At 36.2% G+C, this 115,343-nt stretch carries 104 protein-coding genes, 1 tRNA gene and 2 pseudogenes (2 of these 107 only partly in view); 48 read left to right on the forward strand and 59 right to left on the reverse strand.

Annotated elements, in window-relative coordinates:
• The 3 genes in view from ACB104_RS11390 to ACB104_RS11400 are tightly spaced (at most 44 nt apart) and all read left to right on the forward strand, a layout consistent with a single transcriptional unit that may run on beyond the window.
• Positions 1 to 429, forward strand: the final stretch of a protein-coding gene (locus tag ACB104_RS11390; RefSeq protein ID WP_370478817.1) for a chloride channel protein. 1,365 nt of this gene lie to the left of the window's left edge; the window shows 429 of its 1,794 coding nt (coding positions 1,366–1,794); its start codon lies off the left edge, out of view; its stop codon occupies positions 427 to 429.
• 44 nt (positions 430 to 473) lie between these two features.
• Entirely contained in the window at positions 474 to 2,261 is a 1,788-nt protein-coding gene (locus ACB104_RS11395; protein WP_370478818.1) for a chloride channel protein, read from the forward strand.
• A gap of 15 nt (positions 2,262 to 2,276) precedes the next feature.
• Positions 2,277 to 2,513, forward strand: coding sequence for a hypothetical protein (locus ACB104_RS11400; protein ID WP_370478820.1), 237 nt, complete (start codon positions 2,277 to 2,279; stop codon positions 2,511 to 2,513).
• A gap of 85 nt (positions 2,514 to 2,598) precedes the next feature.
• Here ACB104_RS11400 and ACB104_RS11405 read toward each other — a convergent pair whose 3' ends face one another.
• The gene (locus tag ACB104_RS11405) at positions 2,599 to 3,048 is read right to left on the reverse strand and encodes a nucleoside deaminase (RefSeq protein ID WP_370478821.1); all 450 of its coding nucleotides are present in this window, start codon (positions 3,046 to 3,048) and stop codon (positions 2,599 to 2,601) included.
• A 39-nt stretch (positions 3,049 to 3,087) separates the two neighbouring features.
• Here ACB104_RS11405 and dxs point away from each other — a divergent pair, with 39 nt between their 5' ends.
• From dxs to ACB104_RS11425, 4 genes are all read left to right on the forward strand, one after another.
• Positions 3,088 to 4,848: a 1-deoxy-D-xylulose-5-phosphate synthase gene (gene dxs / locus ACB104_RS11410; RefSeq protein WP_370478823.1), complete on the forward strand. Its 1,761-nt coding sequence runs from the start codon at positions 3,088 to 3,090 to the stop codon at positions 4,846 to 4,848.
• A gap of 89 nt (positions 4,849 to 4,937) precedes the next feature.
• Positions 4,938 to 5,468, forward strand: coding sequence for an RNA polymerase sigma factor (locus tag ACB104_RS11415; RefSeq protein WP_370478825.1), 531 nt, complete (start codon positions 4,938 to 4,940; stop codon positions 5,466 to 5,468).
• A gap of 1 nt (position 5,469) precedes the next feature.
• Positions 5,470 to 6,270 carry an anti-sigma factor gene (locus ACB104_RS11420; RefSeq protein WP_370478827.1) on the forward strand — a complete coding sequence of 267 codons (801 nt, stop codon included), beginning with the start codon at positions 5,470 to 5,472 and terminating at the stop codon, positions 6,268 to 6,270.
• A gap of 105 nt (positions 6,271 to 6,375) precedes the next feature.
• On the forward strand, positions 6,376 to 7,602 hold the full coding sequence (locus tag ACB104_RS11425) for an FAD binding domain-containing protein (RefSeq protein WP_370478828.1): 1,227 nt from the start codon (positions 6,376 to 6,378) through the stop codon (positions 7,600 to 7,602).
• A 355-nt stretch (positions 7,603 to 7,957) separates the two neighbouring features.
• Here the strand turns inward: ACB104_RS11425 and ACB104_RS11430 are convergent, their stop codons facing one another.
• From ACB104_RS11430 to ACB104_RS11445, 4 genes and pseudogenes are all read right to left on the reverse strand, one after another.
• Complete coding sequence (locus tag ACB104_RS11430; protein WP_370478830.1) at positions 7,958 to 8,446, reverse strand: hypothetical protein; 489 nt, start codon at positions 8,444 to 8,446, stop codon at positions 7,958 to 7,960.
• A gap of 18 nt (positions 8,447 to 8,464) precedes the next feature.
• On the reverse strand, positions 8,465 to 9,757 hold the full coding sequence (locus ACB104_RS11435) for a tetratricopeptide repeat protein (protein WP_370478831.1): 1,293 nt from the start codon (positions 9,755 to 9,757) through the stop codon (positions 8,465 to 8,467).
• 93 nt (positions 9,758 to 9,850) lie between these two features.
• Positions 9,851 to 10,777 (reverse strand): annotated as a pseudogene (locus ACB104_RS11440) (DUF4331 family protein).
• Between the two features lie 33 nt (positions 10,778 to 10,810).
• Positions 10,811 to 11,083, reverse strand: a pseudogene (locus tag ACB104_RS11445) (DUF4331 family protein); the annotation flags it as partial.
• Positions 11,084 to 11,377: 294 nt separating this feature from the next.
• On the opposite strand from ACB104_RS11445, the gene ACB104_RS11450 reads away from it, so the two are divergent.
• The 4 genes from ACB104_RS11450 to ACB104_RS11465 all read left to right on the forward strand — a co-directional run bounded on the left by ACB104_RS11450 (position 11,378) and on the right by ACB104_RS11465 (position 13,806).
• The gene (locus tag ACB104_RS11450; protein WP_370479101.1) at positions 11,378 to 11,890 is read left to right on the forward strand and encodes an acyl-CoA thioesterase; all 513 of its coding nucleotides are present in this window, start codon (positions 11,378 to 11,380) and stop codon (positions 11,888 to 11,890) included.
• A 220-nt stretch (positions 11,891 to 12,110) separates the two neighbouring features.
• Positions 12,111 to 12,452, forward strand: coding sequence for an ArsR/SmtB family transcription factor (locus tag ACB104_RS11455; protein WP_370478833.1), 342 nt, complete (start codon positions 12,111 to 12,113; stop codon positions 12,450 to 12,452).
• A 47-nt stretch (positions 12,453 to 12,499) separates the two neighbouring features.
• Positions 12,500 to 12,805: a thioredoxin family protein gene (locus ACB104_RS11460; RefSeq protein WP_370478835.1), complete on the forward strand. Its 306-nt coding sequence runs from the start codon at positions 12,500 to 12,502 to the stop codon at positions 12,803 to 12,805.
• 23 nt (positions 12,806 to 12,828) lie between these two features.
• Positions 12,829 to 13,806 carry a permease gene (locus tag ACB104_RS11465; protein WP_370478836.1) on the forward strand — a complete coding sequence of 326 codons (978 nt, stop codon included), beginning with the start codon at positions 12,829 to 12,831 and terminating at the stop codon, positions 13,804 to 13,806.
• A 20-nt stretch (positions 13,807 to 13,826) separates the two neighbouring features.
• Here the strand turns inward: ACB104_RS11465 and ACB104_RS11470 are convergent, their stop codons facing one another.
• Positions 13,827 to 15,167, reverse strand: coding sequence for a deoxyguanosinetriphosphate triphosphohydrolase (locus ACB104_RS11470; protein WP_370478838.1), 1,341 nt, complete (start codon positions 15,165 to 15,167; stop codon positions 13,827 to 13,829).
• Between the two features lie 182 nt (positions 15,168 to 15,349).
• On the opposite strand from ACB104_RS11470, the gene ACB104_RS11475 reads away from it, so the two are divergent.
• From ACB104_RS11475 to ACB104_RS11485, 3 genes are all read left to right on the forward strand, one after another.
• Complete coding sequence (locus tag ACB104_RS11475; protein ID WP_370478840.1) at positions 15,350 to 15,733, forward strand: carboxypeptidase-like regulatory domain-containing protein; 384 nt, start codon at positions 15,350 to 15,352, stop codon at positions 15,731 to 15,733.
• Positions 15,734 to 16,007: 274 nt separating this feature from the next.
• Entirely contained in the window at positions 16,008 to 18,818 is a 2,811-nt protein-coding gene (locus ACB104_RS11480; protein ID WP_370478841.1) for a TonB-dependent receptor, read from the forward strand.
• Positions 18,819 to 18,857: 39 nt separating this feature from the next.
• Entirely contained in the window at positions 18,858 to 20,048 is a 1,191-nt protein-coding gene (locus ACB104_RS11485) for a beta-helix domain-containing protein (protein ID WP_370478843.1), read from the forward strand.
• A 72-nt stretch (positions 20,049 to 20,120) separates the two neighbouring features.
• Here the strand turns inward: ACB104_RS11485 and ACB104_RS11490 are convergent, their stop codons facing one another.
• On the reverse strand, positions 20,121 to 20,471 hold the full coding sequence (locus ACB104_RS11490) for a toxin-antitoxin system YwqK family antitoxin (RefSeq protein WP_370478845.1): 351 nt from the start codon (positions 20,469 to 20,471) through the stop codon (positions 20,121 to 20,123).
• A 387-nt stretch (positions 20,472 to 20,858) separates the two neighbouring features.
• On the opposite strand from ACB104_RS11490, the gene ACB104_RS11495 reads away from it, so the two are divergent.
• The 3 genes from ACB104_RS11495 (at position 20,859) to ACB104_RS11505 (ending at position 25,505) form a co-directional block, all read left to right on the forward strand.
• Positions 20,859 to 22,058, forward strand: coding sequence for a porin (locus ACB104_RS11495; protein ID WP_370478846.1), 1,200 nt, complete (start codon positions 20,859 to 20,861; stop codon positions 22,056 to 22,058).
• A 76-nt stretch (positions 22,059 to 22,134) separates the two neighbouring features.
• The gene (locus ACB104_RS11500) at positions 22,135 to 24,462 is read left to right on the forward strand and encodes an inorganic phosphate transporter (protein ID WP_370479103.1); all 2,328 of its coding nucleotides are present in this window, start codon (positions 22,135 to 22,137) and stop codon (positions 24,460 to 24,462) included.
• A 182-nt stretch (positions 24,463 to 24,644) separates the two neighbouring features.
• Entirely contained in the window at positions 24,645 to 25,505 is an 861-nt protein-coding gene (locus ACB104_RS11505) for an OmpA/MotB family protein (protein WP_370478848.1), read from the forward strand.
• Between the two features lie 58 nt (positions 25,506 to 25,563).
• Here the strand turns inward: ACB104_RS11505 and ACB104_RS11510 are convergent, their stop codons facing one another.
• The 4 genes from ACB104_RS11510 to ACB104_RS11525 form a co-directional block, all read right to left on the reverse strand.
• The gene (locus tag ACB104_RS11510; protein WP_370478850.1) at positions 25,564 to 27,330 is read right to left on the reverse strand and encodes a Na/Pi cotransporter family protein; all 1,767 of its coding nucleotides are present in this window, start codon (positions 27,328 to 27,330) and stop codon (positions 25,564 to 25,566) included.
• Between the two features lie 174 nt (positions 27,331 to 27,504).
• A complete protein-coding gene (locus ACB104_RS11515; protein ID WP_370478851.1) occupies positions 27,505 to 30,000 on the reverse strand; it encodes a ribonucleoside-diphosphate reductase subunit alpha in 2,496 nt (831 codons plus the stop codon).
• 191 nt (positions 30,001 to 30,191) lie between these two features.
• Positions 30,192 to 31,172 (reverse strand): ribonucleotide-diphosphate reductase subunit beta, encoded by a 981-nt coding sequence (locus tag ACB104_RS11520; protein ID WP_370478853.1) that lies wholly within the window; start codon positions 31,170 to 31,172, stop codon positions 30,192 to 30,194.
• Between the two features lie 280 nt (positions 31,173 to 31,452).
• Positions 31,453 to 32,025 carry a DUF3109 family protein gene (locus tag ACB104_RS11525; RefSeq protein ID WP_370478855.1) on the reverse strand — a complete coding sequence of 191 codons (573 nt, stop codon included), beginning with the start codon at positions 32,023 to 32,025 and terminating at the stop codon, positions 31,453 to 31,455.
• A gap of 106 nt (positions 32,026 to 32,131) precedes the next feature.
• On the opposite strand from ACB104_RS11525, the gene ACB104_RS11530 reads away from it, so the two are divergent.
• The 3 genes from ACB104_RS11530 to ACB104_RS11540 all read left to right on the forward strand — a co-directional run bounded on the left by ACB104_RS11530 (position 32,132) and on the right by ACB104_RS11540 (position 33,624).
• Positions 32,132 to 32,719 (forward strand): MarC family protein, encoded by a 588-nt coding sequence (locus ACB104_RS11530; protein ID WP_370478856.1) that lies wholly within the window; start codon positions 32,132 to 32,134, stop codon positions 32,717 to 32,719.
• A 91-nt stretch (positions 32,720 to 32,810) separates the two neighbouring features.
• Positions 32,811 to 33,014, forward strand: a complete 204-nt coding sequence (locus ACB104_RS11535; protein WP_370478857.1) for a hypothetical protein — start codon at positions 32,811 to 32,813, stop codon at positions 33,012 to 33,014.
• A 1-nt stretch (position 33,015) separates the two neighbouring features.
• Positions 33,016 to 33,624: an FAD-dependent oxidoreductase gene (locus tag ACB104_RS11540; protein WP_370478858.1), complete on the forward strand. Its 609-nt coding sequence runs from the start codon at positions 33,016 to 33,018 to the stop codon at positions 33,622 to 33,624.
• 36 nt (positions 33,625 to 33,660) lie between these two features.
• Here the strand turns inward: ACB104_RS11540 and ACB104_RS11545 are convergent, their stop codons facing one another.
• The 4 genes from ACB104_RS11545 to ACB104_RS11560 form a co-directional block, all read right to left on the reverse strand.
• Entirely contained in the window at positions 33,661 to 35,250 is a 1,590-nt protein-coding gene (locus ACB104_RS11545) for a S41 family peptidase (protein ID WP_370478859.1), read from the reverse strand.
• On the reverse strand, positions 35,250 to 35,681 hold the full coding sequence (locus tag ACB104_RS11550; RefSeq protein WP_370478860.1) for a deoxycytidylate deaminase: 432 nt from the start codon (positions 35,679 to 35,681) through the stop codon (positions 35,250 to 35,252). The genes ACB104_RS11545 and ACB104_RS11550 overlap by 1 nt, the downstream gene beginning before the upstream one ends.
• A 176-nt stretch (positions 35,682 to 35,857) precedes the next feature.
• A complete protein-coding gene (locus ACB104_RS11555) occupies positions 35,858 to 36,448 on the reverse strand; it encodes a HupE/UreJ family protein (RefSeq protein WP_370478861.1) in 591 nt (196 codons plus the stop codon).
• A 33-nt stretch (positions 36,449 to 36,481) separates the two neighbouring features.
• Positions 36,482 to 37,453, reverse strand: a complete 972-nt coding sequence (locus tag ACB104_RS11560) for an NAD-dependent epimerase/dehydratase family protein (protein WP_370478862.1) — start codon at positions 37,451 to 37,453, stop codon at positions 36,482 to 36,484.
• A gap of 281 nt (positions 37,454 to 37,734) precedes the next feature.
• Between ACB104_RS11560 and ACB104_RS11565 the strand changes: the two genes are divergently transcribed.
• Positions 37,735 to 38,253 (forward strand): hypothetical protein, encoded by a 519-nt coding sequence (locus ACB104_RS11565; protein ID WP_370478863.1) that lies wholly within the window; start codon positions 37,735 to 37,737, stop codon positions 38,251 to 38,253.
• Positions 38,254 to 38,315: 62 nt separating this feature from the next.
• Here ACB104_RS11565 and ACB104_RS11570 read toward each other — a convergent pair whose 3' ends face one another.
• On the reverse strand, positions 38,316 to 39,029 hold the full coding sequence (locus ACB104_RS11570; RefSeq protein ID WP_370478864.1) for a hypothetical protein: 714 nt from the start codon (positions 39,027 to 39,029) through the stop codon (positions 38,316 to 38,318).
• 195 nt (positions 39,030 to 39,224) lie between these two features.
• On the opposite strand from ACB104_RS11570, the gene ACB104_RS11575 reads away from it, so the two are divergent.
• Positions 39,225 to 39,692: a CBS domain-containing protein gene (locus ACB104_RS11575; RefSeq protein WP_370478865.1), complete on the forward strand. Its 468-nt coding sequence runs from the start codon at positions 39,225 to 39,227 to the stop codon at positions 39,690 to 39,692.
• A gap of 43 nt (positions 39,693 to 39,735) precedes the next feature.
• Here ACB104_RS11575 and ACB104_RS11580 read toward each other — a convergent pair whose 3' ends face one another.
• The 3 genes from ACB104_RS11580 to ACB104_RS11590 form a co-directional block, all read right to left on the reverse strand.
• Positions 39,736 to 40,410 (reverse strand): hypothetical protein, encoded by a 675-nt coding sequence (locus ACB104_RS11580; protein ID WP_370478866.1) that lies wholly within the window; start codon positions 40,408 to 40,410, stop codon positions 39,736 to 39,738.
• Between the two features lie 87 nt (positions 40,411 to 40,497).
• Positions 40,498 to 40,845 carry a hypothetical protein gene (locus ACB104_RS11585; RefSeq protein WP_370478867.1) on the reverse strand — a complete coding sequence of 116 codons (348 nt, stop codon included), beginning with the start codon at positions 40,843 to 40,845 and terminating at the stop codon, positions 40,498 to 40,500.
• A 10-nt stretch (positions 40,846 to 40,855) separates the two neighbouring features.
• Positions 40,856 to 41,359 (reverse strand): DinB family protein, encoded by a 504-nt coding sequence (locus ACB104_RS11590; RefSeq protein WP_370478868.1) that lies wholly within the window; start codon positions 41,357 to 41,359, stop codon positions 40,856 to 40,858.
• Positions 41,360 to 41,540: 181 nt separating this feature from the next.
• Between ACB104_RS11590 and ACB104_RS11595 the strand changes: the two genes are divergently transcribed.
• Complete coding sequence (locus tag ACB104_RS11595; protein ID WP_370478870.1) at positions 41,541 to 41,870, forward strand: single-stranded DNA-binding protein; 330 nt, start codon at positions 41,541 to 41,543, stop codon at positions 41,868 to 41,870.
• A 48-nt stretch (positions 41,871 to 41,918) separates the two neighbouring features.
• Here ACB104_RS11595 and nadB read toward each other — a convergent pair whose 3' ends face one another.
• From nadB to ACB104_RS11610, 3 genes are all read right to left on the reverse strand, one after another.
• Positions 41,919 to 43,475 carry an L-aspartate oxidase gene (nadB, locus tag ACB104_RS11600; protein ID WP_370478872.1) on the reverse strand — a complete coding sequence of 519 codons (1,557 nt, stop codon included), beginning with the start codon at positions 43,473 to 43,475 and terminating at the stop codon, positions 41,919 to 41,921.
• A gap of 5 nt (positions 43,476 to 43,480) precedes the next feature.
• Positions 43,481 to 44,407 (reverse strand): quinolinate synthase NadA, encoded by a 927-nt coding sequence (gene nadA / locus ACB104_RS11605; protein ID WP_502267022.1) that lies wholly within the window; start codon positions 44,405 to 44,407, stop codon positions 43,481 to 43,483.
• A 220-nt stretch (positions 44,408 to 44,627) separates the two neighbouring features.
• Positions 44,628 to 46,436 carry a hypothetical protein gene (locus tag ACB104_RS11610; RefSeq protein ID WP_370478873.1) on the reverse strand — a complete coding sequence of 603 codons (1,809 nt, stop codon included), beginning with the start codon at positions 46,434 to 46,436 and terminating at the stop codon, positions 44,628 to 44,630.
• A 271-nt stretch (positions 46,437 to 46,707) separates the two neighbouring features.
• On the opposite strand from ACB104_RS11610, the gene ACB104_RS11615 reads away from it, so the two are divergent.
• Both ACB104_RS11615 and ACB104_RS11620 read left to right on the forward strand, forming a co-directional pair.
• Entirely contained in the window at positions 46,708 to 49,290 is a 2,583-nt protein-coding gene (locus tag ACB104_RS11615; protein ID WP_370478875.1) for a phosphoenolpyruvate carboxylase, read from the forward strand.
• 70 nt (positions 49,291 to 49,360) lie between these two features.
• Positions 49,361 to 50,779 (forward strand): amidohydrolase family protein, encoded by a 1,419-nt coding sequence (locus tag ACB104_RS11620; RefSeq protein WP_370478877.1) that lies wholly within the window; start codon positions 49,361 to 49,363, stop codon positions 50,777 to 50,779.
• Between the two features lie 77 nt (positions 50,780 to 50,856).
• On the opposite strand, the gene ACB104_RS11625 is transcribed toward ACB104_RS11620, so the two are convergent.
• The 4 genes from ACB104_RS11625 to ACB104_RS11640 all read right to left on the reverse strand — a co-directional run bounded on the left by ACB104_RS11625 (position 50,857) and on the right by ACB104_RS11640 (position 54,977).
• Positions 50,857 to 52,098: an ammonium transporter gene (locus ACB104_RS11625; RefSeq protein WP_370478879.1), complete on the reverse strand. Its 1,242-nt coding sequence runs from the start codon at positions 52,096 to 52,098 to the stop codon at positions 50,857 to 50,859.
• Between the two features lie 18 nt (positions 52,099 to 52,116).
• Positions 52,117 to 52,455 carry a P-II family nitrogen regulator gene (locus ACB104_RS11630; protein ID WP_370478881.1) on the reverse strand — a complete coding sequence of 113 codons (339 nt, stop codon included), beginning with the start codon at positions 52,453 to 52,455 and terminating at the stop codon, positions 52,117 to 52,119.
• A 159-nt stretch (positions 52,456 to 52,614) separates the two neighbouring features.
• Complete coding sequence (locus ACB104_RS11635) at positions 52,615 to 53,904, reverse strand: ammonium transporter (RefSeq protein WP_370478883.1); 1,290 nt, start codon at positions 53,902 to 53,904, stop codon at positions 52,615 to 52,617.
• An 83-nt stretch (positions 53,905 to 53,987) separates the two neighbouring features.
• The gene (locus tag ACB104_RS11640; RefSeq protein WP_370478885.1) at positions 53,988 to 54,977 is read right to left on the reverse strand and encodes an outer membrane beta-barrel protein; all 990 of its coding nucleotides are present in this window, start codon (positions 54,975 to 54,977) and stop codon (positions 53,988 to 53,990) included.
• A gap of 467 nt (positions 54,978 to 55,444) precedes the next feature.
• Between ACB104_RS11640 and gltB the strand changes: the two genes are divergently transcribed.
• Positions 55,445 to 59,959, forward strand: a complete 4,515-nt coding sequence (gene gltB / locus ACB104_RS11645) for a glutamate synthase large subunit (RefSeq protein WP_370478886.1) — start codon at positions 55,445 to 55,447, stop codon at positions 59,957 to 59,959.
• A gap of 4 nt (positions 59,960 to 59,963) precedes the next feature.
• Positions 59,964 to 61,427: a glutamate synthase subunit beta gene (locus ACB104_RS11650; RefSeq protein WP_370478888.1), complete on the forward strand. Its 1,464-nt coding sequence runs from the start codon at positions 59,964 to 59,966 to the stop codon at positions 61,425 to 61,427.
• Between the two features lie 72 nt (positions 61,428 to 61,499).
• Here ACB104_RS11650 and fbp read toward each other — a convergent pair whose 3' ends face one another.
• On the reverse strand, positions 61,500 to 62,507 hold the full coding sequence (gene fbp / locus ACB104_RS11655; protein ID WP_370478889.1) for a class 1 fructose-bisphosphatase: 1,008 nt from the start codon (positions 62,505 to 62,507) through the stop codon (positions 61,500 to 61,502).
• A 116-nt stretch (positions 62,508 to 62,623) separates the two neighbouring features.
• Here fbp and ACB104_RS11660 point away from each other — a divergent pair, with 116 nt between their 5' ends.
• Genes ACB104_RS11660 through ACB104_RS11670 form a run of 3 tightly spaced genes read left to right on the forward strand, consistent with a single transcriptional unit; the run spans position 62,624 to position 66,213 of the window.
• Positions 62,624 to 63,103, forward strand: a complete 480-nt coding sequence (locus tag ACB104_RS11660; RefSeq protein ID WP_370478890.1) for a GNAT family N-acetyltransferase — start codon at positions 62,624 to 62,626, stop codon at positions 63,101 to 63,103.
• A 1-nt stretch (position 63,104) separates the two neighbouring features.
• Positions 63,105 to 64,355, forward strand: coding sequence for an aspartate kinase (locus ACB104_RS11665; protein WP_370478892.1), 1,251 nt, complete (start codon positions 63,105 to 63,107; stop codon positions 64,353 to 64,355).
• Positions 64,356 to 64,377: 22 nt separating this feature from the next.
• Positions 64,378 to 66,213, forward strand: coding sequence for a GNAT family N-acyltransferase (locus ACB104_RS11670; protein ID WP_370478894.1), 1,836 nt, complete (start codon positions 64,378 to 64,380; stop codon positions 66,211 to 66,213).
• Here the strand turns inward: ACB104_RS11670 and ACB104_RS11675 are convergent.
• From ACB104_RS11675 to ACB104_RS11760, 18 genes are all read right to left on the reverse strand, one after another.
• Positions 66,210 to 66,647 (reverse strand): arsenate reductase ArsC, encoded by a 438-nt coding sequence (locus tag ACB104_RS11675; protein WP_370478895.1) that lies wholly within the window; start codon positions 66,645 to 66,647, stop codon positions 66,210 to 66,212. The two genes, ACB104_RS11670 and ACB104_RS11675, sit on opposite strands and share 4 nt — an antisense overlap.
• An 18-nt stretch (positions 66,648 to 66,665) precedes the next feature.
• Positions 66,666 to 67,178 (reverse strand): GNAT family N-acetyltransferase, encoded by a 513-nt coding sequence (locus ACB104_RS11680; RefSeq protein WP_370478897.1) that lies wholly within the window; start codon positions 67,176 to 67,178, stop codon positions 66,666 to 66,668.
• The gene (locus ACB104_RS11685) at positions 67,141 to 67,638 is read right to left on the reverse strand and encodes a DUF6428 family protein (RefSeq protein WP_370478899.1); all 498 of its coding nucleotides are present in this window, start codon (positions 67,636 to 67,638) and stop codon (positions 67,141 to 67,143) included. Before ACB104_RS11685 ends, ACB104_RS11680 begins: the two co-directional genes overlap by 38 nt.
• Positions 67,639 to 67,681: 43 nt before the next feature.
• Complete coding sequence (locus tag ACB104_RS11690; RefSeq protein ID WP_370478901.1) at positions 67,682 to 68,005, reverse strand: ArsR/SmtB family transcription factor; 324 nt, start codon at positions 68,003 to 68,005, stop codon at positions 67,682 to 67,684.
• Between the two features lie 81 nt (positions 68,006 to 68,086).
• Positions 68,087 to 68,542 (reverse strand): YtxH domain-containing protein, encoded by a 456-nt coding sequence (locus tag ACB104_RS11695; protein WP_370478903.1) that lies wholly within the window; start codon positions 68,540 to 68,542, stop codon positions 68,087 to 68,089.
• Positions 68,543 to 68,824: 282 nt separating this feature from the next.
• Positions 68,825 to 69,589: a sulfite exporter TauE/SafE family protein gene (locus ACB104_RS11700; protein ID WP_370478904.1), complete on the reverse strand. Its 765-nt coding sequence runs from the start codon at positions 69,587 to 69,589 to the stop codon at positions 68,825 to 68,827.
• Positions 69,590 to 69,611: 22 nt separating this feature from the next.
• Positions 69,612 to 69,998, reverse strand: a complete 387-nt coding sequence (locus tag ACB104_RS11705; protein WP_370478906.1) for a VOC family protein — start codon at positions 69,996 to 69,998, stop codon at positions 69,612 to 69,614.
• Positions 69,999 to 70,010: 12 nt separating this feature from the next.
• Positions 70,011 to 70,382 (reverse strand): VOC family protein, encoded by a 372-nt coding sequence (locus ACB104_RS11710; RefSeq protein WP_370478908.1) that lies wholly within the window; start codon positions 70,380 to 70,382, stop codon positions 70,011 to 70,013.
• 14 nt (positions 70,383 to 70,396) lie between these two features.
• Positions 70,397 to 70,855, reverse strand: a complete 459-nt coding sequence (locus ACB104_RS11715) for a DUF1801 domain-containing protein (RefSeq protein ID WP_370478910.1) — start codon at positions 70,853 to 70,855, stop codon at positions 70,397 to 70,399.
• Between the two features lie 103 nt (positions 70,856 to 70,958).
• The gene (locus ACB104_RS11720) at positions 70,959 to 71,906 is read right to left on the reverse strand and encodes a 2-hydroxyacid dehydrogenase (protein WP_370478911.1); all 948 of its coding nucleotides are present in this window, start codon (positions 71,904 to 71,906) and stop codon (positions 70,959 to 70,961) included.
• Between the two features lie 70 nt (positions 71,907 to 71,976).
• Entirely contained in the window at positions 71,977 to 73,353 is a 1,377-nt protein-coding gene (mgtE, locus tag ACB104_RS11725) for a magnesium transporter (protein ID WP_370478912.1), read from the reverse strand.
• Positions 73,354 to 73,373: 20 nt separating this feature from the next.
• The gene (rsmA, locus tag ACB104_RS11730) at positions 73,374 to 74,168 is read right to left on the reverse strand and encodes a 16S rRNA (adenine(1518)-N(6)/adenine(1519)-N(6))-dimethyltransferase RsmA (protein ID WP_370478914.1); all 795 of its coding nucleotides are present in this window, start codon (positions 74,166 to 74,168) and stop codon (positions 73,374 to 73,376) included.
• Positions 74,169 to 74,256: 88 nt separating this feature from the next.
• Positions 74,257 to 74,580: a DUF4286 family protein gene (locus ACB104_RS11735; RefSeq protein ID WP_370478916.1), complete on the reverse strand. Its 324-nt coding sequence runs from the start codon at positions 74,578 to 74,580 to the stop codon at positions 74,257 to 74,259.
• A 94-nt stretch (positions 74,581 to 74,674) separates the two neighbouring features.
• The gene (locus ACB104_RS11740) at positions 74,675 to 76,453 is read right to left on the reverse strand and encodes a tetratricopeptide repeat protein (protein WP_370478918.1); all 1,779 of its coding nucleotides are present in this window, start codon (positions 76,451 to 76,453) and stop codon (positions 74,675 to 74,677) included.
• Between the two features lie 625 nt (positions 76,454 to 77,078).
• Positions 77,079 to 78,350, reverse strand: coding sequence for a serine--tRNA ligase (gene serS, locus ACB104_RS11745; RefSeq protein WP_370478919.1), 1,272 nt, complete (start codon positions 78,348 to 78,350; stop codon positions 77,079 to 77,081).
• Positions 78,351 to 78,394: 44 nt separating this feature from the next.
• On the reverse strand, positions 78,395 to 79,711 hold the full coding sequence (locus ACB104_RS11750; protein ID WP_370478921.1) for an HTTM domain-containing protein: 1,317 nt from the start codon (positions 79,709 to 79,711) through the stop codon (positions 78,395 to 78,397).
• Complete coding sequence (locus tag ACB104_RS11755; RefSeq protein ID WP_370478923.1) at positions 79,701 to 80,636, reverse strand: bifunctional riboflavin kinase/FAD synthetase; 936 nt, start codon at positions 80,634 to 80,636, stop codon at positions 79,701 to 79,703. The genes ACB104_RS11750 and ACB104_RS11755 overlap by 11 nt, the downstream gene beginning before the upstream one ends.
• A 57-nt stretch (positions 80,637 to 80,693) precedes the next feature.
• Positions 80,694 to 81,212 (reverse strand): hypothetical protein, encoded by a 519-nt coding sequence (locus ACB104_RS11760; RefSeq protein ID WP_370478925.1) that lies wholly within the window; start codon positions 81,210 to 81,212, stop codon positions 80,694 to 80,696.
• A 113-nt stretch (positions 81,213 to 81,325) separates the two neighbouring features.
• On the opposite strand from ACB104_RS11760, the gene ACB104_RS11765 reads away from it, so the two are divergent.
• Complete coding sequence (locus ACB104_RS11765; protein WP_370478926.1) at positions 81,326 to 84,343, forward strand: reprolysin-like metallopeptidase; 3,018 nt, start codon at positions 81,326 to 81,328, stop codon at positions 84,341 to 84,343.
• Between the two features lie 37 nt (positions 84,344 to 84,380).
• On the opposite strand, the gene pth is transcribed toward ACB104_RS11765, so the two are convergent.
• The 3 genes from pth to ACB104_RS11780 form a co-directional block, all read right to left on the reverse strand.
• Positions 84,381 to 85,007, reverse strand: coding sequence for an aminoacyl-tRNA hydrolase (gene pth / locus ACB104_RS11770; protein ID WP_370478927.1), 627 nt, complete (start codon positions 85,005 to 85,007; stop codon positions 84,381 to 84,383).
• A 105-nt stretch (positions 85,008 to 85,112) separates the two neighbouring features.
• Positions 85,113 to 86,324, reverse strand: a complete 1,212-nt coding sequence (gene odhB / locus ACB104_RS11775; RefSeq protein WP_370478929.1) for a 2-oxoglutarate dehydrogenase complex dihydrolipoyllysine-residue succinyltransferase — start codon at positions 86,322 to 86,324, stop codon at positions 85,113 to 85,115.
• A 34-nt stretch (positions 86,325 to 86,358) separates the two neighbouring features.
• Positions 86,359 to 89,100 (reverse strand): 2-oxoglutarate dehydrogenase E1 component, encoded by a 2,742-nt coding sequence (locus tag ACB104_RS11780; RefSeq protein WP_370478930.1) that lies wholly within the window; start codon positions 89,098 to 89,100, stop codon positions 86,359 to 86,361.
• A 228-nt stretch (positions 89,101 to 89,328) separates the two neighbouring features.
• On the opposite strand from ACB104_RS11780, the gene ACB104_RS11785 reads away from it, so the two are divergent.
• The gene (locus ACB104_RS11785; RefSeq protein ID WP_370478932.1) at positions 89,329 to 89,616 is read left to right on the forward strand and encodes a hypothetical protein; all 288 of its coding nucleotides are present in this window, start codon (positions 89,329 to 89,331) and stop codon (positions 89,614 to 89,616) included.
• A gap of 43 nt (positions 89,617 to 89,659) precedes the next feature.
• Here the strand turns inward: ACB104_RS11785 and ACB104_RS11790 are convergent, their stop codons facing one another.
• Complete coding sequence (locus tag ACB104_RS11790) at positions 89,660 to 89,902, reverse strand: hypothetical protein (RefSeq protein ID WP_370478933.1); 243 nt, start codon at positions 89,900 to 89,902, stop codon at positions 89,660 to 89,662.
• A 123-nt stretch (positions 89,903 to 90,025) separates the two neighbouring features.
• Here ACB104_RS11790 and ACB104_RS11795 point away from each other — a divergent pair, with 123 nt between their 5' ends.
• The 8 genes from ACB104_RS11795 (at position 90,026) to ACB104_RS11830 (ending at position 97,282) form a co-directional block, all read left to right on the forward strand.
• The gene (locus ACB104_RS11795) at positions 90,026 to 90,526 is read left to right on the forward strand and encodes a c-type cytochrome (RefSeq protein ID WP_370478934.1); all 501 of its coding nucleotides are present in this window, start codon (positions 90,026 to 90,028) and stop codon (positions 90,524 to 90,526) included.
• A gap of 9 nt (positions 90,527 to 90,535) precedes the next feature.
• Positions 90,536 to 91,114 (forward strand): fasciclin domain-containing protein, encoded by a 579-nt coding sequence (locus tag ACB104_RS11800; RefSeq protein WP_370478936.1) that lies wholly within the window; start codon positions 90,536 to 90,538, stop codon positions 91,112 to 91,114.
• 55 nt (positions 91,115 to 91,169) lie between these two features.
• Complete coding sequence (gene nosZ / locus ACB104_RS11805) at positions 91,170 to 93,107, forward strand: Sec-dependent nitrous-oxide reductase (RefSeq protein WP_370478937.1); 1,938 nt, start codon at positions 91,170 to 91,172, stop codon at positions 93,105 to 93,107.
• Positions 93,108 to 93,221: 114 nt separating this feature from the next.
• Complete coding sequence (locus ACB104_RS11810) at positions 93,222 to 93,812, forward strand: hypothetical protein (RefSeq protein WP_370478939.1); 591 nt, start codon at positions 93,222 to 93,224, stop codon at positions 93,810 to 93,812.
• Positions 93,813 to 93,853: 41 nt separating this feature from the next.
• Positions 93,854 to 94,294, forward strand: coding sequence for a nitrous oxide reductase accessory protein NosL (locus tag ACB104_RS11815; RefSeq protein WP_370478940.1), 441 nt, complete (start codon positions 93,854 to 93,856; stop codon positions 94,292 to 94,294).
• Between the two features lie 267 nt (positions 94,295 to 94,561).
• The gene (locus ACB104_RS11820) at positions 94,562 to 95,806 is read left to right on the forward strand and encodes a nitrous oxide reductase family maturation protein NosD (protein WP_370478942.1); all 1,245 of its coding nucleotides are present in this window, start codon (positions 94,562 to 94,564) and stop codon (positions 95,804 to 95,806) included.
• Positions 95,800 to 96,507 carry an ABC transporter ATP-binding protein gene (locus ACB104_RS11825; protein ID WP_370478943.1) on the forward strand — a complete coding sequence of 236 codons (708 nt, stop codon included), beginning with the start codon at positions 95,800 to 95,802 and terminating at the stop codon, positions 96,505 to 96,507. Before ACB104_RS11820 ends, ACB104_RS11825 begins: the two co-directional genes overlap by 7 nt.
• Positions 96,500 to 97,282 (forward strand): ABC transporter permease, encoded by a 783-nt coding sequence (locus ACB104_RS11830; protein ID WP_370478945.1) that lies wholly within the window; start codon positions 96,500 to 96,502, stop codon positions 97,280 to 97,282. Before ACB104_RS11825 ends, ACB104_RS11830 begins: the two co-directional genes overlap by 8 nt.
• A gap of 155 nt (positions 97,283 to 97,437) precedes the next feature.
• Here ACB104_RS11830 and ric read toward each other — a convergent pair whose 3' ends face one another.
• From ric to ACB104_RS11850, 4 genes are all read right to left on the reverse strand, one after another.
• Positions 97,438 to 98,169 carry an iron-sulfur cluster repair di-iron protein gene (gene ric / locus ACB104_RS11835; RefSeq protein ID WP_370478947.1) on the reverse strand — a complete coding sequence of 244 codons (732 nt, stop codon included), beginning with the start codon at positions 98,167 to 98,169 and terminating at the stop codon, positions 97,438 to 97,440.
• Between the two features lie 47 nt (positions 98,170 to 98,216).
• Positions 98,217 to 98,651, reverse strand: a complete 435-nt coding sequence (locus tag ACB104_RS11840; protein ID WP_370478948.1) for an RrF2 family transcriptional regulator — start codon at positions 98,649 to 98,651, stop codon at positions 98,217 to 98,219.
• A gap of 68 nt (positions 98,652 to 98,719) precedes the next feature.
• Positions 98,720 to 99,067, reverse strand: a complete 348-nt coding sequence (locus ACB104_RS11845) for a hypothetical protein (protein ID WP_370478950.1) — start codon at positions 99,065 to 99,067, stop codon at positions 98,720 to 98,722.
• Complete coding sequence (locus tag ACB104_RS11850; RefSeq protein ID WP_370478952.1) at positions 99,067 to 100,041, reverse strand: polyprenyl synthetase family protein; 975 nt, start codon at positions 100,039 to 100,041, stop codon at positions 99,067 to 99,069. The genes ACB104_RS11845 and ACB104_RS11850 overlap by 1 nt, the downstream gene beginning before the upstream one ends.
• Positions 100,042 to 100,165: 124 nt before the next feature.
• Between ACB104_RS11850 and ACB104_RS11855 the strand changes: the two genes are divergently transcribed.
• The 4 genes from ACB104_RS11855 to ACB104_RS11870 are packed head-to-tail and all read left to right on the forward strand — an operon-like array spanning position 100,166 to position 106,993.
• Positions 100,166 to 100,771 carry a TetR/AcrR family transcriptional regulator gene (locus tag ACB104_RS11855; RefSeq protein ID WP_370478953.1) on the forward strand — a complete coding sequence of 202 codons (606 nt, stop codon included), beginning with the start codon at positions 100,166 to 100,168 and terminating at the stop codon, positions 100,769 to 100,771.
• A 3-nt stretch (positions 100,772 to 100,774) separates the two neighbouring features.
• Positions 100,775 to 102,115, forward strand: a complete 1,341-nt coding sequence (locus tag ACB104_RS11860) for a TolC family protein (RefSeq protein ID WP_370478955.1) — start codon at positions 100,775 to 100,777, stop codon at positions 102,113 to 102,115.
• 24 nt (positions 102,116 to 102,139) lie between these two features.
• Positions 102,140 to 103,309 (forward strand): efflux RND transporter periplasmic adaptor subunit, encoded by a 1,170-nt coding sequence (locus tag ACB104_RS11865; RefSeq protein WP_370478957.1) that lies wholly within the window; start codon positions 102,140 to 102,142, stop codon positions 103,307 to 103,309.
• 18 nt (positions 103,310 to 103,327) lie between these two features.
• Positions 103,328 to 106,993 carry an efflux RND transporter permease subunit gene (locus ACB104_RS11870; protein ID WP_370478958.1) on the forward strand — a complete coding sequence of 1,222 codons (3,666 nt, stop codon included), beginning with the start codon at positions 103,328 to 103,330 and terminating at the stop codon, positions 106,991 to 106,993.
• 95 nt (positions 106,994 to 107,088) lie between these two features.
• Here ACB104_RS11870 and ACB104_RS11875 read toward each other — a convergent pair.
• Positions 107,089 to 107,170 (reverse strand) — tRNA-Leu (locus tag ACB104_RS11875).
• Between the two features lie 99 nt (positions 107,171 to 107,269).
• Between ACB104_RS11875 and ACB104_RS11880 the strand changes: the two genes are divergently transcribed.
• Entirely contained in the window at positions 107,270 to 108,658 is a 1,389-nt protein-coding gene (locus ACB104_RS11880) for a dipeptidase (protein ID WP_370478960.1), read from the forward strand.
• Between the two features lie 102 nt (positions 108,659 to 108,760).
• A complete protein-coding gene (locus ACB104_RS11885) occupies positions 108,761 to 109,621 on the forward strand; it encodes a DMT family transporter (RefSeq protein ID WP_370478961.1) in 861 nt (286 codons plus the stop codon).
• Between the two features lie 36 nt (positions 109,622 to 109,657).
• Here the strand turns inward: ACB104_RS11885 and ACB104_RS11890 are convergent, their stop codons facing one another.
• Complete coding sequence (locus ACB104_RS11890; RefSeq protein ID WP_370478963.1) at positions 109,658 to 110,860, reverse strand: NAD(P)/FAD-dependent oxidoreductase; 1,203 nt, start codon at positions 110,858 to 110,860, stop codon at positions 109,658 to 109,660.
• A gap of 160 nt (positions 110,861 to 111,020) precedes the next feature.
• On the opposite strand from ACB104_RS11890, the gene ACB104_RS11895 reads away from it, so the two are divergent.
• Positions 111,021 to 112,121: a DUF4407 domain-containing protein gene (locus tag ACB104_RS11895; RefSeq protein ID WP_370478965.1), complete on the forward strand. Its 1,101-nt coding sequence runs from the start codon at positions 111,021 to 111,023 to the stop codon at positions 112,119 to 112,121.
• A gap of 3 nt (positions 112,122 to 112,124) precedes the next feature.
• Here the strand turns inward: ACB104_RS11895 and ACB104_RS11900 are convergent, their stop codons facing one another.
• The gene (locus ACB104_RS11900) at positions 112,125 to 112,403 is read right to left on the reverse strand and encodes an STAS domain-containing protein (RefSeq protein ID WP_370478966.1); all 279 of its coding nucleotides are present in this window, start codon (positions 112,401 to 112,403) and stop codon (positions 112,125 to 112,127) included.
• Between the two features lie 249 nt (positions 112,404 to 112,652).
• Here ACB104_RS11900 and ACB104_RS11905 point away from each other — a divergent pair, with 249 nt between their 5' ends.
• Positions 112,653 to 113,084, forward strand: coding sequence for a YybH family protein (locus tag ACB104_RS11905; protein WP_370478968.1), 432 nt, complete (start codon positions 112,653 to 112,655; stop codon positions 113,082 to 113,084).
• Positions 113,085 to 113,254: 170 nt separating this feature from the next.
• On the opposite strand, the gene ACB104_RS11910 is transcribed toward ACB104_RS11905, so the two are convergent.
• The 3 genes from ACB104_RS11910 to ACB104_RS11920 form a co-directional block, all read right to left on the reverse strand.
• Complete coding sequence (locus ACB104_RS11910; protein ID WP_370478970.1) at positions 113,255 to 113,833, reverse strand: PhnA domain-containing protein; 579 nt, start codon at positions 113,831 to 113,833, stop codon at positions 113,255 to 113,257.
• A gap of 125 nt (positions 113,834 to 113,958) precedes the next feature.
• A complete protein-coding gene (locus ACB104_RS11915; RefSeq protein ID WP_370478971.1) occupies positions 113,959 to 114,756 on the reverse strand; it encodes a hypothetical protein in 798 nt (265 codons plus the stop codon).
• Between the two features lie 161 nt (positions 114,757 to 114,917).
• Positions 114,918 to 115,343 carry the 3' portion of a hypothetical protein gene (locus tag ACB104_RS11920; RefSeq protein WP_370478973.1) on the reverse strand. The gene runs 405 nt beyond the window's last position, so 426 of the gene's 831 nt are visible here — the last part of the coding sequence; its start codon lies beyond the right edge, outside the window — the gene reads right to left on this strand; the stop codon is at positions 114,918 to 114,920.

A 115,343-nucleotide genomic window follows, 5' to 3' on the forward strand; every position in this document is an offset into this window, starting at 1 on the left:
GACCACGCCGTTTTAACTTTGATGGATATTGACAAGGTTATCGAAACCAATTTTATTTCCATTACTCCAGAAATGAACTTGGAAGAAATTGTTCAAAAGGCCGTTATACGCTCAAAGCGAAACATTTTTCCTGTAGTAAAAAAGGACACCAAAAAATTAGCAGGTATTATTCTGTTGGACGATTTGCGCCCTATTATGTTTGACCAATCTTTGTACCATAAAATAGACGCCACAGAAGTGATGCAAAAACCACCTGCCATTATAGATTTGGACACGGATAAAATGACTGATATCATGCGCAAGTTTCAAGACAGCGGTGCGTGGAATTTACCAGTTACCAAAAATGGAATTTACCATGGTTTTATCTCAAAATCTAAATTATTGACATCCTACCGTCGTCAATTAATTACACTTCAGGTTAATTCCTGAAATTAAACGCTATTTTAGAAGCAACTATTTAGTATTTTTATCACATGCCTTTCAACTCCAAGAATCTGTTGCGCAAATTTTTAATCTGGAAATATAAACACCTTTCAGAGCGTCAATTCATTTATATCTTGAGTGTCCTCGTCGGCGTTTTGGCCGGCATGGGAACAGTGGTCCTGAAAAACTTAACCCATTTTATTCGCTCATTATTAGAGTTAAATCTGTTTAAAAATTATCAAAATACTTTATATTTTGTTTTTCCAATTATTGGGTTGCTTTTGGTCTATATCATAAAGCAAACCTGGTTAAAAAAACATATTGGCCATGGAATTTCGACGACACTATATGGCCTATCAAAACTTAACGGAATTCTACCCCGATATAATATTTATGCGGCACTAATAACAGCGCCACTCACCGCTGGTTTTGGTGGTTCCGTGGGATTACAAGGTCCCGCTGTAAGTGTTGGTTCTGCATTGGGATCTAACACAGCCCAACTATTTCACATGAACACAAAGGTACGTTTGCTATTAATTGGCTGTGCTTCTGCCGGCGCTATGGCATCTATGTTTAAGGCACCTATTGCCGCCATTGTATTCGCTGTAGAAATTTTTAGTTTGGATATCGCCTTTACGTCATTGGTGCCTTTATTGTTGGCATCAGTATCTGCTGTAATTACATCCTATTTATTTCTTGGTACAGATGTGTTACTTCACGTTAACCTAGACGATAATTTTAACTTTAATGAAATTCCGCTGTACATACTCCTAGGTGTTGTTACTGCTGTGGCTTCTGTATATTTTTCAAAAGTATTTTTTGCTATTACTAATTTTTTCAAACAATTTGAAAGTCGTGCCAAACGTCTGTTAATAGGTGGTTTGGCCATCGGAACAATGCTTTATTTCATCCCGCCACTTTACGGTGAGGGTTACAACCTTATGAACAACCTGTTAAAAGGCGACCATCTTGCCGCAATAGGCAAAACACCCTTCAATCTAGACTTAACAAACATCTGGATTGTTATTGGTTTATTGCTTGGTATAGCTGTTTTTAAGGCTATTGCCATGACCACAACTTTTGGTGCAGGGGGCGTTGGCGGTATTTTTATACCGACGTTAATTATGGGCAGTGTTTTGGGCAATGCCTTTGCCAAAATTGTGAATAATATCGGTTTGAACTTTTCAGTTCCAGAAGCCAATTTTACACTTTTGGGTATGACTGGCCTGATGGCTGGGGTACTTCACGCCCCTCTAACCGCCATATTCTTAATTGCCGAAATTACGAGCGGGCATCAGCTTTTTGTTCCCTTAATGATTGTTGCGGCAATATCCTTCGCCATGACCAAATATTATGTGTCCCATTCCATTTATACGATGAAATTGGCAGAACGTGGTGAACTTATGACCCATGATAAAGACCAAAATGCCCTTATGGTTTTGAACATAGATAAGGTTATAGAAACCAATTTCATCATTCTAAAACCAGACATGAAACTGGGTTATATTTTAAATGAAGCCGTTGCAAAATCTTCAAGAAACCATTTTCCTGTTGTGAATGATGACAATGAGTTTTTAGGTGTTATTAGGCTTGATGACATCAGGCATATGATGTTTAAATCCGATTTATACGATAAAGTAAGTGTGGCCGATTTGATGCATGCCGATGCGGGAATTATTGATTATACTGAAGATTCCATGAACGATATTATGGAAATATTTAAAACTACCGGTGCATGGAATTTACCTGTAATAAAGCATGGTAAATATTATGGCTATATTTCAAAATCCAAGTTGCTTACAGCGTATAGGCGACAGCTCATAAAATTCACGAAATAGCCATTTTAGAAACAGATGAAATACCTTATTTCCATATTAACCATTACGGCAATAACAAGTATAATTTTAGGTTTTAGTTTAGACGTTGATTATTCGGAAAAACTTATTGGTTTTGGCGTAGCTGGATTGTTTTTTGTTGTATTCCCTTTATTTTCCTATCACCGTTGGAAAGGCAAAAGCGCCAAGGATTATATGATCACCAAGGAAAACTTGGATAAGATGCGTGAAAACCAACGCGAAAAAAAGTATTAATCCTAGTGTCACCTTGATGGCAGTCGAAAGGTTATTTTGAGGAAAGAATTTATAAGACCCTAAAACGAGTTCAGGGTGAAAAATGTCAATTCAAATTGCGTTTTTCAATAAAAAAACGCTTTAAAAGTGTAGAAGTTTCTTCTTCCAAAATACCACCTTTAATTTTTGTTTTCGGATGCAGTTTTGTGCCCAGATTAATGCAACCCCGTTCTGAATCCCTAGCACCATAAACAATATTAGAAATCTGGCTCCAATACAATGCACCAGCACACATTTGGCAAGGCTCTAATGTGACAAAAAGGGTGCAGTTTTGAAGATATTTTCCACCCAAAAAATTAGCTGCTGCCGTGATGGCTTGCATTTCTGCATGCGCCGTAACATCATTAAGGGTCTCTGTTAAATTATGGCCACGCGCAATAATTCTATTATCAATCACTACAACAGCACCAACGGGAATTTCACCTTTTTCAAAAGCTAGTTCAGCTTCCTGAAGTGCTTTTTTCATAAAATAGGTATCATCAAAAGGTTCTATCATAATAGCAAAAATACGAATTCATTCCCGTACTTTTGCTCTGTGCAAAATTCAATTTTAAACAAGATAAATTCACCTGAAGAACTTCGTCTTTTAAACCAAAAAGACTTACCGCAATTTGCCCGAGAATTACGTGAATTCATCATCAATATTGTAGCCACAAAAGAAGGGCATTTGGGCGCCAGTTTGGGCGTTGTGGAACTAACCATTGCCCTGCATTATGTGTTTAACACGCCAAACGACCAACTTATCTGGGATGTTGGCCACCAAGCATACGGCCATAAAATTCTAACAGGACGAAAAGACCAATTCCATACCAATCGGCAATTGGGTGGCATTAGCGGTTTTCCAAAACGAAGCGAAAGCGAATTTGATGCTTTTGGTGTTGGGCACGCTTCTACTTCCATTTCAGCCGCTTTGGGTATGGCCATTGCTTCTAAGTTAAAAGGCGATTTTGAAAAACAACATATTGCCGTAATTGGAGATGCAAGTATTGCCGGAGGCATGGCTTTTGAAGGCTTAAACCATGCTGGGGTTACCGATGCCAATCTCCTGGTTGTTTTAAACGATAATGCCATTGGCATAGACCCAAGTGTTGGAGCATTGAAACAATATTTAACCAACGTTAAAAAAGGTACCCAAAAGCGAAACAACATTATTAAAGCACTGAACTTTGATTATTCAGGACCTATCGATGGCCATGATTTAGATGCCATAATTACCGAATTAAAAAGGTTAAAAAACATAAAAGGCCCCAAATTTTTACATGTTATCACCACAAAAGGTAAAGGTTTAAAACAGGCCGAAACCGACCAAGTAAAATATCATGCCCCGGGAAAGTTTGATGCTAAAACAGGTGAAATATTTGCTAAATCTGCCTTGAGGCAGCCTCCAAAATATCAAGATGTTTTTGGATATACCATTGTAGAATTAGCAAAACAGAACAAAAATATTATGGGCATTACACCGGCCATGCCAACCGGAAGCTCATTAAAGTATATGATGGACGAAATGCCCGAACGAGCCTTTGATGTTGGCATTGCCGAACAGCATGCCATAACATTGGCCGCAGGAATGGCTACCCAAGGCCTTATCCCGTTTTGCAACATTTATTCCACATTTTTGCAACGCGCCTACGATCAAATAATACACGACGTAGCATTGCAAAAACTGCCCGTTATTTTTTGTTTGGACAGAGCAGGTTTGGTTGGCCAAGATGGAGCCACACACCATGGTGTGTTCGATTTAAGTTATTTACGGTGCATTCCCAACCTCATTATTTTTGCACCCAGAAACGAGGTGGAACTGCGCAACATCATGTACACCGCCCAATTGGGCTTGGGGGAACCTATTGCCATTCGCTATCCGCGTGGAAGAGGCGTTACATTAGATTGGAAACGACTTTTTTCCAAAATTGAAATCGGGAAAGGCATTCGACTAAAAAAAGGCAAAAATTTGGCTGTTTTAAGTATTGGAAGTATTGCTAAGAACGTAACCGAAGCCATTGAAAACTCAACTATTTCACATTACGATATGCGTTTTGCAAAACCTTTGGACGAAACTTTGCTTCATCAAATATTTAAAAAATATACCACTGTTGTTACTGTTGAAGACAATGCTGTAAAAGGTGGGTTTGGTAGTGCAGTTTTAGAATTTGCCTCACAAAATAATTACCAAAATACCATAAAAACTTTAGGAATTCCTGATGAGTTTATTGAGCATGGCAGTGTTGAGGAACTTCAAAAACAAGTTGGATTGGATATTGAAAGTTTGAGAATTTACTTCAGTCAGCTCAACAACTAACAAGAATTAAATTGGATTTTTACTAATTGCTAAATATTACATTCGTTTTTCATGTAATAATTAGTAAATTGGACAAATTAATGGTTTTAATGGACATAGAAATACTTGTAGAGCAATTTAAAAACAAAGATGAGAAGGCTTTTGAAACGCTTTACAATATGTACAGTAAAAGCATGCATGGTGTCATATTTAATATTGTTAGAAATAGTGATATTGCCGAGGAGATAATGCAAGATGTTTTTATAAAAGCCTGGCACAAATCAGACACTTATTCAAGCTCTAAAGGACGTTTTTTTACATGGATTTTAAATATTGCCAGAAATGCTGCAATTGACAAAACACGCTCTAAGTCATTTAAAAAATCAAGACAAAACCTCGATTCCGATTTTTTCGTAGATATTATTGAATCTGGCGATAGCCTAAATAACAAAACCGACGCTATTGGCATTTCAAAATTTGTGGGTAAACTGGCTGAAAAATGCAAAGAGGTTATTGAACTCTTGTATTTTAAGGGCTACACCCAAACCGAAGCTTCCGAGGCACTTGATATGCCTATTGGCACAATAAAAACACGCAATAGAAACTGTATAAAAGAACTGAGAAGTTTGGTATTAAATTAGCATGGATATTAAGGCATACATAGAATCTGGAATTTTAGAGCTATACGTGGCTGGTGCACTTTCTGAAAATGAAAACAAGGAAGTGTACAATCTGATGCAGCAGTATCCTGAAATACAACAAGAAGTTTCTTTGATTGAATCTGCCATAATGAAGCTATCGGCTTCGGTAGCTCCTAAATCTACCGCTTCTTTCCAAAACATAAAAAATAAATTAGGTTTAAATGAAAATGACCCTAAAGTTGTTCCTTTTATAAAACCAAAATACAATTGGGTAACCTATACAGGATGGGCGGCATCTATAATTTTGGGCGTTGGTTTATTTTGGACCATCAACCAAAACAATCAGTTACAATCTAATATTAAGGTAGCTGAAACGCAACAATCGTTCTTGGAAACCCAAATTGAACTTTCTAAAAACAGTTTAAAGGAAGCCAATACCTTGATAGCGGTTTTACGTGATGATAACATTACCCAAGTACCATTGGCCGGACAAGGTAATTTTGCAAACACATATGCCAAAGTATATTGGGATAAAAACGAGCAACGTATCTTTTTAGATGCCCAAGGCTTACCTGAACCTCCTGAAGGTAAAGTTTACCAAGTATGGTCTTTAAAATTAAGTCCACTTACACCCACCAGTTTAGGAACTATTGATAGTTTTATTACTGACAACAATAAAATTTTCGAAATTAACAACCCCAACGAAAGTGAAGCCTTTGGTATTACTTTAGAACCCGCAGGAGGTAGTGAAACACCAACCATGGAACAATTATACACTTTGGGCGTTGTTGCAACTTCTTAAATCAAATTTGGAATGCAAATCCCTATTACGCCTTAAAATTTTTGGGATAATGACTATTTTTATCTATGTATAACTAGTTGGCGGTCTTTTAAAATAAATTACAGCATGGAAATAGGTATCGTTGGAGGATCGATTGCAGGCTGCTCGGCAGCATTTCTTTTGTTAAGAGATGGACATGAGGTGACTGTTTTTGAGCGCTCCCGAAAAGCTTTAGTTGGTCGGGGCGGTGGTATTGGAACTTTACCCGCCTTGATAAAACAATTGAAAGACGAGGGATTAATCAAGAAGAATTTTGCTTCGCTCCTTATCAACAAAATGCCTTTTGTGGGAAAGCTTGCTTCAGCAGAACCCTATGGCAAAGTGGCTTGGGCTATGCCAATGAGTCTGGAAGTATTTCACTGGAATGAACTTTGGAAACAACTGCGCAGTCATGTTCCTGATAACCGTTACAATTCTGGAGTCAGAATAGTTAATGCCGAAAAAGAACTGAATGGGAAGGTAACCTTGACTACAGCAGAAGGTGCCAAAAGTGAATTTGATTTGGTGCTGTTTGCCGATGGTTATCATTCTCTGGGCAGGAGCATTTTGTTTCCTAACAAGCAATTGAAGTATAGGGGCTATGTACTTTGGAGAGGGCTGCTTCATGAATCGGAATTGGGAGAAAAGAGTCCTTTAAAAGATGAAGTACTCCGGTTATCCTACCCTGGTAAACCGGGCCATAATGTGGTTTATTTCATTCCCAACTTAAATGGTTCAGTAAAAGAAGGTGAACGTATTTACAATTGGGCTGCTTATATTGCCTTAAATGAGGATGAACTTAAAGAAGTGATGACAGATAAAGCAGGTGAGCTAAAAGAGGGAACGATGCCTCCAGGAGCAATCAGTAAACGGGTAGAAACTAAACTTAAAGACTTTCTTTCTCAAAATACACCCTTACATTATGCAAATATCGTCAATAAAACAAAAGATAGCTACATACAAGTAATATACACCCTTGACCTGGATCATTATTATAAGGACAACATGTGCCTTATTGGCGATGCTGGCATTGTAGTCCAGCCCTTTACCGGTTCAGGGGTATTTAAAGGCTATAATAATGTAAAAGATCTTATAGAGTGTTTACATGAGCATAAAACTTTGGAATATGCCTTGAACGATTGGAGCAACAAACAGGTTGAAAACGGTAAAAGGTTGTTGGTTTTAGGTAAGCAAATGGAAAAAGCATTCATCTGGGAGCAACCCAATTTTGCACATGCAAAAGAAGATGAAACAGCTGCCTGGTGGAAAGCTTCAGTAACCTTTCCTGAGAATTTCAGCTATGAAAAAAAATGATGAAATACAACAGCGAATACTGGTTATAGGTAATGAGGGCGAAACGTTAGATATAAAATTATTTACAACTAATAAACTAATTGGTAATCGGAAAGTGAAGTGCCTTGAAATCCCGCACTAGGGACAGCCAAGACCGTTAAAAAAACATAACAAGAAAGCGCCTAATTATAAATCTATAACTAAACGCTTTCACCTAACAAAAAACCTAAAAATCTAACTTTTTCACTTTAGGTTTCCTTAAACAACTTTTTACATTCATAAAAAGTCGTCAACCAACTAACTAACCAAAATAATCCCATTTGTTTTTATGCTTTCATTGAAATTGAATTTAACTTTTCAACCGATTTATATTTATTCAAAAATTGTAGGTTATCGCCGTCTGTATTGAAAAACTCTGGTTGATTACAAAATAAAAATCCTCTATAACCTCGTTATTTCCATACAGCTCTGGGATAATAGAAAACTCTGAATCAAAAAAATTAAGGATATTGCTTATTGATATTGCAAATCTAATTTTACCTATATTATAATTTAGGTTTAAATTTAAATACATAAAATTCCTTAGCAGTTTTACGCCAGTATCATAGGATGGCTCATCCTCAAATTCCAAATTTAATGTACCGCTAAAGTACTTTGAAGCCTTGTTGAAAAACTCCATGTTGTAATAAGTGTCCGTGGTATTAAAAAAGCTAAATGTGTTACTGCTAACTTTAATGCTATTTAATTGATTTTCTACAGCCAAATCAATAGCTTTTTTACTATTACTTTTTATGTCTGGAATTTGACCATATGAGCAATGTCCAACAAACATTATAAACAAAAAAGCCATTATGTTAAAAGACAAGCCTTTCATGATTTTATTTTATAGTTTTTTTACTTTTTGTGCTTTAATAGGGCCAAGTTCAAAAGTACTTTCCAAAAGTTCTTTTTTAAGTTTTTTAGCCTCATCTTCTTTACCGTTTGCTGTATAAATTTGGGCCAAGTGCAACATGGCTTCAGGCTCAAAAGTTTTACCCACAACGTGTTTTTCCATTATCTTTAAAGCTTCTTCGGTATCGCCATGATTGTAATAAGTCCATGCCAATAAATCGTAAGATTGTGGGGTTGGCCTGTACTTAATTTCCATGTTGGCAATTACTAAAGCTTTGGTTGTCTCCAGAGGATTTTCGGCGTAAAGAAGCGCATTGTATTTATTATACATGTTGCCATACAATGGATTGTTAACGGCACGACTATATAATTTTAATTGTTCTTCCTGTAATATTTTATCGCCTTTAAATTCTGTGATTTCAGCTTTTAAAAGGTGGTAGTGAGGGGCATTGTATGTTTGTGTTACTGAGTCTAAAATACGCAGTGCTTCATCTGCATTTTTCTCATGGGAATATACTATCCATGCTATTCCTTTTTTAGCATAGGCATCATTTGGGTCTAATTTTAAAGCTTTTAAATAATGATTATAAGAGGCTTTAATATTACCGGCATGCCCATAATAATCTGCCAAATTGGTGTAAACCCATTGCTTTGTTGACGGCACGTTTGAAGCTTCGGCTATGCCCTTAGCCTGCTCCATATATTTAATGGCGGCGTCTAAATTTCCGCGGTGGTCGGACCATTTTGATAATCTTATTAAATAATCAAAATCATTTTCTTTTCTAATTTTTTCCAAGTACGATTTTGCCAAATCAAAATTCCCAAGTTCCAAATGGACATCGAATAGCATCTTTTCAGTGCCTTTCAGGTTTTCACCGTTAGCTTCAGCTTTTTTTAAGAGCTCAAGAGCTTCCTTAAACTTATGCTGGGATATATAGTTTCTGGCCAGTGATCTTAAATAGCTGGGTTTATTAAAACCCGTTCTTTTGTTAACTTCAATTAAGTTTTCTTCAGCTTCAATTAAGGCTTTAATATTTCCTGTTTTAGTGAAAATGAGAGATTGAGATGCTGCAACTTTAGCTAAATAAGGAAATTGATTTGGTTCTTTTTCAAGCTTTTTTTCCCAGAATATTAAACCTTCTGTCGCTAACTGCAACATCTCGTCCCCATTATCTTTTAAATAACTATTGTAGTCATCAACGTTTGTTATTTTTTTAGGTGATTTATTACAACTTACAATGATCAGTAACAGTACAATTCCAAATAATTTGTTTATGGTTTTCATTGTGTTTATTTTTTAAGGTTTTTTGTTTCTAAGTAGGTTTTGTTTAAAATTCTAAAATGGAAGTTTAAACTCCCATTTTAGAATTGGTGGATTTTACCAAGGTGAGGCTAGGTATGGAAATGAGGACAAAAAAGGTTTATCGTTTGCATCAACATTATCGTTTGACAATCCAGGGTTTTCAGAAAAATCTTCTCCGCCAAAGATTAAAAGCAACTCCACTGTAATCACATCGTCAGACAAATTTCTACCCGTCAAGACATTGGTGCCGTCATAAAATGTTGTTGGTGCATCCAGCGACACATTTAAAACATCAGTAGCCAAAAGCCCTGTAAATGTTGCCGCATCCAAGCCTAAGGCATTGGTGTCTCCTGGGTTTGCATAAGCAGGGCTTAATGCTGTTAAATTAGTTTCAAACATGCTTTGGTAGGCTGCATTTTGCATTGACGGCGTTGTAACGTTAAACATGTCTTTACTAGAAGAAGACACAAATACCGTGTTTACCGCTGGTCTACCCATTTGGTCTTCTTGCATGTAGGTTCCAATAAAATCTGGTGTTTCGGGGTATATTATTTGATTATCATCATTATTTGAGCAATTGTATGCCAAAAATGATAGAGCTATTACGCTTAATATTTTTATAGTTCTCATATTAATTTTATTTAAGGTTATTTACTGTTATTTTCTTTTAGATTCCACCCATGTATTAATGGTTCCTGAGCCACCAATCATAGCTTTTGGTACTTCAACAACAACAGACATGACGTTGGTTCCTGCAAAAGTATCGGCTCCTGGTGTGTTGAAACTTGTTGCGTTTCCGGCAATGATTTCAGAATATTGAGCGAAATCCATAAAAAATGGGTCGTCTCGTGGGCCAGCAAAAAAACTCATACCTCCATTGTTAGCGATTTTTGCACTTGAACCATACATTGTAATATCTACAATTCCACCGACAGTAGACGATGTTTCAATAATGCTATTTAGTCCTGTTTGCGAAGGTGGAATAGGGCCAAAGAAATACATTTTGCCATCTCTTGGAATGGCCTGAATAACCAAGTCTTCGACATAATCGCCTGTGTTGTCGATATTGAATTCAATCATTACGTTTTCATCAAACGTTGCCGAACCAGTTGCCATTGGACTCAACAGTCCTTGAAGGTTAGCCGCAAAAACGAGGTTGTTTGGGTTTTCGCCTTGAAAGGCATAAAAATCGGTAATATCACTATTACCACCTTGTACAGCAGGCGCATCAATGTGATCCGCCGCAACGATAAAGAAACCAGCCGCTGCTAAAATTCCTAATCCTAAAATAGTTTTTAAATTTTTCATGTTTTTGAGATTTTTTATGTGTTAAATTTTTGCTCTCATGCATACCTACGAAGAAAACGAAATAGTGGTTTTGTTAAAATTATGTTAAAGAAATGGACACAAAAATTAGACTCGAATAATTGACTCTGTAAAAATTTCCAACTACCTTCGTTTCGCTGTGCTTAATATGCTTTAATCGCGACAGTTATGAATCGACGAAACGTAAACAAGCTCTGAGTCGCACAGAACTTCATTCCCAGATATTTAAGTAACCTGCAAAACTAAATCCAAAAAATGATTTATTATTGGTTACACATGATTTACATCTTTATTGGATCCAGACTATTTTGGAAGAAAATCAAACCATCCTCTGATTTAACAAGAACGAGAAGAGTGAATATATTGGATTGTGAATCCTTTCGGTTTATGGCCAACTCAAAATATTTTTACTACATGGACCTAATAAGATACGAAGTGGTTTTTCGGTCAAATTTATACAGCAATACGGTAAAAAAGGGCATGTTTGGCGTTTTGGCATCCCAAAAAATCATTTATAAGAAACCTCTAAAAATGTTTAAGCCCTTCAACATTACTTTAAGATTGGAAGGTTCAGATGATAAATGGGTATATCATAGGCAAATTTTTGAGCAAAATGGCCAAATATGTGCGATAGGTTTCACAAAGGCGGGATTTTGGAAAAATAAAAAGGCTCAAAACATGGAAGAAATCCTAAATAATAGTGATCCTGAATATAAAACGAGGACTCCTTCAATGGAAGTTCTAATCATGTTTGAAAATGATTATGAAACTTTAAAAACCAGTAATTAGAAGTTGGACAATTATGCTACATTAATGTGTGATTTAAACTAACATCTAATTTTGAATTTAGATAATAAAACGTAAACCCTCTTAAGTGCTTGACAGAAGTAGTTAAAACGCCAAAATATCTTTAAGACGAAATACATCCAACAAAAACCAATTAAATGAGCCATTTTTTCATCAAAAATATTGCAGGACAAAAAACTAATCGTAAATTTGCGATGAACTTATGGATAGAAAATTAGAACATATAGACTACAGCGAAGAATCTTTACTTTTGGCAAGTATTGCAAAGGCTTTGTCTCATCCTATTCGAATTGAAATATTGAATTATCTAGAGAATCAGTCTTGTTGTTTCACGGGTGATTTGGTTGAAATTTTTCCACTGGCACAATCCACCATTTCTCAACATTTAAAAGAACTGAAAAATGCAGATTTAATAAAAGGCGAGCTCAAACCACCCAAAATAAAATACTGTATCAATCAAGAGAAATGGAATTTGGCAAGAGAAATTTTCTCTGAATTCTTCAAAGAAAACAATAAAAAGCAAAGTTCGAATTGTCAAATTTAAAAATTTACAAATCTTATCGCTTATTTGCGATAAACTAATAAAATATTATGGCACAAACAATTAAAATTCTCGGAACAGGTTGCCCAAAATGCCAATTACTGACCAAAGTGACACAAGAAGTTGTTACTGAAAACAACCTAAACGCCAACATTGAAAAAGTGGAAGACATTATGAAAATAATGGAATACAACGTCATGGCAACACCTGCTTTGGTAGTAAATGAAAAAGTGGTTTCTAAAGGACGAATCCCTTACAAAGAAGAAATCTTGGAATTTATTACCGCTGAATCCAAAGGAGATTCTTCAATTAATAAAACTTCTGATTGTTATTCCGGCACGGATGATTGTTGTTAATCTTATTAGAATTTGTTTTTAATATGTTTACCCGGATTCAAAATCTAGCGGACTGGTTGGTGTATTCCGTTTTTAGAATGCAACACGGCGCACATCTGTCCGATGCTCTAAATTTCTTTATTTACGACAGCATCAAAATTCTAATTTTATTGTTTATCGTTATCTTTTTTATGGGCATTATAAACAGTTACTTTCCCATAGATAGGGTTAGGAATTTCTTGTCGAAAAACAAACTCTATGGCCTGGAACACTTAATGGCTAGTTTGTTTGGGGTAGTAACACCATTCTGTTCTTGTTCTTCTGTACCACTTTTCATTGGTTTTGTTCGCGGTGGAATTCCGTTGGGTGTAACCTTTGCTTTTTTAATAACCTCACCTTTAGTCAATGAAGTTGCTATTGGACTTTTTGTTGGCTTATTTGGACTTAAAATGACCATTATTTATGTAGCCAGTGGCGTTATTTTAGGAATGGTCTCAGGTGTTGCTTTACAACAATTGAAATTGGAACGATTTCTCACGCCTTGGGTTAAAGAAGTTCTGGCAAACGCACAAAGGGATCAAGACACTTTTATTGCCGAAAAACAAACGTTAAAACAACGTTTAAATATTATTTGGCGTGAAGTCATCAAGATTTTAAAAGGCGTTGTTCCGTATGTATTGGTGGGCATTGCCATTGGCGGATTGATGCATGGCTTTATTCCAGAAGGATTTTTTGAAAAATACATGAGCACGGACAACCATTTTGCCGTACCAATAGCTACAATTTTGGCCGTACCAATGTATATGAACGCTTCTGGCGTATTGCCTGTAGTTCAAGTTTTGGTCTCCAAAGGAATTCCTATTGGAACCGCTATTGCATTTATGATGGGCGTGGTTGGTTTATCACTACCAGAAGCTATGTTACTCAAAAAAGTAATGACCTTAAAACTCATTGGAATTTTCTTCAGTGTGGTTACCCTTTGCATCATTATTTCTGGTTATTTATTCAACCTTATTTTATAATAATAGAAAACCGGATAATACTAAAAAGTAACCCCCTCAATCTTCATAAAATTTTGAATGGCCTTACTGTCCGATAACAATGAAACATAATGACACACAGCCAATAGGCGTTGGTACAAATCGTCACTTTTAAAATTGATGGTTTTTGGCAAACGGTTCAATATTAATTTATCGTAATTCGATGTGGTGCCGCTGTACGAATTATTTACGGCAGCCGTGTAAACCCCCAACAATTTGTTGATGATTTGATAGCCTGCAATTTCCTTGTCAACCACCTCTTCAGATTGGTAAATATTTTCAATGCTAATTTTAATGATGTCTTTTATTTGGGCATCGTATTTACTTTTATCCAGCAACGCACAATCAAAATCGCCATTTAAAATGGCCTCTTCATTTTTCATAAAAATATCTACGGCATCATTTATCAATGCACCAATGGCCAAGGCTCTTAAATAACCCACACGGTCTTCCTTATTGGTCAGTGCATAGTAGTTTTCTGGAATGATGTTATCCCGAATAACTTTAGAAAGATATTCCAACGCAAATTCTTCTTGAATAAGCCCAAGGTTGATGCCGTCTTCAAAATCTATGATTGTGTAACAAATATCATCGGCCGCTTCCACCAAATAAGCCAGTGGATGGCGCGAAAAACTTAAATGCTCTTTACTTCGTTTTATCAAACCCAATTCATTGGCTATATCTGCAAAAGCTTCCTTTTCACTCTGAAAAAAACCGTATTTTTTATCAGCAATATGTTTTGTTGGCTTTTTGTGCAATGATTCCTTTGGATATTTGGTAAATGCCCCAAGGGTAGCATAGCTTAACCGCAACCCGCCTTGGCGCCCATCCCTATTTTGGGTCAATATTTTAAATCCATTGGCATTGCCTTCAAAATCGCATAAATCTTGGTACTGTTTTGGCGTCAATTCATTTTTATAGGTTTTGCCCGCCCCATTTTTAAAAAACTCACCAATGGCCTTTTCACCAGAATGCCCAAAAGGCGGATTACCAATATCGTGCGCCAAAGCTGCAGTGGCCACAATGGCGCCAAAATCATTAACTTGATACCCATGAACATTTTGTAAATGCGGATGCTTTTCCAAAAGTTTTTGGCCAACTTTCCTGCCCAGCGAACGCCCAACAACACTAACCTCCAAACTATGGGTCAATCGGGTATGCACAAAATCGGTTTGCGATAATGGAATAACCTGCGTTTTATCTTGGAGGCTTCTAAACTCCGACGAAAAAATAATGCGGTCGTAATCTACTTCAAAGCCCAAACGGGTTTCGTCCTGTTCTTTTCTAATGCGTTTATTGGTGTCGCCAAAGCGTTTTAAGGATAGTAATTGTTCCCAGTTCATGGTTTATTTTTAATGCCAAGCAAGATAAAAAACATCTTTATAAAGCATCCATTAAATTATATTTTTTTAACGGGTAGTTTGTTAACATTAAGGTAACATTTTAATGACGGTTGTTTAATAATTCAATAACATTAAGTTATTCTAATAAGGCTTTATTTGCAGTGGTATTTATAGCCATTTTTATGAAGAAATTATTTTACATCTCTGCAATACTTTTTACAACCATTTCATTTGGTCAGAGTACTGGCTTAATTGTTGGTAAAATCATGGACAATGAAGTAAAGGATGCGCCTTTGGTTTTAGCTGATGTTTCGATAAAAAATTCTGAAATTAAAGCCAGTACAGACAAAACAGGTTTATTTATTCTTGAAAACCTGGAAGCTGGAGATTATACCCTAGTGTGCAGTTTTTTAGGATACGAAACTAAGGAAGTTGATGTTCATGTTGATACTTTTGAGCCAGCCGAACTAAAACTATCATTAGCAGCAAGCACAATTTCTTTAGATGATTTAGCTTTACTGATGGCAACAGCCAATACAGAAGATAAAGCTACTTCTGAGCAATAAGATTTACTTTTTTTGCCCTTTACACTTTACTTTTTTTAGAGTCCCTTACTGGATTTATTTTCAATATTTATTGCAGATTTAAACCAATATTTTGGATTAAGTACTTTTTTGGTTGAGCCCCTCTTCAAACCCATAGAATTTATGTTAACTCAACGTAAATTCTTAGCCTAACTGATAACGTTTACATAACCCTATTACAACCATTGTTTAACTTATAGGTAACATCCTGTTCATTTAGTGTAACGTTATTTGCACCAATAAAATTTAACATTAAATGAGAAAAATATTTTTATTGTTTGCACTAGTTTCAGCAACTGTTTTACACGGCCAAAACACTGGCTCTGTTGTTGGTAAGCTAACAGACAAAGAATACAATAATGAACCTTTGGCCTTTGCCAATGTTTTAATAAAAGGAACAACAAAAGGAACAACTTCCGATTTTGATGGTCTTTATACACTTGAAAATTTAGAAGCTGGTGATTACACCTTAATATTCAGTTTCGTGGGATATGAAACACAAGAAATTACTGTAACAGTTGTTGCCGGAAAAGTAACAGAGGTAAATGTACCCATGGGTGCCAGTGCCGCTTCGTTGGATGAAGTTATAATTACAACAACAACCAAACGTGAAAGCGAAACCGCTTTATTGCTTGAACAAAAGAAAGCGGTAGAGATGAAACAAAGCATTGGCGCCGAGGAATTATCTAGAAAAGGAGTTTCAGACGCTGCCTCTGCGATTTCAAAAATTTCAGGTATTTCCAAACAAGAAGGGTCAAGCAACGTATACGTAAGAGGTTTAGGGGATAGATATTTAAACACCACTTTAAATGGTTTATCCTTACCTTCTAATGATGTTAACAAAAAGAACATCGATTTAACCTTATTTTCAACCGATGTTATTGAAAATGTATCAGTTGCTAAAGCATACTCTTCTAAATTTTATGGTGACTTTTCTGCCGGTAATGTAGATGTTAAATCGAAAGATTACACCGGAAAGAGTTTTCTTGAATTAAATGCTGCAACAGGGTTTAATACCAATGCCATCGGCAAAGACTTTGTAAGAAGCGAGGGAACTGGTTTTTTTGGTTACTATGGCCGTTATGCACACAACCCTTTTGCTGTTATTTTATCGCACGGTATCGACCCAGAAAGCGCAGGAACTCCTATCAATGTTAGCTACGGTGGTTCTACTGGAACATCATTCAATTTTAATAATGGCTCTAAATTAAGCCTTTTTATTACAGGTTCTTTTGAAAACGGATACGAGTACAGAAAAGGTTCTTCCATTGATTATACCTTAACTGAGAAAAAAGCTTTTGATGTGGCCGAAGAGTACGAGTACGGAACAACGTCTACCGCAATGGGAACTGCATTGTATAAAATTGATGACAGCAATAAATTAAAGTACACTTCTTTATTCATCAATAATTCATCTGATGTAGTTGGATATTTTGGTATTGATGGCACCGGTAGAAACCGTGATGCCCAGTTAGATACCGAACAAGGGTTTTACCAAATGAACGTTCAATTCGACCAAACTCAAATGACCGTAAACCAATTGGAAGGTAACCATAAATCGGGTAAACTTGAATTGGATTGGGCCATTGGTTACAACCTAGTGTATTCTAAACAACCTGATAGAAAACGTATCAGTTTAGAAAACTATCAGTATGCTTTAGATAACGACCCAAATACAAATCCAACATTTTATAGTAATGTGGTTTTTGACAACCAACGTTATTTTCAGAATATTAAAGACGACGAAATTAACAGCCGTTTAAATTTAGCTTACGCCATTACCGATAATTTTAAATTGAATTTTGGCTACGATGGTAAAAGCAAAGAAAGAACGTTTGATAATATTCGATATGGTTATGATATCGTAGATTCTGACTACCCAGTAACCGATGTAAACAATTTCAACAACGATTTTTCTTTGGACAACTTACGTGTGAATCCAAATGATAATACTGGTTTGTATCTTATAAAAGTAATTAATACCATTCCAACCTTATCAAACACCAACAGACCGGGATTACCTGAAAATACCTATAATGGTAAGTTGGATATCTACGCAGGATATATTGATGCAGAGATTAAAGTTGGGGAAAAATGGTTATTTGTACCGGGTGCCCGTTTTGAATCTGTACAACAAAACATCAGCTATGATGTAATTAACTTAGGAAACAACGGTAACGCATCCATCAACTCAAAACAAAACTTTTTATTACCAAGTTTAAACATTAAGTACGCTGTTAATGATGACCAAAACATCCGTTTTACCGCTAGTCAAACGGTATCGCTTCCCGAGTTTAAGGAAGTAGCGCCGTTTGTTTATGAAAGTGTATCAACCCGTATTGGTGGTAACCCAGATTTATTGCAAAAAGGGTACTCAAAAATCTATAACCTAGATTTAAAATACGAATGGTTCTATAGCAAAAGCGAATTATTTGCCTTATCCGTTTTTGGTAAGGAAATAAAAGACCCTATCAACTTAGTTGTTGGAGCTGATGCTACCGGAACACAACGTTACTTCAGAACCGGTAACAAAGCAAAGATTTATGGAGTAGAGGTTGAATTACGTAAAAACGTGTTGCAAACTGAAGATGAGGATGCATTGCTTTCCTTTGGTTTAAACGCCACATACATGAAAACAGAACAAGATTTGTTTGCAAACATCAACGGAACATACAATCTGTCTTTCAATAGAAGCAAAGAAGACCTTCAAGGCGCTTCGCCATTCATCTTGAATGCTGATATTAACTATTCGCCAGTTTTCAATAGCTATAAACCTACCGCGAACCTTGTGTTTTCTTATTTCTCAGATAGAATTGATGCTTTAGGTTCTGGTCAATTGGGTAATGTTATTGAAAAAAGCGTTGCCACGCTTGATTTTATATGGAAAAACAAAATTAGCGAAAAGTTTGAGGTGAACTTAAGCGCCAAAAACTTACTAAATCCAAAAGTTAGATATGTAAGACAAACAACCCTTGGTGACGTTGAAGTAACCTCGGCCAACGGAAAAGGCATTTCAAACTACCAAAGAGGTATGGATTTAGGCCTTTCATTAAAGTATAAATTTTAACACGATAATAAATAATAAAAATTAATTAAATAAAAACTGATGAAAAACAATTTAATTTTAGGATTAGCCATTGCAACAATGCTTTTCTCATGTACAACTGATGATACTGCCGATATTGTGATTAACGATAATAGCGTTGTGAACAATACAAACAATACTGGCAATGGAACAACAGGACAAACTATTTACCTGTCTGGAACTTACACACAGAACTTATCTTTAGATCCAAATAACACCTACATATTGAACGGTTCGTTAATTATGGCTTCTGGTACTACATTAACTATTCCTGCCGGTATGACCATTAAAGCAGAAGCAACTGGTGCCAATGTGTATATTGCTATTGCACAAGGTGCTAAAATACAAGCTAACGGAAACGCCAACGAGCCTATCGTTTTAACATCAAACGCCTCTAACCCAGCAGCTGGCGATTGGGGCGGATTGATTATTTTAGGCAAAGCCCCTGTTAACTCTGTCTCTGGTGCGGCAACGTCTACTTCAGAAATTGCTAGTTTACCTTACGGTGGTACTGACGCATCAGACGATTCTGGTTCTATTCAGTACTTACGTGTTGAGTATTCTGGTGGCGCTGCAGATGGCCAGTCAGAAAACAATGGATTATCTTTCTACGGAGTAGGTAACGGCACTTTGGTGCAATATGTAGAATCTTTTGAAGGTAAAGATGATGGTTTCGAGTTTTTTGGTGGAACGGTAAATGTTAGCTATGTATATTCCATAAATAACCAAGATGATTCTATCGACTGGACTGAGGGATACTCAGGAAATATTACTCATGCTTATGTTAAACACGGTCCAGATCATGATAAAGCATTTGAATGTGATGGGTACAATACGGACTTTAGCAATGCTGCCGGTTATTTCTCTAAACCAAATGTAACTAATGTAACTATTATTGGACAAGGAAATACAGCTGGAACAGAAGCAATTCGTTTGAGAGCTGGTACTCAAGGTATATTTTCAAATATAGTTATTCAAGGTTTTGAAGAAGGTTTCGATTTAGACGGTGATTCTGGTGATAACCCAACAGGTAATGGCGTAACTAGTGGCGATTTAAACGTTAAAGATGTTACTTTTACTGATGTAACCACTAAAGTAAAAAACGACACTGGTGTTTCATTTAATATAGATGGCGATTTTATATTATCTGGTGATGGCAATGGCACCGGTACCGACTTTGCAACTTGGGGAGCTGGATGGTCTAGAGAATAATCTATTCAATTCTTTATAAAATAAAAAAGCATCACGCTGGGCGTGATGCTTTTTTATTGGCCTTATTTAAGTTTAAATACCGTCTTTTACCTCGGTTTCTTTTAAACTTGCAATAACGTTTTCATTGTAATCTACTTCTTTTACGGTTTCATTTGTGTAATAAAACCATTTGCCGACTTTTTTACCATTATCATAATTACCAGAAACTGTTTTTTTGCCTTCTGTGTTAAAACTCAACCATTCACCTTGAAGCTTACCATCTGTAGTGTAAAAACCTGTTTGGCTTACAACTCCATTGTCATGAAAGTAAGTCACTTCAATTAAATTGGTGTCTTTGTTAAATTTTAATTCTCTCTTTTGGTCTTTTTGAGCAAAAGAAACCACAGTAATTAGAAAGGCAAATAATATTACTAACTTCTTCATAATTATGGGGTTTTTATACATTATTTATCAAAATTACATATTAGGTAACACTAAAACAACATTTGCGTAACATTAAATTAACATTAAATAATTAATGTATTGTTTGTCAAATGGTTAAATATAAATATTTAACATTGGAGAATTAATATTAAGTTAATATTGAGGTTACACTAACATTACCTTAAACGTTGATATTTGCAACGTTTCGAAACATTTTAATTAGTACGTCATGTAATCTATTAGTTTTTGTCGACTACATTATCATGATTCCTAATGGGACTGCCTTTGGCCAAGGCAGTCTTTTTTTTTGTCCTTAAATTAATCTTTAGTTTACATTAAGTTAACATTGGAGTTGGTTCTTTGCAGCGACAAAAACTAATAATTACAATGAAACTTAAAATTACCCTTGCGTTGTTAATCAGCGCATTCCTCTCTGTACAAGCACAAGAAATCAGCGACACATCCTTTGGTAAAGGATTATTGAACTTTGTTGCTAAAGATAGCTCGTTTAGTGTAAAATTTGCACCCCGATTTCAAGTACGCTCAACGTCATCTTGGGACTACAATGGCAACAGCTACGAAAGTCCAGAACACAACTTTATAGTGAGACGTGCGCGTTTAAAATTTGATGGTTTTGCCTACAGCTCGAAACTAAAATATAAAATAGAATTGGGGCTTTCAAACAGAGATATCTCTGGTGCAAATCAGTTTAACAGAAACACCCCTAGGTATATACTCGATGCTGTACTTATGTGGAATTTTGCCAAAAACTTTGAACTTTGGGCAGGGCAAACTAAATTACCCGGTAACGTAGAGCGTGTGGTTTCTTCTGCAAACCTGCAATTAATAGATCGTTCATTATTGAATAGCCGCTTTAATATTGACCGTGACTTAGGCATTCAATTACGTCATCAATCAAATCTTGGCGGTAACTTTATAATACGTGAAAAATTAGCCATATCACAGGGTGAAGGTCGCAATGTAACCGAAGGAAACGAAGGAGGCCTGCAATATACTGCCCGTTTGGAACTTTTGCCTTTCGGCAATTTTAAATCAAAAGGTGATTATAGCCAATCTGATTTAAAACGTGAAGAAAAACCTAAGCTAATGTTAGGAGCCACCTACGATTTAAACCAAGATGCAGTTAAAGAACGTAGTGTTTTAGGAGACTATATGTTTAAAAGCGACGGATCCCTTTACGAAACAGATATCACCACAATTTTTGCCGATGCCATGTTTAAATATAACGGATTTTCATTTATGGGCGAGTATGCAAAACGAACTGCTGACAACCCAATTGCAATAGACACAGATGGCTCACCAACCGGAGACATCGTTCTAACAGGAAATGCCCTGAACTTACAAGCTGGTTTCTTATTTAAATGCGATTATGAGATAGTAGGGCGCTTTACAAAGGTAGAATATGAAACTGTTACCAGCGCATTGCCCACCAAACAGTACACTTTTGGTCTAAACAAATTTATTGTTGGACATAAACTAAAAGTACAAAGTGATATAAACTATACAACTGTGAACGGGAATAAAGACAACATTACTTTTCGTCTAGGTTTCGATATTCATTTTTAGCCCATAAAATAACAATTACATAACATAATAATCATATATTGTCATGATATTTGCAGACCTTTTACAATTACGACCAATGGATAATATTTATTTGTACATGATCATTGCCCTAGCCATTTTAGCTGTCGCTGATTTAGTGGTGGGTGTAAGTAACGACGCTGTAAACTTTTTAAACTCGGCAATTGGCTCAAGAGCTATTCCATTTAAAACTATAATGATAGTTGCTAGTTTAGGTATCGCCATTGGAGCGGTATTTTCTAGCGGAATGATGGAAGTTGCCAGAAAAGGTATTTTTAACCCAGGAGAATTTATGTTCAATGAAATCATGATTATTTTCATGGCAGTAATGATTACAGATATTCTCTTATTAGATTTTTTTAACTCTGTTGGAATGCCTACTTCTACTACTGTTTCAATTGTATTTGAATTACTAGGCGCTTCAGTTGCCATGGCGTTAATTAAAATTGGACATGATGGTGGCGATTTTAGTGATTTGCTTAATTACATTAACACCTCCAAAGCCTCTCAGATTATTTTTGGAATACTTCTCTCGGTCATTGTCGCTTTTACCATTGGCGCCATTGTCCAATGGTTTTCTAGATTATTGCTATCATATAAGTTTGAACAGAAAGCAAATTGGGTTGGCGCATTATTTGGAGGTATTGCCATAACCTCTATTACCTACTTCATTCTTATGAAAGGTATTGGAGGAACAAATTATGCCAAACAAAGTTTTGATATCACGGGAGGTGAAACAATTAAAGAGTTTTTAGAGCATAACGTTTATTTAATTGTTGGTATCAGTTTTGCATTTTGGTCTATTTTGTCCTTTGCTTTAATAAGTTTCGCCAAAACCAATATTTATAAATTGACTATCATTGTTGGTACTTTTGCACTTGCTTTGGCATTTGCCGGTAACGATTTGGTAAACTTTATTGGTCCATCAACCGGAGCATACCAAGCATATCAAGATTTCATAAATCCAGCGATTAATGTTGATGGATTATCTGCTGCTGAGTTTTCAATGAAAAGTTTAAGCGGTAAAGCGCCAACACCAACAATATTGCTTTTGGTAGCAGGATTAGTTATGGTTTTAACTTTATGGTTCTCTACCAAAGCCAAAAGTGTTGTAAAGACATCGTTGGATTTATCAAGCCAAAGCGAAACCAAAGAGCGTTTTCAACCAAACTTTTTATCTCGTGGCTTTGTAAGATCCGCTATGTTGATGTCTCAAATGTCTTCATACATTTTACCAGAATCATGGCAGAAAAAAATTGACAAGCAATTTGAAGCTTCTGTCATTACTGTTTCAAAGGATAAGAAAATAGAACTTCCAGCTTTCGATTTAGTTCGCGCAGCAGTAAACCTAATGGTTGCAGCAGTTTTAATTTCTATTGCAACATCGTATAAATTACCTTTATCCACTACCTATGTAACCTTTATGGTAGCTATGGGTACATCTTTGGCAGATAGAGCTTGGGGAGCAGAAAGTGCTGTGTATCGGGTTGCCGGAGTATTAAACGTAATTGGCGGATGGTTTTTTACAGCATTCAGTGCGTTTGCTGCTGCGGCATTAGTAGCATATCTCTTAAACTTAAATCTTCCAGTAGTGTTCCCTATATTATTGGTGGTAGCATTTGCTTTATTAATAAGAAGTTCTATAGCACATAACAAAAAAGCCAAAGAAGCAAAAGCTGAAGACAGTCTTGAAAAAGCTGAAAGCAGCTCTATTCAAGGTGTTATTATCGAAAGTGCTAAAAACATAGCCAACGTTGTAAAACGTGGAAACAAAATTTACACAAATGCTATAAACGGTCTGGCAAAACAAGATTTAATCTTACTAAAAAAGAATAAAAGGCAAATTGTAAAATTATCTAGTGAGGTTGATGAACTAAGAGACAATATCTTTTATTTCATTAAAAATCTTGATGATTCCAGTGTTGGAGCAAGTAATTTTTACATTCATATTTTAGGGTATTTACAAGACATGACCCAATCTTTAGAGTATATAACAAAAGTTAGCCATAAACACGTTAACAACAATCACAAAAAACTTAAATTCAATCAAATTAAGGAGCTAAAAGAAGTTGACGAACGTTTTGAAATTCTATTCAATAATACTAAAAATGCCTTTGAAACTCAATCATTTGAAGAAATTGGATTGATTTTGGGCAGAAAAGAAGAAATTATTTCTTTGGTAACCAATAAAATTCAGAAACAAGTAGAGCGTACTCGCAACGAAGAATCTAGTCCTAAAAACACAACTTTATACTTTAGCTTATTGCTAGAGACTAAAGATTTACTCAACGCAACAATGAATCTTCTTGAAGAATATTATACAGCTCACGACTCATCGGTTAAGCCTGCAACAATTTCTGCGGTCTCAGCTGTTGAAGAAAAATAGACAACATTTTTTAACCAAATATTTTAAAAGCATCACACCATGGCGTGATGCTTTTTTGTTTGTAGCAAAGTCTAATAGGCTTCTGACAGTTTGTTCATTATAAATTTCAACAAAAAAACATTTGTTAACGTCTAGATTGCATTTCGGTACGTAAATACCTTAAACTAATATTTATAATGATTATGAAGAAAATTTCCATCCTACTTTTAGCAACCATTATGACCGTTTCATGTGTTTCAAAGAAAAAATACTTGGCACTTCAGCAAGAAAATGGTGAGGTAAAAAGTGAATTGCAAAAAACAAGAATTGAAAAAGAAGACCTAGAAGCTAAATTTGCTAAAATTGAAGCTAGAGTTGAAGCGTACAACAACAAAATCATGTCTCTTAAAGAAGAAAATGATTCTAAATTAGAGGTTGTTGAAAATGTTGCAGTAATGTCTAACGACACCAAAGCAAAAATGCGCGAAACCCTAAATCATGTTGACGCTGAAAAGCTTAGTCAAGCCAAAACTTTAAAGGATTCCATGAATTTGGCTGTTGCTTACAACCTTGAAAAAACAATCAGCGAAAGTAATATGAATGAGGATGAAGATTTTGCCGTTAATATTAACGAAACAGTGGTTATGATTTCTATTGCAGACAATATGTTATTTAACACGGCCAGCTACAGATTAAGCTCTAAAGCCGATCCTATTTTGAAAAAACTTGCCGATGTTATAAACTCTGAACCAAGCTTAGATGTTATGGTTGAAGGCCATACCGATTCCAGAACCATAAGTACCGAAAAAATTGCAGACAACTGGGATTTAAGTGTGCTTAGAGCAACATCTGTTGTACGTAAACTTCAAGAAAAATACAACGTAGCTCCAGAAAAATTAATCGCTTCTGGTAGAAGTTGCTATTTGCCAGTTGCTGATAACGATACTGCTGAAAACAGAGGAAAAAACAGAAGAACAAGAATTATCATTCTTCCAAACATTGATAAGTTTTTCGCTTTAATGGCAGATAACGACCAAGACCTTTCTGAAAATATATTAGACTAAATATATTATTTGATTAATCCATTGAATTAAAAAGCATCACGCCATAGCGTGATGCTTTTTAGTTTATATCGGTATCCTCAAATAACGAATCTGTTTTACCATAAAGCAATTCGGCCACATCAATCAGTTTTTTTATCATATCGTTTACATTGGTGTAATCATTGAATAACGACGAGGCCATTTCGGCTGTAATCAAGTTCTTCCTGATTAATTTATCAATCGATTTATTGCTCTGCCTTGCATGGCTCTTGGCCTCTTCCTTAAGCTCCTTTAACTGATTGGTATATCTTTTTTCATCACCCGTTTTCCTGAACCGATATATGGTCCGCAATACTTTAGTGAGTTTTTTTCGATAGCTGTCGTATTCACTTTGCAAATGCTTGTTGTCCATATCCAAAACACGGGTAATATTTTTATTCAACTCACGGACATCTTTAATGATTTCAACCATTTTTCTATTGGCTATTTTTATTTCCGTTACGGCTTTATTCTGCTTGCTGTTAAGGCTTAACGTGCTTTGTGCGGTTGAGGCATATTTAATGATTTCGCCATATATGGTCTTGACCTTTTTATAGTACAGATCCTCTACATCTGTTTTAAAATCGGTTTTTGATTTCTTTACAATAGTTTTAATGTTTTTAGAAGATTTGATGTCATCTCTATGGATATTCAACGCATGCGCCACAATTTCAAAAACACTGTTCTTAAATAAATATTTTGATTCTTGAACCAATGCAGAAATAACCGAACCCGAAAACTCCAATACTGCCGGATTGAGAAACTTTGGTTCGTCAATATCCTTGTTTGGATCTTCTTTAAAGAACCGCATCAAAAATCGCTCTAAAACCTTAAGGAATGGTAACATTAGCAATACACCCAAAACATTGAATAAGGTATGGAACAAAGCCAGTTTTAGCGTATAATTTGTTGAAGCTATTTGGAGTAAATCTGATAAGTTATTTACCAATCGTGCCAACGGAAATATCAAAGCTATGGCTACCAAACCGGTACCAACGTTAAAGATAAAGTGTGCCAGTGCCAATCTTTTCCCTGCGCTATTTGAACTTACGGCGCCCAACACTGCTGTAATCGTGGTTCCAATGTTTGCCCCAATAGCCAAAGCCAAGGCATTTTCATATTCTGTTTGCCCGAACGATAAGGCTGTTAAAATCAATGCCAAGGTAGCACTGCTTGATTGTAATATGGTAGTAATTATAATACCTAGCCCAGTATAAATAAGAACGCCTAAATAACCCGAAATGGCATATTCCGATAAATCGATGTGCTCTTTAAACACATCAAAACCTTCTTTCATGTAATGAATGCCCAAAAAGAAGAACCCTAGGCCAGCCAAAACATTTCCAACACCTTTTAATGATGCTCTTTTTTGAAAAGAAAAAATGATACCAAAAACAAGCATGGGCATGGCCAATGCTGAAATGTTTATTTTAAGGCCAAAGCCAGCAACCAGCCAGGCTGTAGCTGTGGTACCAATGTTGGCTCCAAATATTAAACCCAAACCTTCGCCCAAAGAAATTAAACCCGCACTTATAAACGAAATGGTAATGACCGAAACCAACGAACTGGATTGTATTAAAGCCGTTACCACTGCCCCAGCAGTAATACCTTTGTACAGCTTACTTGTTGCTCTTTTTAAAATATTTTGAAGTGGCCCTTTGGTAAATACCTTAAAGCCTTCCTCCAGCATAATCATACCAAAAAGCAAAATAGCAACCCCTGCTGAAATGGTCTTAAAGTTTGGGTTGAAGTAAAGCCCAAAACCCAAAACAATTAGGAGCGTTATAAAAATAGATTTTTTAAGCATTTACGATTTTGAAATTAAGGGTTTCAAAAACTCTATTGATTTAGAATATGCAATAAATTTAAATTTTCCTATCGACATACACGAACAAAAAAAGCATCACGCTGTGGCGTGATGCCCTTTTTAAATTTGGGGTCCCCCCTAAAGGGGGAACACCCAATCCCTAAACTTTATTTATTAAGACCCGCACATGAGGCAGTCATCACCTTCACTAGCTTTTGCTTGGTCAATCAACGCTCTCATTTCCTCTGCAGTCATCGGCTTCACTTCTTCTTCATTCTGTTTTGCAAATTTTGCCGCATTTTGTGCCGCCAATTTCTTTTTCTTTGCTTCGGCCTGTTCTGCTGCTGCAGAATTCTCTACCTCAACAACCTCTGCCACTTCTGCTGTTGGCTCCTCTTTTTTAGTGGTTTGAAGAGTAAATTTGATGGCATCAACAGCACTTTTGGTTCTCAAGTAATACATACCTGTTTTTAGACCACTCTTCCAAGCATAAAAATGCATGGAGGTTAATTTTGCCATGGTGGCACCTTCCAAGAACAGGTTGAGCGATTGCGACTGATCAATAAAATAACCACGCTGACGAGACATGTCTATAATGTCTTTCATGCTCAATTCCCAAACCGTTTTGTAAAGCTCTTTAATGTCTTGTGGAATCACATCAATATCTTGAATAGAACCGTTGGCGCGCATAATATCTTGTTTCAAGTTTTCGTTCCATAGGCCCAATTCTACCAAGTCTTCTAACAAATGTTTGTTTACCACAATAAATTCACCAGAAAGCACACGGCGTGTATAAATATTTGAAGTATATGGTTCAAAACACTCATTGTTTCCAAGAATTTGCGATGTTGAAGCTGTTGGCATTGGCGCCACCAATAAGGAATTTCGAACTCCATTTTTAAGCACTTGTTTGCGCAGTTTGGTCCAATCCCAGTTACCACTTAATTCTTCATCTTTTAAGCCCCAAAGGTTGTGTTGAAATTCTCCTTTACTAATCGGAGAACCTTCATAAGTTTCGTATGGCCCTTCTTCTTTAGCCTCTTCCATACTGGCCGTTACGGCAGCATAATAAAGGGTTTCAAAAATATCTTGGTTTAATTGTTTGGCTTCGTCACTTGTGAATGGCATACGCAATTGAATAAAGGTATCTGCCAAACCTTGTACACCCAAACCAATTGGTCTGTGGCGCATATTAGAGTTTCTTGCCTCTGGAACTGGATAGAAATTTCTATCTATTACGCGGTTTAAGTTTTTGGTAACACGTTTTGTAATACGGAACAATTCCTTATGGTCAAACTCTCCATTTTTAATAAACATTGGAAGGGCAATGGATGCCAAATTACAAACGGCCACTTCATCTGGTGAAGTGTATTCTAAAATCTCAGTACATAGATTTGACGAACGAATTGTTCCAAGATTTTTTTGATTGGATTTACGGTTTGCAGCATCTTTATATAACATATAAGGGGTGCCCGTTTCTATTTGCGATTCCAAGATTTTTTCCCAAAGATCACGGGCTTTAATGGTTTTTCTACCCCTTCCTTCAGCCTCATATTTGGTATATAAAGCTTCAAATTCTTCACTATGCGTTTCTGGTAATCCTGGGCATTCGTTAGGGCACATCAGCGTCCAATCCCCATTTTCTTGAACACGCTTCATAAATAAATCTGAAATCCACATGGCATAGAACAAATCGCGTGCGCGCATTTCTTCTTTACCGTGGTTTTTCTTTAATTCCAAGAAATCAAAAATATCGGCATGCCACGTTTCCAAATAAATGGCAAAACTTCCTTTACGTTTTCCACCACCTTGATCTACATAGCGAGCCGTGTCGTTAAAAACGCGCAGCATAGGCACAATACCATTACTGGTGCCATTTGTTCCGGCTATGTAACTTCCTGTGGCACGAACGTTGTGCATAGCCAAACCAATACCGCCAGCAGATTGCGATATTTTAGCAGTTTGTTTTAAAGTGTCGTAAATACCATCAATACTGTCCTCTTTCATAGTTAAAAGAAAACACGATGACATTTGTGGTTTTGGCGTACCAGAATTGAACAATGTTGGTGTAGCGTGAGTAAAGTATTTTTTAGACATGAGCTCATAGGTTTCAATGGCTGCCTCTAAATCATTTAAATGAATACCAACCGAAACACGCATGAGCATATGCTGTGGACGCTCTGCAATTTGTCCGTTTAATTTTAAAAGGTATGAGCGTTCTAAAGTTTTAAACCCAAAATAATCATAGCCAAAATCGCGGTTGTAGATTATGGTAGAATCCAAGCGGTCCTTGTTTTCCATAATCACATTGTAAACCTCATCAGAAAGTAAAGGCGCATCTTTGCCCGTTCTAGGGTTTACGTAGGTGTACAAATCATGCATCACCTCACTAAATGTTTTCTTGGTGTTTTTGTGTAAGTTAGAAACTGAAATACGTGCTGCCAATCTAGCATAATCGGGGTGAGCCGTGGTCATTGTTGCTGCAATTTCAGCTGCAAGGTTATCCAGCTCGCTGGTAGTTACCCCATCATACAAACCTTCAATAACGCGCATGGCGACTTTTAATGGATCAACCAATTCGTTTAATCCATAACATAATTTTCTCACTCTGGCAGTGATTTTGTCGAACATTACCTGTTCTTTTCTTCCGTCTCTTTTTACTACATACATTGTTTTTACACTTTTTTTAATTTCTGATACACCTTCAGAAATGGGTTAGTTAGTTAGCCTAAATTTGGCACAAAGGTTTTTAGCCAAAGTTTAGTTGGTTTAATTAATTAATAAATGATTTTATAGTTTTCCTAAATTGGAAATGCTGTTTTTAGCAGCTTTTTTAAGGGCAATTACTTGAGGGAATACCCTTAAAAATCTGCATCAAAACTGAATTTGTCTTTTTCTTCCTCTTTATTGAGCACACCTGCCTTTTGGTATTCAGACACGCGTTTTTCAAAGAAATTGGTTTTTCCTTGCAACGAAATCATATCCATAAAATCAAAAGGATTTGCAGTATTATATACTTTATCGCAGCCCAATTCGTAAAGTAGCCTATCCGTAACAAACTCCAAATACTGGGTCATTAACTTAGCGTTCATACCTATTAAGCTAACAGGCAATGATTCGGTGATAAACTCACGCTCAATATTCAAGGCATCAACTAAAATTTCAGTAATGCGTGCTTTTGAAACTTTGTTCACCAAATGTTTGTTGTGCAGGTGTACGGCAAAATCGCAATGCACACCTTCATCACGAGAGATTAACTCGTTAGAAAACGTTAATCCAGGCATAACCCCTCTTTTCTTTAACCAGAAAATTGAGCAAAATGCCCCCGAAAAGAAAATACCCTCAACGGCCGCAAAGGCAATTAATCGTTCTGCAAAACTTGGAGACTCTATCCATTTTAATGCCCATTCTGCTTTCTTTTTAATAGCAGGGAAATTTTCTATGGCTTTGAACAATATGTCTTTTTCTTTTTCGTCCTTTACATAAGTATCAATAAGAAGCGAATAAGTTTCACTGTGGATGTTCTCCATCATAATTTGAAAGCCGTAGAAAAACTTCGCCTCACTATATTGTACTTCGTTCACGAAGTTCTCTGCTAAATTTTCATTTACAATACCATCACTAGCAGCAAAAAATGCTAAAATATGTTTTATAAAATAACGCTCATCATCATTTAATTTATTTGCCCAATCTGTTAGGTCTTGGTGCAAATCTATTTCTTCTGCCGTCCAAAAACTTGCCTCAGATTTTTTATACCACTCCCAAATATCATGATGTTGAATAGGAAAAATTACAAAACGATCTTTGTTTTCTTGAAGAATGGGTTCTACTACTTGAGACATTTTTTTAACGGTTTTTTGAAAATTAAACTAAAATTTGACTGGATTTCGGGTTAACAAAGATTGCAAAATGATTGATATATTTTGAAGAAAAACACGAAACCTTTTCAACAAGTTTTTAACAAAGAAATATTGTTGGAAAATTCAGAAGTTTACAAGAAAAATAGCTTAGTGTATTGACTATTAACACATTAACTTTTTTTGAAATCTAAAAAGTTAACAAAAAGTTCATAGGTTTATTGCTGTTAATCCCTTTATTTTAAGGTGTTTTAGGAAGCTTCTTTTAAGATTGTTGAAAAGTTTGGGCAACCTTTTCCAACTCCAAATACCAATCTTCCCCAAATTTTCTTATCAACGCCTCTTTTACGAATTTATAGATAGGAACCTGCAATTCTTTTCCTAGTGAGCAAGCGTCATCACAAATTTGCCATTTATGATAATTCACGGCCGAAAACTCCGTGTAATGTTGCACCCGTACAGGATATAGATGACATGAGACAGGTTTCTTCCAAGTAATTTCACCTTGATTATAGGCTTCTTCAATGGCACAAAGCGCTACTTTTTTCTCATCAAAAATAACGTAGGCACAATCGGCTCCATTTATAAGCGGCGTTTCTAAATCGCCGTCTTCTGTTTTAATTGAAGTTCCTTCAGATTCAACCACTTCAATACCCTCATTTCGCATAAAAGGCTTTACTTTTGGATAAATCTCGTCCAAAATAGCAACTTCCTCATCGTCAAGTGGAGCACCGGCATCGCCGTCAATGCAACAAGCCCCTTTGCATGCCGACAGATTGCACAGAAAATCCTTTTCTATTATATCTTCTGAAACTATGGTTTTCCCTAATTGAAACATAAAAATGGTTATCTTGGAACGTGCAAAAATAACTAAACTTTAGCGTTTAGCCGTATAGATATTTACTTTAATGCCATACTTTTGCACAAAATTTAAAAGCATTGTTATGCAACTCAATTTTAAAGAAATATTTACAGCGTTTATGGTGTTGTTTGCCGTAATAGACATTGTTGGCAACATCCCCATTGTTATTGATTTAAGAAAAAAAGCTGGACATATACAAAGCGAAAAAGCATCCATAGTAGCCGGTGTAATTTTGATTGTTTTTCTGTTTTTGGGAAACAGCATTTTAAAACTGATTGGCATTGACGTTAATTCATTTGCCGTTGCAGGGGCCTTTATCCTATTTTTTATTGCATTGGAAATGATTTTGGGCATCACCCTTTACAAACAAGAAGAACAAAACTCTAAAACCACTGCAGTATTTCCTTTGGCATTTCCACTCATTGCAGGACCTGGGAGTTTAACCACTTTGCTTTCATTAAGAGCCGAATTCAGAACAGAAAACATAATCGTTGCGGTAATAATCAATGTTATTATTATTTTTATTGTTTTGAAAACATCGTCCAAAATCGAACGGATTATTGGCCAAAACGGCATTAACATTATTAGAAAAGTGTTCGGCGTAGTTTTATTGGCCATTGCCGTAAAGCTTTTTACCCACAACATTAAGGCGCTATTTGAGTTCGCCTAAGCCCATAATGGGCATTTGGCAATGAAACAATCGATATCGTCAAAAAAGCGACTCAACTGAAAGAAACAAAATACTATTAAAACCAAAATAGATGAAAATATTATCAATTATACTGAGTGCAATCGCATTGGGCCTCATAATTTTTAATTTTACCAAAGTAGATTTTAATGCACCTTTTAAAGGCGAAAGCATAATTGCTGTCATTACCATTGTGGCCTCATTATGCGTTATTTTAATGATGTCCATTTTAAGAATTTCTAAACGCATCGAACAAAAAGTGAAAGAGCACCAATAATATGTATGATGTTTTAATAATAGGCGGTGGTGCCGCTGGCATGTCGTGTGCTTTGGTTTTGGGTTCTGCAAAAAATAAGGATTACGCCGAAAATAAAAGCATTGGTATTATTGCCCACCAAAAAACATCGCATTTACAAACAGCATTATTTAATAATGTTTTAGGTTTAAAGCCAGAAACTACTGGAGCATCCATTTTGGAAAGCGGCATGAAACAACTCAAAACACTATACCCACATGTAGAGCAAATTGTTAAAGAAAAAGTGCTCGACATTTCCAAAGCCAACAATCTTTTTAGAATAAAAACCAACAAAAATAGTTACGAATCTAAAATCGTAGTTATTGCCGTTGGGTACACCAATTTAATGACCTTAAAAGGTTTGGATAAATACATTGAACCGCACCCTAGAGCGGCTGTTGAAAAAGACCGCATTTGGTTAAAAAACACCGACCATCTAATTGAAGAAAACCTATATGTCGCAGGCACACTGGCCGGATGGCGAAGCCAATTTGCCATTGCCTCGGGCAGCGGCGCACAAGTTGCTACAGATATCTTAACCCTTTGGAATGGTGGAAAACATGCTAAGGTACATGATAAAATAGAAGTTTAGCTTAAAAGATATTGAACCAAATTCATCATGACAAAATCATTCTCCCTCGCTTAACTTAACAACCTCCTCAATCATAATATCACGTTGATTGAAGACCTCTTCGAAGGCACCATTGCCAAAAAGTTGATCGGCCAACGTGGCTTTAATGTATTGCTCCACTTCGTCGTGATAGGCCACAAAAGTGACTTTTGAGTCGCTTCTTATATTTAAATAATCTTGGAAAGCAAACACCAAATCGTCGCCCAATTCAAAGTTATCTATAAACTCTTGTCGTGAAATACCATCATATTTGTGTCGGTCTTGTTCTAATTCCTCGAAAACAAAATTTCCGAAAAAACCACGACGTTGCAAAAAGGAAAGTGTTTCATTTTGCATACTTGTATCAATGGGAACAAATACATCTGGAATGATGCCACCGCCACCATACACAGTTTTTCCACCCGGCGTGGTAAATTTTAGAGAATCATCAACCTGAATTTTTTCCGCATCTAGAAGCTCACCTCTATCCAAACGCTCAAAATACTCGTCATAATAATCTTTGTTGCCGTGGTCGTAAGGTCGCTGGATGGAGCGTCCTGTTGGCGTGTAATATCGTGAAACTGTTAAACGAACTGCACTGCCATCACCCAAATCCATTTCTCGCTGAACCAAACCTTTTCCATAAGAGCGCCTTCCAACGATGGTGCCTTTGTCGTTATCCTGCAAAGCCCCAGCCACAATCTCACTAGCAGAAGCTGAATTCTCATCTATCAGCACATATACTTTACCGTCTTCAAAGTCTCCTTCACTCGTGGCAAAACTCTTTTCGATATCCCCTCGCTTATTTTTTGTGAACAAAATGAGTTTATCATCTTCTAAAAACTCATCGGCTATTTGTTCAGCAATGTGTTTTAATCCCCCTGGGTTATTTCTTAAATCCAAAGCCATTTCGGTAGCACCCAAGGCCTGTAATTTTTCAATACCTGCCTTAAACTCTTTATAGGTGGATTCAGCAAAACGATTTATTTTGATGTAACCCAGTTTATCCGTAAGCATATAAGCTGCGTCAACACTTTTAATGGGTATGTTGCTTCGTTTTACGGTGAAATCCAAAAGTTTTGGCTCTCCCCTTCTGTAGACCTTCAATTTAACTTTAGAGTTTATTTCGCCTTTTAATTTTTCAAGGATTTCTTCATCCTTTAGTTTATCTCCAAAAAGTGAATCGCCATCGGCCATGATTATTCTGTCTCCACCTTTAATGCCAGCTTTTGCACTGGGCCCATTTTCAACAGCCCTGATAACGGCAATAGTATCTTTGTAGGTATAAAAGCTCACGCCAATGCCTACAAAATCACCTTTCATTTCTTCAGCAACGCGTTGCATATCCTCTTTTCGAATATAAACCGAATGCGGATCCAGATGGTCTAAAATGCCGTTTACGGTAACATCAACTATACTATCGGTATTAATGTCGTCAACATAATCGTATTCAATATAATCAATGAGCCTATTGATTTTGTCCTTTTTACTGTTGGTGGAAAATAGTTTATCACGAGAATCAGCAAAGTCGAGCTTTCCCCCAATAAAAATGCCCATTGCTATGGCAACTCCTAAAAATAACGGTATGTATTTTTTTTGAAATGACATCACACGGCTAAATCTTCAATTAATTTTAATTTAATTCCGGCCTTTTCTAAAAACTTCAATCCGGAATCATCTTTATAGGCTTTGTTGTAAACCACCTTTACAATACCCGCTTGATGAATCAGTTTACTGCATTCCTTACAAGGTGATAAAGTTATATACAGGGTGGCTCCTTTACACGATTGGGTTGATGCCGCCACCTTTAAAATGGCGTTTGCTTCGGCGTGAAGAACATACCATTTTGTATATCCTTCTTCATCTTCGCAAAAATTTTCAAACCCCGATGGTGTTCCATTGTAACCATCTGAAATGATCATCCTATCTTTTACAATAATGGCTCCAACCTGTTTGCGGTTGCAATACGACAATTTCCCCCACTCTTGCGCAATTCTCAAATAAGCCTTGTCGTACTTAAGCTGTTTATCTTTTGGCATTAATCTATTTTATAATTACTGAGAATTGAGATTTAAATACGAGAAACTACTTTTCTATCATCTCAATTACAATTCATTTAGGTCACTGCGTCAACCCCTTTAGCCTAAACCTATAACGAATATACTCGCTTCCTATTTTAATTGCAACGCCTGTGCGTTAAAGTTTTACGAAAATTTTATGCTAAAAAGTCACTGTTTAAAATCATGGGAATTACCAAACCGACCACTATGGCCGATATTACCATTATCCAATCACGTTTGGAAAACCTAAAAATGGTTTGCACTATGTAGCCTAAAAATAGCACCATGAACACTATAATAACTTGTGCAATTTCAATACCAAGCGCAAACTCAAGCAACAAAACTATTTTATTATCGCTATCCCCCAAAAGCATTCTGAATTCGCGAGCAAAACCCAAACCATGAATAAGTCCAAAAAACAATGTTGACAAAAACAATACCCCAACTTTTTCGCGTTGGGCTCCTTTTCCTGAAGTAAATACATTGAACAGCGCCACAATCATTATGGTAATAGGAATTAGAAATTCTACCACGGCAGCATTAACACTTATAACACTATATGACGCCAAAACCAAAGACAAGGTATGGCCAATCGTAAACATGGAAACCAGCAATAGCACACGTTTCCAATCCTTAAAAACATAAGGCACTGTTAGAACAATAAGAAATAAAACATGGTCGTAAGCATTAATATCAAGTACGTGATTAATGCCATAATTTACGTTAAACCAAATATTTTCGAGCATATCAATTAAGATTTAGGGTAGCCAAATATACAACTAATTAGATTTGTTTAACACTCCAGCAAATTTCTTTCTAAGTTGGAAGAGCATTTCATCGGTTATATCTTCTAAAGAAAAAGCATGTTTCCATTTCCAATCTTGCCGCGCATAAGAGTCATTGATGTTTTTTGGCCAACTACTGGCTATCTCCTGTCTATAATCGGGTTTGTAGCTTATTTCAAATTCGGGTATATGTTTTTTTATGGATTTTGCAATTTCCTTAGGGGCAAAGCTTATGGCTGCCAAGTTGTAGGACGACCTAATCTTTACATCTTCTGGCTTGACTTGCATGATATCTACTGTGGCTTTAACGGCATCGTCCATGTACATCATGGGGAGTTCGGTGTCTTCTTTTAAAAAGCATTCATAGTGGCCATTGGTAATGGCTTTATGGTAAATCTCAACGGCATAGTCGGTTGTACCTCCACCGGGCATTGTTTTCCAACTTATAATTCCAGGATAGCGCAAACTCCTAACATCTACCCCATATTTATTATTATAGTACTCACACCAGCGTTCGCCCACTTGTTTTGTAATACCATAAACGGTGGAGGGCTCCATAATGGTATATTGCGGCGTATAATCAACCGGAGTAGTCGGACCAAAAACGGCAATACTAGAGGGCCAAAACACTTTTTTGATGAACTTATCACGTGCCAAATTCAACACATTAAACAAGGAAGTCATGTTTAAATCCCAAGCCCTCATTGGAAACTTTTCTCCTTTGGCACTTAACAAAGCTGCCATTAAATAAACAGTATCGATATTGAATTTTTCAATGCATGTTTTAAGGCTTGCGTAATTTACAGCATCAACTATTTCAAAAATTCCTGAGTTAACAATATCTAAATTGCCATAACTTATATCGCTGGCAATAACATTTTCACTACCATAAATATTCCTTAAGGCAAATGTTAATTCAGAACCAATTTGCCCACAAGCACCAATAATCAATATTTTAGAAGCCATTTAAACTCTTTTAATTAAAGATATTTCAAAAATAATAATATTTTATTGGCAATATCGCACTTAAAATATCGGATATTTATAATTTATTGTTAAATCAAACAAATAAAAGAGAAACTATTGCTCTATATTTCTTTTAAAAAAACTAAATTTTGCTTTAATAAAATTGCAAAATTTAGTCTCACATCAGTAATCAATTTGTTAGTCCATGAATTTTTTCCATTCACTTTTTGTGAATTTCTGGATGAAAAAATTCATGTACTTTTGTGTTTAAAATTATCGGCATGCGCACCTACATTTTAAGTTTATCTAGTATTCTCGTTTTTATTACTTACTGCGGAAAAGCTCAAAAGACTGAAATTGTTGAGAAAGATGAGCAAAACACGAGCAAAGAAGTAACCGCACAGGATATTGCCAAAATTAAATACACAGACTACATTTTGGATGAAAACGTTGAAAAACTTTTGGTGAATTCAGGTGAGTATGCGCAAGTGAGGGATGTTGTAGGAAGCATCAAAAAAGGCGATTTAAGCTTTTTTGTAACTAGCAAGGAACACGCCAAAGACCTTTTTAAAAACTTGAGGCAAACCATGCCCACCGAATTAAATACAGAATCTGTTTTGGCAAGGGTTTTGGTTTTGGAAACTAAGTTTAAAAAGCTGGAAAGCCTTTCCAACCTTACTACTACAAGTAAAGAGGAACTCATTAAAACCATTAAAGAATTTTTTGTAGCGTTTTCGAACCTCAACTTACAAATGAACAAAAAAGTTGAGTTTGATAACCGCGAGATTGAAAAACCTTAAAAACAAAAAAGGGTCTGTTCAAAAAATTTGAACAGACCCTTTAAGTATAATTTCAATAAGCTCTAATTCTGTGGCTGTGCCCCTTGGCTTTGCAACACTTGTTTTTGTCTTAAAAGCTCGTTTTTGGTAATTTGTATCAAATTAAAATTTGGTGAAGCCTTTAAAGCTGCATCCAAAATATCTACAGCAGCATCAATATTTCCCTTGGTATCCTTATTATACATTGACAGGGCGTTTAAGTACATGAACGCCGATTTTAAAGACACTTCATAAGGGTTTTGTGACTCATAAAATGCTCTCTTCATTTCAGGTTTTGAATTTGCCAATCCATAAGCAATATGTTTATCTGCTTCTTCAATCTTTTTCAATTGTAAATTTAACTCAGCCAATTCGTAAGCCACCAAAGCATTTGGCTCTCTTTTAAAGACTTCTTCAAAATGACCAATGGCCATTTCCGGTTGTTTTACCGCTTTTAAAGAGACTGCTTTAACTTCCAGGGCAATATCAGAATCTGATGTGTTTTTTTCAATACCAATGGTATTTAAGGCCTGCATGTATTTGCCTTCGCTCATATATATATAGGCCAAAGTATCCATTCTAGCTTGCGATGGTGCCAGAACGTTAAGATGTGTTAGTCCGTTAATAATGCCTTGAACATCACCCTGCGCCTGCATTTGCTTGTAATAAGCCTCATAGTGTTTTGTTAATTCTGAGTTAGTTTGTGCACTCACCATAATACTACCCAGCAATAAAACCAATCCAAATAATTTTTTCATCATTGTTTTTAATGTGTTTAATCTAATTTATTTAAGCGGGCTAAAACTATAAAAAATTAGCATTTAAACTCTTAAAAGAATGCTAATTATTTCAATTTTTATATAAAAAATCAGCATTTAATTTACTTAATCAAAAAATGGTTTAGGTTTTATTAAAATAAATAAGTATATTTAAGATTACTAAATTTGTTAAATATGGGAATAAAGAGTTTTCAAGGGGCACGGAGACAGCAATCAAATACTGATGATTCACCGTCATTGACCGTTAGCGATTACATGACTACAGACTTAATTACGTTTACACCAGACCAAACCATAGAAAGTGTGATGCAGGCAATAATTAAGCATAGAATTTCTGGGGGGCCGGTGGTTAATGACAAAAACGAACTTGTTGGTGTAATTTCTGAAGGCGATTGCATTAAACAAATTAGTGAGAGCCGCTATTACAATATGCCCATGCAGGATCAAACCATTGAAAAACACATGGCTAAAAATGTTGAAACCATTGATGGCAACATGAATATTTTTGATGCAGCCAACAAATTTTTAAATGCTAAACGGCGACGTTTCCCGATTGTTGAAAACGGTAAACTTGTGGGGCAAATAAGCCAGAAAGATGTGCTTAAAGCCGCTATGCAGTTAAAAGGGCATAACTGGAGATAAAATAATTTACCATGTATAATAAGCGAAGCTTTTGATTTAAAGATCAAAAGCTTTTTCTTTTTTGTTTGGCGTCTGGGTGGTCTGTAATTATAAGTTTTTGCTCCGCACTACTTTCCAAAGCTGCTATTTTAGAATAGTTATAACCTTCAATGGGCTCTTTTAAGGTTTTACATTTTGCTATACCTCCAACGGTAATAGTTTCACCTATTTCAATAATCCTCTCGGTGTATTTTAAAGTTTTATTAAATCCAAACCAGTTTTCACTTGCTATTCCAAAATCGTTCAAAACATTTTTAAACTCGGGTGTAGGATCATTAAAAGTTCCAGAGGTTATGCGTTTGTCCTCAACCATATAGCTATGATAATTATTGGATGCCACAGAAGGCTTAACCATGACCAATTTACCGTTATGCTCCAGAAAAAAACTTTGAATATTTTCGTGTTTAACAAGCGTTTTCCAATGCGAATTTTTACCCGAACTCACTTTCTGCTTCACCTGAAAAATATAAGCAACACACTGCCTTTTACTAAAAGGAGCAATAAAAGGCTCTTCAACTTGTAAAACCTTCCCTGTTACTTTAGTCAATTCATTGCTTCTAAATTGGCCTATATGCCTAAATTGAAATTTGGATAGTTTACGTAAAACAATACTCTTTCTACTGAAATAAATCGCCAAAAAAATAACCAGTCCTACTATTAGGATTATTAATAACGGCATGAAAAAATTGGGGTTTTGAGACATCTAAACTTAATGAAATATATTACCTATTTGTAAATGATGATTATAAATTGTTACACTAAAATTTTACTCCCGCTTAACCAAAGCATAATAATCGCCTTCTAAAGGCAAATACCCTTGGTCGTAAACAAAGTAATATACTGCACCCGCTTTGGTTGTATATATGCTTGTGAAATAATTAAAATCGAAACCGGCCTCAATTAATTTTGCCCGAGAAGTCTTTGTTTTTTGGTCCGGGTTAAGGGCTTCTAAAATCCTATAGTTTTTTCTGAGTCGGTTGTTTGTATTTCGTATTAGGTTCTTGCTGTCTTTATTTACCCGATTGTTATAGGCATTTCTGCAACCGTCGCTACAGAATTTTTTATCTATTCTGCCCACAATTTTTTCACCGCACTCTAAACATTGTTTTGCCATAATCTATTTTTTACCAATTGCCAGCGTAACTTAGTTCTGTATCGCTATTCTGTTTAAAATATTCGTACTTGTATCTTACAATCTGCCTGAAATGTAAATAGTCATGCGCCAACCAATTATTTAAAAACAGTTTGGCAGGCATGGTTCCCAAATCTGGATGTTGCAAAGTGCTTTCCCAATTAGACTGTTTTAACGTCTTTAACCAACTAATAGACTTATTTCGTTCTTCAATAAAATTATGCAATGTTTGAACGAAGTTTTTAGATATATAGTTTTTTTCTGTTACCCAACCAACGGGATTGATGGGGACCATAGTTTTATCGGAATCCTCAAGCGCATGCTTTACCCTTGCCCTAAAATCATAAATTTCTTCATCTACAAGATGACAAACAATTTCCAATAAGCACCATTTATCTGGCGCAGGACGCCATAAATATTGCGCTTCCGCAATATCCTTCAACAAATTTTCGAAAACATATTTGTTGTTTTCTAGTTGAGAAATGATGTTGTTCATTATGGTAAATTATATATAGCTCTAAATGTAAGGAAAATTATCCATTTACAAACGACTACAAACATTTACAAACGAAATTAAATAAGTAAGTACCGAATAAGTTTTTAAAGCTGTTCCATATTTGCATCGTCGAAACATAAGAACTCGATAGTATTAACTGTTTAACATTAAAATTTAAATTATGAGCACGCTAAAAAACAAAGTACAGTTGATTGGTAACTTGGGCAACGACCCTGAAATCATCAATCTTGAATCAGGAAAAACATTGGCAAAATTTAACATTGCAACCAATGAAAGCTACACCAACAATAAAGGTGAAAAAGTTATGGACACTCAATGGCACAATATTGTTGCTTGGGGCAAAACGGCACAAATCATTGAAAAATACGTAACAAAAGGTAAAGAAGTGGCAGTTGAAGGCAAATTGACCTCGCGAAGCTACGACGATAAGGAAGGAAACAAGCGCTACATTACAGAGGTTGTTTGTAGTGAATTACTAATGCTCAACTAATAATCATTTTTACACAAATACTTAGTAAAGCCGATACTTAAGTCGGCTTTACTTTTTTAAGTTATCTAAATTAAAATAGCCACCTTTATTTTCAGTCCTGTCTAAAGATTGTCTTATTATTAGATGAGATACATTTATCATGTTTCGCAATTCACAAAGTGAAGTTGTTATTTTAGATTCCCTATACAAATCTTCAACTTCAGTATAAATTAAATCCAAATGTTTAATAGCGCGTTTTAAACGCTTATTGCTCCTAACAATCCCAACATAATCGCGCATTAATGCTTGCAATTGTTTTAAGTTGTGTTGAATTAGAACATGTTCTTCAGGTATGGTTGTTCCCTCATCATTCCAATCAGGAATACTAACGTCAATATTTTCACAATTAAGCTCGGCATGATACCTGAAAATATTGTGCGCATACACCAAAGCCTCTAAAAGCGAGTTTGATGCTAGCCTATTGGCACCATGCAAACCTGTTCTGGAACATTCACCACAGGCAAATAAATTATTAATCGTTGTTTTTCCTTCTTTATCAACTTGAATGCCACCACACAAGTAATGGGATGCTGGGATTACAGGAATCCAATCGGTTTTAATATCTATATGATGTTCTAAACATTTGTTGTAAATATTCGGAAAATGATTTTTGAAGGCGTCCAAATCCAAATGGGTGCAATCTAAATATACATGGGTATCACCAGATTTCTTGAGCTCGCTATCAATACTTTGCGAAACAATATCCCTAGATGCCAGTTCGGCACGCTCATCATAATCAGGCATAAACCTGTTCCCTTTTTTATTCCGAAGATATGCACCAAAACCACGAACCGCCTCAGAAATTAAAAAAGAGGATTCTCCCTTTGCTTGATAAAGCGCAGTTGGATGAAATTGAACAAACTCCATATCCTTTATACGCGCTTTGGCTCTATAGGCCATGGCGATGCCATCGCCCGTTGCAATAACAGGATTTGTAGTGTGCCCATAAACACAACCTATTCCGCCAGAAGCAAGTAAAGTGCTGTTAGCTTTAATTGTAAAAATTTGTCCAGATTTTTGGTCCAATACATAAGCTCCATAACAGGTCAATTTTTCGGAAGATGTATTTTTAATATGGTGATTGGTCACTAAATCGATAGCAAAATGATGTGGTAAAATTGAAATATTTTTCAATTGATGTGCTCTGTGCAATAAAGCTCTTTCTATTTCGTAACCCGTAATATCCTTATGGTGCACAATGCGATACTCTGAATGCCCCCCTTCTTTTCCCAAATCGAACTTACCAGCATCATTCACGTCAAAGTTTGCCCCCCAAAGCAGAAGTTCTTCAAGTCGTTGGGGACCTTCCTTAACCACCATCTCTACGACCTCTTTGTCACAAAGGCCATCTCCGGCGATTAAGGTGTCTTCAATATGTTTTTTAAACGAATCTTCCTCTTTGTTCAAAACAATCGCAACTCCGCCTTGGGCATATTTAGTATTGGATTCGTCTTCGCTAGCTTTGGTAACGATTACAATATTTCGCTCGGGAAATTTTTCCGCTATTTTTACTGAAAACGTTAAACCCGCTATTCCTGAACCAATGACTAAGTAATCTGCAGTCATGTTATTTATTTTGACAACTCCAGCATACGTTCAATAGGCAACAATGCACGGTCAATTATGGAAGGGTCAACATCTATTTGTGGTGACTCGTTAAGCAAACAATTATATAATTTTTGAAGGGTGTTCATTTTCATGAAGTGGCACTCACTACAAGCACAAGTATTATCCTCTTTTGCTGGCGCAGGCACCAATTCTGTATTAGGCATTTCTTGTTGCATTTTATGTAAAATACCCGCTTCTGTAGCCACAATAAATTTTTGGTCTTGATGCTCCTTTACATAATTAATCATTCCAGAAGTAGAACCAATATAGGTGGCCGTATTAAGAATATGCGTTTCAGATTCTGGGTGTGCTATAATTTTATAATCTGGATGTTTTTTGTGTAATGCTATCAATTTATCCATTGAAAAAGCTTCATGAACGATACAGCTTCCGTCCCACAACAACATATCCCTTCCAGTTTCATTGATGATATATTGTCCAAGATTTTTATCTGGCGCGAAAATAATTGGTGTCTCCTTTGGAACAGAATTCACGATTTTCAATGCATTGGAGGATGTACAAACAATATCGCTCAATGCCTTGATTTCAGCAGAACAATTTACATAAGTAATCACCACATGGTCTGGGTGTGCCTTGGTGAATTTTTCAAAAGCATCTGGCGGACAAGAATCTGCCAACGAACAACCAGCTTTTAAATCAGGCAGAACAACCGTTTTGCTTGGGTTCAAAATTTTTGCGGTTTCGGCCATAAAATGCACACCTGCAAATACAATAATATCGGCATCTGTCTCCGCCGCCTTTTGCGAAAGACCCAAACTATCCCCCACATAATCAGCTATATCCTGTATTTCGCCCACCTGATAATAGTGCGCCAAAATAACTGCATTTTTCTCCTTTTTTAACCGCTTTATTTCCTTTACTAAATCCATTTTAATAGCAAAAGCATGATTATAAAACTAGCTTGGTTTAGCCAAACTAAATGCTTTAATGCAAATATCCTAATTAATATTTTTAATGAATTGTGATTCTTATAAAAAATATTTTCCAATAAAATACCTGCAACGATTTTACAAAATTTTTAAATAATTGCTAATCAAAAGGTTTTATATTTCAGAAAACAAAAAGAGGTTGTTTTCACAAAAAAGTAAGTTAAGCCTCTATTGGCTGAAGCTCCATATCTGATAAAATAGTGCTCAAAACCTTATTAACTCTTTCCAATTCTGCCAAAACAAATGCTTTAACCGTGTTAAAAGAACCATTTAAACCCTTAAACACACTTTCATAATAAGCTACGCCCTCCTTAAGATTTTCTGCAAAAGTGCTTAAATATTTTTGTTCTTTTAAGCTGAAAGAACTTTGGGCCAATGCTATTTTTTCATTCAGATAGCCCATATAAATATGTAGTTCTTTTATGAAAAAGTTGGGTCTATCGTTTCTATCAATCATATTGGCACGCCCATAAATATGGTCGGTAATATTAGCCAAACCCATTACTCTTGAGAAATACGCCATATTAGGGCCAGGACAAACAGACACTCCTTTGCCTTCGGTTTTGGTATCTAAATTATACACCAAAAGCGCCGATGTTCCCAAGCCTACACAAGTACAGGATTTCTCTGTTATTTTATTGTATTGCTCTTGATATTGGTTTTCTGATAGACCGAGAGTATCCAACTCTTTTATTTTTAGATATTGATATTCGCGTGAGGCCGTACAAATTCCAGTTTCCTTAAATTCCTTATTTAAAGCCACAAACTTTTTTGGACACGAACTACCTGGCCGCTCTTTATCGATTAAGGCCTGTTTTTCTTCATCTTTTGTATTGCCTTTTAAATTGTTAAAGGGTATCCCCAACGGTGAAATGTCACTTAAATACAAATCATCTTCATTGGCGTTTGCGAGTTTTTTAAGTGTTTCAGAATCTACTGTTGTGGCTTCCGGAACAAGCAAAAAAGGGCTTCCCCAACCTACAGAATCTAAGCTATAATGTTCGATTAAAAATTCGTGCTCCTCATGGGTTCCAACACCACCTTGGGCCGTCACCTTAAACGACAGTTTTTCTTTGGGCACTATTCTATTTTGCCTTTCCAATTCTTGGCATAAAACACCAAATATAGTATCGTGCAACGCTTTTCGATTTTGTTTGAATTCTTGAAGTACTGGCCCCAATAGATGGCCATCAGTGGCAAATGCATGTCCGCCACAATTAAGCCCAGACTCTATTCTGAATTCTGAAACCCACAACCCTTTTTTGGCCAAAAACCTACCTTGTATCAAAGCCGATCTATAATCGCTCACTTTTAAAATAATGCCTTTTTTAAATTGGCCATTTTCATCTGGGTAAAAATCGTCAAACTCTGCCATATATCCATAAAGCCTTGGGTTCATGCCAGCCGAAAGCACCACAGAGCTATTTAATTTACTCTTGGCAAACCCTCGCAATGCTGCATGCGCATCGTTGTATTTATCAGAAAGCTTCTCGTTACCCTTAAAATTTTCTTTATCAACCTTGGTCATAATGTTAACATCAATGGCTCCTTTTACAAGATTTTTTGATGCCCACATTTTTAGTTCTGAATTATTACCCCCTTTTGATATCAAATTGTTGAAGTCATTTTTCAGCTTAGAACCATTAGGCAACATACTTAAATAAGCCAATAAAATCTTGTTAGAACTTGATGCCGTTTCTTTTAATGCTTGGAACTTTTCATCCACCAAATCGTGCATTAGGTTTAGGTACGACGTAATTCTTTTTGCCCTGAAATCGTCTTCTTTTCCACCAATTTCAACATAAGGCAACCCAATTTTTTCGCTATACATTTTCCTTAATTTTTCCAATAAAATGTCATCAACTAAAGAAATTACAGAATCTATGCCATATTGGGCTACTTTTAATGGTGTGTCTACCGTAAAACCAATGCCCATTACGGGAATATGAAATGTGTGTGCCTTTACCATACTTTTTGTTTTAATCGGCAAAGGTATAATGTGAAGCACGGACAAAACATGACAAATGTCATCCTAAAATCTCTTCGATTAATTTAAAAGCCAAAAACCATGATTTTTCAACAAAAATCGATTAGAAACATGGAGCTATACCTGTCTTTTTTTTTAATTATTCTTAAATAGAATTCAACAAAGTGCAAAATTTGATAAAACTTTACCGAGACCGCTTTGTTTAATTTTAGCTTTAGTATTTTTATGCTTCATTTAAATAGAAATAAATTATATGTCTGTAGAGCCAAAATTAACTAGATTCAAACAAAGCGTTTTGTCAAAATACCAAATATACAACAGTATATTTATGACCTTACCCTTTGATGCGGTTACTAAAACAGGAGTTTTACTTCCTTTATTTCATGAAACTTGTGAGAAAGGATTTAAAAAAGGTGATGACCCTACAACTATTGTCGATACATTTTTTAAGAAATACCAAGCGCGTAGAACCAAGGAAAGCCAGATAAACTTGCTTTTTAGATTCATTCAGTATATTGAAAGACAAGTTGTATTATTTGATGCCATTGAGGACGCCGCATTCCCTGTTGTAAACAATATGGAAGGTATAGGGACCTTAAGAAACCTCAAAGGCTCGGCTATTTCTGATGACAAATTGGAAGAATTAAAGGAATACCTTGAAGAATTTAAGGTTCGTATCGTATTAACGGCTCATCCTACACAGTTTTACCCTGGCTCAGTTTTAGGGATTATTACAGATTTAACAGAAGCAATTAAAGAAAACAACCTCTCTGAAATTAATAATTTATTTGGCCAATTGGGGAAAACGCCTTTTTTCAAACATAAAAAACCAACCCCTTACGATGAAGCCATAAGTTTAATTTGGTATCTGGAAAATGTATTTTACCAATCTTTTGGGGAAATCTACAACTACATACAGCAAAATATTTATACCGATGGCAAAAAGCACAATGAAATCATAAACATTGGTTTTTGGCCGGGAGGTGATAGAGATGGAAATCCGTTCGTAAAACCAGACACCACTTTAAAGGTTGCTCAAAAACTAAAGAAAGCGATACTTAAAAAATATTACGAAGACCTTAAAAAACTAAGAAGAAAACTAACGTTTAGAGGTGTAGAAGATCGCATTGTTAAATTAGAAACTTTGTTTTACAACTACAGTATCAATCTGGACACAAAAAACACCATAAGCTCAAAAGAGCTTATTAAAGAATTGCTCAGCATAAGGAAAGTTATCATAGAAGAGCACCAATCGTTGTACGTCAACGAAATCAATAACTTAATAAACAGAATACATTTATTTGGTTACAGTTTTGCAACTTTGGACATAAGACAAGACAGCCGAATACATCATTCCGTTTTTACAACGGTAATAGATCATTTGATTAAAACCGGCGCCTCTTCTTTCCCTGATAACTATCACGATTTATCTGAAAAAGAACAAATTGAAATCTTATCCAAAGCCAATGATAATATTAAAAATTTAGATGTTTTTGAAGATGAAATGGTTTATAACACATTAAAAACCATTTCAGTAATTAAAGATATCCAGGAAACCAATGGTGAGCGTGGTGCCAACAGATACATTATTAGCAACAACCAAACAGCTTTGAACGTCATGCAATTGTTTGCCATGCTAAAAATTGTGGCGTTTAAAGACGAATTGACTGTTGATGTGGTTCCACTATTCGAAACCATTACCGACTTAGAAAACGCCCCAAGTGTTATGGAGCAGTTATACACCAACCCAGAATATATGGAACATTTAAAGTCCAGAGGCATGAAACAAACCATAATGTTAGGTTTCTCTGACGGCACCAAAGATGGAGGGTATTTAATGGCCAACTGGGGCATATACAAGGCCAAGGAACTCCTTACCGAAATGTCTAGAAAGTATGATATAACTGCCATATTCTTTGATGGCCGTGGTGGACCGCCAGCTCGTGGTGGAGGTAAAACCCATCAGTTTTATGCGTCCTTGGGCCCAACAATTGAAGACAAAGAGGTGCAGCTTACCATTCAAGGGCAAACCATTAGTTCTAATTTTGGAACCAGAGACTCTGCGCAATATAACTTGGAACAGTTAATAAGTTCTGGTATCATGAATAGGCTAAGGGAAAAGAATAAAATGTCTGATGAAGACCGATTCGTCATGAACGATTTGGCTGAAACCAGTTATCAAACCTATAAAGATTTTAAGAGCCACCCAATGTTTATTCCTTATTTGGAGCGTATGAGTACGCTAAAGTACTACGCCAAAACCAATATTGGAAGTAGACCTTCAAAACGTGGCACTTCAGACAAACTTATTTTCTCTGATTTAAGGGCCATTCCGTTTGTGGGTTCATGGAGTCAATTAAAACAGAATGTCCCTGGGTTCTTTGGTGTGGGCACGGCCTTAAAACAATACGAAGACAGAGGTGAATTTTACAAAGTGGAGCAGCTTTATAATAACTCAAAATTCTTCAAAACGCTATTGGAAAATAGTATGATGTCCTTAACAAAATCATTTTTCGATTTGACCAAGTATATGGCTAAGGATGAAGAATTTGGCGATTTCTGGAACATAATTTACACGGAGTATTTAACGACCAAAGAGTTATTACTGAAATTAACAGGCTACAAAGAATTAATGGAAAACGAACCTTCAGGAAAAGCCTCCATCGAAGTTAGGGAATCCATTGTTTTGCCTTTGCTTACCATTCAACAATATGCGCTTAAAAAGATTCAAGACTTTGAAAAGGCAGGCATTGATAATGAAGAAAAGCAAATTTTCGAGAAAATAGTTACCCGTTCATTATTTGGTAATATCAACGCGAGTAGAAACTCGGCTTAAATTTTTATATTAGGTTTTTCATATAATTATTCTTTATCTTCATAGAGCATAATTAACCAATAGAAGTTATATGAAAAACCTTTTTTTTATTTCGATATTTATAAGTTTATATCTTTCCTCCTACGGGCAAACTTCTTTGTCAAAGGAAACAGAAGCCTATGTGTCACACCCTAAAGGCATATATGTTTTTCAAAATTTAACTATAGTTGATGGTACTGGTAATGCCTCCAAAACAAATCAAGACATTATAGTTAATGGTGAAATAATTGAACACATTGGTCCTGGTTTACCCATTCCTGAAAACGCCATTGTAGTTAATTTGGAAGGCAAAAGTGCTATACCTGGAATGGTGATGTTGCATGAACACCTTTTTTATCCAAAAGCCACGCCCGGCAATAATTTTGGAGTCAACCAAATGAGCTATTCCTTCCCCAAACTTTATTTGGCTGGCGGTATTACCACTATGAGAACTGCGGGAAGCATCATTCCTCATGCCGACCTTAACATCAAAAATAAAATATTGAATGGTGAGATTCCCGGACCAAAGATGGATGTAACCAGTCCACACTTAGATAGGGAAGGCACCGGACTAATTGAGTTGGGCCCTTTTGGTTCTACAGAACAGGTTGTTGATATGGTAAATTTATATGCGGATTTAGGGGTTACTTCTTTTAAAGTATATAATTATTTAACAAAAGCCGATTTGAAGGCTATAGTTGAAACAGCTCATTCTAAAAACTTAAAAGTTACAGGGCACTTGTGTTCCATTACTTATAGACAAGCAGCTGACATAGGGATTGACAACCTTGAACACGGTTTTTATGCCAGTAGTGACTTTATAGTGAACAAACAACCTGATGAATGCGAACCATTCAACCAAAGAAAATCATTACTTCAATTACCTGTTGATTCTGAAGCGATGACAGACCTTATTGAACATTTAGTAGAAAAAAAAGTGGCATTAACATCAACAATCAATGTTTTTGAGCCCTATACCAGTAGAGAAGTTGTTCCAGGTGGAGGGTTAGATGCATTATACACCGGAGCCAAAGAAAAAGTGTTTAAAAGATGGGCAAGCAAACAAGGAAGAGACTCGTTAGACTATGTACTTTTCAACAAAGCAAAAGTATGGGAAAAAGCATTCCATGATGCTGGAGGCCTATTGGTTGCCGGAACAGACCCAACCTATGACGGCAGAATTATTGCTGGTTACGCAAACATGAGATTAGTTGAATTGTTTGTTGAAATGGGCTTTACCATTCCAGAAACCATTAAAATATGCACGTTAAATGGCGCAAAATATTTGGAGCAAGATGACACAATTGGAACTTTAGAAAAAGGCAAAATTGCCGATTTCATCATTCTAAACAAAGATATAAGTAAAGATATTAAAGCCATAAGGTCTACTGAAACAGTATTTAAAAATGGCATTGGCTATAATTCTGAAAAACTATTTAGGGCGGCTGACGGGCTTGTCGGTATTAGATAATGAAAACTCTAAACAAAAAAGGATGGCCCGCATCAAAGCAAGCCATCCTTTATTAACACTCAAAATGTTTTTATATTTTAATGCTCGTTCAACCTGAAGTCTGGATAAGCATCCATACCATGTTCGTGAGCATCCAATCCTTCCAATTCTTCTTTTTCAGGAACTCTAATTCCAACTGTTTTCTTCAACACAAAGAAAATAATAAAAGCCGAAGGAACACAAATAGCTGCATAAGACAAAACACCTATCAATTGGCTAATAAACTGATCCATTCCTGCTAAGTTTCCAAAAATACCAACGGCCAAAGTTCCCCATATACCACATGCCAAATGTACGGCAATGGCTCCAACAGGGTCATCCAATTTTATGGCATCAATAAAACTAACAGCAAAAACAATGATTACACCTGCAATTGCGCCAATGGCGATAGCGCTCTCCGGACTCATCTGGTCAGCACCTGCAGTAATACCAACTAAACCTCCTAAAATACCATTTAAGAACATAGTTAAATCTAAATTCTTAAATTTTAAAAATGACACCAAAGCAGCTACAACTCCACCGGCAGCAGCGGCCAAACAAGTTGTCACCAAGGTCAATGAGGTTAATTCTGGGTCGGCAGAAAGCACAGAGCCCCCGTTAAACCCGAACCATCCTAACCATAAAATCAATACTCCGGCAGTTGCCATAGGGATGCTATGACCAGGTATAGCCTGAGCTTTACCTTCTTTATTAAACTTACCAATTCTAGCACCAAGTAACCATACAGCTACTATAGCAGCCCATCCACCTACCGAGTGTACTAATGTAGAACCTGCAAAATCGTAAAATGGTGTTTCTCTCATATCTAAAAATCCGCCTCCCCATTTCCATGATCCAGCAATAGGATAAACCAATCCTACATATAATATTGTGAAAATCATGAATGGGCCAATTTTTATACGTTCAGCAACAGCTCCAGAAACAATAGTTGCGGCAGTTGCAGCGAACATCCCTTGAAAAAGGAAATCCGTCCACCAAGTATAGCCTCCATCGGCATATTCTGGTGTCATACCATTTTCTGGAGGTGCTATACCAAAACCTGCAAAGTCAAATATCCCGGCTGAATCTTCGGCAAAACCAGGGTACATTAGGTTGAAGCCTACCAAATAGTACAACAACAGCCCCATTGTAATGATAAATATATTCTTAAATAAAATGTTAATTGTATTTTTTTGTCTTGTCAAACCAATTTCTAAAAACGCAAAACCTGTGTGCATAAAGAAAACCAGTGCCGTACAGATCATCATCCATACGTTATTTGCTGTAAATAATCCTTCCATTATAATTTGTTTAATTGTTTATTTTAAAGTTTCTCCTCCTTTTTCTCCAGTTCTTATTCTGTAAGATTGCTCCACATCCGAAACGAAAATTTTACCATCACCAACTTCACCTGTTCCTGCTGAATTTATAATAGCCTGAATAGTTTTTTCAGCAAAATCGTCATTAACCACTATAGATAGGTATCTACGCTGTATGTCACTTGTACTATAGGAAATACCCCTATAAACATGACCTTCCTTTTCGTTTCCAAGACCGGTAACATCCCAGTACGAAAAGAAGTTCACCCCAACTTCATGTAACGCTTCTTTAACAACACGGTACTTTGATTTTCTGATAATTGCTTCAATTTTTTTCATAATTCATTGTCTTAATTGATTTAGTATGTTAAAATAGGAAATTATTTGCTTCCCCTAAAACCTAACTATTTATTTGCCCTCTGTAAAAGTTTAAAAGATGCCCCAAAGAAAGGGGCATCTTTTAACTTGGTTACTAATAATATTAATTTAAACTCAAGATTACTCTTCAATTTCTCTTTGTCTCTTACCTGGGTAAGCAATTTCTCCGTGCTCAGAAATATCAAGACCTGCGATTTCTTCTTTTTCAGAAACTCTTAATCCACTAAACACTTTCTTAATAATGAACAAGAAAATAAATGACGTTGTGATGGCCCAAACTGCATAGGCTACAACTCCAATAGCTTGTGCACCTAATTGAGCAGCACCACCACCATTAAATAAACCGATACCAGTATCTCCATCAACACCCCAAAGTCCGATTACCAAAGTACCCCAAGCACCAGCTACACCGTGTACAGAAATAGCACCTACAGCATCGTCAATTTTTAATGTTTTTTCAATAAATCCAATTGACACCACAACTAATAGTCCACCTAGAAGACCAGCTAATACAGCACCACCTTCAGACATGTTACCACAACCTGCAGTAATACTAACAAGACCAGCAAGCGCACCATTTAAAGTCATACCAAGGTTTGGTTTTCCATTTTTAATCCAAGTGAACACCAATCCGCCTAAAGCACCTGCAGCAGCAGCCAAGTTTGTTACTAGAACTACTTGAGAAGCAGCAGTGGCATCATCACCACCCCAAGCTAATTGAGAACCACCGTTAAAACCGAACCATCCTAACCAAAGGATGAATACACCCAAAGTAGCGTACATTTGGTTATGACCGTGCATAACGTTTGGTTGACCATTTAAGAACTTACCAATTCTAGGACCTACCATCCAAGCAGCAACAAGAGCAGCCCATCCACCAACAGAGTGAACAATAGAAGACCCAGCAAAATCGATAAATTCAGCAGGCATAATACCATCGGTATTGTTTAACCATCCACCGTTCCATTCCCATCCACCAGCTATTGGGTAAATGAAAGCCGTTAATACAATACTGAAGATTGCATAGGTTGTATATTTTGTTCTTCCTGCAATTGCTCCAGAAACGATTGTTGCAGCAGTTGCGGCAAATACGGTTTGGAAGAATAAATCTGCAGCTCCTTGAGAGAACACTAGCCCTCCCCAGTGGAAGAATCCACCACCTTGATCTGCTCCGTACATTAATGAATATCCAATAAACCAGAAAGCCAATGAACCAACTGCTATATCCAAGAAGTTTTTCATGGCAATGTTTACCGCGTTTTTAGAATCTGTCATACCAGACTCCACCAAGAAGAATCCTGCTTGCATAAAGAATACCAAGATACCTGAAATAAGCATCCAAAGCATTCCCATGTCGCCTTCAATCGCGGCGGTGTCCTGCATAATAAGAGGGATATTTAATATTGACATAATAAATAATTTTTAGGGTTAGTATAAGATGGGAGAGCAAGAGTAAACTTTACTCTCCCTTTTAATTATTTTAATTTTCTCTCTTAGAAAGAGTAAATAGCAGCTAAAGTAAAAGCAGCTAAGTTATCAGTAAAAGCACCGTCTGAATCTAAATAAGGCATTGAATCGCTCCAAGAATCCAATCTTATTTCTGGCTTTATAATCAAGTTTTCCACAGTATAACTACCTGTTAAAGTAAGTGAAAGCACACTTTCCTCAGCTGGATTAGCATCTCCATGCAAACCAAAATATTCACCTCTCAATCCTAAAGAGAAACTATCAGATGTTGCTAATTGTGGATATAGAGCGGCACCATAAAAGCCTGAACCGTCATTATCTTGATAAGCTCCATTAATACCTAAGAAGAAGTCTTCTGACAAATCAAAACCACCTGTGTAATCAATTTCAAAACCTAAAACCTCATTATCGTCATAGTATAAATTCAAGAATTGACCAGCATAACCTAGTTGAGCCCCAAGAGCATAACCCCCTGTCATATTATAATTAACATCTGTCGGGTTCATTAAAGCCAACATCAAGCTAAAATCATCACTAATGGCAAAATCAGCTTTCAAACCAACCATTGAAAAAGGTCCGCTAGAAAACATGTAAGATGTACTGTAGTTGAAGTTACCTACCGGAGATATTACCTCGTATCCTAAATATGTATTCCATCTACCTAGAGTTAATGTAGTACTTTCAGATACATTCCAATAAGCATACAACTGATTAATGAAAATATCCATATCGCCTCCTACAGCTTGAAGACCTCTAGTTCCGAAAGCCAAATCAGCAACGGCTCCAGTTTTTTCTCCTTCGTAAGACGCAATAACATTTGCCATACCTAAAGCAAAACCTGTTTGGTCAGCAAATGAAGTTCCGAATGGAATATAATTATCATCTGAAGACGTTAAATAGGTTTGATAGTAAGTATCAACACTACCACCAATAGTTAATTTTGACTCTGTTGTTTCTTCTTGTGCAAATAAACTACATGCTAAAAAGAACATTGAAAGTGTAATAAGTTTTTTCATAATTGTTTTCATTTAAGTTATTAATTCTTTTAGTTAATTTTTCCTTAAGAACGGCGTAAAACTATGTCAAAAACTTTTAACCCCCATAAAAAAGAGGGGTAATTAGTTTACTTTTATTGATATTCTAATTTTATCCCCATTTTTTTGAGGGTATTCATCAAATTATTTATTTTTTTGTCATTTCTACAACATCAACATTTGAATTATTGTCAGTATTTTCTAATTTTTGATGCTATTTTTTTTGTTAATTCAGCTATTTATTAGGTTTAATTAACATATCTGTATTTAACACTGAAAATAAGCGGTTTGAATATTTATTAAAAAACCCGTTTAATATTGATAGATAATTATTTTTATATTGGTAATGCTCCTAAAATCGAAATAATGAAATTCTCGCTATTGTAATTCGAAAACTAGTGCATATCTTTACACTTCAACTCAAGATTTTAAACCTATAATTGTTGATTATGCTGACGAAACAAGGACTTTATTTACCAGAATTCGAACACGAAAATTGTGGTGCTGGTTTTATCTGTAACCTTAAGGGTGAAAAGACAAATCAAATCATACATGATGCCTTGGAAATTCTGGTAAAATTGGAACACCGTGGTGGTGTAAGTGCTGATGGAAAAACTGGAGACGGTGCCGGTTTATTAATTGATATTCCTCATGACTATTTTAAACGTGTTTGTGACTTTGAAATTCCAGAGCCCAAAGAGTATGCCGTGGGTATGGTTTTCTTGCCGAAAAACACCAATCAATACAAGTTTTGCAAAACTGTTTTTGAGAAAGAAATAAAGGCTCAAGACCTATCTATTTTAGGCTGGAGAAAAGTGCCTGTCGATTCCACCCAGCTGGGAGAAATTGCCAAGGCTTCAGAGCCAACCATAGAGCAAATATTTATTGGCAAAACCGAAGATATTAAAGACGCTATTTTTAATGCTAAATTATATGCTGCACGTAAAATTACTGAGCACGAAATTTTAAATTCAAAAATATCTGAAAGCTCATATTTCTATGTGCCCAGTTTGTCAACAACTACGTTGATTTATAAAGGTATTATCATGCCTGAGGACATTGGCCCATATTATACAGACTTGCAGCAAATAGACTTGGTTACACGTCTGGCTTTGGTACACCAACGTTTCTCTACCAACACCATGCCTACTTGGGAACTCGCTCAACCATTCCGTTATATGTGCCAAAACGGTGAAATAAACACCTTACGCGGAAACGTTAGTAGAATGCGCGTTCGTGAGGAAATCATGAAAAGTGAGGTTTTTGGTCCACAAATTGAAAAATTGTTCCCAATTATTTTACCTGGTAAATCAGATTCCGCTTCTATGGATATGGTTGTAGAACTGTTAACTCATACAGGACGTTCGTTACCTGAAATCATGATGATGATGATTCCAGAGGCATGGGAAAAACACAAAACCATGAGTGAGGACAAAAAGGCATTTTATGAATACAATGCTTGTATCATGGAACCATGGGATGGCCCTGCTTCTGTACCATTTACTGACGGAAATTATATAGGTGCCCTTTTGGACAGAAATGGTTTAAGACCATCAAGATATACCATTACCAAGAGTGGTAAATTAATTATGTCTTCTGAAATTGGAGTGGTTAATATTCCTCCTTCAGACATTGAAAGCCATGGTAGATTGGAACCAGGAAAAATGTTCTTGGTAGACATGAACGAAGGCCGCATTATTGAAGACGAAGAAATTAAAAGCAAAATAGTTTCAGAGAGACCATATAAAAAATGGTTGGACAAAACACGTTTACACTTAAGGAACGTTCCTTATACAAACGAAACTTGTCCGATTGAAACTATTGATATTAAAACAAGACAACGTTTATTCAACTACACATTTGAGGATATCCAGGAAATCATTGCTCCAATGGCCGAAACAGGCAAAGAAGCTCTGGGTTCAATGGGTATTGATACGCCTTTGGCTGTTTTGTCTGACAGACCTCAACTTATTTCAAATTACTTTAAACAGTTATTTGCACAAGTTACCAACCCTCCTTTGGATGGTATTCGGGAAGAAATTGTAACCGATATTGCCTTAAACTTAGGTAAAGACCGAAATATTTTCAGCATTACCGAAAGACAGTGCAGAAAACTTAGAATACAAAACCCTGTTGTTTCCAATGCCGATTTAGAAAAAATAAGAACCATTTCAATTGATGGCTTCAAGGCTGAAACCATTCAAATGCTTTATCCAAAAGCGCAAGGTTTAAATGGCTTGGAAGATGCACTTGAAGATATCATAATTCAGGTTGAAAAAGCTCTAGATAGAGGTACAAACATCATCATTCTTTCAGACAGAGGGGTGAATAAAGAATTCGCACCTATTCCAGCGCTTTTGGCATGTTCGTATGTAAATCACCAAATGAATCGTTTGCGTAAACGTTCTTATTTCGATATAATAATTGAGTCTGCAGAACCTCGTGAACCACACCATTTTGCAGTTCTTTTTGGCTATGGCGCTAGTGCCATTAACCCTTATATGGTTAATGAAATTATTAGGATGCAAGTTAGGGAGGGCTTTATTGCCAATATGGATGAGCAACAGGCCGTGACAAATTTCAATAGAGCCATAGGAAAAGGCATTTTAAAAATCATGAACAAAATCGGAATCTCTACTTTACACTCGTACAGAGGTTCTCAAATTTTCGAGATTGTTGGTTTCAACTCCCAATTCGTTGAAAAATATTTCCCTTACACAGCCTCAAGAATTGAAGGTATTGGGTTATACGAAATTGAAAAAGAAATTAACGAACGCTATAAACTGGCTTATCCTGACAAATTAATTGACAAACGCTTAGGATTAAACATTGGTGGTGATTATAGATGGAGACGTAATGGCGAGCGCCATATGTTCAACCCTACGACTATTGCAAAATTGCAACAGGCCGTTCGATTAAGTGACCAAAAAAGTTATGACGTTTATGCCAAAGCCATAAATGAGCAATCTGAGAACTTAATGACCATTCGTGGGCTGTTTGAGTTTACTAATTTAGACCCTATTCCTATTGAAGAGGTGGAAGATTGGACCGAAATAGTGAAACGTTTTAAAACGGGAGCTATGTCTTACGGATCGATATCAAGGGAAGCTCATGAAAATTTGGCCATTGCCATGAACCGTATTGGTGGTAAATCCAATTCTGGTGAAGGTGGTGAGGACAGAAGGCGTTTCCAAAAAGATGTAAATGGAGACAGCAGAAACTCTGCCATCAAACAGGTTGCATCAGGTCGCTTTGGTGTAACATCCCACTATTTGACCAACGCAAAGGAAATTCAAATAAAAATGGCGCAAGGTGCCAAGCCTGGTGAAGGCGGACAACTTCCAGCACATAAAGTTTTGCCATGGATTGCTGCTGCCCGTAACTCCACACCTTTTGTTGGGTTGATTTCTCCGCCGCCACATCACGATATTTATTCTATTGAAGATTTGGCTCAGCTTATCTTCGATTTGAAAAATGCCAACCGGGATGCAAGAATCAATGTAAAATTAGTTTCTGAAGTTGGTGTTGGTACGATTGCCGCTGGTGTTTCTAAAGCAAAAGCAGATGTGGTGTTAATTTCAGGTTATGACGGCGGTACTGGAGCATCTCCTTTAACATCATTAAAACACGCTGGTTTACCATGGGAGCTTGGTTTATCTGAAGCACAACAAACCTTAGTATTAAATAATTTAAGAAGTAGAATTGTTGTAGAATGCGATGGACAATTAAAAACAGGTCGTGATGTTGCTGTCGCTGCCTTATTAGGTGCCGAAGAATTTGGTTTTGCAACCGCACCTCTTGTGGCTTCTGGCTGTATTATGATGCGTAAATGCCATTTAAATACCTGCCCAGTAGGTATTGCAACCCAAGATAAAGAATTACGTAAAAACTTTAAAGGTACGCCAGAGCACGTTATTAACTTTTTCTATTATGTAGCAGAAGAATTAAGAGGTATTATGGCACAACTTGGGTTCAGAACTTTAGCTGAAATGGTTGGACAAACGCATAAAATTAATGCCAATAAAGCCATTAAGCACTACAAAGCAAAAGGCTTGGATTTATCCAGCATTTTACACAGACCAAGCGCTTACAGTAAGCTTACGGTTAGAAATACGGAACAACAAGAACATAATTTAGACAACGTTTTAGACTTTACTATTTTAAAAGATTCGCATAGAGCTTTATATAGAAAGGAAAAAATGAATTTGTCATATCCTATCAAAAACGTTGACCGTACTGTTGGGGCTATTGTAAGCAACGAAATTTCAAAAATATACGGTCATTTGGGCTTACCTGAAGACACTTTAAATATCAACTTTAAAGGTTCTGCCGGTCAAAGTTTTGGTGCCTTTGGCGCACACGGACTTACCTTCTCTCTTGATGGAAATACTAACGATTATTTAGGTAAAGGATTATCTGGAGCTAAATTGATCGTTAGAAAACCAGCTGAAGCTGACTTTTTAGCTGAAAATAATATTATCGTTGGTAATGTTTGTCTATTTGGTGCCGTTCAAGGACAGGCCTATATAAACGGCATTGCCGGGGAGCGTTTTGCGGTTAGAAACTCTGGATCTACTGCCGTAGTAGAAGGTGTGGGTGACCACTGCTGTGAATACATGACTGGAGGCAAAGTTGTTGTTTTAGGAAAAACAGGAAGAAACTTTGCTGCAGGTATGAGTGGAGGTATCGCTTATGTTTACGATCCAAACAATAAATTCGTAAACGGTTTGTGTAACACTGAAACAATTGAATTTGAAGATATTTCTCAGGAAGACGCTGCTGATTTAAAAGGCCTAATAGAAAAGCATGTACTTTATACAAACAGTAATCTTGGTCAAAAACTTTTAGCTGATTGGGATAATAGTCTAGCCAATTTTGTAAAGGTCATGCCAACAGAATACAAACGTGCCTTAAAACGTTTAGAGACAGAAGAACAAATGGTAGAAGAATTAACAATAGCATAGTGTCATGGGAAAAGTAACCGGATTCAAAGAATTTGAAAGACAAGATGAAAAATACACGCCTGTTGAAGAACGGGTAAAACATTATAAAGAATTTACAGTTCCATTAAGTGAAGAAGAAATAACCAAACAAGGTTCGCGTTGTATGGATTGCGGTATCCCATTTTGCCATAGTGGGTGCCCTCTGGGGAATTTAATCCCAGATTTTAACCATATGGTACACCAAGGTGAATGGCAAAAAGCCTCTTGGATACTGCATTCAACAAACAATTTCCCTGAATTCACAGGCAGATTATGTCCTGCACCTTGTGAAAAATCTTGTGTTTTGGGAATTATAGAAGACCCTGTTTCCATTGAAAATATCGAAAAACAGATTGTTGAACGTGCTTTTAAGGAAGGGTGGATTAAACCACAGCCTCCCAAAACAAGATCTGGAAAAACCATTGCCGTTGTAGGTTCTGGACCTGCTGGTTTGGCCGCTGCACAGCAATTAAATAGAGCTGGACATACCGTAACCGTTTTTGAAAGAGATGACGAAATCGGCGGACTTTTACGTTACGGCATCCCTAATTTCAAAATGGAAAAGGAAATCATTGACCGTCGTTTAGCCATTTTAGAGGCTGAAGGCATCACCTTTAAAACCAATGTTAATGTTGGTGTTAATTACGATGTTGAAGAACTAAAAGCCTTTGACGCTGTTGTACTTTGTGGTGGTGCTACCGAAAGACGCAGTCTACCGACTCCAGGAATTGATGCTGATGGTGTTGTACAAGCTATGGACTTTTTAACGCAACAAACCAAAGTACTTTTTGGTAAAAAAGTTGAAAACCAAGTCATGGCTACCGACAAACATGTTGTTGTAATTGGGGGTGGTGATACAGGATCAGACTGTGTTGGAACCTCTAACCGCCATGGAGCAAAATCGGTTGTGAATTTTGAAATCATGCCCAAACCTCCCGGGCACCGTTCACCAACTACGCCATGGCCATTCTGGCCGTTACAATTAAAAACATCGTCTTCACACGAAGAGGGTGTTGAACGCAATTGGTTAATAAATACTAAAGAATTTGTAACTGATAAAAATAATAAATTAACCGCCCTTAAAACGGTAAATGTTGAGTGGAAAATGGTTCCGGGTGAGCGCCCTCAATTAATTGAAGTACCTGGCACCGAAAAAACTTGGCCATGTGATCTAGCTTTATTGGCTCTTGGCTTTACAGGTCCGGAAAGTACGTTGGCAGATAAATTGGGCATTGAAAGAGACGCTCGATCAAACTATAAAGCCGAGTACGGAAAATACCAAACCAACATACCAAATATCTTTACTGCTGGAGATATGCGCCGTGGACAATCATTAATTGTTTGGGCCATTTCTGAAGGACGCGAATCCGCCCGCCAAGTAGATTTATATTTGATGGGCAAATCAGATTTACCATCAAAAGATGTTGCTGGGGATTTGGTTGCTTTATAGGCAAACACAAAATGAAAGAACAAAAAAATGCGAGCTAAAAGCTCGCATTTTTTATTCCATTACCTTTCTTATTTATTGAGCATTCCGCATAAATTCCTCAGCCTTTTCAACCATATTCTTGCTGCCACAAATAAAGGGCACGCGTTGGTGCAACTCAGTTGGTTCAACATCTAAAGTTCTTGTAAACCCATCACTGGATTTACCATTAGCCTGTTCCGCCAAAAATGCCATAGGGTTACATTCGTATAACAAACGTAGTTTTCCGTTAGGATTCTTCGAACTTTGAGGGTATAAATAAATACCTCCTTTAATCATATTTCTATGAAAATCAGAAACCAATGAGCCAATATACCTAGAGGTATAGGGCCTATCTTCCTCTTCCTTTTGGCAATATTTAATATAGTTTTTAATGCCTTGCGGAAAATGAATATAATTTCCTTCGTTTACCGAATAAATATTGCCATCAACTGGATATTTCATATTTGGATGCGATAAGTAAAATGATCCAATGGCTGGGTTTAAGGTAAAGCCATTAACACCATCACCAGTGGTATAAACTAACATGGTTGATGTACCATAAACCACATAACCAGCTGCAACCTGTTCGCTTCCCTTCTGAAGAAAATCTTCGAGTTGAACGGGTGTACCAACTGGTGTTACCCTTCTATAAATAGAAAAAATTGTCCCTACTGAAACATTTACGTCAATATTCGAAGAGCCATCCAAAGGATCTATCAAAACGACATATTTATTTTGATGGTTTTCGTCTTGACTGTTTATAGTTATAAAATCATCTTCCTCTTCACTGGCAATACCACAAACAATGTTCCGCTTGGTTAACGTTTGTATAAACTTCTCATTGGCATAAACATCAAGTTTTTGCTGGTCTTCACCTTGAATATTGGTATCTCCTGCCGCCCCAATAATATCAACCAAACCAGCCTTATTTACCTCGTGGTTAACAACTTTTGCAGCAAGACGGATGGAATTAAGTAAACTTGATAACTCACCAGAGGAATACTTAAAAGATGCCTGGTTTTCTATAATAAATTCCCCGAGAGTTTGCTTTTTATGAGCCATAGTTGATTAGTTTGTTTCTACAAATTAACTGAATTTTTTGGCAAACTACAACGTTTTCGTTATCGATTACACCATTATTTAACTTTAAACTATATTTGATATAATTTTTAAGAAATATGAATTTTACTATAAGAAAATCTGTTAAAAACGATATGCTCCAAGTTTTAGAATTAATTAAAGAACTAGCCATATTTGAAAAAGAACCTGATGCCGTTGAAGTTACGGCAGAAGATTTGGAACAGGATGGTTTTGGAGAGCATCCAGCATTCCTGTGCTTTGTTGCCGAAGTTAATGCAAAAATTGAAGGCATTGCATTAATTTATAACCGCTATTCCACATGGAAAGGTCGCGCCATTCATTTAGAAGATTTAATTGTTCGGGAAACTATGCGCGGCACTGGAATTGGAACTGCACTTTTGGATGAAGTTATTAAATATGGCCATAGTATTGGTGTAAAACGTATTAATTGGGAGGTTCTGGATTGGAACGAACCTGCAATTGCTTTTTATGAAAATAAAGGCGCCAAGGTAATGCGCGATTGGGACGTGGTTCAATTAAGCGAAGAAGGTATTAAAAACTATATTTCAAAGTTATAGCATGAAGGTATTCAAATTTGGTGGGGCTTCGGTAAAAGATGCCGAAGGCGTAAAAAACTTAGCCTCCGTTTTAAAAGAAATAGGGCACTCAACTACGGTAGTCGTTGTTTCTGCAATGGGCAAAACTACCAATGCCCTAGAAGTTGTGGTTAAAAATTATTTTGAAAACAAAACCGAATTGCAAAGCTCAATCCAAGAAGTAAAAAAATATCACAATGAGATACTCTTAGATTTGTTTGACAATGAAAATCATCAGGTTTTTAAAAAAGTAATTACTCTTTTTGATGAATTAAGTGCCCTGCTAAAAGTCAACAAATCACCAGACTATAGCTTTGTATACGACCAAATTGTTGGTTACGGCGAATTGGTTTCTACGACCATAATTAGCGAGTACTTAAACAGTATCGGTTTAAGAAACATATGGATTGATGTTAGAAATCTAGTTAAAACAGATAATTATTACAGGCGTGCCAATGTAAATTGGACCGAGACTCAAAACTTAACATCTTCAAAATTCAATAAATCAGTTTTAAACATTACCCAAGGCTTTTTGGGAAGCGATGATAACAATTTTACAACAACACTTGGCAGAGAAGGCAGCGATTACACCGCAGCCATTATTGCCTATTGTTTAAATGCCGAAAGTGTTACCATTTGGAAAGATGTCCCTGGGGTTTTAAATGCCGACCCACGATATTTTGAAAATGCCCAAATACTCCATAAAATATCCTATCGAGAAGCTATCGAATTGGCTTTTTACGGTGCCTCGGTAATTCACCCAAAAACATTGCAACCTTTACAGCGCAAGGAAATTCCGTTATTTGTGAAATCATTTTTAAAACCAGAAAAACCTGGAACCCAAATTGGCAAAAACATCACCTTAGAACCCATGGTTCCGTGCTTTATAGTGAAGAAAAACCAAGTATTAATTTCATTGTCATCGTTAGATTTTTCATTTATCGTTGAAGAAAATATCAGCGAAATTTTCAGCTTGCTGCATCAATTTAAAATGAAGGTTGATGTTATTCAAAATTCAGCCATTAGTTTTTCAGTTTGCATTGACAATATTTATAATAATTTAGATAAGCTTTTACAGCATCTAAAAGCAAAATTTAAAGTAACTTGTCATGAAAACGTTTCGCTTTACACGATAAGACACTACAATCAAACTGCAATAAACCAAATAGAAGCGGACAAAACGGTGTTATTAAAACAATTAACACAAGAAACAATTCAAATAGTAACTAAATAAACAATTTAGTACATTTACAGCCATGAGTAAGCCACAAGATATAGGTTTAGTATCTGCCAAAGAAGTGGCCAAAGCCATTCAGTTGGACAAATATGGTTTTACAGGCACCTTTATTGGATGGCTTTTAATGAAGCTTCTTAAAATATCTACGTTAAATAAAATTTACAAGCGGAATAAGCACCTTAATGAACTTGAGTTTTTAAATGCTATTTTGGACGACTTTAAAATTAAGTTTGAAATTCCAGAAGAAGATTTAAAGCGCTTACCAAAAGACGGGGCATACATTACCATATCAAACCACCCGCTTGGTGGTATTGATGGCGTTCTCCTATTAAAATTAATGCTGGAACAACGCAAGGATTTTAAAATAATAGCCAATTTTTTACTTCACCGTATAGAGCCGTTAGTTCCGTTCATCATGCCTGTAAATCCTTTTGAGGACAGAAAGGATGCCAAATCGAGTGTAGCAGGTTTTAAAAATTCCATTCTTCATCTAAGGGAAGGACATCCGTTAGGTATTTTCCCTGCTGGTGAAGTATCAACCTATCGTGATGGCAAACTGGTGGTGGACAGACCTTGGGAAGAAGCCGCCATGAAATTGGTAAAAAAAGCCGAAGTGCCCGTGGTTCCTATTTATTTTCACGCTAAAAACAGCAAGCTATTTTATAAACTTTCAAAAATTAGCGACACCTTTAGAACAGCAAAACTGCCTTCAGAATTATTGACCCAAAAACGACGAACAATAAAAGTTCGGATTGGAAGACCAATTTCCGTGGAAGACCAAAAAGAACATGTTGGTCTGGAAGAATTCAGTGAATTTTTAAGACGAAAAACATACATGCTCTCCAATGCTTTTGAAGATAAACCCAAAATATTGGATAACATTTCTTCAACATTAAAAACCCCAAAAACCCCAAAAAACATAGTTACTCCGGTTGATTCTGCTATAATGCTGAAAGAAGTTGAAACACTAAGAAAGGAGGATTTGCGGCTATTGGAGAGTAAAAATTATGAAGTGTTTTTGGCCCAAGCCCAAAAAATACCAAATATACTTAGGGAGATTGGTCGCTTGCGTGAAATTACTTTTAGAGAGGTTGGAGAAGGCACTAACGAAGCTATAGACCTTGATACTTTTGATAATTATTACCACCATATGTTCCTATGGGATAATGAAAACAACATCATTGCAGGTGCATATAGAATGGGGTTAGGGTCGCAAATTTTTCAGAGATACGGCATTAATGGGTTTTACCTTCAAGACCTATTTCGATTTGAGCCCGAGCTTTATAAAATGATGAGCGAATCCATTGAAATGGGACGTGCCTTCATCATAAAAGAATATCAGCAAAAACCCATGCCCTTATTTTTGCTTTGGAAAGGCATCGTTCACACCACGCTACGCTACCCCGAACATAACTTTTTAATTGGAGGCGTCAGCATTAGCAACCAGTTTTCAAATTTCTCAAAATCATTGATGATTGAGTTTATGAAATCGCATTATTACGACCCTTATATAGCACAATATGTGAGACCTAAAAAAGAATTTAAGGTGAAGTTAAAAGACGCCGACAAAGATTTTGTTTTTGATGAAACCGAAGCCGATTTGAACAAATTCGATAAAATTATTGACGAAATAGAACCAGGAGCATTGCGCTTACCCGTATTACTCAAAAAATACATAAAACAAAATGCAAAGCTGGTAGCCTTTAATGTTGACCCTTTATTTAACAACTCAGTAGACGGGTTAATGTACATTAAAATTGCTGATCTACCTGAAAGTACCGTACGCCCCGTTATGGAGGAATTTCAAGCCGAATTGGAACGCAAGTTTAACAACAACGGCCATAACGAAAATTAAGCCACTTTATCTCCGCTTAAATATTCTTCAACAAATTTCTTAAAATATGCTTTTATTTCCTCTCTGGCTTTTAAAAATGCTGCATGCTTTTCAACTTCCGTCCCCACTAACTTTGATGGGTCATAAAAATTATGATGCAATCTTATTGCATTTTTGCTTGGAATAAAAGGGCAGTTTTCGTTGGCATGGTTGCAAACAGTAATGATGAAATCAAAATCCACATCAGAATATTCATCAACATGGTTTGAGGTATGGTGGTCAATGCTAATGCCGTCTTCCTTCATTATGGCAGCAGCTCCGGGGTTAATTCCATGAGTTTCAATTCCTGCACTGTAAACCATTACCTTTCTTTTATCTAAAAAATGGTTTAAATATCCGTGTGCCATTTGGCTTCTACAGGAATTTCCTGTGCACAATACTAAAATGTTTATCATTTTTCTCTATAATTCCTTTTAATCTATCTTTTTGCTTCTCCTTTCCAAAAGTTGATTGTCGTACCATTTACCGTTAAGTTTCCCTATTTTTTCTCGAACACCAACCATTCTGAATCCGCATTTTTTATGCAAATTGATACTGGCTTTATTTTCAGAAAAAATATTGGCTTGCAATGTCCAAAATCCCTGGGCTTCACTTTCTTTAATAAGGGATTTCAGTGATGATTCACCAATGCGTTTTCCTTTAAATCCATTTGAAACGTACACGCTAACTTCTGCTACCCCTCTGTAAACTTGCCGTTTAGACACTTGCGATAAAACGGCAAACCCAACCACCCCATTTTTAACAACTGCAACAGTTCTGCAACTAGAAAGGTATTTGGTATCCCATTCGTCCCAATTTGGACATTCTGTTTCAAAAGTGGCTACACCTGTGTCTATGCCATCAGAATATATTTTTGAAACAGCACCCCAATCAGTTTTCTGTAATGGCTTAACAGCAATTTCCATTTGGTGAACAGCAAGGCTCATCATTTTCATAAACTGGCTGCAAAACCTCTGGTGCACCACAAATCTCTCTTGCTTTGCAATCTGTTTTTTCAACGGCTAATTTAACTATTAGTTTGTTACCATTTATTTCGAAATCGTTAACAAATAACTGTGCAATATGAAATGTAGTGTTACTGTACTCAAATTTCACTTCAGCGTTTATATCATAAGGCTTCATCTTTCCTACTTTCTTCAGAATCCCCAAAGCCTTGAGTACGGACATATATTCCGTTTTACCCAACTCACTGGGGCTTTCCCATAGTTGGATAATTGTTTCATTCCAATTATCAGTTTGAGAACCACAATCAACAGAATCTATTTTAATATGCTTCACCTCTGTTATATGATAATTAGCCCCAACTAATAAGCCTGGTTTGTATTCGAACAACAATGATTTGTCTTTATGGTCTTCCAATACTTTGAATAATTCTTGTGTTTTCATATAATTTTTTATATTTAAATGAATTGCTAATGCCTAATATAGGCTAGCAACAATTAGATTTTGTATTATTAAAAAAGGTGTTTAATTGATTTTGTATTTCTGTCCAGCGTTCTACATCAATACAGTAGCACATGCTTTTGCCTTCAACTTCGCCTTTTAAAAGCCCGATGCTTTTCAGTTCTTTCAAGTGTTGTGAAACAGTGGCTTGGGCTAGACCAATTTCTTCAACCAAATCATTGCAAATGCATGCATTTTGATTGCTTATATATTGCAAAATGGCCACACGTGCAGGATGACCAAGTACTTTAAAAAACTGGGCCAAGTCATTTTGCTTTTCTGTAAATATTTGTGTTTTGGTGACTCCCATAATTAATTTATATATTGCAATATTACGATGTTAATTTGAAATAAAAAAGCCAAAACTGATTTTTTGGCCTTTTTTTAATTTTTATAATGCTTTAAACCAATCTTGAAAATGTGCTCCCAACATAGGTGTAAGTTTCTTTTCTCCGCTTAATGCTCCCACTAAACTCATTATCCAAAGTATTAAAACTAAGATCCAACCTATAACATTAATTAACGGTATAAAACTTAGAATTAAACCGATCAATCCAATTCCCAATACTTGGCGAATATAAAATGAACCTAGTTCTGTTTTATTACTGCTATTCATTACCAAAGCAATTACCCAACCGATTAACGTAATGTGAGCAATTATAGCCACATTTTTACCATCACTCAACACTTCCTTGACCTCTTCAGCAAACTCAGATGCAGCCTCTTTGGCATCCTCGGCAAACTCTTTGGCTTTTTCACTAGTTTTATTGGCAGCTTTTTTTGCGCCATCTTTAGCATCGCCTAACATATCGTTTAGGTCGTCGCTTAAATTTTTTTCATCAGACATAATTTTAAATTTTTGGTTAGAATATTCCTTATAAAGGTACTAAAAAATTAAATCGGTTTCAATTAGTTATTAATCAATTGAATGTCATTTTTCATTGAACAAACTCTTAATAAACCCTTTTGTTTTGTCATAAACTTCCGTTATTTACCCTTTAGCTTCATCGGCAAAATAATCCAATTTTTCATTGGCTTCTTCAGCTAAAATTTTTGTTTTTTGTTGACATGGTTTACAATTTTATACCTATTAGTATGTCAACTTCTCATTCTGTTACAACCTTGATCATTACCTAAATAACATGATAACACCTCCAAGGGCAGTGACAATTAAAATAAAACGCCGATAATTGACATTGGAAATTAATCTAACTATACGCGCACCCAAGAAAAAGCCAATGACAACTGGAGGGATAAGCACAGAATTGATCACCAAAGTTTCTGCGGTTACAGTTTTCCACACAAGAATATGAAAGGGAAGCTTAAATACATTTATAATGAAGAACAACCATGCCGCAGTACCTATAAATTCATTTTTAGGAAACCTAATAGCAAGAAAATATATGTTGGAAATTGGCCCGGCTAAATTACCTATCATCGTTGTGAAACCCGCCAAAAACCCCATTATAATACCAAATATTTTGTTTTTTGGAACGTTGGCAGATTTTCTGTGTTCAGTATAAAACATGATAAGGACCGAGGCAATTATGGTAACAGCCATTAGCCTTTTAAATACCATTTCAGAAATATCGTTACCTACCCAAACACCAACCAAAACGCCAACTATCATCCATGGAACAAGTTTTTTTATAATATGCCATTTAACATGATGGTAGTAATAGGTTACCGCAAAAATGTCAGCCACAATAAGCATGGGAAGCAAAACACCTGTAGAGGCCTTTTCACCGAAAACAAATGCCAAAATAACGACGATGATGATGCCAATGCCTTTAATGCCAGATTTTGAAAGTCCCAATAAAAAAACCGCAAAACTGATGGCCAGCCATTGCAATGCAGTTAAATGATACGACTGAAGTATTTCTAAGTAAGACAATGGTTATTTTTTGAAAACGAATTTACAAAAAAGCACTATCAACAGGTTCCCAAAGCTCTATTTTATTCCCATCGTTATCGAGTATCCAGCCAAATTTTCCGTATTCGTATTCCTCAACTTCGCCAACAACAGTAACATCTTCTTCTTTTAAAACCTTCAGCAATTCATGTAAATTCTCCACTCTATAATTAAACACAAACTCCTTTTTTGAAGGCCGGTAATATCTAGTATCTTTAGGAAAAGGGCTCCATTGGTTTGAACAACCATTGCCCTCTTTATCTTTCCACCAAAAGGTACAACCATAATGGTTGGTATTAAACCCTAAATGCCTTTTGCACCAATATTTTGTGGCTTTTGGGTCTTTGGTTTTAAAAAACAAGCCTCCAATGCCAGTTGCTCGCCTTTTCATTTTTTTGAGGGTTTAAACATGTTGATCAATAAGTATGGTATTCCCATCGGGGTCATACAACACTATACTTGCTGGCCCAGAAGCGGTTTCGTCAGTTTCGCTTTCTAAAGGGATATTGTTGCTTTTTAAATGTTTTTGAATACTTCTAACATCATCAAAAGGTTCCACCTTGTTGGCATTTTCATCCCAGCCTGGGATAAAGGTTAAAATATTTTGTTCGAACATGCCTTGAAATATTCCAATTAATGGGTTGCCATTTTTCATGATGAGATAATTCATGGCCAAATCACCAGCGAACTTTTTAAACCCAATGGTTTCATAAAATTGTTTTGACCTCTTGAGGTCTTTCACGTTTAAGCTTACTGAAAATACTCCTAGTTTCATAATATTGATTTTAATTATTTCTCTTTGGTGTTGGTCTCGTAAATCGAAATCCATTCGTCCACAGAAATTTTTTGGCACAATTCGGCAATCAAACCATACGGAATATCATCAACTTTTTTAAACCGAATACAACTTTTTCCCATGTCTAATTTTCTATTACTGTGCTTTGGAAATTCTGAAACAAACCAATCATGAATTTCTGGAATGGCATAAATACCAATGTGGTAAAAGTTTATTGAATGTTTTTGGGATGCGAAACTCATAAAAGGCAATGGCTCTTTTGGGTTGCAATGATAACCATCTGGATAAATAGAATGTGGCACAAAATATCCAACCATACCATATTGAATGCCTTCTTGAAACCCTTTAGGCAAGTTTCCTTTTATAACCTTTCTCAATTTTTTTAATGCAATATGACGTTCTTCAGGAGCTTGACTTATGTAATCTTCAGGAGAATTGGCATTGTATTGCATAATGAAAACCTTAGAGAACTAAATTTAGTAAATTTCCCTCGTTAATCAGGATTTAACTACTTTAAGGCTTGGCCTAACACTAATATTAGTGACCTTAAATTCTCTAAGAGTTGGTCGTAGAGTAGTTTGCTTTTATCTTATCTACAATGGTTTGTGCCAACTTTTCTTTGCTTTCAACCGTCCAACCAGCAATGTGAGGTGTGAGCAAAACATTTTTAGCTTCAATTAAATATTGGAAAGCCTCAGGCAAATTAGAAGAAAATAAATGTTCAAAGGAAGCCTTTTCATACTCCAGAACATCCAATCCGGCGCCCAAAACTTTGCCAGATTTTAATGCATCAACTAAATCTAAAGTAACAACGCTTTTACCCCGAGCCGTATTTACAAACCAAAACGGTTTTTTAAACTGGTTGATAAAATCAGTATTTACCATGTCAACCGTTAAAGGTGTTTGTGGTGTGTGCAAACTTACTATATCAACCTTCTCTTGAAACTCCTTAAGCGAAACTTGTTTTGCATTTTTATCGCCAACATCGTCCTTAATATCATAGCATAAAACGGCAACATCAAAACCTTTAAGCTTTTTGGCAAAAGCTTTGCCCATATTGCCATAGCCAATTATGCCCACTGTTTTTCCATCAAGTTCAATACCTCTATTATCCTCACGTAGCCATTTTCCCTCCCTAACTTCGGCATCGGCCTTATTTAGCTTATTGAATAAAGACAGTAACATACCTAAAGCGTGTTCTCCGACGGCATTGCGGTTACCTTCTGGTGCTGATATCAAATAAACTCCTTTTTTTTCCGCATAATCGCAATCTATATTTTCGAGACCCGCTCCAACCCTACCAATAAATTTCAGGTTTATTGCTGCATCTAAAAATTGTTTATCTATTGTAAATCGGCTTCGTAAAATAACGCCGTCGTAATTTTTAATTTTCTTTTCTATATCCACTTTTGAGGACGAATAATCTTCATCATTTTGAAAACCTAACTGATTTAATTGATCAATTATCAGCGCATGGTTAGTATCAAGGTGAAGGATTTTCATAGTGACTGGAAAAGTGAAAGAAAGGCTTATTTAATTATTTAAATAAAATTACATGAAATCATGATAAGATTCAAATACCCAAAATGAGCTTTGCTATGGAGAAATAGATGAGTATGCCCAATATATCATTACTCGTAGTAATAAAAGGCCCTGTAGCAATTGCTGGATCTATTCCTCTTTTATCTAAAAACAAAGGCACAAAAGTTCCTATTAAACCGGCTACAACAATAACAACTACCAAAGATATGGAAACAGCCAATGCCGTGTTTGGGCTATTACCGATAATCCACACAAAAAGAAATAGAAATAGTGCTAGAATAAGCCCATTTAAAGCTGCAAGCAGCATTTCTTTAAACAATCGACTGTTTATACTTCCCTTAACGTCGTCGTTTGCCAAACCTTGAACAATAATGGCACTGGATTGTACCCCAACATTACCCGCCATCGCCGCTATTAATGGCGTAAAAAAGAACAGTACGGCATACTTGCTAAAAGCTTCCTGAAAGCCTTCCATTATAATAAATGCTCCTATACCTCCAACTAAACCTAAAAACAGCCATGGCAAACGGGCTTTGGTTAATTGCAAAATACTATCATCTGCCTCTACATCTCCGGTAATACCTGCAGCAAGTTGATAGTCTTTATCGGCTTCTTCTTTTAAAACATCTACAATATCGTCTATGGTAATTCTTCCCAAGAGGACTTTGTTGTCATCACTTTGAATTACGGGAATTGCTTCCAAATCGTATTTTGCCATAATTTTTGCTACTTCCTCTACATCTTCGTTTACATTTACATAATCAACACTGGAAATAAAAATATCAGCTATTTTTTGGTCGCTTTTTGCTACAATCAAATCTTTTAAAGATAATCGCCCAATGAGCCTTTCTTGCTTGTCTACCACATAAATGGAGTGAACTCGGGTAACATCTTTTGCCTGTCCGCGAATACGGCGAAGACACCCTGCCACCGTCCAAGTTTCATATACTTTTACAAGCTCTTTTGCCATAAGCCCCCCGGCCGTATCTTCATCATAAGCGAGTAGTTCCTTAATTTCCGCCTTATGGTCTTCATCCTCAATTCTGGAGATAACTTCATGTCGGCGTTCCTCTGGAAGTTCAGCAATAATATCGGCTGCGTCATCGGTATCAAGTTCTTCAACTTCATCTGCAATTTCTTGTGCAGAAAGATTTCTTAAAACCTTTTCCCGATTGTCTTCGTCCAACTCCATCAGCACATCGGAAGTGGTTTCAGAATCCAGAAGTTTTATAACATACATGGCCGGATCCAAATCCAACTCATCCAGAATTTCTGCAATATCGGCGTAATGAAACTCGTCCATAAGCTTTTTAAGCTCCTTATCTTTTCGCTCTTCGATAAGAAGTTCCACCTGCTCAATGAGTTCATCAGTAAGTTGAAATTGTATGTTTTCCTTTTCTTCTGACAAATTGAAAATAGTTAAAGGTTTTAGATGTCCTTTTCAATCAACTGGGTAAGGGCAATAAAGTCTTGAACACTTAATTGCTCCGGACGCCTGTCAAATATACTACTTGCTTTTAAATTATCTGACAAATTGAATATTTTTAAACTGTTACGAATAGTTTTACGGCGCTGCTGAAAAGCTTGCTTAACGGTTTTAAAGAATAGTTTTTCATCACAGGGCAATGTATAGTTCTCTTTTCGGGTTAATCTTAAAACACCCGAATCTACTTTTGGAGGCGGATTGAAAACATTTGGCAGTACGGTAAATAAATATTCAGCATCATAAAAAGCCTGTGTTAACACCGATAAAATACCATAAACCTTGGTACCTTCTTTTGAGCAGATACGTTGTGCCACTTCCTTTTGAAACATCCCACAAAACTCCGGGATTTGTTGGCGCATTTCTAAAGCCTTGAATACAATTTGACTTGAAATATTATAAGGAAAATTGCCAATTATGGCAAAAGGCTCATAATTAAAAACCTCCTTTAAATCGTATTTTAAAAAATCCTTTTCTATAATTCTAGGCTCCAGATTTAGGTAGTTTGCCTGAAGATATTCCACCGATTCTGAATCAATTTCAATCACATAAGTTGTGCAATCTTTTTCTAAAAGATATTTGGTGAGCACACCCATTCCAGGGCCAATTTCCAGAACATTCTTGTAATCTTTAAGGGTTAAGGTATCTCCTATTCTTTCAGCTACCGATTCATCATTTAAAAAATGCTGACCTAAATGTTTTTTTGCTTTTACTTGATTTTGGTTGGGGTTACTTGCCACGAATTAAGACTTTTAGTTGGCAAAGATACGAAAGACGCTTCGACTTTAGGCCGACATGAACGAATACGAAAGGCTATGGGTGACAAAACTATTTGAAATTAACCGTGTACTCATCAATAATTTGAAGCTCGGTTCTAAACGCTAGCATTTTATCGGCAAACTTTTTCAAACCGTCACCTCTCAATCTTTCCGCATCTTCCCTATAATAGGCATCCAAAGCCTCACGTGAATAAGAACGGTATTGAATGGAATAAGTAAAACCACCCATATCTTCTTCCACCAAAACTCTGGTTAGGGTTGCTTTATCAAATTTACCTGTACCCAAAACCTGAGGAATGTGTTCTTTTATCCAAGCCAGCCATTCGTCATGGATGCTTTCGTCTATGTTTACCGTTACGTTGTATATTATCATTGATTGTTGGTCTGTAGTTGTTGGTTTCTGGTTATTATTGAATTATGAAAAAGGTTTATCTGAAAATCTAAAAGGTCTTAAAAATCTAACTCTTCTAATTTATGGCATCACCGCGCAAAGCCCTAAAGCGTTTTCGGGCATCTACAAAATAAATGCTATCGGCATGGTTAAAGATGATATTCTCATAAAGCGACTTTGCCTTTTCCATCTGATTTAATTGATTTTCATAAATCTGCGCCAAATTAAAAAGGGCGTCGTCCACCAAAATACCATCTCTATAATTTTCAATGAGTACTTCATAATTTGCCTTGGCTTTTTCAAACTCTTTTTTTAATACAAAAAGTTGCGCTTGCTTAAAAAGGGTTTGGGCAATTATTGGTTCGGTTTTATGCTCTTCCAATATTTTATCCAACAAAATTATTGCCTCATCATTTCTATTTTGAAAAGCCAATAAATCGGCTTTCGCATATTGTTTTAAAGCGGTTTGAAGTGAATCTTCATATTTGTTATCGGTAATCAACAACTTTAATTCCAAAGCGTCATTGGCAATAAGCTGGGAAGTGGAAGATTTAAGAATTTTAAGTTGCGATTCTGCCCATTTAAAATCCCCTTTATAATAGCTTGCCTTGGCCACTTTAAACCTAGCTTCTTGTGAAATGGTGCTATTTTTAAGGTTTCGTTGAATTTGTGTATAGTAAATTAAGGCTTTGTTAAATTGTTCCTGCAAAACTAAAATATCACCCAATTCTAATTTTATTTGTGCTTGTTCAAGCTGATTTAAGGGTTCATTCTCTAAAAGATTTTCTAAATAAACAGAGGCTCTTTTAGTCTCTTTTATATAGAATGCCAAGAAATGGGCGTAAGAAATTTGAAGGTTTAAGGTTTCTGCCTCCGCACCAAAGGTTTTTAACAAGTCTACATATTTAGCTTCTATTGTGGCATAATCAGCTTTTGAACTTTCCTTGATTTCCAGTAGCAATAAGTTATAATGTGCATTCAGTTCAGTATCTGGATTTTGCGCTGTTTCAATAATATAGCCATAAACTTCTTTGGCAATTTCACTTTCATTTTCATTGACACAAATTGAAGCCAATTCTTCAACTCTCTGCAAACCCTCTTGCATTCTATTGTAAATGGCTTTTTCTTGTATAAATGCCTTTCTGAAATCTTTCTGCTGAATGAATAACCAACTGAGCAACTCGTTCCATAGCACATCGGGCTCTTCCTGCATTTTTTTTAACAGAATTTTTCGGAATAGCACATTGTTTTCATCCAGGCCATCTTCACTTATGAAATCGTTGATGGCACGCTTAACATCACTCAAAACAATAGGATTTGATTCTGCAAAATCAAGATAACTGTTAAACATTTTTTCAATATTGCCCTGTTCCCCATAAATCTGGGCCAGTTGCACATTGAAGTTATAATCTGGATTTAAAACCATAGCTTTTTCATAGGCCAAAACTGCCTCATCCAAAAGGGAGTGGTTTTGAAAACTCCTCGCCACCGAAAACACATTGCTCGCCCGTTCATCAATACTTTTAATCGCCGCATCGTACAACTCTCGAGCCTTCTCCATATTATTTTTAAGCTGGTAATTATACCCTAACTCTACCCAAAAAGGTGGATATTTCATGCGCTCCATGAGCTGGGTTAAAAAAACCTCGGCTTCATCGTACTGCTCTAGTTCTTGGTACGTCCTTATTATTTGATTGATGTAATTTGGGTTGGATGGCGATTTGGCATACAATTTTTTATACTCCATTAATGCCTTTTCATATTCACCATTTTTAAAATATTCCTTGGCAAGAATATCACCTTGAGAGAACGCCATTGCGCCAACAAAAAAGAAAATGATAAATAAGGGTCTCATACGGTAAATATAACAAATGTGCTATTTAGATATTGAGGTAATAAGAATTTTTTAAGATTTAAAGATTTGACGTCCCTATCATGAGATTCGGATATCTATCGGGATTAGTTCAACAAACCAATTTGCATTCGCCTTAAAAGACTCCAAAAATCAGAGTTTCACTAACAAAAATGCCCGAATAAAATTCGGGCACTAACCAACCAAAAATAAAGTTCTATTAACTACTTGTTAATTAAATACTCGATTGGGGACAGTCTTTAAGCTCTCGCAAAAACAAGAAAGACTATTTCAAACTAACTCTTTGGATTGCATCAATAAATTTGCATCGAAAAAAAATCCCTATTTTTTGACTATAGCTGTTACGTTATCTTCAGATTTAAATAATTCGAAATCTGGAGACAATACTTTTGATGCGAAAAAAATTAGAGCAATTAACAGTACAATGCGTTTAACATTTTTCATAATTAGTAGGTTGAATAGATTTGGTGTTGCTAACTTGAAAAATATATATCAAAAAATCAAGAAATTCGAAACAAAATCGTTAAACAGCATTCGTTTTTTGCACTTAATCGATTTTTTCAAGAATTATTATCGTTTTTTGTAGGCTTAAAGCTTCAAAAATATTTTAATCAATAATTTTAAAACCAGTGTAAGATTGTAAAACTTCGGGCACCAAAATACCTTCTTTAGTTTGGTAATTTTCTAAAATACCAGCTAGTACTCTTGGTAACGCTAAAGCACTTCCATTTAGTGTATGGGCAAGCTCATTTTTTCCATCACTGTTTTTAAAGCGAAGTTTTAATCGGTTGGCTTGAAAGGTTTCGAAGTTTGAAACTGAAGATATTTCCAACCATCTATCTTGGGCTGTTGAAAACACTTCAAAGTCGTAAGTTAAAGCTGAAGCGAATGATGTGTCGCCACCACACAAACGTAATATTCTGTATGGCAATTTTAATTCTTTTAAAATACCTTTTACGTGGTTTACCATGCCATCTAAAGCTTTATAAGATTTGCTTGGGTGTTCCACACGGATGATTTCCACTTTATCAAATTGATGTAACCTATTCAAACCCCTTACGTGGGCTCCATAACTTCCAGCCTCTCTTCGAAAACATGGTGTATAACCCGTAACACCTATAGGCAAATCGCTTTCGTTTAAAACCACATCTCTAAAAATATTGGTTCCTGGCACTTCTGCCGTTGGTATTAAATACAAATTGTCCTCTGCAACATAGTACATCTGCCCTTCTTTATCTGGCAATTGCCCAGTACCGAAGCCAGAAGCTTCATTAACCAAAACCGGCAATTGATATTCTGTATAACCAGCAGCTGTATTTTTATCTAAAAAATAGGCAATTAAGGCACGTTGTAATTTTGCTCCTTTTCCTTTGTATACTGGAAATCCAGCACCAGTAATTTTATTGCCAAGTTCAAAATCTATGATGTCGTATTTTTTGGCCAATTCCCAGTGTGGCAGAGCACCATCATGCAGTTTTGGAATATCACCTGCTCTAAAAACTTCTTCATTATCCAGTTCTGAATTCCCACGGGGCACAGAATCATGAGGGACATTTGGAATTTTATAAAGCAACTCGTTTAAAGCATCTGTTTTCTCGTTTAAAGCATCTGCCAGTTGCTTTGAGGTTTCTTTCAACAGACCTGTCTTTTCCTTTAAAAGATTGGCTTTTTGGGCTTCACCAGATTTAAATAAATTCCCTATTTCCTTTGAAAGCGCATTGGATTCTGCCAAAGTATTATCCAATTCGGTTTGAATACGCCTTCTGTCCTCATCAAAAACAATCACGTCATCAATCATTTTGGCGGCATCTATATTCCTTTTTGCCAAACGATTTATGACCAATTCTTTGTTTTCTCTGATAAAGGCGACTTGTAACATTCTTTAAAAATTTAAGCGACAAATTTAAGGAATTACTTAAATAATCACTCCTGTTTTGAACGTAAAATCCAATTGCTGTGTTTAAAAATATCCCATGGCACATTGGCCAAATCTGCATTTGGGTTTATTAATGTTTCTGAAGGTTTTCCGTTGATGCTTATTTCACAATCTACATAAATAGCAATATCCTGCCCTTCGGCTTTATACTTTTCTTTTAAATGTTGGGCGAACTGCCAAATAACATCAGGTTTTGTGCTCGCAGCCCGTTTTTGCTTTTCGGTTAAATAATCCTCCAAATTTACATGATTACCCTTGTTAGTGGTTTTATTTTCAACCCAATAGGCTGCGTGACCACTTTTTGAGCGTAGCATCATACGCCACGAAAGCCTGTGCCCCTCTTCCGTCCAAAGTACATCATCTCCTATAAAATGATGTCTTAGTGGCAGCACTATTTGCACCAAAAAATAAGTTGAAAAAATGATTAGAAAAGCACTTTTATACTTAGGAGTCTCAACTTCTACTTCGCTGTATAATGGCTTATTCCTTAAAAATATCTTTTGAATGGTTTTTGGTTCAAAAAAGAACAGACTAAACGCAAGTGCCAAATACGGAAAGATGCCTATTTGAAAAACAATGGAATTGAACAAATGGAAGAAAATGGAAACTATAAAAGCATATTTCCGGGTTGGCTTGTACAATAATAAGGGCACAATTAATCCATCAAATAAAATACCTCCGTAAGACAAAACATAATGCACCCATTTTTGCTGAAGCAACTCACCTATTAGCAGATAATTCTGCTTGCTTTTCATCATCATTTCAATAACCCTTGTGTCCAACCAATCTGGGTATAACTTAGCAATAGACGCATAGGTATAAACAATAAAAAGTTGCAAAATAATAACCAAACGGCACCATTGTGGCATGGAATAACTTTTTGTTTCCGGATTTAATTTGGTATCATAACAGGCATATCTATTCGCTGGAAGGCAAGCCATAATGCCAGTGATTAGCATTAACAAATAATAATGGTTATTGTAAGACGACTTTTGCATGAGGTAAGTTGCCGTCCACATGAAAAAGAAACTTATTATGCTAAATCGATACTTAAAGCCCACCATGATGAACAGGCCAAAAACCCCCATCAGAACATAATAAAAATACATGCCAATACCAGGCAGTGGTTGTAACCATTCAAAGCCAATAAAAGAAAATGTGAATTTCGGGTCAATGAGCGTGTTCTTTACCCAACCTGTAAAAATGGCCCCAACAGATTCTAAAAAACAGAGTAACCCGAAAATAATTCTGAAAACAATTAATGCAGAATTATCGATATGTTTAAACAGCCATTTATTGAGCATTTTGGTTTGAAATAAAATCTAAGGCTGTTTTTTTGTCTAAAGCCAATTGGGCTTTTAATGCTTCAACAGATTCAAATTTTTCTTCATCCCGAATGCGATGCAACAAATCTATTTGGATTTTCTTTCCGTAAATATCACCATCAAAATCAAAAAAATGTACCTCAATAGTTTGCTTGCTTCCATTTACCGTTGGGTTGGTTCCAATATTCATCATACCGTAAACCAGTATATCGTTTATTTTTGAACTTACAATGTAAGAACCCTGTTTTGGAATAAGTTTGTAATCTTCCTCTATTACAATATTTGCAGTTGGGCAGTTCAATTGTCTTCCCAAACCTTTTCCCTTTTCAACCTTTCCCTTCAGCATAAAGTTATAGCCCAAATATGCATTGGCCATTTTTATATTTCCTTCTTTTAAAGCTGTTCTTATTTTAGTAGAACTTACAGAAACATCGTTAATGTCTTGAGCCGAAATTTCCTCAACATCAAAACCATACATTTCACCAAAAGTCTTCAAATCATTGATGTCGGCATTTCGGTTTCTTCCAAACCTATGGTCATAACCAATAATCACTTTTTTCGCATTTAGTTTGTCTACTAAAATTTGCTTCACAAAATCTTCAGCTGATAATCTTGAAAACTTATGAGTGAAGTTTTTAATGAGCAGATAATCTAAACCTGTGGCATTAAGAATATCATGGCGTTCATCAATGGTATTGATAAGTTTAAGGTTTGAATCCTTTTGAAGAACCATTCGAGGGTGCGGAAAAAAAGTAAGAATGACCGATTTTAACCCCGACATTTTGGCCGTTTTAATAAGGCGTTTTATTATTTTTTGATGCCCTATGTGAACACCATCAAAAGTGCCGATGGTAACTACGGTTCTCTCGTTTCCCAAAGCATTTAAATCACTCTTAGTTTTCAAGCTATTTTGTTTTCTACAAAACTAGGTAATAAGTAAGTTAAAACAAATTTTAACTATTTATTGTATGCTAAAAGTTTCGCTAATCTCGGTTATTACTTGGGGCACTTCGCTTATCTTAAATTTGAGATTAATTTTGGCTTTATCATCATTTAGCTTAAATACTTTTAGGCTGCCTTCATTTATTTTATAATATCCTGTTTGCCCTTTGCAGTAGCACCACCTTGCGAAAAAGAGGTTCTTATTTTTTAAATCGGTTGTCTCAACCTCAAAATTTTTCAACGGTAATTCGATGAAAACTTCTTCTCTGTAACTCCCATCAAGCAGTTTTTTGTCGTTGTCCTTTTTGTATTCAAACTTCAAAACCAGATTATGACCATCAACCATTGCAAGATAAATTTGGTTAAAATCTCCCTCTTCAATTTTAAGGGATTTATTCCTGTAATTTTCAAACGAACACGTACCATTTTCAGGACAAACAGTGTAATCTACCTTCTTGTTTTGCAAAGAAGCGACTTCCTTTTTACACTTACAGGAGACCATAAAAACAACCAAAAATAATAGGCTCAAATACTTCATAAACAAATATATGTTATTTAGCCGATAAAATATTTTTTTGCAATTGACATTTTAAGAGCCTATTTTTAGACCACTTAAAGACCCAAATTACCACTACTATGAAAAGTTTGAAAATGAAAATAATTTTTTCCGCTCTGTTTTTCGTGAGCATTATTTATGGTATTTCTGCTCAGGAAAATCAGGTGCTATGGTCGGAAATATCAGATATAAAAGTTCCAAAAGAAAAAAAACTAATTAGAAAAACCGAACCCAACAAAGCCCAATATTTTCAGTTGGATGTTGCCAAACTAAAAACTGTTTTAGGTGTTTCTGCTAAAAGTACTTTCAACAAAAAAACAGAGCTTGTTATAAAATTTCCCAATAGTGAGGGTAATTTTGATACCTATAAAGTAAAGGAATCTTCCATTTTAGAACCCGATTTTCAGGATAAACACCCAGAATTACGCACATATATTGGACAAAATACAGAAAACCCTTCAGCAACAATTACCTTTAGTTTAACCCCCAAAGGGCTGCATGCTATGGTTTTTTCTTCAAAAAATGGTGTTCAATTTATAGATCCATATGTTAAAGAGACAAACACGTATTTAGTTTATAAGAAAGGGGATTTACCAGCATTGAAAAAAGGATTTCAATGTTATTTACCTGAAAACTTTACTACCGAAAGTAAGTCGGAAAAAATCATTAAATCTTCTTTTAACGCGAATGATGGTAAACTAAGAACATTTAGATTGGCCATTGCCTCAACGGTAGAATATTCACAATTCCATTGGATGGCTGCTGACTTAACGGCAGGAGATACCGAGGCCGACAAAAAAAATGCCGTTTTGGATGCCATGGTAGTGACAATGAATCGGGTTAATGCCATTTTTCAACGTGATTTATCCATTAAAATGTACATGGTAGATAACAGTAAAATCATTTTCATTGATTCAGATAATTTTAATAATGACGATGCCAATGTGCTTATCGACCAAAGCCAAAGTGTTATTAATGATTCCATTTTACCTGCCAACTATGATATTGGGCATACTTTTAGTACAGGTGCCGGTGGTTTGGCTTCTTTGGATTCTCCCTGTGTTAACAATCGAAAAGCACAAGGTGTAACAGGATCCAGCATACCTGTTGGGGATGCCTATGATATTGATTTTGTAGCCCATGAATTAGGTCATCAATTTGGAGCACCACACACGTTCAATGGCAATGCTGGAAGCTGCAGCGGCAACAGATCATCTAGCAACGCTTACGAACCGGGTAGTGGCTCAACCATCATGGCCTATGCAGGCATTTGCTCCTCACAAAACATACAACCCAATAGTGATGCCTATTTTCATCAAAAAAGCATTCAGATGATTTGGGATAATATTACAACAGGCAGCAGTACCTGTGGCGCAGAATCTTCAACGGGTAACACAGCACCCGTGGCCAATGCCGGGCCAGATTACATCATACCTATTTCAACAGCATTCAAGCTTACAGGTAGTTCTTCGGATGCCGACCCATCGGGAACAAGCACCCACACCTATACTTGGGAACAGTACGACCTCGGCCCTGCCGGCGCACCGTCAGAAACCGACACAACTGGGCCTTTGGTTCGTTCCGTGGAGGGCACTAACAACCCTGTTAGAAGTATTCCTGATTTTGCCGATTATATAGTTTCCGGTGGTTCAACAGCTTGGGAAAAACTTCCTTCTGTTAATAGAACAATGAATTTTGCACTCACGGTAAGGGACAATGATGTTATTGGTACTGATGGAGGCGGACAAACCGACGTTGATTTTATGGAAATTACCGTTAATAGCACCGAGCCTTTCACAGTGAACAACCCCGTAACTTGGGCACAAACAACGTCGCAAACTATTGAATGGAATGTTGGCCAAACTGCTGACATTGGAACAATTAATTGCCAAAGTGTAAATATTAAACTATCTACTGATGGCGGTGAAACTTTTCCAATTGATATTGCTACTGGTACGCCAAACGATGGCTCTTTCACTTTTACCGTTCCGTCTCTTCCAGATACAAGTTTTGCACGCATATTAATTGAAGCCGCCGATAATATTTTTTATGATGTTTCAGATTTTGATTTTTCTATATCTAACAATCCCGATTTCTTTATAGTAGAACCAACTCTCGTGCCTGTTGATTGTGGTGACAACAGCGCTGTTTTTAATTTTGAATATGTGGTTGCCAATGGTTTTTCTGAAAACACCGTATTTAGCGCTTCAGGTATTCCAGGCGGTGGCACAGTATCTTTTTCACCAACCAATCTAAGTACTTCGGGTAGTGTCAATATGACCATTGGTAATTTGGATGGCATTTCTCAAGGAAATTATAATATTACCATCACAGGGACTGCCACGACCCAAACTAAAAACAAAGATGTTGATTTCCCTTTCTTTAACTCACTTTGCCCAGCTTCAGGAAATCTTGATTATTTAACAAGCACAACGCTTGTTCAGTTTAACACCATTGACAATGCTTCTGGAAAATCGGCATATTCTGACTATAAGGCTTTTTCAACGGATGTTAACAGAAACATTTCTTATGACCTAACCATCAATGTAAATACAGACCCAGATGATGGTGCATATACAACAACAACTAAAGTTTGGGTAGACTGGAACCAAAATTGCAGTTTTGATGATGCAGGAGAGGAATACGATCTAGGTGATGCATATAATGTTGCAGATGGCCCAACGGGTAATTCACCTCTTACCATTACCATTCCGAATGATGCCGTTTTAGGAAACACCATTATGAGGGTGGCCACAAAATACAAAGATGATGGTTTACCAACGTCTTGCGAAAATGGGTTTGATGGTGAAATTGAAGATTATACCATAAACGTTCAGCCAACACTCTCTATTGAAGAGTTTGGTTTTGAAAACTTTGCCGTTTTCCCAAATCCGAATAGGGGGGAATTCATTGTGAAGCTGAATGGTTCTCTATCCCGTGAAATTAACCTTAAAGTTTTTGATTTAGGCGGCCGAATGATTTACAGTAACACATATGATAATGTCGGTGATTTTAACGAGAAGGTTAATATAGGATATGCCCAATCTGGCATGTATATTTTAACTGTTAGTGATGGTCTGCGAAAATCCATCAAAAAAATAATTGTTGAGTAATTGACAAATAAAAAGGGAAGGTTATAACCTTCCCTTTTTACTTACCATTAAAGGTGTTCATCGTATCATTCACTCCAGCCAATGCAAAGGATTTTATCAATTCAGAAGATTTTCCCAAACGTTCTTTAAGCTGACTTGATTCATCTTCTGTCCATTCACCCAAAACATAATCAATCTGCCTTCCTTTGCTGAAGGTGTCACTTATGCCAAACCTGAACCGGCTATAATTTGTGGTATTTAACTTGTCTTGAATATCCTTTAAACCATTGTGGCCGCCATCACTTCCTTTGGTTTTTAAACGCATGCTCCCAAAGGGAAGGTTTAAATCGTCTGTAATGACCAATAAGTTTTCTAAAGGTATCTTTTCTTTAGTTAACCAATATAAAACGGCCTTACCACTTAAATTCATGTACGTGTTGGGCTTTAAAAAAATAAAGGTTCTCCCTTTTAGTTTATAGGTTGCCACATCTCCCAATTTTTGAGTTTCAAACGTTAAGCTTTCCTGATTGGCAAAAAAATCTAAAATTTTAAACCCGATGTTGTGTCGGGTATTTGCATATTTTTCGCCGATATTTCCTAAACCTACTATTAAATATTTTTTCATGAAATCTACATCTTCTATATGCTTGCCTTTACTAAACCATCTTTTTAAAAACCACCACATAAAAGTTATTTTTTGCAAAAATAAAAAAGCATCCCAAATAATTTGGAATGCCTCTATAAACTATCTTTTATTTAACCGTTCTAAAGGTTAAATATTATTTCTCATCTATAATTCCAATGCTTTTTTGACGTTGTTATCCATCAAAAGTTCAATTGGATTTTCCAGTGCTTCTTTTACTGCTACCAAGAACCCAACACTTTCTTTTCCATCGATAATTCGGTGATCATAAGATAAAGCCACATACATGATTGGTCGAATTTCAACCTTACCATCAACCGCCACAGGGCGTTCCACAATATTGTGCATCCCCAAAATACCACTTTGTGGTGGATTGATTATTGGTGTAGACAACATACTTCCAAAAACACCGCCATTGGTAATGGTAAATGTACCGCCGGTCATTTCATCAACAGTAATTTGACCATCTCTAGCTCGAATTGCCAAACGTTTTACTTCAGATTCTACGCCTCGGAAGCTTAAATTTTCTGCATTTCTGATTACAGGCACCATCAAGCCTTTAGGTCCAGAAACGGCGATGCTAATATCGCAAAAATCATAGGTAATCATCTCCTTTTCATCAATCATAGAATTAACCGCAGGATACATTTTTAATGCTCTAACCACAGCCAAGGTGAAGAAGCTCATAAAGCCCAAACTAACGCCGTGCTTAGTTTTGAATGTTTCTTTGTATTCGTTACGCAGTGCGAAAATAGGCGACATATCAACCTCATTAAATGTGGTTAGCATAGCCGTTGTATTTTTGGCCTCGACCAAACGCTCCGCAACTTTACGACGTAGCATGGACATTTTAGTACGTGAAGTTCCTCGACTTCCGCCAGTTGGCGTTCCCATAGAAGGTACTGCGTTTACGGCATCTTCTTTGGTAACTCTTCCATCTTTTCCAGTTCCAGAAATTGACGCAGCATCCATACCTTTTTCTGCTAAAATCTTTTTTGCAGCTGGGCTTGCGCTACCAGTTGCATAAGTTTTTGTTTCAGGAGCCGGAGCTTTTGGAGTTTCGGCTTTTGGTGCTTCCTCCTTTTTTTCTTCCTTTGGAGTCTTACCGCCTTCAGGTTTTTCACCATCTGTATCAATTAAACAAACTACAGCGCCAACTGCTACAGCATCACCTTCTTCTGCCTTAAGTGTAATGGTTCCACTTACTTCAGCCGGCAATTCTAGAGTTGCCTTGTCGCTATCAACCTCTGCAATAGCTTGGTCTTTTTCAACATAATCCCCATCTTCAACAAGCCAAGTTGCTATTTCTACTTCTGTAATGGATTCCCCCGGCGAAGGAACTTTCATTTCTAAAATCATTCTTTATAATTTTAATGGTATCTAAAATTCTTTTTTAATTTATTTCGAAAACGTCGTTTACTACACGTTTTTGTCTTCTTTTATCTCTTGTACTTGAACCTGGAGCAGGTACTGAGCTGTATGGTCTGGAACAAACTTCTAATTTCACTAAATCCATACGTTGTGCAAAATACGTCCAAGCCCCCATATTCTTAGGTTCTTCCTGTGCCCAAACATACTTTTCAACTTTTGGATAGCGATTGATTACTTCCTGAATCTTATCTAAATGCAACGGGAATAATTGCTCAATTCTTACCAATGCCACATCTTCCCTTTGCAATTCTTCTCTTTGTTCCAACAAATCATAATAGAATTTACCCGTACAGAAAACAAGTTTGGTTACTTTTTGTGGGGCAATAGTATCGTCAATAACTTCTTGGAATTTACCCGTTGCCAATTCGCTAATTGATGAGACCGCTTTTGGGTGACGCAATAAACTTTTTGGAGTGAAAACTACCAAAGGCTTGCGGTAGTCGCGCTTCATTTGACGACGCAATAAATGGAAGATATTGGCAGGTGTTGTGCAGTCTGCAACAATCATATTGTCATTTCCACACAATTGAAGATAACGCTCTATTCTTGCTGATGAATGTTCCGAACCTTGTCCTTCGTAACCATGCGGCAACAGAACCACAATACCGTTTTGGGACTTCCATTTATCTTCAGCTGCAGACAAATATTGGTCGAAAATAATTTGCGCTCCGTTGCTGAAATCACCAAACTGAGCTTCCCAAATGGTTAGGGTATTGGGATTGGCCATGGCATAACCATAATCAAAACCTAAAACACCATATTCAGACAAAAATGAGTTGTAAATATACATTTCACCTTTGTTATCTGGGTTAGTGTTTAAGAGGTTGATACGCTCTTCAGATTTTTCATCTCTTAAGATGGCATGACGGTGACTGAATGTACCACGCTCAACATCTTGACCTGAAATACGCACATTGTATCCTTCTTCCAACAAACTTCCGTAGGCTAGAGATTCAGCAATTCCCCAATCAAGGGTATCGGTTTCAAAAACCATATTTGCACGGCCTTCTAAAATACGTTCGGCCTTACGCAAGAATTGAACACCCTCAGGCACAGTTGAAACAATTTTAGAAATGTTTTTAAGCTTATCTTCGGCATAACTTGTGTCCTCAGATTGCAACATGGCATCTAATCCTTTTCGCTGAAATCCTTTCCAACGCTCTTGCATAAATTCCCTTACCTTGGATGCTTCAGCTTCTTTTGATTTGGCATATTCAGACTCTAGAGTTTCTTTAAACTCCTCAACAATATTGCTAACATATTCTCTGTCTACGGTATTTTCAGCAGTAAGCTTATCTGAATATATTTTAAAAGGATTCGGGTGTTTTGCTATATATTTATATAGCTTGGGTTGTGTAAATCTTGGTTCGTCACCTTCATTGTGGCCATATTTTCTATAGCCCAACAAATCTATATACACGTCTTTTTTATAACGCATTCTGTAGTCTAAGGCCATTTCTACCGCATGCACAACTGCTTCGGCATCATCTGCATTTACATGCAAAACGGGTGAAAGCGTTACCTTTGCAACATCGGTACAATAGGTACTGGAACGCGCATCTAAATAGTTGGTTGTAAACCCAATCTGGTTATTTACAACAATATGCACAGTACCACCAGTTTTATAGCCATTTAATTGACTCATTTGGGCTACTTCATAAACCACTCCTTGCCCAGCTATAGCCGCATCCCCATGAACTATAATAGGTAAGATTTTAGAATCATCGCCATTATAATCATTGTCAATTTTTGCTCGGGTAATTCCTTCGGCCACAGGCGCAACAGTTTCCAAATGCGACGGGTTTGGCACCAAGTTCATCTTGATGTTTTTACCATTTTGATAGGTTTTATCAAGCGTTTGGCCTAAGTGATATTTCACATCCCCATCAATATTTTCATCTTCAAAATCCAAACCATCAAATTCATTGAACAATTCATTTAACGGTTTTCTAAAAATATTTACCAGCGTGCTTAAACGGCCACGGTGAGCCATACCTAAAACACACTCTTTTACATCATATTTTTCAACCGCATAAAATAGTACATTACTTATTGCTGGTATTAATGATTCGCCACCTTCCAACGAGAATCGCTTTTGCCCCACATACTTTGTCTGTAAAAAGTTCTCGAATGTAACGGCCTGATTTAATTTGGAAAGTATATATTTCTTTTTCTCAACCGAAAAATTGGGCTGGTTGTCATTTAAATTCAACTTGCTCTGCCACCAGGAAATCACCTCAGGATTACGCAAATACATATACTCAACACCTATTGAGCTACAATAAATCCTTTCTAAATGAACAATGATTTCACGTAACGTTTGCGCACCAATACCCAAGATTTCACCAGCATTAAAAACGGTATCTAAATCGTTTTCGGAAAGACCGAAATTTTCGAGGTCTAAGGTTGGAGTATATGTTCTTCTATTTCGAACTGGATTGGTTTTTGTGAACAAATGCCCACGCATTCTGTAGCCATCGATAAGTCTGATAACCTGAAATTCTTTTTGAAGATATTCTGGCATTTGTGCTGAAACACCCTCAACAATTTCTCCGTTAAGTCCGTAATTTTCGCTTCCGAAGTCGTAGCCTTGAAAAAAGGCCCTCCAACTCGGTTCTACAGAGTCTGGATTTTGAAGATATTGGTCGTATAAATCAGCAAAAAATGCTGTATGCGCTGCGTTTAAAAATGAAAATTTATCCATTGTAAGAATTAATCCCCTAAAAGGTTCGTCAAAATTTTTTCAAAAATACAACTTTTAGTAAAATTAGGGGTTTGTTTAACTATATTTATAACTTTCAATCTGCGTTTCATAAATATGCCCAATAATCTGTTAATTTTTTGATAATTTCTCAATACAATGAATTTATTGCCTTCAATTAATAAAAAAAACTTTCTTCTATTAGCAATCTTTTCAGTATTTACATTAAACATGGCAGCGCAAAAAAGCGAACCCGATTTTTGGAGGCATGTTCGCTTTGGTGGTGGTTTAGGTTTAAACTTTGTTGATAACTTTTTTAGTGCGACCATTGCTCCAAGTGCCATTAATGAATTTGACCGAAACTTTACTCTTGGCCTAGGGTTTAACGCTACTTTTTTCAATCAAAAGAACGTACATAAAACAACCGTTTTAGGAGGCAGTTTGGTTGGGCTTTACAATGTGATTTCTGAGCTACAGCTTTCGGGAGAATTTGAGCAACTTAACGTAAACAGAAAGTAATGTCAATTTAAATGTTACGGACGATAATTATTGGTCGCCCGCACTATTTTTGGGCGCTGGTTATAGAAGTGGCAGTGTTACTTTTGGCGTTAGATACGATGTGCTGTATGATGAAAACAAAAGTATTTATGCCGACCCTTGGATGCCTTTCGTAAGGTTTTATTTTTAAAAAGCTATTTCCAAGTGTAATAAAGTATGTCAACAATTGGTGAATCCAATTTGGCAAAAGAGTTTCAAAGGTAATCTTTATTGTTCCATTTATCATTGATATTTTTTTTGGTTTCATCGGTTTTCTGGTTAGTAAACAATCGAAATAAATAAAAAAGGACAATATTGTCCTAAATATGATTTTTATCATATTATTTCCCTCCTAAATACGATAGTTTTACTTCTCTAAAACTATTCAACAATGAAAACAACATTTTTATTCTTCACATCATTATTGATGGCATTATTAATTAGCTGCGGAGGCACCGAAAAGAAAAAAGAAAAAGGATTTTCCTATGAAAAAAAGACCGCCACAGAAACTAAAGCAAAATCAACCTCTGAAAAATTACCAGCTTCCCAAAAAGTAGATTTATCCAACAAGGGTATTGGTCCAATTACCTCCATTAACCTACCTGCTACAATTGATGAGGATTTAGTGGCGCAAGGAGCAGATGTGTACAAAAAAATGTGTACGGCGTGCCATAGGCCCAATAAAAAATTTATCGGCCCTGCACCAACGGAGATTTTGAAGCGACGTTCTCCTGAGTGGGTAATGAACATGATTTTAAACCCCGAGGAAATGACACAAAAAGACCCCTTAGCCAAAGAGTTACTAATTGAATTTAACGGTTCCCCAATGGCAAATCAGAACTTATCTAAAGATGAAGCCAGAGCTGTTTTAGAATATTTCAGAACCTTATAAAAAAACAATATGAAACCAATTAAACATCTATTTTTTGTTTTTGCACTTGTGGCACTTCTATGTTCGTGCAAAAACGGAAGAAATGAAGCCACAACAGCCTCTCAAGCAAACCAAACCGATGGAACTACAACAGAACGATCAGGTCAAGCCTTTATTGAGGATGATGAAGGGTTGCCAACAGTTTTAAGCATAGCTATAGAATCTCCAGACCATACTACTTTGGTTGCAGCTGTTCAAGCCGCTCAATTGGAAAATGCCCTTGTTAATGCCGGCCCCCTAATGGTTTTTGCTCCTACAAACAAAGCTTTTGCAGCTTTACCAGAAGGAACGGTTGAAAACTTGTTAATACCAGAAAACAAAGAGGTATTAGCTGATATTTTAAAATACCATGTGACTCCTGGAAAATATTCCAAAGAATTCTTGACCAAATTTAAAAAATTAGGACAGGCAAATAATCAATATGTTGTCGTTGATATTGTGGATGGAGAACCCATAATAGGTGGAGCTAAAATTTTAGCTAGCATTCCTGCAGGTAACGGAATTGTGCATGTTATAGACAAGGTTTTGCTGCCTCCGTCAGAAGAATAAACACTAATCTAATCATAAATAAACAATGAAAAATATTCAAAAATCATTAATTATCATGGGTATATTCCTAATGGCAATTACGAGTTGTGAAAACACAAAAAAGGCTGATTCTAAATCAGGTGCCTTGGTGGGCAATGTAGCCGAGAGAGTTTACGTAGCACCTGGGGAACACGATGAATTTTACGCCTTTATCTCTGGTGGTTTCAGTGGACAATTATCCGTCTACGGGTTACCATCTGGACGCCTTTTCAAAGTAATTCCAGTTTTTTCCCAAGATGCCGAAAAAGCTTGGGGTTACAATGAGGAAACCAAGCCCATGTTGAACACATCTCATGGCTTTGTGCCTTGGGATGATGCACACCACCCAGACATTTCTCAAACCAAAGGAGTGGTAGACGGGCGTTGGATTTTTATTAATGGGAACAATACTCCTCGTATAGCCAAAGTTGATTTGACCACATTTGAAACTACAGAAATCATTGAAGTGCCTAACAGTGCTGGCAACCATAGCTCCTCTTTTGTTACTGAGAATACAGAGTATGTTGTAGCGGGCACGCGATTTTCTGTTCCTATTCCGCAAAAAGATATGCCTATAAAAGATTATAAAGGCAATTTTAAAGGTTCCTTGACCTTTATTTCAGTTGAACCTGAACATGGTAATATGGACATCAAATTTCAATTGATTATGCCAGGTTTTGATTACGACTTGGCACATCCAGGTCGAGGCAAATCTCATGGTTGGTTCTTCTTTTCAACCTATAATTCTGAAGAAGCCAGCACCTTGTTGGAAGTGAATGCATCCCAAAATGACAAAGACTTTATTGCGGCCATTAACTGGAAGAAAATTGAAGAGTATGTAAACAACGGTGGCGGAACAAAAGTTCCAGCAAATTATGCTCATAATGTTTATGATGAAGACACACATTTGGCGACCTCAACTATGAAAAAAGAAGTTCTGGTTGTTAACCCTGCCGACGTGCCAGGTGCAGTTTATTTGTTGCCTACCCCTAAATCACCGCACGGTTGCGACGTGGATCCAACAGGCGAATATATTGTGGGCAATGGTAAACTTTCCGCTAACCTAACAGTACACTCGTTTACCAAAATGCTTGATGCCATTGAAAATGAAAGGTTTGCTGGTGATGCCTATGGCATTCCCATTTTGAACTTTGAAGATGTTTTGGGCGGTGTTGTAGAACAACCAGGCTTAGGGCCCTTGCATACCGAGTTTGATAACAAAGGCAATGCCTACACAACTTTCTTTATCTCTTCTGAAGTAGTAAAATGGAAAGTAGGCACTTGGGAAGTTGTAGATAGACAACCTTGCTATTATTCTGTAGGCCACTTGATGATTCCAGGCGGTAACTCACAAAAGCCATGGGGAAAATATGTTGTGGCCATGAACAAAATTACCAAAGACAGGTATTTGCCAACTGGTCCTGAGGTTACCCAATCGGCACAACTTTATGACATCTCTGGTGAAAAGATGCAGTTATTGCTGGATTTTCCAACCATAGGAGAACCACATTATGCCGCTGGTTGCCCAGCAGATCTTATCAAACCTAATTCTAAAAAGATTTTCAATTTAGAGGACAACAAGCATCCTTTTGCAGCGAAAAGTGAAGCAGACACTAAGGTTGTTCGCGAAGGCAACATCGTACATGTGTACATGACCATGATTCGAAGCCACTTTGCACCAGATAATATTGAGGGCATTAAAGTTGGAGATAAGGTGTATTTTCATGTTACCAATCTTGAACAAGACTACGATGTTCCTCACGGCATCAGTATGATTGGAGCCAATACCTCAGAATTGTTAATCATGCCTGGGCAAACAGAAACATTCCTTTGGGAGCCCAAGCAAGTAGGGGTATGGCCTTTCTATTGTACAGATTTCTGTTCGGCATTGCACCAAGAAATGCAGGGTTATGTCAGGGTTTCTCCACCAGGATTGAACACCGCATTGAAATGGTCACTGGGGGAAGATATTTAATCATCGATTAGGACAATATTTTAGTGTTTGTATTTCCATAAAAGAGGCGAGAGCAATATTTTCACTCTCGCCTTTCTTTCAAAAAAGCACTTTACCGTTTTAAAATAATCAATCATGAAAAGGTCAAACATCATTATGCTAATTGCAGCTTTGCTGCCTTTAGGGCTATTCTTATTTCCTCTTTGGAAAATAACGTTAGAAGCCCCACAATATCCCACGCCGTTGGGGATGTATATCCATATCAATGATTTTTCTGACGCCCATCCACATGACATAAAAAACATTAATTTAATGAACCATTATGTTGGGATGAAATACATTCCAGAAGCTATACCAGAATTCAAGATATTTCCTGCCGGAATAATAGCCACAAGCATTCTGGGATTGCTCATTGCCTTTAAGGGCAATTACAAATGGTTTTTGTATTGGTTCATTTTAATGATAGTTTTGAGTGCCGCTGGACTATATGACTTTTACCTTTGGGAACATGATTATGGCCATAACCTAGACCCTAAAGCCATTATGAAATTTACCAACCCAGATGGCACCCAAATGGGTTTCCAGCCACCATTGTTTGGAACCAAAAATATTTTGAACTTTACGGCCCATTCTTATCCGCGATTGGGTGCTTTTTTCCTTGCCTTAGGTATTGCTACTTCCCTTATAGCTCATTTAACGGGAAAAAAACAGCATAAAAAACCATAATACTCTAAGAAGACAAATAGTAAACAAAAAAACTATTGAAAATGAAAACACTAAAAAATGTCTTGTTGCTGCTTTTACTCACCGCATGGGGCTGTAGTGTAAAACCGAATCCAATAGATTACGGCAACGATAGTTGCCACTTTTGTAAAATGACTATTGTTGACAAAGTTCATGGAGCAGAGCTTGTAACCAACAAGGGAAAAACATATAAGTTTGATGCATCAGAATGCATGATTAACTTTATGAATCAATTTGAAGATTCATTAGAAATAAAACTTTATCTAACAAATCATTACAAAGAACCAGAAATTCTAATTGATGCCACCAACGCTACTTTTTTGATTAGTGAAAAAGTTCCAAGTCCAATGGGTGCTTTCCTTACAGCCTTTAAAAATAAGGTAGATGCTGAAAAAACCCAATCAGAAAAAGGAGGGATCCTTTTTTCCTGGGAAGAACTTTTAGTGCAACGGAAGAAATTATAAATTTTAATAAAATTGAATCTTTAGGCTAATGTAACATCCCAAAAACACTTTCACTCCTATTGATATGCTTATTTTTTAACCAAGCAATTGCGCAAAAATAAACCATGCATTACAACATGTTTATTAAAGATAATTTACACCAAGCTAAGACCGGATTAAATAACACAAATCTTGATTTTGATGCTACAGAATATCTAATTAATTATTTTAGAACAAATGAATGAAAATTTATCACTTACTTTTGGGGCTAACTATATTGTAATTTAAATGAGGATTTTCAGCAAACATAGCATAATTTTTTTTTTCGTTATTTCTAACGCACTCCTATACGCCCAAAAAATTGAGGTCTGTAAAACATGCCCAATTACAGCATTAACAGAGGCCATTGCCCAGGCCATGGATTACGATACTATCCTTGTCAAAAAAGGAACTTATAAAGAAAAGAATATTGTTATAAACAAACCACTAACCATTGTTGGCGAAAAATATCCGGTGATTGATGGGGAGCTTCAAGGCGAAATCATTACCATTACCGCCAACGATGTTACCATTGACGGCCTGTTTTTGATAAATGTTGGCACTAGCTATACGGAAGATTACGCAGCCATTAGAGTTAGAAAAAGCAAAAATTTTGTTATACAAAATGTAGTTTTGGAAAAGTTGTTTTTTGGTATCTATATTGAAAAATCAAGCCATGGGAAAATTTATCATAACAAAATAATTGGCAATGCCATTGAAGAATACAATTCTGGCAACGGCATTCAATTATGGTACAGCAACCATATTGAGATAGAGCACAATTATGTGCAACACGTAAGGGATGGCATTTATCTTGAATTTGCCAATAATTGCTTAATTAAAAACAATGTAAGTTCCAATAACCTGCGTTACGGTTTACATTTTATGTTTTCAAACAATGATATTTACAAAGACAACACCTTTCAAAACAATGGTGCAGGAGTAGCGGTAATGTTTTCTAAAAAAATAAAGATGTTCAATAATTATTTTAAAGACAATTGGGGAACCGCTTCATATGGTTTGCTTCTCAAGGAAATAAACGATGCAGAAATAATTGGCAACACCTTTGAAAAAAACACTACAGGAATTAACATTGAGGGCTCTAACCGCATTGTTTACAAAAACAACCATTTTAAAAGCAATGGTTGGGCCTTAAAAGTGCGCGGGGCATGTTATTCCAATAGTTTTCTTGAAAATAATTTTTTGTACAACTCTTTCGATATTTCATACAACAGTAAAGTGAACGACAATATTTTCGATAGAAACTTCTGGAGCAATTACACAGGATACGATCTTGATAAAAATGGCATAGGCGATGTACCATATAGACCCGTAAAACTTTTCTCCTACATTGCAAACAGAACGCCAGAAACCATTATTCTGCTACGTAGTTTATTTATCGATATCATTGATTTTTCAGAAAAAGTATCTCCCGTTTTTACTCCTGACAACCTATTGGACAACAACCCCTTAATTGAAAAAACGAAATGGTAATCATTCAAAATTTACATAAAAAATTTGGCAAAAATCAAGTTTTAAAAGGTGTTGACCTAGAAATTACTGATGGAGGAATCTTTGCCGTACTTGGCCCCAATGGATCTGGAAAAACCACGTTGATAAAATCGATTCTGGGCATGGTCATTCCAAATAAGGGCTACATTTCGGTGCTTGGCGAAAACATAAAAAACAACTCTGGTTACAGACACAAGATTGATTATTTGCCACAAATCGCCAACTTCCCGAACAACCTGAAAGTTATTGAACTTATTAAAATGATTAAGGATTTACGCAGACCCTCCAATAAAGACCAACATCTTATTAAGCTTTTTAAACTTGACCCGTTTATAGATAAAAAACTAGGCAACCTCTCAGGAGGCACCAAACAAAAAGTAAACCTAGTATTAACTTTTATGTTTGATAGCCCACTCATTGTTCTTGACGAACCCACAACAGGTTTAGACCCCATTTCGTTAATAGGATTAAAAACCTTGATTCAGACTGAAAAAGAAAAGGGAAAAACCATATTGATAACATCGCATATAATGAGTTTTGTTGAAGAAGTATCAGATGAAATTGTTTTTTTGCTAGATGGCAAAATATACTTTAAAGGACCCATTTCAAAATTAAAGACACAGACTGGACAACCAGATTTTGAAATCTCTATTGCCTCTTTATTAACCAATAACTATGTTTAAAATATTAAAATACAGTTTTTACGATTTAATACGAAGCCGTTGGAGCTATGTGTACTTTGCTTTCTACTTTATGCTCAGTATTGTGTTGCTGTTTTTAAACAACGATTTATCTAAAGCCGTAATTACCCTAATGAATGTTATTATTGTTCTCGTTCCGCTAATAGGAACTATTTTTGGTGTGATGTACTACTATAACTCAAAAGAGTTTACAGAACTGCTATTGGCACAGCCTTTAAATAGAACTTCAATTTTTTTAGGCCAATATTTAGGAGTTGCCATATCTCTATCAATGAGCCTAATACTTGGAATGGGTATTCCTTTTATAATTTATGGCTTGTTTAAAAGCAATGCCATATGGGATTTTTCGCTATTGCTAATTACAGGAACCTTTCTAACCTTTATATTTTCGGCCTTGGCCTTTAACATTGCTCTTTCAAACGAAAACAAAATAAAAGGTTTTGGCTATGCCATATTGTTATGGTTGTTTTTGGCAATAATTTATGACGGCATGTTTTTAATGTCGCTGATCTTGTTTGAAGATTACCCACTAGACAAATTATCTATAGTTGGTACCATGTTAAATCCGATTGATTTGTCAAGAACGCTAATCTTGTTAAAACTCGATATTTCGGCCCTGCTAGGATATACTGGCGCTGTTTTTAAGAAATTTTTTGGCACTAATTTGGGGTTAGTCATTTCATCTATAATGTTAGCTGTTTGGGTTTTATTGCCTGTACTTCGAATTGCAATTAAATCACAGAAAAAAGATTTTTAAACTAAGCACGTTCTAACTTTCCAAAAAAACAACCCTTTGCAGAACTAAATTCTTGGTTTAAAAAGGTCAATTCCTTTAAACATGTTTAAGTTGAAAAAATTATAAATTCCGGAAAGGAAGGCTTTCTGGAATTTTAGGTCTTTACAGAAATAATTCTACCCAAATTGTTGCTCAAGCTTCATAGCCTTAGGGAATAAGATATTATTTTCTAAATGAATGTGTAAATGCAAATCTTGCTCAAACTCTTGCAACATGGCATAGGTTACCTGGTAGGTATTACAAGCATCTTGTGGTGGGCTATAATGATTTGTAAGTTGTGCTATTTGCCTAAACCGTTCACCCTCGTTGTCGTGTTCTTGCTTCATCATTTCTATAGGATTTATAACTGCCCCAAACTTAGGCGTCCTAATGGTGGTTTCACCTATTTTAGCCGCTACCATTTTTTTAACAAATGGAAAAAGTATCAGCTCTTCCTTTTTCATATGCGCGGCTAAATCGGTTGCAGATTCCTTAAAAAGTTCATTAATTTTAAAAAGCTCTGGATGCCGCTCACCATGAACCTTGCAGAGCTTGTCCAAAAATTGGAGCAATACGGGAATTTTTTCTTCCACATAACGATGATGCTTTTTTTCTATGTAATCTACCAATAAATCGAGTGGCCACGATTTATAATCAATTGTTTGATCTGTTTTAGAATTTAACAGTACCTCCAGCTCATCCAATAATTGAGAGGTTTCTATGTCTTTTTTGTTGCAAACCTCTTCAATAGTTCTCTGCCCTTTACAACAAAAGTCTATGCCATATCTACTAAATACAGCTGCTGTTCTGTAATCATCAGCTACAAATTGCCCAATTTGCTTTTGGATTTTATCATTTAATATTTTCATAATTTTATTTATTTAGGATAATTTTATCCTATTTGTATTTAAATTTTTTAAACTTTCAAAAATGATGTGCCAGATTTTATGTTCAGTGCCAATTCTTCCAATGTGGTACTTTCCAACATGTAGTTTAGCTCATCCCTAACTCTTACAAATTTATCGTGAACCGGGCATGGGTGGTCTTGGTCGCATTGTTTCAAACCTAAGCCGCAACCCTTATAAATACCATCGCCATCTATGGCCTTTACGATCTCAGATAGCTTAATTGTAGAAATCTTAGCTTTTTCAATTTTAAACCCTCCATAAGCTCCCTTTACAGAATCAATTACATTGTGCCTCACAAGAGCCTGCAATATTTTTGCAGTAAATGCCTGGGGAGAATTTATTTCCTTGGATATTTCTTTTGGGCTAACACGCTTGTTCTCGAAAGATTTCATGGCAATAAAAATAGTTGCTTTAACACCGTATTCACAAGCCTTTGAAAACATAATATTATTTATCTCAGTACAAAACTACGAAGAAATTTTAAATAGGACAAACTTATCCTTATTTCTATTCAATATTTATTTCTCAAACAAACCTTTTGCCACTCCCGTTTTAAAATTAAAAACGAAACATCTTCGGAGAGCTTCAAAATATCTTCACCATGCAATTCTTTTACCTGCTTTTCTGAAACATCAACAATATAAAGTAGGTTTAAATACCCTGTAAATTTCTCCTGTATAAGTTTATAAATGGTTTCTTGAAGCAACAATTTTAGGCTTGAAGGCAATATTTCCTCATGAAAATCTAAATCAATATTTGCCAACAAAAAATCCTTGTTTAACTGCTCCACAAGTTTTTTATACAGCTTTAATTTATTTGCTTCTTCTATCAAACTATTGAATGTGGTTGGCAAGTGCATTAAACAGTTCTATTCATCAAATTATTACCAAACGCTTTTAAAAGTTCCTTTTTGTCTTCGGAAATATTTAAGGATTCTAAAATTAAAAATGCCTTGTTAGTGTAATCTTCAATGGCACTTTTTGTCGCCTCTGCCGAACCTGACGACACAAAAAACTGTTTGGTCACTTCAATTTTGGTGGCAATGTCCTCTGGGTTTGAGGAAAACAATTGCCTTAGTTCTACCTTATCGGTTTCATTCAAAAACTCTAAAGCCTTTAAATACAAATAGGTTTTTTTGTTTTCAATGATATCGCCACCAACTTGTTTTCCAAAAGACGTTGGGTCGCCAAAGGCATCTAAGTAATCGTCCTGCAATTGGAATGCGGCACCCAGATTTTTACCGAAATCGTAAATACTATTCTGGTCTTCTGTTGAAGCATTGGCTACAATGGCTCCCATTTTCATGGCTGCACCAACCAAAACGGCGGTTTTATATTCAATCATTTTTAAATACTCTGGGATGGTAACATCGTCCCTAGTTTCAAAATCCACATCATATTGTTGGCCTTCACAGACCTCTAAAGCAGTTTTACTGAATAGTTTTACAAGCTCATAAAATGGTTTTGGCTCATAGTTTTCAAATAGCGTGTAGGCCATAATCAGCATGGCATCACCTGACAGAATCCCCGTATTAACATCCCATTTTTCATGAACAGTTTCTTTTCCTCGACGCAGTGGAGCATCATCCATTATATCATCATGCACTAAGGAAAAATTATGAAATACCTCAATACTCAAAGCGGCATTCATGGCGTTTTTATAATTACCATTAAAAATATCCGTCGTCATTAAAGTTAAAATGGGGCGCAATCTTTTACCGCCCAAACTTAAAATATAGTTAATGGGCTCATAAAGATTTTTGGGCTCCTTTATTGTTGCACATTCTTCCAAATAAGCAACAAACTCGTTTTGGTATTTTTCAATTGAAAGCATCAAACAAAAATAAATGAAATAAAAATATTAAAAAGTTAGATTGTGAATTAAGTGTTAAATAATTGTAAAACTTTGGAAACTTTTTTTGTTTTTAAAGTTTCCTGTTGTATTTTCGGATCCGATTATGAGAGAAAAGATTTTAACAAATTCGGCTGAACTGTTTTTAAACTATGGTTTTAAAAGTGTTACCATGGATGATATCGCCAACGCCATAGGCATATCAAAAAAAACGATTTATCAACATTTTGACAACAAAACTAAACTTGTTGAAGCTACTACCTTACACATGTTTGAAGTTATCTCACATGGTATTGACTGTATTTGTGCACTTGACAAAAACCCTATTGAAGAGATTTATAAAATAAAGCAATTTGTGATGGTGCATCTAAAGGATGAAAAATCATCACCGCAATATCAGCTTCAAAAATACTATCCCAAGATTTTCGAATCCCTAAAATCAAAACAATTTAGCAAAATGAAGGGTTGCGTAACCAATAACTTAATAAGAGGTGTAGAAAAAGGATTGTATAGAGACAACATTAACATAGACTTTATTTCAAGATTATATTTTAACAGCACCCTTTGCTTAAAAGACCCTGAACTTTATCCGCTTAATGACTTTTCAATGAACACCCTTATGGATAATTATTTAGAGTACCATTTACGCGGCATCTGTACCCCAAAAGGCATGGAAATTTTAGAAAAATACTTAAACAATAATCAATCATAAAACATGAAGCAAAAACTAATTTTAATTTTTAGTTTGTCCGTGGTAATTCAAGGGTTTTCCCAAGAAAGCATACAAAGTTTTTCTTTACAGGAAGCTATAGATTTTGCACTTACAAATAATAGAACAGCTAAAAATGCGGCCCGAGATATTGAAGCCGCAAAAAAACAAAAATGGGAGACCACTTCTAGCGGTTTGCCTCAAATTTCAGCCGATATTGCTTATCAAAACTGGTTAAAACAACAAGTTTCGTTGATTCCAGCAGAGTTTTTTGGGGGTAACCCCGGCGAATTTCAGGATGTGATTTTTAGCCCAAAACAGAACGTAAATGCTACGGCAACAGTCACCCAAAAGATTTTTGATGGCTCCTATTTAGTTGGTTTACAATCAGCTAAAGTGTATTTACAAATTTCAAAAAACGCCAAAGAAAAAACAGATTTGGAAGTTAGAAAATCTGTGATTGAAGCCTATGGGAACGTTTTACTTGCTGAAGAAAGTGTGAACATTTTGCAACGTAATGTAGAAACTTTAGAGAAAAACGTTTTTGAAACTACTAAAATTTATGAAAACGGCCTTGAAGAGCAAGAAAGTGTTGATCAACTTCAAATTACGCTTTCTGGGGTAAGTAGTAATCTTAAAAATGTTTCCCGTTTAAAAGAGTTGGCGTACAAAATGCTTAACATAACGCTTGGGTTAGAGATTAACCATCCAACAACTTTAACGGACAATTTGGAAGCTCTAACCGCGCAAAACATTGTATTAGCTTTGCTTGAAGCCGATGAAACGGTTGAAAACACAATAGATTATAGAATTGCCGAAAATGATAAAAGAGCTAAAGAATTGCTATTAAAACTGGAAAAAAGCAAAGCACTGCCCACTTTGAATACATTTGTTAATGGAGGATATTCTGCTTTTGGCAATGATTTTGACTTCACTAGTAAAGACCAGAAATGGTTTGGTTCTTCGCTTTTGGGTGTCAACCTCAACGTCCCCATATTCAGTTCTTTAGGCAGAAGTGCTGCGACACAGCGTGCCAGAATAAATCTGGAAAAGGCCAAAGACGATTTAGTTGAAACCCAACAAAGAATTCAATTACAAATAGCCTCTGCAAAAAGCGATTACCAGTTTGCCATTGAGGATTATCAAAATAAAAAGCAAAATTTAAATCTGGCTGAACGTATTCAAACTAAAAACCAAACCAAATTTTTTGAAGGTATTGGTTCAAGTTTCGAGCTTCGCCAAGCACAAACCCAATTATATTCGGCGCAACAAGAATTCCTGCAAGCTATGCTTGACGTTATAAATAAAAAAGCAGCTTTAGAAACCGTACTCAACTCAATTAATTAATCACCAATCAATAAAACACGTAAAATGAAATACATATATTCTTTAATACTAATTGGAATACTTTCGGTTTACAGTTGCTCAAACTCCGAAAAAGGAACAAAATCAATTGATGAACTTATAGAAAATGGCAGCTTGGAAGAGCTAAAGCAAAAGCGCATAGATATTGCGGCCTCTTACGATAGTGTGGCCAACATTTTATCTCAACTTGAGAAAGCCATTGTAAAAAAAGACACGACCATAAAATACACATTGGTAACATCTTATAAAGTTAAAGACACTACGTTTACAAGCGACGTTTCTTTACAGGGCAGTGTTGAAACTTCTGAAAATATTTTAATTTATCCGGAATATCAAGGTGTTTTGTCCAGAGTTTATGTAAAAGAAGGGGAGCAAGTTAATAAAGGGCAACTTTTAGCAAAAATTGATGATGGTGGTTTATCCAGCCAATTAAGGCAGCTAAGAGTACAATACAATTTAGCCAAAACTACCTTTGAGCGCCAAGAGCGCTTATGGAACCAAAAAATTGGCAGTGAAATACAATACCTTCAGGCCAAAACCAATATGGAATCCACACAAAATGCTGTATGGCAACTTAAATCTCAATTAGAAAAAACAACTGTTAAAGCTCCTTTTTCAGGTGTTATTGACGACATAATAACCGAACAAGGACATGTTGTAACGCCTGGTATGCAGGCTATTATGCGTTTAGTGAACTTAGATAACATGTATGTTAAAGCCTCAGTGCCAGAAAACTATATAACCAGCATTAACAAAGGCTCATCTGTAAAGGTTACATTTTCCGCTTTGGGCAAAACAGTAGATGGAAAAGTTAAAACTGTTGGCAATTATATAAACCCTAGTAACAGAACTTTCGAGATTGAAGTTGACGTACCGAACGAAGATAAAGACATCAAACCAAACCTTATGGCCAATATGGATATTACAAACTATTCTAAAGCAGGTGCTTTGGTAGTTCCTTCCAATGCCATTCAAGAAAATTCATTGGGTGAAAAATATGCCTTTGTTTTAGAAAAAGCAGATAACGGAAATTTTAAGGCCATAAAAACCCAAATAGAAATAGGCAACAACAACGGCGGTATAGTAGAAATAATAAGTGGATTGGAAAAAGGTTTTGATATTGTGAAAGATGGCGCACTAACCTTGAAGGATGGTGAAATTGTAACCGTAAAATAAAATCAATCAACCAAAAGCATGAAAAATAATCAAGCGAAAAAATATTTCGGACTTTCCAATTGGTCCATTGATAACCCAATGACGGTATTTGTCATTATTGCCATTGTACTTTTGGGCGGATTGATTTCGTATTCTACCCTGCCTAGAGAGTCTTTTCCAGAAGTCGTAGAATCCAAGATATATGTCAGTTCAGTTTTTCCTGGAAACTCCGCGGAAGATGTTGAGAAACTCATTACCAAACCTTTGGAAGAAGAGATTAATGATATTACAGGGGTTACCAAAATAACCTCAACGTCCTTACAGGATTACTCCATTATTACCGTTGAGTTTGAAGAATCTATTCCTACTGACGATGCCAAAATAAAGATTAAGGACAAAATTGACATGGTAACCGCAGAGCAGGATTGGCCAACCATGGATGGTGGTGCAAAAGTAGAGCCAAATGCCTTTGACATGGACATTTCTGAAATGATGCCCATTGCCCAATTAAACCTAACTGGAAATTACACGGCCGAGCAGTTAAAAGATTTTGCTGAAGACCTTCAAGACCATATTGAAGATTTTCCAGAAATAAAAGAGGCCGCGGTTTTAGGTGTTCAAAACAAAGAGGTAGAAGTAGCCATAGATGCCTTTAAGATGACGGCAGCCGAAGTAAGTTTCAATCAAATAATAGGGTCTATTCAAAATGAAAACCTAACCATCTCTGGGGGCAATGTTATTGAAAATGGGTTACGAAGAAACATTCGTGTTATTGGTGAAATTGATAAACCAGAGGAATTGGCAAACATTGTTGTAAAAGAAGACAATGGTGCAGTTTACTTAAGGGATATTGCCGCCATAAACTTCAGGCAAAAAGATGCCACAACCTACGCCAGGGAATTTGGTAAGCCCGTAGTCATGTTGAGCATCAAAAAGAAAAGTGGCGAAAACATGATTGATGCCATGGATAAAATTAGAGATCACTTACCTGAAGCGAAAGCAACCTACCTTCCAGACAATTTAAACGTTTCAATTACTAGTGACGAATCGACTAGAACAGAAGACCAAGTTGCTGAATTGGAAAACAGCATCATTTTTGGTGTTATTTTGGTTGTTAGTGTTTTGATGTTCTTTTTAGGCTTTAGAAACGCCCTTTTTGTTGGTATAGCTATTCCACTTTCCATTCTGTTATCATTTTTAATCTTACCCGTGGTTGGTGATGGCTTAGGCATGAACATTACGCTTAACACCATGGTTTTGTTTGCAACGGTTATGGGGCTGGGTATGTTGGTAGACAATGGGATTGTGGTAGTTGAGAACGTTTACAGACTTATGGATGAAGGGGTTCCAAGAATGGAAGCCGCCAAACAGGGTGTTGGCGAAATTGCTTGGCCAATTATTGCTTCAACGGCAACTACTCTTGCGGCTTTTTTACCTCTTGGCTTTTGGCCGGGTATTATGGGCAAATTCATGATTTATTTCCCATTAACACTTTCTACCGTACTTTTCTCTTCACTGTTTGTTGCATTGGTCATAAATTCCACATTGACCTCAGTGCTTATGAAGACAGAAGAAGAAGTCATGTCAAGAAAATCACTTATTAAAATAAGTGTTGCTCTGTTAGCCTTTGGGATTCTTTTATTGATATCTGGAATTTTTGAAACGCACATTATTTTTCAGATTCTAGGTTTAATAGTTTTTTTAGGCGCTTTGGTTATGACCTTTTTGGGCTGGCTTGATAGAAGCAAAACCAAAATGCTAAAACGAGGCTTAGGCTTGATGGCCATAGGTATTTTATTCACAATTTTAGGGTTTGTTGGCGGGCCAAAGGCATTGGTTGGGTTTGGTAACTTATTTGTTTTTACATCCATTTCGCTTTGGTTTTTTAAATATCTGTTAATACCGGCATCAAAAAACTTTCAGTTTAAAACCCTGCCAAAAATTGAAAAATTATACCAAAATCAGCTATATACAGCTCTGAAAGGTAAATATGCTTACATCTATGTATTTGGAACATTTGGGTTGTTGATTTTAGCCTTTATCGTTTTTGGTATTTCAACCCCAAAAACATTGTTTTTCCCAGACAACCAGCCCAATCAAGCCATTGTATACATAGAATTTCCAGAGGGCACCGATATTGAAAAAACTAATGAGCTCACTAAAAAAGTGGAGCAACGCGTTTACAAAGTATTGGATAAATACGAATATGAAAAAGATGGCGAACCATACAACTACATGGCAGAAACGATTATTTCCCAAGTTGGCGAAGGTTCTGGAAACCCTTTTACCGATGGCCCTTCACAAAACGAAATGCCAAACAAGGGTAAAGTAACCGTTTTGTTCAGGCAGTTTAAATACAGGTTTGACCAAGAAGGCAATAAAATTAGCAGTTCTGATGTGTTGTCTGAAATACGAGATGCTGTACAAGGTTTTCCTGGCGTGAGCATCATAGCCGAAAAAGACCAAAACGGGCCTCCTGTTGGATATCCCATCAACATCGAGTTAAAAGGGGAAGATTACAAAGAGCTTTTAACAGAAGCGAAGAATATCCAATCATTTATCGACGAGCAAAACATCCCTGGGATTGAAGACCTAAACCTTGATGTTAACGAGAACAAACCTGAAATGGAAGTGCTTGTTAATCGTGAAAAAGCTGGTGAACTAGGTGTTTCTACGGCACAAGTGGGTCAAGCACTTCGTTCTGCAATTTATGGCTTTAATGCTTCTACCTATAAAGATGGTGAAGATGATTATGATGTTTTCGTCCGTTTCGATGGTGAGAGCAGATACAACAAAAACGCATTATTCAACCAAAATATCACCTTTAGGGACAACACCGGGAAACTTAAAAAAATTCCATTGTCAACCTTGGTTGAAACCAAAAACATTGCAACGTTCAGCTCCATAAAACGTAAGGATTTAAAGCGTGTAATAACCATTTATTCTAACGTCTTAGAGGGGTTCAATGCCACTGAAATTGTTCAGAAAATTCAGGAATCCATGAAAAATTACGACCTCCCAAGTGGCATGTCGTATAATTTTACTGGAGAGCAGGAAGAAATGGCAAAAAACATGGCCTTTTTATCCAAAGCCTTGGTCATTGCTATGTTCTTGATTCTTTTGATTATAGTGGCGCAATTTAACTCCATATCAAAACCATTTATCATTTTTGTGGCAATCGTACTCAGTTTTATTGGTGTATTGTTTGGATTGGTAATTTTCCAAATGGATTTTGTTGTGATGATGACCATGATGGGTATTATATCGTTGGCCGGAATTGTGGTAAACAATGCCATTGTACTTATTGATTACACACAGTTACTGATTGATAGGAAGAAGAACGAATTAAATATGGAAAAAAGTGAATTATTGACCAGAGAACAGTACCGCGATATTATTGTAGCAGCCGGAACCAACCGTTTACGCCCTGTATTGTTGACCGCTATAACAACTATTTTAGGGCTGATTCCTTTGGCAGTTGGATTGAACCTGAATTTCTTTACGTTATTCACAGAATTTGACCCTCAAATTTATATTGGAGGAGACAACAACATTTTCTGGAAACCAATGTCGTGGACCATTATTTTCGGGTTATCGTTCGCAACGTTCTTGACCTTGATCATCGTACCGACCATGTTCTACTTACTAAATCGTGCCAAAATAAGATTTAGAAATGGAGACAATCAAGATACAAATGAAAATTGAGTTTCATAAAAGTTTAAAGCCCCGACAATTTTCGGGGCTTTTATTTATAAAACAAAAAAGCTTCCCAAAATGAGAAGCTTAATATCCTGTTGTTGTGCGGGCGGGGAGACTCGAACTCCCACACCTCGCGGCACTAGATCCTAAGTCTAGCGTGTCTACCAATTCCACCACGCCCGCAAAAGGACTGCAAATATAAACAAGATTTTTAAATTGCAAATAGCAATTTATTAAAAACATTCTTTTTTTATACTTTTGAAAAGTAACATCAAAGACTTCATGGAAAACATAAAATCTTACATAAAAGAACACAAAGACCGCTTTTTAAACGAGCTTATTGAATTACTGAAAATACCATCAATCAGTGCTGATTCAGCATATAAAAATGATGTACTTAAAACTGCCGATGCCATTAAATTAAGTTTAGAGGAAGCTGGTTGTAATATTGTTGAAATCTGCCCAACAGATGGCTATCCAATCGTTTACGGCGAAAAAATAATAGATAAAAATTTGCCAACCGTTTTGGTATATGGGCACTACGACGTGCAACCACCAGACCCTTTGAATTTATGGGACTCCCCTCCATTTGAACCCATTATAAAAAGCACCGCTTTGCATCCTGATGGTGCCATTTTTGCGCGAGGTGCTTGTGATGACAAAGGGCAAATGTACATGCACGTAAAAGCCATGGAATTCATGACTTCAACAAACCAGCTGCCATGCAACGTAAAATTCATGATTGAGGGTGAAGAAGAAGTAGGCAGTGCCAACCTAGCCACTTTTGTAAAAAACAATCAGAAAAAATTAAAAAATGATGTAATTCTTATTTCAGATACTGGAATGATAGCTAAAGATGTGCCGTCAATTACCACTGGTTTAAGGGGCTTGAGTTATGTTGAAGTTGAAGTCACTGGCCCAAACCGTGACTTACATTCTGGTCTTTACGGTGGTGCCGTTGCTAATCCTATCAATATTATAACCAAAATGATTGCTTCACTTCACGACGAAAACAACCACATTACCATTCCCGGTTTTTATGATAAGGTTGAAGGACTAAGCAAAGAAGAACGCGCAGAAATGGCCAAAGCCCCTTTTAGTTTGGATGCTTACAAAAAAGCACTGGACATCGATGCCGTTTACGGCGAAACGGGCTATACTACCAACGAGCGAAACTCCATTCGCCCAACCTTGGATGTTAATGGCATTTGGGGCGGTTATATTGGTGAAGGCGCAAAAACGGTGATTGCAAGCAAAGCGTACGCAAAAATATCCATGCGCTTGGTACCTCATCAAGATTGGGAGGAAATCACCAAATTGTTTACCAAGCATTTTATGGCCATCGCTCCAAAAGGCGTTAAGGTTAAAGTCAAGCCCCACCATGGTGGGCAAGGCTATGTAACCCCAATAGATAGCATTGGCTACCAAGCCGCCAGTAAAGCCTATGAAGTAACATTTGGCAAAGCCCCAATTCCACAGCGAAGTGGTGGCAGCATTCCTATTGTTGCCCTTTTCGAGCAGGAACTTAAAAGCAAAACCATTTTGATGGGCTTCGGCCTGGACAGCGATGCCATTCACTCCCCTAATGAACATTTTGGCATTTGGAACTATCTAAAAGGCATTGAAACCATTCCGCATTTTTACAAATATTTTGCGGAATCATTTAAATAATAACAGCATTACCATAAGTGTTGCATTTTCACTAATAGTTTTGACTCGATGCTCACCTCGTAAAAGCTAACCATTAAAATCGCTAACGCAAATTCCAACCTTTTGAAAGATCAACATAGCACCCATCTTATTCAACTTGCTATAGCGACACTTTTTATAAGTGCTTCTGGCGCGTTGGGCAAGTTTATTGATATGCCGACACCAGTTGTTGTGTGGTGGCGTTCTATTTTGGGCGCAATATTCTTGTTAGGGTTTTGTGTTTACAAAAAATTCAATTTAAAAATCGATTCACGACAAGATGCCCTTGCCATCTTCTCAAGTGGACTTTTAATGGGAGGGCATTGGCTATTTTATTTCTACGCGCTTAAACTCTCAAACGTTGCTATTGGCATGTTATCTTTATTTGTGTTCCCCATATTTACCGCCTTTTTAGAGCCACTTTTTATCAAAGTAAAGTTCGACCCCATTTACATCCTTTTGGGAATTATGGTTTTAATTGGCATGTATATTTTAGCACCAGAATTCAGCTTAGAGAACACCCGTTTTCAGGGTATCCTGTTCGGTTTGCTATCGGCATTGTGCTATGCCGTTCGCAATATTATTTCCAAAAAACTGACGAATAATTACAATGCAACAAGCATCATGCTATATCAAACTAGCATATTAACCGTTATACTTTTTCCTGTCCTATTTTTTATGGATACCTCAAATATTGCCAGCCAATACCCTTATGTTCTTCTGTTAGCTCTTGTGGTAACAGCAATCGGACACACACTATTAGTAAATAGTTTAAAGCATTTTTCAGTAAGCACAGCAAGCATCATCAATAGTGTTCAGCCCATTTTCGGGATTATTATTGCCTTTATTTTTCTCAATGAAATTCCAACCGCAAACACTTATTTGGGAGGCTCCTTAATTCTTTTAACGGTTGTTATTGAAAGTGTACGCTCTAGAAACAAATAATAAAAAAGCCATCAAAAATGATGGCTTTTTTATTGCTTATGGTAAGTAAGAATAGCCTTTTCGCGTTTTCCAAAGGAAATATTTTTCAAACAACACCTTTGAAAAATCATAGAATACATTAGGTATCATGATTGCAAAATTTCTAGGTTTGAAAAGTTTATCGCTTAAAATGATAACCTCTTTTTTACCAGCATCCATAACACATATTCCAGGTATTTTTCCCCAAGCTTTTTTCTTCAACTTAGTTTTACCTTTGGTTACTCTTATAATGTTTTCTGCAACAATTTTACCTGTTTCATCAGACGGGTAGCCCGTTTTTGGACCAGAGAAAGGAACTTTGCCAGGTTTAAATGGCAACTTAACATCTACGGCAATACCAGCAGCCCAAACATTAGGTAAGCTAACATGTCTGTAATCATCTGTTACAGGGATATAACCAGTAGCAGTTGCATTAAGTTCTGGTGAATTTTTAACAAACTCTACACCTAAAAATGGCGGCATTAACATGGTAAAGTTACTTGGCAACTCTTCATCTGTTGTTAAAATTACTTTATCCTTTAAAACTTCTTTTACGCCTACCTCGGTTCTGTAATGAATGTTGAACATCTTCATAAAAGATTTTAACATAGTCTCACCACCTGTCATTCCATCAATACCAAAATGTCCTAAAAATGTTTCAGGAGTAATCCAGTATAAATCTACTTTTTTTCTGATTTTTTGCTCTCTAAGCCACTTTTCAATATTGAACAAAAACTCGTAAGCTGCGCCCATACAACCAGCATTTTGTGTTGCACCAATTACTATTGGGCCAGGGTTTTCCTTAAAGTTTTCTAGGGCTTCACGTGTTTTCATGGCACCATTTGGTGTTCCAATGTAGTGGGCATATTCTTCAACACCTGGAGCCACATCATATTTTACCTTTGGCCCAGTGGCAATTACCAAATGGTCATAATGCACTGATCCTTTATCCGTTATAACCTCCTGTTTTTTAGTGTCTACCTTTAATGCTTCAGCAACTAAAAAATCAACGCCTTTCTTTTTAAGTATTTCATCTTTTCTAAATGAAATATCTTTTATGTTACGTCTTCCAAATGGCACCCATATTAATGATGGAATAAACAAAAACAAGGGCGATTTATCAATCATAATAACCTTATGTTGGTCTTTTCCTTTACGCTTAATCTCGAGGGCTGCAGTCATACCTGCAAAGTTTCCTCCTACTACTACTGTTGTTGTCATGATTATTGATTTTAATATAGTACAAAGTTAACTCCATCGCCAAATATAGAACGTTACAAATGTGACATAACAACTTAAAAACTAAAATAATAAGCCATTAAATGTAACAAATTGATTGTCTTGACGTTCTAATAGTCAATCATCAATCAAATCACATAGTATGCTTAAGCGTTTTTTTATCATCTGCTCGGGTGCAGATACTGATATTTTAAAGGATTGTTCCGTTGGCGAACAAAACAAATATGCTGGTATTGGCGCCACAGTTTTCTTTACAGCAATCATGGCATTCATTGCCGCCAGTTATGCTCTTTATACCGTTTTTGATAATTTGTTCACAGCCATTTTTTTCGGATTTATTTGGGGCTTGCTTATTTTTAATCTAGACCGTTACATTGTTTCAACCATAAAAAAGACGGGGAATGTTATTGATGAACTTATTCAAGCGTCGCCAAGAATTATTTTAGCGATAATAATAGCAGTGGTTATTTCAAAACCATTGGAACTTAAAATTTTCGAAAAAGAGATCAATCAAGTATTGCTGGAGCAGAAAAATGACATGACCCTTTCCAATAAAACTCAAATTGCCAAACAGTTTGACCCAACTATTGCATCACTCCAAGGCGACATTAACCGACTTCAAAATGAAATAACCAACAAAGAAGCAGAAGTAAACCAATTGTATGACACATACATTGCCGAAGCAGAAGGCACGGCTGGTACAAAATTATTGGGCAAAGGCCCTGTGTATAAGGAAAAACGTGATAAACACGATACGCTTTTGGCAGAACTCAATCAACTTAAAGAAGAAAATAAGGCAAAAATCAACAGTATTGAAACCCAAATTGTACAACTTAAAAACGATTATGATGCCGAGGTTTTGAATACCCAGCCCATAATAAATAATTTTGATGGTTTAATGGCCCGCGTTAATGCACTGGGCAAATTACCTTGGTTGCCTTCATTATTTATATTCTTGCTGTTTTTAGCCATTGAAACATCACCGATTTTTGCCAAACTAGTATCGCCCAAAGGTGCTTATGATTTTAAATTGGAAGACCATGAATCGGCCATAAAAACAAACCTGTTGCAGAATAAAAATCAGCAACAGACCATGTTAAAAACCGATTACGCTCTAAACGACCGCATTTATAGCGATATTGAACGTGAAGACGAACTTTACAACTACAAGCGTAAAAAAGCGAGAGAGCTCATGCAGCTGCAAGCAGATGCCTTCTATAAAAAACAGAAAAACGTATTATAAATTTTAAGCTGCGGTGTCAGTTTTAAAATGGTCGTACAACTCTTTACAACCAAAAGCAACTATAGAAAGTCTTTTGTTTTTCACCAAAGCTTCATTATGAAGTTGAACAATGGCTTCAACTCCATATTTATCCATACCTACAACATCTTGGATGTTTATGGTAATATCATTTAATTTTTCAAAAACGTTCTTAAATTCTCTGTGGAAAAGCTTTAAGTTACTTTTGTTTAAAGTCCCTTTAATTTTAAAGAAGTTGTTGCAATTGGTAATTTTTAAATCCATAGCATAATGTTTTTAATTGATTTAATAATAAACTTGAGGGAGAGCAATTACTTGAGTGTAATCTAAATGTATAAAACTGATATTTTTCTAGTGCAATTTTTTCGACAAATAGATTTTTACTTTGGATAAAAACAAACGCTATGTCAATTTCATCGATGAGTGACGTTTTACAATAAACAGATTTTGTTACTTTTACCCAATAAGTGAAATTTAAAATGAGAATTGAAATAACCCCTATATTCATACCCTATGAAAAAATTGGCTTTATTGTTATGCTTCGTATGTGCTTCAAACAGTTTTTCCCAAACTACAATAGAAGATGATATAAAGGATATTAACAAGGTATTAAAAAAGCAACGCATTGCGTGGTCTAACAATAATTTGAAAGAATATATGGAAGGCTATTGGAAAAGCGATTCGCTTAAATTTTATAGCAATCGTGGAGTTGTATACGGTTGGCATGATACTTTAGAGCGCTACCAAAAAGCCTACCCAACAGAAGCGCACACTGGAAAATTAAGCTTCAGGATAAATGATGTTACCCAAATAAGTGACAGGGCTTATTATGTTTTGGGAGAATACCACATTAAAAGGGACATTGGCAACGCCGATGGTATTTTTATGCTGGTTTTTAAAAAGATTAATGGTGAGTGGAAAATTATTGTCGACACCTCAACCTAAAACTCCTTATCTAAAACGACATCCAGTTTGAAGGTGAAATATGAATACAAAATAACACTCATGGTCATTTTAGCGGCCATAACCATTTTTGGTTTGGTCACAGGCAGGTATCTTTTTCTAGTATTTATGTTCCCTTTAGGTTTTGGGCTGTTTAAAAAGAAGGATTCTGACTAAGTCTTTTTAACGAAATCGGTTATAATGACTATTTGTTGCCCGTCAACTTTACCCTCAATGTACTTAGCGTTTTCATGATCTAAGCGAATGTTGCGCACGGCGGTGCCTTGTTTGGCAACCATGCTAGAACCCTTTACTTTTAAATCTTTAACCAGCACAACCGAGTCGCCATTTTCCAAAACAACGCCGTTCGTATCGCGGTGAATTATTTTTTCACTTTCGTCTTTGTCTTCTCCGGTTGCACGGGCCAAGGTCAAGGCATCATCATCTAGATACATCATGTCCAGCAAATCTTTTGGCCATCCTTCATTGCGAAGCCTTTGCAACATGCGCCATGCCATAATTTGCACGGCAACATGTTCGCTCCACATACTATCGTTTAAGCATCGCCAATGATTTGGGTCAATTTCTGAATCACCATTTATTTGATTTAGACAAGTTTCACAAACCAAAACATCATTTGCCACATTTTCATTCAATGATGGCGGAATGGTATATTGGCTTAAACCTTCATTTGAACCGCATAATTCGCAGCTATTATTACTTCTATCCTTTAGTGTTTGCAAAACGCTCATTACAATATTTTTTAACGGTGCAATAATACGTTTAAATAGCTACGCTCACAAACTATCTATGTTTCAAAAACAAAAAGGATGTCTTTGAAGACATCCTTTCAAATTAAATTTCATATATCATTAAATTAAAACCTAATTGGAATGTATAAATAATCACCATGATGACCAAAATACTTATTATAGGCTTTGCGCTCGTCTTCAGTCAATGCTGTTTTCATCAATTCCATATATTTATCAAACATCTTCTCTAAATCACACATAGAATCTACATAAATAACTTCATTAAAATCACGTTTATCGGAACCCCAAGCGTGTCTTTCTGGATAGTAAGCCTTAGCATATTCATTCTTACTAATCACATTTTCAAACACTTTTTTATGCAGTGCCTCCCACTCGTCCATGCTTCCATCTTCGGGAAATGCCATTTTATTTTGGCGCACATATAAAATCATATCTTCTGTAATCCCGCCTTCCAATTCTTTGGCTCCAGGCATGGTAGCGTAAATTTCATCAGAATGATAAACTGTATAGGCAGAATTCATCTTCTTTAAAAATGCTTCACGCGCTTCTTTATCAGGCCAAGCTTCTTTTTCAAGTTCTGCATTTCTTGCTGCAGCTTTATCTATCGCATCCCAATTTGGATAAGTCTGGGCATAAATAACTTCGTTGCTGTTGTCTGTAAAAAGATGTCTAAAATAGCCGGTCCACATGATGAATTCATTCTTTTTGGTCACCTTCTCCATGTATTCCTTTTCTATTGCCCTCCATTCCTCTGGGGTGCCTTTGTAATCATCACTCCAATATGTCGTGGTTACCGAAATGTACATAGGCCTTTTTGCGTCGTCTTGCGCAAAAGATAGGGGACTGTTAAAAAATAAAAGCAGCGTTAGCATTGCCACAAATAATTGATTGGTTGTTTTCATAATCTGAAAGAATTAATAGTTATTATATTGGTTAATTAATTAAAACTTTAAGATTTAGGGGTAATATGCATGGGCTATTATAATTAGGAATTGAGAGTTCTATAAATATACAATAAAAAATGGATGCCAAAGCATCCATTTTATGATTTAAGGATATATTGTTATTTTGATAGTTCATGAATCCATTTATACATATAATCTTCATGAACCCCGGTAAAATAGTTGCTCCAAGCTTTTCCTCTCGCTTTTCTTTCGGCTTCATCCGGCCAAGCCTCTTTCATAAGTTCTTGGTTTCTATCATACATCTTATCCAGATCTGCCCAAGATTCAATAAAAAATGCTAGTAGACCCTCTGTTCTATCCGAACCCCAAGCATGTACATGTGGATAAAACGCTTTGATATATTCATTTTTATTGATGACCTTTTCAATATATTCTAATCTCATTTTATTGAACTCTTCTTGCGAGCCATCTTCTGGAAATGCAAAATGTACTTTTCTAACATAACAAAGCAAGTCTTTTGTTGGCGCTTCTGCCATTAGTTTAGCCCCTTTTAGTGGCGCATAAATTTCATCGGAATGCTCATT

Source organism: Tamlana flava (assembly GCF_041287255.1).
GTDB classification, from domain to species: domain Bacteria; phylum Bacteroidota; class Bacteroidia; order Flavobacteriales; family Flavobacteriaceae; genus Tamlana; species Tamlana flava.

Bases quoted from the DNA above. Each gene is read 5' to 3' on its own strand.
- ACB104_RS11735 (WP_370478916.1), bottom strand. From the start codon at position 74,580: ATGATAATATACAACGTAACGGTAAACATAGACGAAAGCATCCATGAC.
- fbp (WP_370478889.1), bottom strand. From the start codon at position 62,507: ATGGCTCATAAAAAGCAAACTCTCGGGGAATTTATTATAGAAAACCAG.
- ACB104_RS11625 (WP_370478879.1), bottom strand. From the start codon at position 52,098: ATGGAAGGATTATTTACAGCAAATAACGTATGGATGATGATCTGTACG.
- odhB (WP_370478929.1), bottom strand. From the start codon at position 86,324: ATGATTTTAGAAATGAAAGTTCCTTCGCCGGGGGAATCCATTACAGAA.
- ACB104_RS11865 (WP_370478957.1), top strand. From the start codon at position 102,140: ATGAAATACATATATTCTTTAATACTAATTGGAATACTTTCGGTTTAC.
- ACB104_RS11860 (WP_370478955.1), top strand. From the start codon at position 100,775: ATGAAGCAAAAACTAATTTTAATTTTTAGTTTGTCCGTGGTAATTCAA.
- ACB104_RS11825 (WP_370478943.1), top strand. From the start codon at position 95,800: ATGGTAATCATTCAAAATTTACATAAAAAATTTGGCAAAAATCAAGTT.
- ACB104_RS11535 (WP_370478857.1), top strand. From the start codon at position 32,811: ATGAAAATATTATCAATTATACTGAGTGCAATCGCATTGGGCCTCATA.
- ACB104_RS11475 (WP_370478840.1), top strand. From the start codon at position 15,350: ATGAAGAAATTATTTTACATCTCTGCAATACTTTTTACAACCATTTCA.
- ACB104_RS11610 (WP_370478873.1), bottom strand. From the start codon at position 46,436: ATGGTAAAGGCACACACATTTCATATTCCCGTAATGGGCATTGGTTTT.
- ACB104_RS11465 (WP_370478836.1), top strand. From the start codon at position 12,829: ATGTTTACCCGGATTCAAAATCTAGCGGACTGGTTGGTGTATTCCGTT.
- ACB104_RS11710 (WP_370478908.1), bottom strand. From the start codon at position 70,382: ATGAAACTAGGAGTATTTTCAGTAAGCTTAAACGTGAAAGACCTCAAG.
- ACB104_RS11580 (WP_370478866.1), bottom strand. From the start codon at position 40,410: ATGCCGTTATTAATAATCCTAATAGTAGGACTGGTTATTTTTTTGGCG.
- ACB104_RS11635 (WP_370478883.1), bottom strand. From the start codon at position 53,904: ATGTCAATATTAAATATCCCTCTTATTATGCAGGACACCGCCGCGATT.
- ACB104_RS11505 (WP_370478848.1), top strand. From the start codon at position 24,645: ATGAAGAAAATTTCCATCCTACTTTTAGCAACCATTATGACCGTTTCA.
- ACB104_RS11680 (WP_370478897.1), bottom strand. From the start codon at position 67,178: ATGAGCCTTGCTGTTCACCAAATGGAAATTGCTGTTAAGCCATTACAG.
- ACB104_RS11630 (WP_370478881.1), bottom strand. From the start codon at position 52,455: ATGAAAAAAATTGAAGCAATTATCAGAAAATCAAAGTACCGTGTTGTT.
- serS (WP_370478919.1), bottom strand. From the start codon at position 78,350: ATGTTACAAGTCGCCTTTATCAGAGAAAACAAAGAATTGGTCATAAAT.
- ACB104_RS11540 (WP_370478858.1), top strand. From the start codon at position 33,016: ATGTATGATGTTTTAATAATAGGCGGTGGTGCCGCTGGCATGTCGTGT.
- ACB104_RS11795 (WP_370478934.1), top strand. From the start codon at position 90,026: ATGAAAACAACATTTTTATTCTTCACATCATTATTGATGGCATTATTA.
- ACB104_RS11405 (WP_370478821.1), bottom strand. From the start codon at position 3,048: ATGATAGAACCTTTTGATGATACCTATTTTATGAAAAAAGCACTTCAG.
- ACB104_RS11675 (WP_370478895.1), bottom strand. From the start codon at position 66,647: ATGATAAACATTTTAGTATTGTGCACAGGAAATTCCTGTAGAAGCCAA.
- ACB104_RS11855 (WP_370478953.1), top strand. From the start codon at position 100,166: ATGAGAGAAAAGATTTTAACAAATTCGGCTGAACTGTTTTTAAACTAT.
- ACB104_RS11585 (WP_370478867.1), bottom strand. From the start codon at position 40,845: ATGGCAAAACAATGTTTAGAGTGCGGTGAAAAAATTGTGGGCAGAATA.
- ACB104_RS11560 (WP_370478862.1), bottom strand. From the start codon at position 37,453: ATGGCTTCTAAAATATTGATTATTGGTGCTTGTGGGCAAATTGGTTCT.
- ACB104_RS11460 (WP_370478835.1), top strand. From the start codon at position 12,500: ATGGCACAAACAATTAAAATTCTCGGAACAGGTTGCCCAAAATGCCAA.
- ACB104_RS11800 (WP_370478936.1), top strand. From the start codon at position 90,536: ATGAAACCAATTAAACATCTATTTTTTGTTTTTGCACTTGTGGCACTT.
- ACB104_RS11555 (WP_370478861.1), bottom strand. From the start codon at position 36,448: ATGCTCGAAAATATTTGGTTTAACGTAAATTATGGCATTAATCACGTA.
- ACB104_RS11450 (WP_370479101.1), top strand. From the start codon at position 11,378: ATGATTTACATCTTTATTGGATCCAGACTATTTTGGAAGAAAATCAAA.
- ACB104_RS11590 (WP_370478868.1), bottom strand. From the start codon at position 41,359: ATGAACAACATCATTTCTCAACTAGAAAACAACAAATATGTTTTCGAA.
- ACB104_RS11415 (WP_370478825.1), top strand. From the start codon at position 4,938: ATGGACATAGAAATACTTGTAGAGCAATTTAAAAACAAAGATGAGAAG.
- ACB104_RS11665 (WP_370478892.1), top strand. From the start codon at position 63,105: ATGAAGGTATTCAAATTTGGTGGGGCTTCGGTAAAAGATGCCGAAGGC.
- ACB104_RS11850 (WP_370478952.1), bottom strand. From the start codon at position 100,041: ATGCTTTCAATTGAAAAATACCAAAACGAGTTTGTTGCTTATTTGGAA.
- ACB104_RS11530 (WP_370478856.1), top strand. From the start codon at position 32,132: ATGCAACTCAATTTTAAAGAAATATTTACAGCGTTTATGGTGTTGTTT.
- ACB104_RS11910 (WP_370478970.1), bottom strand. From the start codon at position 113,833: ATGAGCGTTTTGCAAACACTAAAGGATAGAAGTAATAATAGCTGCGAA.
- ACB104_RS11890 (WP_370478963.1), bottom strand. From the start codon at position 110,860: ATGACAACAACAGTAGTAGTAGGAGGAAACTTTGCAGGTATGACTGCA.
- ACB104_RS11750 (WP_370478921.1), bottom strand. From the start codon at position 79,711: ATGCTCAATAAATGGCTGTTTAAACATATCGATAATTCTGCATTAATT.
- ACB104_RS11705 (WP_370478906.1), bottom strand. From the start codon at position 69,998: ATGAAAAGGCGAGCAACTGGCATTGGAGGCTTGTTTTTTAAAACCAAA.
- nosZ (WP_370478937.1), top strand. From the start codon at position 91,170: ATGGGTATATTCCTAATGGCAATTACGAGTTGTGAAAACACAAAAAAG.
- ric (WP_370478947.1), bottom strand. From the start codon at position 98,169: ATGAAAATATTAAATGATAAAATCCAAAAGCAAATTGGGCAATTTGTA.
- ACB104_RS11915 (WP_370478971.1), bottom strand. From the start codon at position 114,756: ATGAAAACAACCAATCAATTATTTGTGGCAATGCTAACGCTGCTTTTA.
- ACB104_RS11830 (WP_370478945.1), top strand. From the start codon at position 96,500: ATGTTTAAAATATTAAAATACAGTTTTTACGATTTAATACGAAGCCGT.
- ACB104_RS11670 (WP_370478894.1), top strand. From the start codon at position 64,378: ATGAGTAAGCCACAAGATATAGGTTTAGTATCTGCCAAAGAAGTGGCC.
- ACB104_RS11765 (WP_370478926.1), top strand. From the start codon at position 81,326: ATGAAAATAATTTTTTCCGCTCTGTTTTTCGTGAGCATTATTTATGGT.
- ACB104_RS11575 (WP_370478865.1), top strand. From the start codon at position 39,225: ATGGGAATAAAGAGTTTTCAAGGGGCACGGAGACAGCAATCAAATACT.
- ACB104_RS11400 (WP_370478820.1), top strand. From the start codon at position 2,277: ATGAAATACCTTATTTCCATATTAACCATTACGGCAATAACAAGTATA.
- ACB104_RS11515 (WP_370478851.1), bottom strand. From the start codon at position 30,000: ATGTATGTAGTAAAAAGAGACGGAAGAAAAGAACAGGTAATGTTCGAC.
- ACB104_RS11870 (WP_370478958.1), top strand. From the start codon at position 103,328: ATGAAAAATAATCAAGCGAAAAAATATTTCGGACTTTCCAATTGGTCC.
- ACB104_RS11510 (WP_370478850.1), bottom strand. From the start codon at position 27,330: ATGCTTAAAAAATCTATTTTTATAACGCTCCTAATTGTTTTGGGTTTT.
- ACB104_RS11820 (WP_370478942.1), top strand. From the start codon at position 94,562: ATGAGGATTTTCAGCAAACATAGCATAATTTTTTTTTTCGTTATTTCT.
- gltB (WP_370478886.1), top strand. From the start codon at position 55,445: ATGCTGACGAAACAAGGACTTTATTTACCAGAATTCGAACACGAAAAT.
- ACB104_RS11905 (WP_370478968.1), top strand. From the start codon at position 112,653: ATGAAAAAATTGGCTTTATTGTTATGCTTCGTATGTGCTTCAAACAGT.
- ACB104_RS11420 (WP_370478827.1), top strand. From the start codon at position 5,470: ATGGATATTAAGGCATACATAGAATCTGGAATTTTAGAGCTATACGTG.
- ACB104_RS11570 (WP_370478864.1), bottom strand. From the start codon at position 39,029: ATGAAAAAATTATTTGGATTGGTTTTATTGCTGGGTAGTATTATGGTG.
- ACB104_RS11495 (WP_370478846.1), top strand. From the start codon at position 20,859: ATGAAACTTAAAATTACCCTTGCGTTGTTAATCAGCGCATTCCTCTCT.
- ACB104_RS11520 (WP_370478853.1), bottom strand. From the start codon at position 31,172: ATGTCTCAAGTAGTAGAACCCATTCTTCAAGAAAACAAAGATCGTTTT.
- ACB104_RS11790 (WP_370478933.1), bottom strand. From the start codon at position 89,902: ATGAAACCAAAAAAAATATCAATGATAAATGGAACAATAAAGATTACC.
- ACB104_RS11595 (WP_370478870.1), top strand. From the start codon at position 41,541: ATGAGCACGCTAAAAAACAAAGTACAGTTGATTGGTAACTTGGGCAAC.
- ACB104_RS11490 (WP_370478845.1), bottom strand. From the start codon at position 20,471: ATGAAGAAGTTAGTAATATTATTTGCCTTTCTAATTACTGTGGTTTCT.
- ACB104_RS11780 (WP_370478930.1), bottom strand. From the start codon at position 89,100: ATGGATAAATTTTCATTTTTAAACGCAGCGCATACAGCATTTTTTGCT.
- ACB104_RS11455 (WP_370478833.1), top strand. From the start codon at position 12,111: ATGGATAGAAAATTAGAACATATAGACTACAGCGAAGAATCTTTACTT.
- ACB104_RS11650 (WP_370478888.1), top strand. From the start codon at position 59,964: ATGGGAAAAGTAACCGGATTCAAAGAATTTGAAAGACAAGATGAAAAA.
- nadA (WP_502267022.1), bottom strand. From the start codon at position 44,407: ATGGATTTAGTAAAGGAAATAAAGCGGTTAAAAAAGGAGAAAAATGCA.
- ACB104_RS11900 (WP_370478966.1), bottom strand. From the start codon at position 112,403: ATGGATTTAAAAATTACCAATTGCAACAACTTCTTTAAAATTAAAGGG.
- ACB104_RS11435 (WP_370478831.1), bottom strand. From the start codon at position 9,757: ATGAAAACCATAAACAAATTATTTGGAATTGTACTGTTACTGATCATT.
- ACB104_RS11840 (WP_370478948.1), bottom strand. From the start codon at position 98,651: ATGTTTTCAAAGGCTTGTGAATACGGTGTTAAAGCAACTATTTTTATT.
- ACB104_RS11395 (WP_370478818.1), top strand. From the start codon at position 474: ATGCCTTTCAACTCCAAGAATCTGTTGCGCAAATTTTTAATCTGGAAA.
- ACB104_RS11425 (WP_370478828.1), top strand. From the start codon at position 6,376: ATGGAAATAGGTATCGTTGGAGGATCGATTGCAGGCTGCTCGGCAGCA.
- ACB104_RS11880 (WP_370478960.1), top strand. From the start codon at position 107,270: ATGGAAAACATAAAATCTTACATAAAAGAACACAAAGACCGCTTTTTA.
- ACB104_RS11660 (WP_370478890.1), top strand. From the start codon at position 62,624: ATGAATTTTACTATAAGAAAATCTGTTAAAAACGATATGCTCCAAGTT.
- ACB104_RS11845 (WP_370478950.1), bottom strand. From the start codon at position 99,067: ATGCACTTGCCAACCACATTCAATAGTTTGATAGAAGAAGCAAATAAA.
- ACB104_RS11545 (WP_370478859.1), bottom strand. From the start codon at position 35,250: ATGTCATTTCAAAAAAAATACATACCGTTATTTTTAGGAGTTGCCATA.
- ACB104_RS11620 (WP_370478877.1), top strand. From the start codon at position 49,361: ATGAAAAACCTTTTTTTTATTTCGATATTTATAAGTTTATATCTTTCC.
- ACB104_RS11810 (WP_370478939.1), top strand. From the start codon at position 93,222: ATGAAAAGGTCAAACATCATTATGCTAATTGCAGCTTTGCTGCCTTTA.
- ACB104_RS11470 (WP_370478838.1), bottom strand. From the start codon at position 15,167: ATGAACTGGGAACAATTACTATCCTTAAAACGCTTTGGCGACACCAAT.
- ACB104_RS11485 (WP_370478843.1), top strand. From the start codon at position 18,858: ATGAAAAACAATTTAATTTTAGGATTAGCCATTGCAACAATGCTTTTC.
- ACB104_RS11565 (WP_370478863.1), top strand. From the start codon at position 37,735: ATGCGCACCTACATTTTAAGTTTATCTAGTATTCTCGTTTTTATTACT.
- ACB104_RS11740 (WP_370478918.1), bottom strand. From the start codon at position 76,453: ATGAGACCCTTATTTATCATTTTCTTTTTTGTTGGCGCAATGGCGTTC.
- nadB (WP_370478872.1), bottom strand. From the start codon at position 43,475: ATGACTGCAGATTACTTAGTCATTGGTTCAGGAATAGCGGGTTTAACG.
- ACB104_RS11550 (WP_370478860.1), bottom strand. From the start codon at position 35,681: ATGCCAAAAGATAAACAGCTTAAGTACGACAAGGCTTATTTGAGAATT.
- ACB104_RS11500 (WP_370479103.1), top strand. From the start codon at position 22,135: ATGGATAATATTTATTTGTACATGATCATTGCCCTAGCCATTTTAGCT.
- ACB104_RS11695 (WP_370478903.1), bottom strand. From the start codon at position 68,542: ATGTCTGATGAAAAAAATTTAAGCGACGACCTAAACGATATGTTAGGC.
- ACB104_RS11480 (WP_370478841.1), top strand. From the start codon at position 16,008: ATGAGAAAAATATTTTTATTGTTTGCACTAGTTTCAGCAACTGTTTTA.
- ACB104_RS11640 (WP_370478885.1), bottom strand. From the start codon at position 54,977: ATGAAAAAACTTATTACACTTTCAATGTTCTTTTTAGCATGTAGTTTA.
- ACB104_RS11760 (WP_370478925.1), bottom strand. From the start codon at position 81,212: ATGAAGTATTTGAGCCTATTATTTTTGGTTGTTTTTATGGTCTCCTGT.
- ACB104_RS11715 (WP_370478910.1), bottom strand. From the start codon at position 70,855: ATGCAATACAATGCCAATTCTCCTGAAGATTACATAAGTCAAGCTCCT.
- ACB104_RS11525 (WP_370478855.1), bottom strand. From the start codon at position 32,025: ATGTTTCAATTAGGGAAAACCATAGTTTCAGAAGATATAATAGAAAAG.
- pth (WP_370478927.1), bottom strand. From the start codon at position 85,007: ATGTGGTGGTTTTTAAAAAGATGGTTTAGTAAAGGCAAGCATATAGAA.
- ACB104_RS11815 (WP_370478940.1), top strand. From the start codon at position 93,854: ATGAAAACACTAAAAAATGTCTTGTTGCTGCTTTTACTCACCGCATGG.
- ACB104_RS11895 (WP_370478965.1), top strand. From the start codon at position 111,021: ATGCTTAAGCGTTTTTTTATCATCTGCTCGGGTGCAGATACTGATATT.
- ACB104_RS11690 (WP_370478901.1), bottom strand. From the start codon at position 68,005: ATGGGAGTCACCAAAACACAAATATTTACAGAAAAGCAAAATGACTTG.
- ACB104_RS11785 (WP_370478932.1), top strand. From the start codon at position 89,329: ATGGCAGCGCAAAAAAGCGAACCCGATTTTTGGAGGCATGTTCGCTTT.
- ACB104_RS11685 (WP_370478899.1), bottom strand. From the start codon at position 67,638: ATGAAAACACAAGAATTATTCAAAGTATTGGAAGACCATAAAGACAAA.
- ACB104_RS11720 (WP_370478911.1), bottom strand. From the start codon at position 71,906: ATGAAAATCCTTCACCTTGATACTAACCATGCGCTGATAATTGATCAA.
- ACB104_RS11615 (WP_370478875.1), top strand. From the start codon at position 46,708: ATGTCTGTAGAGCCAAAATTAACTAGATTCAAACAAAGCGTTTTGTCA.